This window comes from Nevskia sp. (assembly GCF_051860985.1).
Taxonomy (GTDB): domain Bacteria; phylum Pseudomonadota; class Gammaproteobacteria; order Nevskiales; family Nevskiaceae; genus Nevskia.
This window is the reverse complement of the sequence record NZ_JBIMKV010000006.1, coordinates 53,271-167,490: the sequence shown is the minus strand read 5'-3', so window position 1 is coordinate 167,490 and position 114,220 is coordinate 53,271. Positions and strand designations below refer to the sequence as shown.

Genomic DNA, 114,220 nt, shown 5'->3' with positions numbered 1-114,220 from the left:
CGCCGCCGAGATCGAACAGCTCGTGCTGGGTCTGCGCCAGCGGCCCGCGCACGTCGTCCGGCAGCGGCTGCACCAGCAGCAGGCCGATGCAGCAGTTCAGTTCGTCGACATCGCCCATCGCCTGCACGCGCAGGTGGGTCTTCGGCACCCGCTCGCCGCTCGACAGGCCGGTGGTGCCCTTGTCGCCGGTGCGGGTGACGATCTTCGAAAGCCGGTTGCCCATGGTGCAGTCAGTCCTTGTCGAGCGGGCAGGCCGGCGGGTGGCGCCGGCCTGCGATCGGGTGGTGGCTAGCGTTGTTCCCAGCGCAGCGTGCCGTAGACGGCGCGGCCGAGCTGCCGGTAGCCGGCCGCGGTCTGGTAGTCGCGATCCAGCAGGTTTTCCAGCCGCGCGGCCAGCGAGAAGCCATGCGGCAGTTTGACGCCTGCGCCGAGATTCCACAGCAGGTAGCCGGAATCCTTGGTCGGTGCGCCGGTCACGGCGCTGACATCGGCACGGTCGGAGGTGCCGAGCACATCGGTCGCCAGATAGACGTTGCCGATGTCACGGCGCAGCTGCGCCGTGACGCTGCGGCGCGCGCGGCGCAGCAGCGGGCTGTCGTCGGAGCGGTCCTTCGGGTTCTGGATGATGCCGCTCAGGGTGCCGGACCACAGGCCGTCGGCGTACCGGTAGGTGGCTTCGAGGCCGGCGTTCTTGGCGCGGTCGACATTGACGGCACGGAAGCCGAAATCGATGTTGGCGTCGTTCGCGGGGTCGAACTGCACGCTGATCAGATCCCGGTAGCGGGTGCGGAAAGCCCGCAGGTCCCAGGTCTGGAACGTGCCCCAGCGCTGGCGAACGCCGACTTCGAGATTCAGCGAGCGTTCCGGGTCGAGATCCGGATTGCCGCCGAAGCCGAAGCGGTCGGTGGCGTCCGGCGCCCGGAAGCCGCTGCCGGCGGCGGCGATCAGGCTGGTGCCCAGCTGGGCGGTGCGTGGCAGGTCGTAGCCGTACTCGGCATTCCAGGTGAAGCGGCTGCCGAAGGCGTCGTGGTTCAGCAGGCTGCCGGCCAGCTGGAGATGGTGCTCGGCGCGGTCGTACTGCGTCTGCAGGAAGACGTTGTACAGATCGACCACCTGGTGGATCGTCGAGCCGAAGCTCAGCGCATCGACGCGCTCCTGCGACACCTGGCCGCCGAACAGCGCCCGCAGCTCCGGCAGCACGGTGACCGTGTTCTGCCAGTCGAGCATCGGCCGGATCGTGCGCACGGTGTCCGGCGACGTGTACTGGTGGATGCGGTCCTCGCCGCGGCTCAGGGTCAGCAGCGAGTCCCAGTTGTCGAGCAGCTGCGCCGCCGCCGACAGCGCCAGAACCTGGTTGCGGAACGCCTGCGCCGCCGGGTTCAGGCCGAACAGCGGGCTGCAGGAGTCGTAGGTCTCGACCTTGCCCTGGGTGTTGTAGGCGCGCGCCTCGAACAGCGCGATGCCGGCGTCGGCGCTGGCCTTGACGTTGACCGAGTTGTTGCGGAAGCCGCTCTTGTCCGGGCCGCCTTCGCAGGCGGACAGGCCATCGGTGCGCTGCTGTTCGGTCTGCACCGAGAAGCCGTAGGCGCCGATGCGGTTGGCGTAGCTGGCTGAGCCGTCGACGGTGCCGTAGGACCCGCCGCGGATGCTGGCGTCGATCTGCTGCGTCGAGGCACCGCGGGTGATGATGTTGATGACGCCGGCCAGCGCATCGGAGCCGTACAGCGTCGAGCGCGGACCCTTGACGATCTCGATGCGCTCGATCATGTCCGGCGCCAGGTTCTGCAGCGCCGCGCCACCGGCCGTCGCCGGGTTGACGCGGACGCCGTCGATCAGCACCAGCGTGTGGTTCGACTCGCCGCCGCGGATGAATGCCGAGGTCAGCTGGCCCGGGCCGCCGCTGCGGCCGATCTCGATGCCGGCATGGAAGCGCAGCAGCTCGGCGATGTCACCGGCCTGCGCGGCGAGGATCTGCGCGCGGTCGATGACGATGGTCGCCGCACCGATCCGCGACTGCGGCTGCGGTGTGCGGCTGGCGGTGACCAGCACCGGATCGAGCGCCACCGGCGCATCGGTGCTGCCGGCAGCCGGCGCCGGCGCGGTCGAGGAGGAAGGATTCTGCTGGGCAAGGCAAAGCGCAGGCGCTGCAACGAGCGCCGCCAACAACGCGGATTTCATCTGGAGTCTCCCGTGGCCTGCGTCCCCGCAAGCGCACTGATCGGAATACCTGCACACGGATGCATGCAGACCCGTTCCAGGCCGGTCTCCGGACTCATGGGCGAAGGCGCAATGCCGCGCGAGCCTTCCTTCGACGCCTTCCCGGATCGGGACACGATCCAGTGGCGGTGGCCGAAGCACTCCCATCTACCGTTGCGGGGGCAGTGCCGGGTTTGTCGATCCCGTGTGGCGGGGCGACGCACCGGCTTCCCGTTTAACCCTGACACCGTGTCGAGCGGGGTTCAGGGCACCTGCGAACGGCAATATGGTATCCCACCATACGATCTGCCTGCCGGGCGGGTCGCCGGGCACGGTTATCATTCGCCCCCGCGTTGCCCTGGAGTCCGCGCTTGACCGTCAGTCCCTACCTCGCCGCCGCCCTCGAGGCCGCCGAAGCCGCCGCCGCCGAGATCCGCCGCGCCTACCGCGGCCAGTTCGAGGTCGAGACCAAGGCCGATTCGAGCCCGGTGACCGAAGTCGACATCGCCGCCGAGCGGGTCATCAAGTCGGTGCTCAAGCAGCATTTCCCGGATCACGGTTTCTTCGGCGAGGAACTGGGCAAGGAGACCGGCGACAACCGCCACCTGTGGCTGATCGACCCGATCGACGGCACCAAGAGCTTCGTGCGCGGCTACCCGATGTTCTCGACCCAGATCGCGCTGATGAAGGACGGCGAACTGATCGTCGGCGTGTCGTCGGCGCCGTGCTGGGACGGCGCGCTCGGCGAAGTGGTTTATGCCGAACGCGGCCAGGGCGCCTGGTGCGACAACCAGCGGCTGACGATCGCCGGCACCGCGACGATCGCCAAGACCACGCTGTCGACCGGCAATCTCGCAAGGCTGGCCGCTAGCCCGGCCTGGGCGCGGCTGGGCGGGCTAATCGGCAAGGTCCACCGCATCCGTGGCTACGGAGATTTCCTGCATTACCACCTGCTGGCCTCCGGCCGCATCGATGCGGTGGTGGAATCCGACGTCAACATCCTCGACATCGCCGCACTCAGCGTCATCGTCCGCGAGGCCGGCGGCGTGTTCACCGATCTCGAAGGCCGGCCGCTGTCGCTGGCCACCACCAGTGTGCTGGCCGCCACGCCGGCGCTGCACCCGCAGCTGCTGGCCGAACTGGCCTGGACCGCGCCGGCCTGACCCCCTTCCCGATTGCCTGGAGCATCCGATGTACGACTACGCAAACAAGACCGTCTTCGTGTCCGGCGGCACCAGCGGCATCAATCTCGGCATCGCCCATGCGTTCGCCCAGGCCGGCGCCCGGGTGGTGGTGATGTCGCGCAAGCAGGACAAGGTCGACGCGGCGGTGGCGGCGCTGAAGGCGCACGGCGGCGAAGCCTTCGGCCACGCGGCGGATGTCCGCGACTACGCCGCTGTCGAGGCGGCGTTCAAGGACACCGCCACCCGCTTCGGCGCGATTGACGTGCTGGTTTCCGGCGCCGCCGGCAACTTCCCTGCGCCGGCCGTCGGCATCTCGCCGAACGGTTTCAAGTCCGTGGTCGACATCGACCTGCTCGGCACTTTCCACGTAGTGCGCGCGGCCTTTCCGTACCTGGCCAAACCGGGCGCTTCGGTGATCAACATCTCGGCGCCACAGGCCTGGATTCCGATGGACTTCCAGATGCACGTCTGCGCGGCCAAGGCCGGCGTCGACATGGTGACCCGGGTCGCGGCGCTCGAATGGGGCGCGGCCGGCATCCGCGTCAACTCCATCGCGCCGGGGCCGATCGAAGGCACCGAAGGCATGCGCCGGCTGGCGCCGAACGAGCGCGCCAACCAGCTGATCACCGACAGCGTGCCGCTGGGCTGCTATGGCACCACCGATGACATCGCCCAGGCGGCGCTGTGGCTGTCGAGCCCGCTGGCCCGCTACGTGACCGGCGTGGTGCTGGCCGTCGACGGCGGCTGGTCGCTGGGCGGTGTGTCGGCAATGAGCATGGGGCTCAAGAAGGCGATGACCGGCGGCTGAGCGCCGCGCGTCCGCGTCAGGTCGACACTTCCGGGTCGTCCGGCGCCTGCAGCACGCTGTCGGTCATCCAGCAGTCCTTGAATTCGCCGTCCAGCTGCTTCGACAGCTGGAACACGTAGCGATGTCGCCGGCCTTCGCGGTCGATCAGCTCGACGCCCTGCAGCGCGATGTCGCCCTGCATGATCAGCGGCGCCAGCGTGCTGCTGCGGTGGTTCAGCAGTGCCGGGTAGCCTTCGCGGATCATCGCCGCGAAGCGCTTCAGCGGCCCGGTCAGGCTGCGGTTGCCCGGCGAGGCGAAGCCGAACACCACCGCCATCCCGGCATCGCGCTGCGGCTGGTCGACCCGTGCCAGCGCCGCCAGCTGCAGCTGCACGACGGCGGCCGGGTTCAGCGCCGGATCGGGTTTCGGCTGCAGCGGACCGCCGGCGGCCGATGCGCTGCCGGCCAGCAGCAGCCAGAGCAGGGGAATCAAGCGCGGCAGGATCGGTCTCATCGCGGCGGCAACCTCGTACACTGAAAGACAATGGCTGGTCGCGAATATAGCGCGGCCCCGGAGACCCTCCCCCGATGCGCAAACCGTCAAGAAATCTCGTGCTGTCAGGCCTCGCGATCACCGCGCTGGCCGCCTGCGCGACCTCGCCGCTGGGCCGTTCGCAGCTCAAGCTGGTATCGGACAGCGAGCTGAACCAGCTCGGCGCCACCGCGTTCCAGGAAACCGCGAAGAAAACGCCGGTGACCAGCGATGGCCGCACCACGGCCTACGTCAACTGCGTGGCCAACGCGATCACCCGGGAAGTCGGCGGCACCTGGGAAGTGAAGGTGTTCGACTCCAAGGACGTCAACGCCTTCGCGCTGCCGGGCGGCAAGATCGGCGTCTACACCGGCCTGCTGGCGATCACCGAAACGCCGGACCAGCTGGCGGCGGTGATCGGCCACGAGGTGGCCCACGTGATCGCCGGCCATTCCAACGAGCGGGTGTCGCAGCAGCAGGTCACCAGCGTCGGCCTGACGATGGCGCAGGTGCTGGTCGGTGGCGGTGTCGGTGGCGACACGCTGATGTCGGCGCTCGGCGCCGGCGCCCAGTACGGCGTGCTGCTGCCGTTTTCGCGCGCTCACGAAAGCGAGGCCGACCTGCTCGGGCTCGACTACATGGCCAAGGCCGGCTTTGATCCGCGACAAGCGGCGGCGCTGTGGCGGAACATGGCCAAGTCCGGCGGGCAGAAGCCGCCGGAGTTCGCGTCCAGCCATCCGTCCGACGAAACCCGCATCCGCCAGATCGAAGGCCGCCTGCCGCAGGACGTGCCGGTCTACGTGCAGGCGCTGGCCAACGGCCGGCGCCCGGACTGCAAGCGGGTCTGAACCGCTGCCGGAACGATCAGCCGCCGGCGGCCACGAAATGGCAGGCGGCGTACTGGTCGGCGCCGTCGACCTTGCGCAGGCCCGGCACGCTCTGCACGCAGGCGTGCTCGACCAGCGGGCAGCGCGGATGGAACACGCAGCCCATCGGCGGCTGGCCCGGATCGGCGGCGCCACCGAGCCGCTTGCGGCGCTTCGGCGCGCTGCCGTCCGGGTCGATCACCGGCGCCGCCTCGAGCAGCGCGCGTGTGTACGGGTGGCGCGGCCGCTCGTAGAGATCGTCGGCGCGGCCCTGCTCCATCACCTTGCCGAGGTACATCACCAGCACGCGGTCGGCCAGCTGCCGGACCACGGCCAGGTCGTGGGCGATGAAGATCATCGCCAGTTGCCGTTCCTGGGCGAGATCGGCCAGCAGGTTGATGATCTGCGCCTGGATCGAGACATCGAGCGCCGACACCGGCTCGTCGCAGATCAGCAGTTTCGGTTCGACGATCAGCGCCCGGGCGATGCCGACCCGCTGGCCCTGGCCGCCGGACAGTTCGCTGGCGCGGCGATCGGCAAGCTCCTCGCCCAGGCCGACGCGGGCCAGCAGCGCCCGCGCCCGTGCCTTGCGCTCATCGGCCGGCAGCTCCGGCATCAGCGCCTTGAGCGGTTCGGCGACGATGTCGAGCACCTTCATCTTCGGGCTCAGCGACCCCAGCGGGTCCTGGAACACCAGCTGCACGTCGCGGCGCAGCGGCTTCCACTGCTTGCGGTTCAGGCCGATCAGCTCCTGTCCCTGGTAGCGGATCGAGCCGGCGCTGGCCGCCTGCAGCCCGACCAGCGTGCGCGCCAGCGTGGACTTGCCGCAGCCGGATTCCCCGACGATGCCGAGGATCTCGCCCGGCTGCAGGTCGAAGTGCAGATCGTCGATCGCTTTCACGGCCAGCGACCGCGTCCACGGCAGCAGGCCCCGTTTCGGGTAATGCACCCGGAGGCGGCGGACGGACAGGAGCGGAGCAGAAGCCATGGAAATCGACGAGCAAGAAAAAGGCCGACGTGATCGCCGGCCTCTGATTTTACCGCCAGTGCCGCCCGATCATTCGAGCAGCGAGCGCAGCATCCAGGCGGTCTTCTCGTGCAGCTGCAGACGCTGGGTCAGCAGGTCGGCGGTCGGTTCGTCGCTGGCCTTGTCGGCCAGCGGGAACACCGAACGCGCCGTCTTGGCGCAGGCTTCGTGGCCCTTGACCAGCTTCTTGACCATGTCCATCGCCGCCGGCACGCCTTCGTCTTCCTCGATGCTCGACAGCTTGGCGTACTGCGCATAGGTGCCCGGCGCCGGGAAGCCGAGCGCGCGGATGCGTTCGGCGACCAGGTCGACCGCCAGCGCCGCTTCGGTGTACTGGGTCTCGAACATCAGGTGCAGCGTGTTGAACATCGGCCCGGTCACGTTCCAGTGGAAGTTGTGGGTCTTCAGGTACAACGTGTATTCGTCGGCGAGCAGCCGGGACAGGCCGGCGGCAATCGCTTCGCGGTCGGACTTGGAGATGCCGATGTCGATGCCGGCGGCGCCCGGGGCGCTGGTCTTGCCGGCCTTCGGCTTCTTGTTTTCCTTGCTCATGCAGAACTCCTGGGGCGGGTGGAATGCGGTAGCAGCATAGCGGTCTGACCGCGTCCCGCCAGCCTGCGTTCGATCGGCATTTCCGATCGATGCGATAGCCCCGTGCGCCTCAGTCGGTGACCAGCTTCTGCTTGCGGTAGTAGGTGAAGATGTCGTTCAGGTTGCGGCGCGGCCGCCAGCCGAAGGTGTCGCGGAACAGCCGGCCGTCGAGGATCACCGGGTACTTGAAGTAGTTGATCAGGTACGGCGGGAAGAAGGCGTTCCAGTTCAGCATCGAGGCCACCAGCTTCGGCAGGCTGGGCGGCACGCTGAGCACCGGCAACCGCCGGCAGCCGCACTGGCTGACCGCTTCCTGGTACGGCACGTAGTCGTCCGGCGCCACGTTGTAGATGCCCGGCTTGTTGGCTTCGAAGGCCAGCACCATCGCCTCGGTCATGTCATCGACATGCAGGAACTGCATCAGCGGCGAGAAGCCGAGCAGCACCGGCGCGACCTTGCGCGACAGCAGGATCGACATGCTGTTGCGCACCCCCGGGCCGAGCACGTTGCAGGGCCGCAAGATGGTGATGTTCAGCTCCGGGTGCTTCCACAGGTAGATGTTGGCGAGGCTTTCCAGCTCCACCGAATCGACCAGGTCCTGGGTCACTTCGCTGGCCTTCAGCGGCGCATCCTCGTCGATCAGCGCCGGGTTGTAGGCGGAGGCGCCGTAGACGAAGTAGGTGGAGTGGATCATCACCTGCCCGACCTTGTACTTGCGGCACAGCTCCAGCAGCCGCTTGCAGCCCAGCACGTTGGCGTTGTAACGCTGCTGGCGGGTTTTCTCGTGCGCGAAGATGCGGCCGATGTGAATCACCGCATCGATCTTGTGGCTGGCGAAGATATCCTCGAAGCCGCGCTTGTGCAGTTCCACGAGATAGCTCGGGATGCCGGCATCGGTCTCGACCTTGCGGCGGAAATCCACCGCGATGACGTGGTAGCGGCCGTGCAGGCGCGCGATCACGCGCTTGGCCAGCGAGCCGGCAGCGCCGGTCACCAGCACGGTCTTCTTCGCTGCGGCGGGGGTTCGGCTGGCCATCAGTAGACGCTCGTACGTTCATCGAGGCCGACCTGGATCAGCCGGCGCAGTTCCGCTTTCACGGCTTCCACCTGTTCGCTCACCTCGTGCTCGCTGGCCGCCGGGTCGAAGACCATCGGCTTGCCGAAGTTCAGGTACACGCGCGCCGGCAGCGGCAGCAGGCTCGGCACGATCGGCAGGTAGGGAATGCCGAGCAAGCGGGCGACCGGTGCCAGGTTGGCGAGCGCCGGCATGGTTTCCTCGCAGCCGACGATGCCGACCGGCACGATCGGCGCGCGGTGCGTCATCGCTAGGTGCATGAAACCGTTGCCGAAGCGCTGCAGCTGGTAGCGCTTGCGGTACAGCTTGCCGGAACCGCGCACGCCTTCCGGGAAGACGATGATCGCTTCGTCCATCTCGAGCATCCGGGCGCAGTTGACCGGATCGCCGATCACCCCGCCCAGCGCGTTCAGGAAATTGCCGAGCCAGGGCACGGTCGGGAAGAAACGCTCGATCATCGCCCGCGCCAGCCGTGGGCCGTGCGGATTGGTGGCCGCCGCGACGCCGACCAGCACGCCGTCCATCGGCAGCTGGCCGCTGTGATTGCCGACGATCAGCACGCGACCTTCGGCCGGGATGTTTTCCAGACCGTGGGCGGTGACGCGGAAGTACTTGTCGTACAGCAGCCGGGCGGCGCCGAGACCGACCTTGAAGGTGTCTTCGTTGTAACCCCAGGGGTCGTAGCCGAAGCTGCCGAGCGGCTTCGGGATGCTGGCCACCAGCGCTTCGATTTCGGGCGTGACCAGCGATGTCACCAGACGCTGCTTGAGTTCGAGCGAGCCGAAACGGGCCATGGAGTTGAGATCGTCGCGACGTGCCGGACCGGTGGACGGGAACGGGCCTTGAGCCGTCGTCTGTGCGTCAACTTAGTGCAAAACCGATCGGCCGGGAAGGTGTCGGTGCACAAATGTTTCGCTCGATGCAGCAGAGCGTCACGGACGCCTCGACGGCGACACTGGCGCTGCCCGGATCAGCCGGCCCGGTTCTGGTAGCGATCGAGGGCGGCGCGGGCCGTCGGGCTCAGGTCAACCGGCAGCGTCCGCTCGGCAAGCAGGTCGTCGAGCAGCATCCGCGACTTCAGCAGCAGCGTGTTGCTGCCGTTGAACTCGGCGAACGCGGCGCAGTCGAGGCCGGCGTAGTAGGCCACCGCCTTCATCCAGCGCCGCTCGTTGCGGTCCGGATCGAAGACCTGGAACCAGGCGCCGGGCTGGATCAGCTGCTCGAGCAGTTCGCTGGCGCGATCCCGGGGTTCCGGCGCGGCAGTACCGGCGTCGTCCGCTGCCGGCGCGGCTGCCCCGTCGGCGCCGGTCGCCGTTTCTGCTGCCGGTGCCACCGGGCCGATCGACGCCAGCCGCGCCTCGAACGCCTGCAGCGCCGCCGTGACGCGCGCCTCGGCCAGGCCCACCGACTTGAACTCCGCTTCCAGCACCGTCAGCAGGCTGCGCCGCTGCGGTTCGCTGCGCAGGTCGTCGCGCGCCGGATCGAGCATCGCCAGCAGGCGGTCCAGCGAATCGATGCCGCGCCGCCATTCGACGCTGTCCGGACCACGGTGCACCAGGTGCATGGCCATCATCGGCGCCCACAGCGAATTCAGCAGCGGCCGGACGTCGTCGGGAATGGTCATGCCCTGGGTCTTGAGCTGCAGCTCCTCGGCGATGATCTGCCGCACCTTGCGGACGATGGTGGCGCGGCGCGCGGCGGTCTGCGCCATCTGCTGCTCGATGAAGCGCTCGGCCTGCTCGATGCCGAGCAGCTCGATTTCCGGCGGCGGCTTGCGCAGCGCTTCGGCGGCGACCTCGAACTGCTTCTGGATCTGCTGCACCAGCTCGGCGATGCGGTCCAGCTGCTGCGGCCCGCCGACCTTCGCCGTCGAGGCCATCGTCGCCAGCTCGTTGATCAGGCCGCGCACCGGGTGATCGGGGTCGACGACGAAGGCGATGTCCTTCAGCGCCACCTTCATGGTCGCCATCCGCAGCGCGTCGAACTGCGGGCGCAGATCGCCGGGCAGATGCGGATCGGCGAGGAACTCGTTGAACATGTGGCCGACCAGGTTCGCGCGCTGCACGTAGGCCGTGGTCTGCCGGGGCGACCAGCCGGCGACCGGCTGGCCCAGCGAGGCGGCCGCCAGATCGGCGGCCAGGCTGGCGGTGCCGTCGTCGAGGAAATCGATGCCGCTGGCCAGCGCCGTCGCCCCCAGCCGCTGCAGGCTGGCCAGCGTCTGCGGATCGAAACCCGGCGACATCATCAGCGACGCCGCCAGTCCGGCCGGCGCTCGGAATTCCGGCTGCGGTGAGGAATGCCCGGGCGTGTTGGCGAAGGTCGGCGGCGGCGCGCTGCTGGCCGCCGCGTCGGCTGCCGGGCCGCTGTCGCCAAAGCCGCGATTCGGCAGCAGGGCCGATGGCAGCCGCACGCCGCCGAGCTTCAGCACGTTCAGCACGCGCGCGTAGAGGTCGGCGAGCTTGCTGATCACCAGCCGGTCGAACAGCTTGAACACCACCAGCTCGACGTCGTGGCCGATGTCCAGCGTCTCGGCGGCCTTGCGGAACGCGTGGCAGATGCTGATCGGCGCCAGCGCGTCGGCCGCGATCGGCGCCTGCTGCTCCTCGATCAGCACCTTCAGCCGGCCGTTGATCTCCCACAGGGTGGCCTTGTAGAGGCTCTCCGCCTTGGTCGCCATGTTCTGCACGGCGATGTCGAGATCCAGCGCCGCGTCGTTCTGCAGCGACAGCTCCTGCTCGTCACTGCCGGCACTGGCCGACGACACCGGCGCAGCGTTGCTGCCGAAGCCGGCGCTGTAGATCGCGCTGAACTGCTCGGACATGTTCTTGCGGCCCATGCGGACGGCCCGCATGGTGTCGAAGAACAGCCGGCGATCCTGATTGTTGGTGGCCCGTTCGGCGAACTCGAACAACAGGTCGTCGGCGCCTTCGAACATCACGTTGAGGCGTTCGCGCAGCGTCTCCACCGCCTGCGTGCGCAGGCTTTCGACCAGCTGCACGACGGCCTCGGACGCCCGCGGCCGGCCGCGCGGCAGGCTGACCACCTTCGGGCCGCTGCTCATGCGCCCGCCTTCGCGCGCGCCGCCGCCGCCGTGGCGGGCAGGACGCGGAACAGCAGCGGGCGTGATCGGACAATCATGTCGGCACTTTAGGCGGCGGCACTGTCAATACCGACCGGATGATGGGTTTTGTCTATCTGCAGACTGGCTGCTGCAGATGCCGGCCGTGAAGTGTCCCCGATCTGCGGCCCGGCTGTCTGCTTTCGGTTCCGGGCAGCCGATACGCCGGGCGCGTGGCCGCCGGCGCTCAGGCCGGCAGCGCACCCTGCTCGCGCAGCTGCAGGTTCCACAGGCCGGCATAGACGCCGCCGAGGGCGAGCAGCTCCGGATGGCGGCCCTGCTCGATCACCCGGCCCTGGTCGAGCACCACGATGCAATCGGCATCGGTGACCGTCGACAGCCGATGGGCGATGACCAGCGTCGTGCGCCGCTCGGTCGCTGCGTGCAGGGCGTCGAGGATCGCCGCCTCGGCACCGGAGTCCAGCGACGACGTGGCTTCGTCGAGGATCAGGATCGGCGGGTCCTTGAGCAGCGCGCGGGCGATGGCGATGCGCTGCTTCTCGCCGCCCGACACCTTCAGCCCGCGTTCGCCGACCGGCGTGTCGTAGCCCTGCGGCAGCCGGGCGATGAAGGTTTCCAGATGCGCGAGCCGCGCCGCCCGCTCCACCTCGGCGCGCGAGGCGCCGGGCCGGCCGTAGGCGATGTTGTATTCGATGGTGTCGTTGAACAGCACGGTGTCCTGCGGCACCACGCCGATCAGCTGGCGCAGCGCGTCCTGCGGCATCGCGCGCAGATCGACGCCGTTGACCAGGATGCGGCCGCCGTCCGGGTCGTAGAAGCGGAACAGCAGCCGCGCCAAGGTCGACTTGCCGGCACCGCTGGCGCCGACCACGGCCAGCTTCTGGCCCGGTGCGATCGTGAAGCTGACGCCGCGCAGGATCGGCCGCGCCGCGTGATAGCCGAACTGCACGTCATCGAAGCGCACCTCGGGGCTGCCGCCGGCCCGCTGCGGCGCCTGCGCATCGGGGACATCGCGCACCCGCGGCACCCGGTCGAGCAGGCCGAACATCTTCTGCATGTCGGTCAGTGCGCGGCGGATCTCGCGGTAGACGAAGCCGAGGAAGTTCAGCGGCACGAACAGCTGGATCATGTAGGCGTTGACCGCGACGAAGCCGCCGACGGTCATCGCGCCTACCGTCACTTCGCTGGCCGCCAGCCACATCATCGCGGTGATGGAGCCGGCCACGATCAGCGCCTGCCCGGTGTTCAGCGCCGACAGCGACTGCCGGTTCTGCGAAGTGGCCTTCTCCCAGGCCGCCATGCTGTCGTCGTAGCGCGCCGCTTCCCAGCGCTCGTTGCCGAAGTACTTGACCGTTTCGTAGTTCAGCAGCGCGTCGACGGCCCGCGTGTTGGCCTTCGAATCCATGCTGTTGGCTTCGCGGACGAACTTCGTGCGCCATTCGGTGACCACCACCGAGAAGCCGACATAGACCACCACCGACACCGCAGCGATCACCGCGAAGCGGACGTCGTACTGCCGCCATAGGATGCCGGCGACCAGCGCGATCTCGAACAGCGTCGGCACGATGTTGAAGGTCAGAAAGCGCAGCAGGAAGCTGATGCCGTCAACGCCGCGCTCGATGTCGCGGCTCAGCGCACCGGTGCGGCGCGACAGGTGGAAGTCGAGATCCAGCCGGTGCAGGTGCTCGAACACCTTCAGCGCCGCGCGCCGTTGCGCCCGCTCGGCGACTTTGCCGAACACCAGGTCGCGCAGCTCGCCGAGCAGCACGTTCAGGAAGCGGAAGCCGCCGTAGGCCAGCAGCAGCGCCGCCGGTACCACCAGCACCACGCCATCCTTCGGCGTCAGCGCATCGACCAGGTTCTTCAGCACCTGCGGCAGCCAGACCCCGGCGATCTTGGCGATGAACAGCAGCGCCAGCGCCAGGCTCAGGCGGCCGGGAAACTCGGCGAGATACGGCTTGAGCGCCACCAGCGCCTTGCCGAGCGAGGGTTCGATGACCGGTTCGCCGGCAACATCGGCGGTATCAGGGGTACGGCGACGGGCGGAAGGAGACAAGGCGGGACAATCCGGGCGGAAGGACAGCCGCTATGTTGCGCTGTCCGGTGCCGGTTCAAGCCGCCGCCTGCCTGATCAGGGCGCGGCGGCGTGGTCCGGGCTGACGCTGGCCTGCACCGCCGCCCAGTCGATCGCCAGCGGCGGGTAGTCCTGCTTCGGCAGCGCGGCGATGCCGGCCTCGATCGCCTCGATCCGGGCTTCGGTCGCCGGATGACTCGACAGCAGCGCGATCGGCATCTGCGGCGCCTGCTTTTCCAGCGTCCGGAAGAAATGCGCCATGCCGTCCGGCGCGATCCGCGCCCGCACCAGCGCATCAAGGCCCAGGCGATCGGCCTCCGCTTCCAGATCGCGGCTGTAGCTGAGCGTGCCGATCTGGTAGGCCAGCATCCCGGCCACGGCGCTGACATCGCCGAGCACCACGGTGGCCAGCGCCGCCACGCCAAGGCCGTTGATCATCGATTTCAGCGTATGGCGTTGCTCGATGTGCTGCACCTCATGGGCCAGCACGCCGGCAAGTTCCTCCGGTGTCCTGGCGGCCGCGATCAGCCCCCGGTGCACCACCACCTGGCCGCCCGGAGCGGCGAAGGCGTTGATGCTGGGCTCGTCGAGCAGCGCCCAGTGGTAGGTGTAGCGCGAACCGGCCGTGAGCCGCCCGCCGATCTCGCGCAGCGCATCGACCGCCGGCCCCTGCTCGATCAGCTTGCCGCCCTTTTTCAGTTCCGCCAGCGTCGCCGCGCCGAGCTTCGCCTCGGCCTCGGGCGGCACATGGTTCGCCGCCCAGGACACCAGGGCGCCGTAGGTCCACCACAGGCTGGCCAGCAGCAGCGCCGCCGCAGCGGCGACGCCGGTGATCAGCCGCCATTGGCGGCGGCTGCGCCGGGTGCCGCGCGCATGCCGCTGCAGCGCGGCGTCGAGCCGCGTCGGCGCGGTGCCGACCAGCGTGGCTTCTGCCGCCGCGTCGACCGGGCTGATCGACAGCCGGCCGGCCGGCGTGTCCCAGCCGAGGTAGAGGCGATCGTGGTCGAAGCCGCCGGTGTCGATGCGCAATTGGTCGACGGCAACGTCCAGCTCCGGCCCCGGCTCTGCGACGACCCGCAGGTGCTGGCCCACGAACCAGGCGCTGGCCGGGACACCGGCCGCCGGCAGGTCGCGGCCGTACAGCCGGACTGTGAAGTGGCCGTTCATTCGCCGCCGCCGCTGCCGCCGAGCAGGATGTTGGCGATCACGAAGGCCGCGACCGCGATCACCCAGAGAATGCCGAGCGCGCCGCGCGGCCGGCTGGCCGCCATCGCCGAGCCGAGCATGGTCTGGCTCAGGCGCTTCAGCGGCATCGATTGCAGCCAGATCGTGCCCGGCCCGCTGAGCTGCGCGAAGAACAGGCCCTCGCCACCGAACAGCGCCGACTTCAGCCGGCCGACATAGCGGATGTCGTAATGCACGGTGTTCTGCAGCGCCACCAGGCAGCCGGTGTCGACGCGCAGCGATTCGCCCGGCGCCAGCCGCATCTCGGTCAGTGCGCCGCTGGCGTGGATGAACGCGGTGCCGTTGCCGGTCAGCCGCTGCATGATGAAACCCTCGCCGCCGAACAGGCCGACCCGGATGCGCTTCTGCAGCGCCACGCCGATCTCCACGCCGCGGGCGCCGGCCAGGAAGCCGCCGCGCTGCACGATCAGCTCGCCGCCGACGGCCGCCAGGTCCACCGGCACGATCTGGCCGGGGCTGGCCGCGGCAAACGCCACCCGGCGCGGCGCGGCGGCGTCGTTGGCGTAGACCGAGGTGAACAGCGACTCGCCGCTGAAGCTGCGGCGGATGCCGCGCCACAGCCGGCCGAGGAAATGGGTTTCGCGGCCGCTGCCGTCGCCGATTTCCGAGCGGATGGTCACGCCGTCGTCGACGTACATCATCGCGCCCGGCTCCGACACCGCGCAGCGCCCCGGGGCCAGCCGCAGTTCGACGTACTGCAGGTCGTCGCCGTGGATGCTGTAGTCGATCGGGTCCATGTCCATCGCGCAGGTCTCCAGGTGGGTGCGGCCGGCGCCGGCCGGACTAGTGCAGTGCGTACCGCAAACCGTCAGCGCCGTGCCGTGTCTCGCGGCGCGACACGACGTTGCGAACCGTCGCCATGGAACGACGAGGGTTCCTCATCGCGCCGCGATTCGGACCGCGATCCATCGCCACATCGCTCACGCTGTGTTGTCTGCGCCGCACTCAGCGGTTCATCTCGCGCACGATGCGCCACTGGCCGTCCGGCTGGCGACGCCAGTACTGGTCCTTGCGGGAGCTGGAGGCGAAATTGTCGCTGACGTAGTTCTGCAGGAACTGCGCCACCACCAGCCCCGCCTCGCCCGGATAGGCGAACAGGCTGAGATCGCCGATGCCGATCTGGACGCGCTGCTTGCCGGCGTTGACGCGGCGCTTGTAGTCGCTGAACGTGGCCTTGTCCATGCCGTCGTCGGTGCGGAAATCGGCTGCGTAGTGCTCGAGATAGGCCTCGGTATCGAGCGCCGACCAGTCGCCGCGCCACTGCTCGATCGCCTTGACCAGCTGGGCGCGGTCGTCCTGCAGCGCCGCCGGGGCGATCCAGTCGACCTGCTCGGTCAGCACCACCGGCGTGCTGCCGATCGCCACCGTGCGCTTCAGGCTCAGCAGATCGGCGTTGGAAAAGGTCACGCAGCCTTCGCTGGAGCGCGGTGCGCGGACATAGGTTTCCGGCGGCACGCCATGCAGCCAGATGCCGGAGCCGGTACGGCCGAGTGCGCGGTCCCAGGAATTCGGATAGTTCAACGGCAGCGCACCGGCGCCGTACAGCGGCGGCAGCTGTTCGTCCGGCAGCCAGCCGTTGATTCGGTAGACGCCGATCGGCGTCCGCAGGTCGCCCTCGCTCTGCTTGCCGAAGCCGCTGCGGCCGATGCCGGCGTAGAGATTGCGGACCACCCGCAGCTTGCCGTCGTCCTGTTCCAGCAGGTAGGCGCGGCCCTTGCCGAGGTCGACCACCAGCGCGTGGCGGATATCGGCGGACAGCTTCAGCAGCGTCGCCGGCACCAGGCCGGCGGCCGGCAGCGCCCGCAGCGTGTTGCCGCGCTGGCGATACTCGGCCAGCAGATCGCGCAGCTTGGGATCTTCGTCATCGGCCAGCGGCGAGCCGATGCGGGCGCCGGAACGCATCGCCAGCACATGGCCGAACAGCAGCTGGGCGAGCCGGAAATTCGGTTCGTCGCGGACCAGCGCTTCCAGGCGTCGGCTGGCGTCGGCGTAGGCGCCGTCCTGCATCGCCGCGACCGCGACCGCCAGCCGGTCCTCCGGATGCACGGCCAGGCTGCCGGCCGCCGACGCCGCGCCGGCCACCATCAACAGGCTGCCCGCAGCCAGCGCGCGCAGACGGGCCGCAACCTGCACGGGCAATCGCGACCGGAGTGGAGAAATGCGGGAACCGCGTGTCAGCGCAGCGTTTCCCGGCTGATCTTCCAGCTGCCGTCGACCTGCACCAGCTCGACGATCTTGGTGACCTTGTCGGCGATCGTGTCGGAGCTGTAGTCCTGCGTGAAGGTGACGCTGGCGTGCTGGCCGTCGATGCGGGTGACTTCGGCGTCCTGCACCACGACGTTGATGGTCTTGGCCTTGCCGATGCGGATGCGGCGCTGGTCGCGCCACTCGGCGAGCGCCAGCCCACCCTCGGGCTTGAAGTCCGGCGCATAGGCGGCGAGGTAGGCATCGACATCGCGGCTCGACCAGGCGGCGGCCCAGACATCGAGCGCCTTCAGCACCGCTTCGTTGCCGGCCGCGCTGGCGGCTGGCGCCGCCGCTGCGGTTGCCGCCGGGGCCGGAGCCGGTGCCGCAGCAGTGGCCGGCGCTGCCGCCGGCGCCGGCGTGGCCGCAGCAGCTGCCGCGGCCGCCACCCGTGCCGAGGCGGACGCGCCGCCGGCCGTCAGGTTGTTAAGCAGCGACAGCTTGTAGCGGGTCGTCGCATTGGTGGAATCCAGCGCCAGCGCCCGGTTGTAGGCGGCGCCGGCCAGCGCCGCGTAGATGTCGCCGAGGTTCTCGTGCGCCGTCGCGTACGAAGGATTGGTGTTCAGCGCCGCTTCCAGCGCGTCGCGGGCCTTGTTGTAGTCACCGGCCTGCGCATACAGCACCGCCAGGTTGTTGTACGGCTCGGGCAGCTGCGGGTAGTCGCGGGTCAGGTCGGTGAAGGCCTTGATGGCGTCGGCCGTCTTGCTCTGCTTGACCAGGATCAGGGCGCGCGTGAAGCGGCCTTCGGCGTCCTGCGGATTGCTGGAAAGGAAGCGGTCGACGCGCTTCAGCGCGCCATCGAGATCGCCCTGCTTGAGCAGCGCCTGGGCTTCGTCGACCGGCGACGCCGCCTGCGCCGTGAAGGCGGCCGCGAATGCCGACAACATCATGCATGCTGCGCTGTGACGAAAAGTCCGGTTCACGCGGGCTCCTTGGATACGTCTGGTAGGGAAGATGGGAAAATGATGACAGCCCGGCCGGCTGTGATGACAAGCTGCATGCCACCGGCTGAGCGGACCCGCTCCGGACGTGCGAATGCGCGGGAAATATACCAGCTGGCGCCGTCCGCCCACCGCCCGCGCGGGCGTATGAATCACTCATAACGATATGCAGCTGCTCATCGTCAAGACCACCTCGCTCGGCGATCTGATCCACACGCTGCCGGCGCTGACCGATGCTGCCAGGGCGATTCCCTGCCTGAAGGCCGACTGGCTGGCGGAGCGTCCCTTTGCCGAGATCCCGGGCTGGCATCCGGCCGTCCGGCGGGTGATCGCGTCCGATTTGCGGCGCTGGCGCAAGGCGCCGCTGGCCGCCGTCCGCAGCGGCGACTGGGCGCGCTTCCGCGAGCAGCTCCGGCAAACCCGCTACGACCTCGTGCTCGATGCCCAGGGTCTGGTCAAGAGCGCCTTCCTGGCCCGCCGTGCCGACGGCCCGGTGGCCGGGCCGGACTGGCGTTCCGCCCGCGAGCCGCTGGCCGCGCTGTTCTACGACCGCCGCCACGCAGTGCCGCCGCACGGCCGCGAGCATGCGATCACCCGCACGCGCCGGCTGTTCGCCGCCGCGCTCGGCTATCCGCTGCCGGCCGATCTCGACCAGCCGCCGGACGCCGGCCTCGAACGCAGCCGCTTCGCGGCGCCGGACCTCGCCGCGCCGTACGCACTGTTCCTGCACGGCACCACTTGGCCGACCAAGCGCTGGCCGCTCGCCCACTGGCAGCAGCTGGCGCGCTGGTTCGACACGCGCGGCATCGCCGTCGTGCTGCCCTGGGGCAGCGAGGCCGAACGCGCCGATGCCGATGCGATCGCCGCCGCCAGCCCGAACGCCCGCGTGCTGCCGAAGCTCGGCCTGAGCGCCATCGCCGGCTGGATCGCGCACGCGCAGGTGATCGTCGGCGTCGACACCGGGCTGATGCACCTGGCGGCCGCACTCGGCACGCCGGGGTTGTCGCTGTACGGCCCGACCCTGCCGCAGATGACCGGCGCCTTCGGCCGCCGGCAGCACTGGCTGTGCAATGCCGACCAGCCGCCGACCATCGACCGCGCACGGCCGCTGACGGTGAGCGTCGAGCGTGTCATCGAACAGCTGCCATCACTGCTGTCCTGAACCGAACGAGATCCGCCTCATGCGCCTGCCGCTGTCCGTCACCGTGATCACGCTCAACGAGGAGCGCAACCTCGGCCGCTGCCTGCAGGCGGTGGCCGACATCGCCAGCGAGATCGTGGTCGTCGATTCCGGCTCCACCGACCGCACCGCCGAGATCGCCGCGCGCTTCGGTGCCAAATTTGTATTCAACCCCTGGAGCGGCTTCAACGCCCAGCGCCGCTTTGGTGAGCAGTACTGCACGCAGCCCTGGGTGCTGGCGCTGGATGCCGACGAGGAAGTCAGCCCCGAGCTGCGCGCCGCGCTGATCGCTGCGCTCGGCCACGGCGAATCGCCGCACGCCGGTATCGCCTTCTCGCGCCGCACCTTCTATCTCGGCGCCTGGATCTGGCACGTCTGGTACCCGGAATGGCGGCTGCGGCTGTACCGCCGCGAACGCGGCCGCTGGGTCGGCGAGGAGCCGCACGGCTACTGCGAGGTCGACGGCAGCACGCTGCGGGTCAAGGGCGACCTGCTGCACTATAGCTTCCGCAATCTGACCGAGCACCTGAGCAAGACGCTCGGCTACGCGCGCACCAGCGCCGGCATCGCCCACGCGCGCGGCAAGCGCTTCAACGGCTGGCGGATGGTCGGCGGCGCGCTGTTCCGGGTGTTCCGCGACGTGGTGCTGAAGTCCGGCTGGCGCGACGGCTGGCGCGGCGTGCTGATCGCGATGGTCGGCGGCTATTCCTCGTTCGCCAAGCAGGCCTTCCTGTACGAGGCCGAGCTGGCAGCGAAGGACGACGCCAAGCCGTAGCGAATCTCTGCGCAGGTTTATTTCGTCATTCCGGCGAAGGCCCCGCACAATTTCCGGGCCAGTGCTTTCAAGCCCCTGGACCCCGGCTTTCGCCGGGGTGACGGCCTATGCAGAGTTTCCCTAGCTGCGGCGATAGACATCCTCGGCGCCGGGCGGCCGGTGCTTGAAGCGGCGATGGGTCCAGAAGTACTGCTCCGGGCACTTCAGCACCGCGTCCTCGATCAGCGCATTGATGCGCCGCGCATCGGCCGCATCGTCGCCGCTCGGGAAATTTTCCAGCGCCGGCTGCACGGTGACGATGTAGCGGCCGTCGATCCGCTCGCCGAAGAACGGCACCACCTTGGCGCGGCCCAGCGTGGCCAGCTTGGCGGTGGCGGTCAGCGTCAGGGTCGGCACGCCGAAGAACGGCACGAAGATCGCGCCCGGCACTTCCAGGGTCTGGTCCGGCCCGTACCAGACCGCGTGGCCGCTGCGCAGCGCCCGCAGCAGGCCCTTCAGATCATCCTTCGGCAGCGCCGGCAGGCCGGAGCGTTCGGCGCGCCAGCGGTGCATCCACCAGTCGACGAAGGCGTTGTCGGCCGGCCGGTACATGGCATGGAACGGCCGCTGCGCCAGACAGATGCCGCGCGCGGCCATTTCCAGCTGGGTGAAATGGCCGGTCAGCAGCAGCACGCCGGAACCATCGGCCTGGGCGGCATCGAGGTGTTCGATGCCGCGCACCTCGATGTGCGAACGCAGCTTGGCGTCCGGCGCCAGCCAGGCCAGCAATGCTTCGAACAAGCCCATGCCGAGCGCCCGGAAATGCGCTTCGACCAGCCGCACGATGGTCGGCTCGTCGAGCGCCGGAAAGCACAGCCGCAGATTGATGCGGACGATCCGCCGCCGGCTCGGCAGCACTCGCCAGACCAGCCAGCCGATGCCCGATCCCAGCGCCAGCAGCCAGCCGACCGGCAGCCAGCACAGCGCCCGGCCGGCGCCGAGCAGCAGCCAGGCCAGCCACCAGCGCGGATGCAGCAGCGCGCGTGGCAGCGCGGAATGTTCTCGGGAGCCGGTCATCGCCGAAGTTTATCGTTGCGTGGTCCTTCAAGCCCCCGCATCCTTCGCCGCGTGCGCCTGCTCTATACCGTCCTGCTCTACCTCGCGGCACCGTTCGCGCTGCTGCGCCTGCTGTGGAAGAGCCGCCAGCTGGCCGGCTACCGCGGCCGGATCGGCGAGCGCTTCGGTTTCGTGCCGCCGGTGGCCGGCAACGGCGTGGCGGTCTGGGTGCATGCGGTGTCGGTCGGCGAGGCGCTGGCCGCGCAGCCGCTGATCGAAGCCCTGATCACCCGCTTCGGCGAACGCCGCGTCTGGGTCACCAGCACCACGCCGACCGGCTCGGCCCGCGTGGTCGCCGCCTTCGGCGACCGGGTGCTGCACAGCTATGCGCCCTACGACCTGCCCGATGTCGTCGCCCGCTTCCTCGGCCGCGTGCGGCCGGCGCGGCTGGTGGTGATGGAAACCGAGCTGTGGCCGAACCTGTTTCGCGCCTGCGCCGCGCGCGGCATTCCGCTGACCATCGCCAACGCCCGGCTGTCGCCGCGCAGCTTCCGTGGCTACGGCCGGGTGCGCGGCTTCACCCGCCGCACGCTGGCCGACGTGACGATGGTCGCCGCCCAGTCGAAGGCCGATGCCGCCCGCTTCCGCACGCTCGGCGGCCGGCGCGAGCGGATCGGCGTGATCGGCAACCTGAAGTTCGATCTGGCGCTGCCCGACGCCGCGATCGACGACGGCCGCCGGCTGCGCGCCCGCTTCGGCGCGCGGCCGGTGTGGATCGCCGCCTCGACCCACGACGGCGAGGAAGCGGCCGCGCTTGCCGCCCATGCCGCGCTGCTGGAACTGCAGCCGGATGCGCTGCTGCTGCTGGTGCCGCGCCATCCGCAGCGCTTCGACGCGGTGTGGTCGCTGATCGCCGAAGCCGGCCTGGCCGGCGAGCGCCGCTCGCGTCTGGCTGCGCTCGACAAGTCCGGCCACGCGCCGGATCTCTGGGACGCCCAGGTATTCCTCGGCGACAGCATGGGCGAGATGTTCCTGTACCTGGCGATGGCCGATGTCGCCTTCGTCGGCGGCAGCCTGGTGCCGGTCGGCGGCCACAACGTGCTGGAACCGGCCGCGCTCGGCCTGCCGGTGCTGTTCGGCCCGCAGATGCACAACTTCGTCGCCGCCCGCGAACTGCTGCTGGAGCGGCAGGCCGCCGTCGAGGTCGCCGACGCCGCGCAGCTCGCCGAGGAACTGGCCGTGCTGCTCGCCCAGCCCGAACGCCGTCTGGCGATGGGTGATGCCGGTGCCGCCGCCGTTGCCGGCAATCGCGGCGCCTTGAAGCGCCTGCTGACGATCATCGAAGCCCAGATTCCCGCTCACCCATGAAGCCCGACGATCTGGTCGTGGTACGGCCGGAAGGGCTGTACTGCCCGCACGGCGATTTCCACATCGACCCCTGGCGCGGCGTGCCGCGCGCGGTCATCACCCACGCCCACGCCGACCACGCCCGTGGCGGCAGCCAGCACTACTGGGCGGCAGCGCGCGGCCACGCGCTGCTGCGCGAACGGCTCGGCAAGCAGGCGCAGATCACGCCGCTGGCCTACGGCGAAACGGTGCGTTTCGGCGCGGTGACCGTGTCGCTGCACTCGGCCGGCCACATCCTCGGCTCGGCACAGGTGCGCATCGCCCACGACGACGGCCGGGTCTGGGGCGTGTCCGGCGACTTCAAGCGCGATCGCGATCCCAGCTGCGATGCCTTCGAACCCTTCGCCTGCGACACCTGGATCACCGAAGCCACGTTCGCGCTGCCGATCTACCGCTGGACCGACACCCGCGAAGTCGCCGCCGAGATCTTCGACTGGTGGCAGGCCGCCAAGCGCGATGGCCAGAGCGCGGTGCTGTTCTGCTACTCGCTCGGCAAGGCGCAGCGGGTGCTCGCGGAACTGACCGCGTTCACCGACGAAACCGTCTACGTGCACGGCGCGATGCCGGGCCTGATCAAGGCCTACCGCGCCGCCGGCATCCGCATGCTGCCGACCGAAGCGGTCAGCAATATCCCGAAGGGCACCTCGTTTGCCGGCAAGCTGGTGCTGGCCCCGCCCGGCGCCAGCGGCACGCCGTGGATGAAGCGCATGCACCCGTATTCCACCGGCTTCGCCAGCGGCTGGATGCGGGTGCGCGGCGGCAAGCGCCGGCTCGCCTACGACCGCGGCTTCGTGCTGTCCGACCACGCCGACTGGGACTCGCTGCTGGCCACCATCGACGACACCGGCGCCCGGCGCGTGCTGGTCACCCACGGCCACGGCGACGCGCTGATCGCCCACCTCACCGCGCGCGGCATCGAGGCCTCAATGCTGGCGACCCAGTTCGAGGGCGAAGGCGGTGCCGCTGCCGACGGCGAGGCCGAGGCGGTCGACAGCGCGGCCGCTGATTGACGCCGACCTGCGCATTTCCTGATCACCGCACGCTTGCATCGAGAACCCATGCCCACCGGCTCCTGCCTCTGCGGAACCATCCGCTACCAGTTCGACCAGCCCGTTTCGCGCATCGGCCTCTGTCATTGCCAGATGTGCCGCAAGGCTTCCGGCACCGCGTTCGCGGCCAATGCGCCGGTGCCGCGCAGCGAGTTCCGGCTGCTGGCCGGCGCTGAAGCGCTGAAAGCCTATGCCTCGAGCCCCGGCAAGCAGCGCTGGTTCTGCAGCAACTGCGGCTCGCCGGTCTACAGCGAGTCGGCGCGCTACCCGGATCTGGTGCGCATCCGCCTCGGCTCGCTCGATGCCCCGGCCGGCCGCAGGCCGGACTACCACTACCTGCTGAGTGCCAAGGCCGACTGGGACTTAAGCGGCGATGACGGCCTGCCGCGCTTCGGCGACGACTGACGCTGCGCAGGCGCGACGATGAAGCGCTTTGCCGCGCTCTACGCCCGGCTCGACGACAGCCGCGCCACCTCGGTGAAGGTCGAGGCGATGCGCGCCTATTTCGCCGAGGCGCCGGCCGCCGATGCCGCCTGGGGCCTGTATTTCCTGACCGGCCAGCGGCTCAAGCGGCTGATCGCGCCGACCTTGCTGCGCGCCTGGATCAGCGACGCCACCGGCTTGGCGCCGGCGATCGTCGAGGAGTGCTACGCCCATGTCGGCGATCTCGCCGAAACGCTGGCGCTGCTGCTTGATCGCGCCGCGCGCCCGCAGCCGATGATCGAGCGCGGGCTGGCCGAATGGGTGGCCTGGCTGCTGGCGCTGCGCGAGCAGGACGTGGATACGCAGCGCGCCGCACTGCTGGAAGCCTGGGCGCGGCTGCCGCTGGACGAGTGCTTCCTGTTCAACAAGCTGCTGACCGGCGCGCTGAGAGTCGGCGTGTCCAGCGGGCTCGCAGCAAGGGCGCTGGCGCTGCATGCCGGTCTCGATGAAACCTTGATCGCGCAAAGACTGATGGGCGAGTGGCTGCGCGTTGCAAGCCCCGCGCGCAGCCGCCGCGAGCGCATCGCCATGGACGGCCTGGCCGGCGGTGGTGAAGAAGGGCTTCCCGGAGCCATGGATGGCGACTCGCTCGCGAACCATCTCAAGGGCGCGGCCGAAGCCTTCGCCGCGCTGCTGACCCCCGGCAGCGCCGAGGCCCATCCCTCGCAGCCCTACCCGTTCTGTCTGGCCAGCCCGATCGAGGACGCTGCCGACGCGGTCTGGGACGCCGGCCTCCCGTCCGGGCTCGGGCCGGTCGGCGACTGGCTGGCCGAATGGAAGTGGGATGGCATCCGCGGCCAGCTGATCCGCCGCGCCGGGCAGACCTTCCTGTGGTCGCGCGGCGAAGAGCTGCTGAACGGCCGCTTCCCGGAGATCGAGATGGCGGCCGCACGATTGCCGGACGGCACCGTGCTCGACGGCGAGATCCTCGCCCACGACGGCCGCACGGTGCTGCCGTTCGCAAAGCTGCAGACCCGAATCGGCAGGAAGACGGTTGGCAAGAAGCTGCTCGCTGATGCACCGGTGGCCTTCGTCGCCTATGACCTGATCGAATGGCAGGGCGAGGACTGGCGTAGCCGGCCGCTGGCCGAGCGGCGCGCCCAGCTCGAAACGATCGTCGCCGACACCGCCGAGCCGAGGCTGAAGCTGTCGGAGCCGGTGATCGCCGACAGCTGGGCCGCGCTCGCCGAATGGCGCTCGCAGGCCTGCGAACTTGGCGTTGAAGGTCTGATGCTGAAAGCGCGCGACTCCCGCTATCAGGCCGGCCGCCGGCGCGGCGCCTGGTGGAAGTGGAAGCTCGAAGCGATGAGCATCGACTGCGTGCTGCTCTACGCGCAGGCCGGTCATGGCCGCCGCGCCAATCTCTACACCGACTACACGCTGGCGGTCTGGGAAGGCCCGAACCCCGGCGAAGGCCTGCTGCTGCCGGTGGCCAAGGCCTATTCCGGGCTGACCGATGCCGAACTGACGAAGATCGACAGCTGGATCAAGAAGCACACGCGCGAGAAGTTCGGCCCGGTGCGCAGTGTCGACGCCAGTGCCGAGGCCGGGCAGGTGTTCGAGATCGCCTTCGAAGGCATCCAGGCCAGCAGCCGCCACAAGGCCGGCGTGGCGCTGCGCTTTCCGCGCATCGCCCGCTGGCGCACCGACAAGCCAGCCCGCGAAGCCAACACGCTCGCCGATCTGAAACGCCTGCTGCCGAGGCGTGAGGTGTGAGGCGTTGGGCGTGAGGTGTTGACTTAGGGACACTCTGCACAGGTTGTCACCCCGGCGAAAGCCGGGGTCCAGGGCCCTGAAGGCGATGGATTCCGGCTTTCGCCGGAATGACGAACTGAACCTGCGTAGAGATTCCTTAGACACAGGAACAAGGACACCTCACGTCTCACGCCCATCAGAACGCGTAGGTGAGGCTCAGCGCCAGGTTGTCGCGGTCGTTGAGCACGTTGTAGATGCCGCCGCCGGTATAGAACTGGTACTGCAGGTTCAGCTTCAGGTTCTGGTTCAGCTCGACATCGAGCAGCGCGTACAGCGTCTTGCGGCCGGACACGAAGTTCGGCGTGTTGGCGGAAGAAATGCCGCCCAGATCGTGGAACAGCAGCAGCGCCGGCAGCAGCTGCACGCCTTCGATCAGGTTGTTGTAGGTCAGCCGGGCCAGTGTCCGGTAGCCATAGGCCCAGGGGGTCGCGAAGCCCTTGCGCTGCTGGGTCGGGTTGATGCGCAGCGAGTTCGCCACGCCATCCGGATCGCCGCTGCCATCGGCGGCCGGGCCGTAGTGGGTGCGGTCGCCGGCGCCTTCGAGCTGCAGCTTCGACAGCGCTGGCCGATCGAGGATGGTGGTGGCGCTGAACTCGACGACCCAGGTCAGTGCATTCGCGCCGAACGGGTTCTCGGTGATGCTGTACTGGCGGATGCCGGTCAGCGAGAACTGGCCGACCTGGAAACGCTCCCAGCCGCGCACCCGGTCGCCGCCGCCGATGGTGATGCCGCGATAGCCGCTGAGAAAATCCGGAATCGCGGTGCGTGCGCCGGGGATGGTCAGCGGTGCCGCGTTGCCGAGCACCTGTGTCGGCAGCGGAATGTCGGCTTCCGGAAACGCCGGCTGCAGGCCGGCGAACAGCACATCGCTGACCGCCACCTGCAGCGGCAGGTTCGGCCGGTACGAGGCTTCGCCGGCCAGCGACCACGGCCCAGCCGTGGTGTTGAAGCTCAGGCCCAGCAGCTGCACGCCTTCCGGGTAGTCGAGGAACGGCCGCAGCGTGTCAACCGGCAGCGGCTCGCGGCCCGCCGGCAGGCTGACCGCGCCGTTGAAGCCGTTGCAGGCGACCAGCGCCGCCGCGAACGAACCGGCCGCGCCGTCGCGCGTGCACGAGCTCTGGGCGGCGAACACGCTCAGATACGGCACCCGGCTGTGGTAGCGCATCAGCACCAGGCCCAGTTCGGTGCCGCCGTTGAGATCGGCCGCGTAGTACTTGAACTGCACGCCGAACTGGCCCTGATCGCCGGGATTGCCGAAATCCTCGTCAAGCAGGCGCGCGGTGCGGGTGCTGCTGGAGATCAGCCGGGTGGCGCCCGGCGGCCGGTAGAGGCCGTCCGGATCGTTCGCGAACTGGCCGAGGCCGGTCATGATGAAACGGCCGCCGCCGATGACGTTGCTGTTGGAAAAGAAGCTGCCCACCGTATCCGGCATCAGCCGCTGCCAGCGCAGCTGGTAGAAGGCTTCGGCGGTCAGGCCGTCGCTGACTTCGCCGCTGACGCTGATTGCCGGAATCGGGCGCAGGAACTCGTTGATCTGCGCGCCGGGCATCCGCACCACGTTGGCATCCAGCGGGTTGGCGGCGCTCAGCGTGTTGAACTGGGTCAGCGAGGCTTCGCCCCAGACCAGCAGCTGGTTGCCGAGCGTCACGCGGGCCCGCTCGTTGCTCAGGCTGACGCTCGCTTCGCGCCACTTGTAGCCGCGGGCGAAGCGCCGGGTCAGGCTGTCGCGGCGCGGCACCTCGGCCGGCTGGTACAGCGTGTTGGTGCGGCTCTCGTCGAAATCGACGTTGATCGGGTCGTAATAGAAGATGCCGCGCAGCTTGGCACTCAACGGCCCGTAGCTCAGGTTCACGGCCGGCGTGAACTTGGTGGTCGCGGCCACCGGATCGAACTTGTCGTAATTGAGATTGCCGTTGTCGGAATTGACGCCGGCATAGGCGCCGACCGCATTGACCAGCCGCTGGTTCGGCTCCGGGCTGCCGGACAGCGACATGCAGTCGTCTTCCGCGCACAGCAGCTGCTGGCCGGGCACGTCGGTCTTGCCGAGCAGGCGGTTGTCGCGGCCGCTGGTGCGGATCGCCACGCCGGTGCTGAGCACGCCGCCGGCCTCGGCACGGAAGTCGCCGAGATCGAATTCCAGCGCGGCGACCGGCGCGGCGATCAGCAGCGCAGCGGCCAGCAGCGCCGGGGACCGCGTGTTCGGTATCGTGACCATCCGCTCCCCCGGCGCGTCGTGATGCGCGCTCTGCTGATTCGCAAACACCTGTTGTAGGCCAGCGTGGCCCCCCACGCTCGACCTTGCGGGACATACTCTGGGCACAGCGGGACAAGAGCCGCAAAGGCCAGACGGATGCAGACGCGATGAGCGAGGACGCGACAACCATCAATACCTGGGCGATTGCGCTGGTGCGCACGCTCGACGCGCGCGGCTGCGCCGGCCGCGCGCTGCTGGCAGAGGCCGGGCTCGACCCGGCGCTGCTCGGCGATCCCAACGGCCGGGTGCCGGTGTCCGGCATGGTGCGGCTGTGGCGGCTGGCGGTCGCCGCTACCGGCGATCCCTGCCTGGGCCTGAAGGTGGCCGCCTACGTGCAGCCGGCCACCTTCCACAGCCTGGGGCTGGCGCTGCTGGCCAGCCAGACGCTCGAGGACGCGCTGCTGCGCTCGGCGCGCTACTCGCGCATCGTCAGCAATGCCGTGGAGGTGCGCATCGAACGCGGCGCGACCGAAGCCCGGCAGATCGTCGAATGGCGGATGGCGACGCCGGTGGTCGAGGAAGCGATCGATCTGGTGATGGCCTCGACGGTCAAGATGGGCCTGCTGCTGCTGGCCATCGACCCGGCGGCCCAGCGGCCGATGCACCTGCGCCTGCGCCGCGCGGCGACCCCGGCGATGCGCGCCGAATTCGCTGCCCACTTCGCCTGCCCGATCGACTTCGAGGCCGGCGAGAACTCGCTGGCGCTGCCGCTGGACTGGCTCGACCGGCCGCTGCCGATGGCCAATCCGCAGCTGGCCCGGCAGAACGATCTGGTGGTCATGGAATACCTCGCCCGCCACGACGGCTCGCGGCTGGCCGAGAAGGTGCGCGCGCTGCTGGTCAGCCGGCTGCCGGCCGGCGAGCCGGCGCGGGCCGAAGTCGCGCAGGCGCTGCTGCTGTCGGAAAAGACCCTGCAGCGCCGGCTGCGCGACGAGGACACCAGCTACCAGCAGCTGCTCGACGACCTGCGCCGCGACCTGGCCCAGAAATACCTTCGAGAACCGGCGGCTTCGGTCTGCGAAGTGACCTTCCGGCTCGGCTTTTCCGACCAGAGCAGCTTCACCCGCGCCTTCCGCCGCTGGACCGGCGTCACCCCCGGCGAATACCGCAGCCAGCCGGACCGGAGCTGAGCCGCGCCGCTGTCCCGAGCGGCCCAAGCGCTGGCCGGGAAGGGCAAGACGGTCCTGGTCGGCGGGTCTAGTGTCGAGATCGGCACCAACCGGCGGAGGGCAGCGGCGATGACAGGACTCAAGGAGCGGCTGCGGCGCCGCTGGCTGCCCCGGCTGGTGGTGGCGCTGGCGCGCCGGCAACGGGCCCGGCCGCTGTCGGGCAATGCGGCGATCGAGCTGTACTTCGCCTGCGACGACCCCGGTGCGGTGATCGCCTTGCCGGCGCTGCTGGCGCTGGCCCACGCGCACGGCGTGCCGCTGAAGCTGTATCCGCTGATCGCGCGCGGCATCCCTGACGACCCGGCCGCCGAGGCTCGCGCCCGCCATGCGGTGCGCGATGCCGACCGGCTGGCGCGCCGCGACGGCCGCCGGCTGTCGCGCAGCCAGCCGCTGGCGGCGGCCGACACCGCCTTTCTCGCCCGCTGGATCGAAAGCCTGCGCGGCCAGCCCGTCATGGGCGCGTTCGCCGCTGCGGCGCTCGAGCGGTTGTGGCTCCTCGACGGCGACACGCTGCCGGCGCCGGATGCCTACGCGGCGCTGTACCGCCGCCTCACCGGCAGCGCGCCGCCGATCGCGGAGGCCGGTGCCGATGCTGCGCTGGCGGCCAACCATCGCCGCCTGCGCCGGCTCGGCCACTGGGAATCGCCGGCCGCGCGGATCGGCGGCGAATGGTTCTTCGCTCACGAACGCCTCGCCCAGATCGCCGAATGCCTCGACCGCCGGAAAGCCCGCGCATGACCGCCACCGTCGAATACTTCTTCTCGTTCCGCAGCCCGTACTCCTACCTGTCGGCGGCACGCGCCTTCGCGCTGCCGGCGCGCTACGACATCGAGCTGGTCTGGCGCGGCGTGCGGCCGATGGCCATGCGCGGCCAGCCGCTGCCGCGCGACAAGCAGCTGTACATCCTGCGCGACGCCGCCCGCGAGGCCGATCGCCTCGGCCTGCCGTTCGGGCGCATTCACGACCCGCTCGGCGACGGCGTCTGGCGTTGCCTGTGCATCGCCGAATTCGCGAACCAGCGCGGCCGTCTCGCCGCCTTCGTGACCCGCGCCGCGCAAGCGATCTGGGGCGAGGCGGTGGAAGTCGCCGCCGATGCGCCGCTGCGCGCGGTCTGCGAGGCCAGCGGGCTGGACTGGGCCGACTGCCAGCGCGCCATCGCCAACGCCGATTACCGCGCGCAGGTCGAAGCCAATACCGCCCGGCTCGCCGCACTCGGCCAATGGGGCGTGCCGACCTTCGTCCATGACGGCGAAGCCTACTGGGGCCAGGACCGCATCGAGGATCTCGAAGCCGCGCTGGGCCGCGCCGGCCTGCGCCGCCCGGTGACGCGCGTCGAAGGGATCGCCGCCTGATGCGCCGTGGTGTCGTCATCGCCGCGGTCACGCTCGCTGCCGTCGCGGGTGCGGCGTTCGCGTTCCGCGCACCGCTGCTGCAGCGGATCGTCGATGCCCGCATCGACGCCAACCTGACCCGCGCCAACACCGGCCTGCTCGACGACGGCCAGTTGCATGTCGTGCTGTGCGGCACCGCCGCCGCGCTGCCCGATCCGGACCGTGCCGGGCCGTGCACGGCGATCCTCGCCGACGGCCAGTTCCTGCTGATCGACGCCGGGCCGGGGTCGTGGCGGGTGCTCGATCGCCTGAACCTGCCGGTCGCGCGGCTGTCGGCGCTGCTGCTGACGCATCTGCATTCCGACCACATCGGCGAGGTCGGCGAAGCGGTCGAGCAGAGCTGGATCGCCGGCCGCCGCCAGCCGTTGCCGGTCTACGGCCCGCCGGGCACCGACGACGTGGTCGCCGGCTTCGCGCAGGCCTATCGGCGCGATGTCGGCTACCGCGTCGCCCATCACGGCGCCGAGGCGATGCCGGGCGAGGCCGCACCGGCGATCGCCCAGGTGATCGCGCCGCCCGAGGGTACGGCGGCCGTGCCGGTATTCGAGGCGAACGGGTTGACGGTCGAAGTCTTCCGCGTCGAGCACGCGCCGGTCGATGTCGCCTATGGCTACCGCATCCGCTGGCGCGGCCGCACCGTGGTGATCAGCGGCGACACGAAGAAATCGCCGTCGGTGATCGACAACGCGCGCGGCGCCGACCTGCTGCTGCACGAAGCGCTGGCGGCCGCGATGACCGGCCGCGCCGTCGAACGGGCGGCGGCGCTTGGCATCTCGCGCACCGCCAAGCTGGCCGGCGATGTCGCCGATTACCACACGACGCCGGTCGAGGCCGCCGAGGTCGCCCAGGCGGCCGGCGTGCAGCGGCTGGTCTACACCCACATCTTTCCGCCGCTGCCGAACGCGCTGGCGCGCCGGCTGTTCCTGGCCGGCACCGCCGAGGCCTACGCCGGCCCGCAGCAGCTCGGCGAGGATGGCCTGCGGATCGATTTCGCGCCGCGCCCCTGAGCCTCGAGAGCCCCGCCATGACCGACCACGATCCGAAACTGTCGCGCCGCGCCTTCAACCGCGCACTGGCGCTCGGCGGTGCGGCACTCGCCGCGGGTGCCGGCTTCGTCGGCGCCCAGCCGGCGCCGGCTTCGACGCCGACGCCGACTCCGGCGATCGCCCAGCGCCGGCGGCCGAACATCCTGCTGATCGTCAGTGATCAGGAACGCGGCTGGCCGGATCTGCCGGCCGGGCTGGGCCTGTCGGCGCACGAATGGCTGCGCAGCCGCGGCACCGGTTTCGACAACTACAACGTCCACACCACGCCGTGCTCGCCGTCGCGCTCGACCCTCTACACCGGCCTGCACACGCAGCTGACCGGCATCACCTCGAACGTCGGCGCGCCGCCGTTCCCGAGCCTGGCCAGCAAGGTGCCGACGCTCGGCCACCTGCTGCGCGAGCAGGGCTACTACACGGCCTACAAGGGCAAGTGGCATCTGTCCGACGTGCCGACCGGCGTCAACGTTCGCTATGGCCCGTTCCATGGCGCGCGGGCGGCGCTGGAGCCGTTCGGCTTCGCCGACTACAGCGACAACGGCATCGCCGACGGCGCGACCTGGAGCGGCTACAAGTTCGATGGCGAAGTCGCCTCCAATGCCTGCCAGTGGCTCAGCGACCACGGCCGCAGCCTCGACCAGCCGTGGCTGCTGGCGGTCAACTTCGTCAACCCGCACGACATCGTCTTCTACGACGACGAGGACCGCGCCCAGAGCCGCAGCCGGCTCGATCGCGATTACCTGTCGCCGCTGTCGCCGCCGCCGACCTCGGACCTGTACCGCAAGTTCTGGGACCTGCCGCTGCCGAACAGCTGGGCGGCCGACGACCTGTCGACCAAGCCCTGGGCGCAGCGCTCATACGTGGAGTTCTGCGCCGGCCTCTACGGCCGCATCGATCCCAAGGACGAAAGCCGCTGGCGGCGCTACCAGAGCTACTACTACAACTGCATCCGCGATGTGGATGCCCACACCCTGACGGTGCTCGAGCACCTGCAGCGGCTCGGGCTCGATGACAACACGGTGATCGTCTACACCTCCGATCACGGCGACATGCTCGGCGCCCACGGCCTGCGCCAGAAAGGCCCGACGATGTACAAGGAAAACGTCCGCGTGCCGCTGATCGTCTGCCATCCGGACCATCGCAGCGGCGCCACGACGACCGCGCTGGCCGGGCCGATCGACGTGCTGCCGACCCTGCTCGGCGTCGCCGGCCTCACGGACGCGCAGCGCGCCGAACGCTATCCGAGCCTGAAGGGCGTGAACCTGATGCCGGCGGTCGCCGATGCCACGGCGCGCACCGAGCGCGACGCGCGCGGCGTGCTCTACGACTACAACACCACGCTGTACATCGACCCCGAGGCGGCGATGCGGGTGATCGCCAGCCACGAGGACGCCGGCTGGTGGCCGCTGTTCAAGGCCAATCTGGCGCTCGGCCACTTCGGCCCCCGGCTCGATCATCCCGGCCTGTTCCGCGGCGTGCACGACGGCCGCTGGAAGTTCGCCCGCTATTTCCGCGCCGACCAGCACCACATCCCGAAGGACTGGGCGACGCTGCTCGCCCACAACGAGCTGGAGCTGTACGACACCGCTGCCGATCCCGACGAGCTGGTCAATCTCGCCGCGAATCCCGAGGCGCATCGCGACACGATCCTGGCGCTCAACGCCAAGACCAATGCGCTGATCGAGCACGAGATCGGCTTCGACGACGGCCGCGAGCACATCGGCCCGACCTTCCTGTTCGACCTGTGAGCCGCGTTCTCGCGCTGCTGCTCGTGTTCGCACTCGGTGCGCTGGCGATGGCCGCGTGGACGCGCCATGCCGCCGAGGCCGATGCCCGCCGCATCGCGATCACGCCGGCGCTGCACGCTGCGCTCGATGCCGCCGGTGAGACCAGCCGCTGGCTCGACGAGGAAGTGCTGGTCCGCGAAGCGCTGGCGCGCGGCTACGCGCTCGACGACCAGATCGTCCGCCGCCAGCTGCAGCGGCGGATGCGCAGCGCGCTGCTCGCCGACGCGCCACCGGAGCCGGTCGACGATGCCGCGCTGGCCGGCTGGCTGGCGGCCCATGCCGAGCGCTATCAGGCGCAGCCGCGCTGGAGCTTCGAGCAGGTCTACCTGAGCCGTGCGACCCACGGCACGGCGCTGGACGCGGCGGCTGCGGCGGTCGGCGTCAGGCTGGCCGCCCGCCCGGATGACACGGCCGCGCTCGGCGATCCGTTTCCGCAGGGCCTGCGCTACACCCAGGTCAGCAGCGCGCAGGTCGAGGCCGCGTTCGGTGGCCCGCTGCTGCAGCGGCTGGCGGCCTGCACGCCGAACATCTGGTGCGGCCCGGTGATCACGTCGCTCGGCGCCCACTGGCTGCGCCTGCTGGCCGCCGAGCCAGCCCGCACGCTGACGCTGGACGAGGCGCGCAGCCATCTGCGTGCCGATCTCGAACAGGAACGCCAGCAGCAGACGCTGCGGGCCGGGCTGGATCGCCTGCGCGCCGGCTGGCGGCTGGTCGATGACCCGGCCGGTCTCGGCATCCAGCCGCTGCCGGCGGCCGCGGAACACGAACACGGGGAGGACACACCATGACCACAAGAACGAGATGGGCCGCTGCGGCGGCGCTGCTGCTGGCCGGCGCGCTCGGCATCGGCAGTGCGGTCGCCGGCGAATGCGCGGGCAGCGATCCGGCGCGCAAGCAGCCGTACTTCGGCGATCTGCACGTGCATACGCTGTATTCGATCGACGCCTATTTCTTCAACGGCCTGAACGGCCCGCGCGAGGCCTACCGCTTCGCGCGCGGCGAGCCCGGCGTGCTGCCGGCCGGCGAGACCGATCCCTACACCGCCGGCCGCCAGATCCGGCTCGACCGGCCGCTGGACTTCGCCGGCGTCAGCGATCACTCGGACTTCCTCGGCGACTGGCGGCTGCTGTGCCAGGTCAACGGCCTGCTGCCGATCGGCGTCAATCCGGTCTGCAACATCGTCGGCAGCTACCTGCGCAACAACGTCACCTCGATCGTCAACGGCAGCGCGCCGCCGCTGTTCTACGTGCTGACCACGGCGTCGGCGCCGGCGCCGCTGACCGTCCTGCCGTGGGCCGACGAACTGGCGATCGCCGACGACGAGAACCGCCCCTGCCAGTTCTCGACCTTCCCCGGCTTCGAGTGGACCTCGCAGTACCACGACCAGATGATCCACCGGAACGCCTACTTCAACGGCCGCAACCGGCCGAAGGACGTGCCGCAGGTCGCCAAGCTGCGCGACATCACCGCGCAGACCGCGACCAACCGCGACGACGACTGGCGCCTGCACGACTGGCTGGCCAAGAACTGCGACGAATCGGCCGGCTGCCAGACGATGAGCATCCCGCACAATTCCAACCAGAGCGCCGGCGGCATGTACCTGCCGCGCGATCCGGCCACCGGCCTGCCGCCGGGGCGTGCCGGCAAGCCGCTGACCCTGGCCGACGCGAAGCTGCGCGCGAAGTACGACCGGGTCATCGAGATCCACCAGCACAAAGGCAACAGCGAGTGCGGCGTGGGCCTGGGGATTTACGAGGCCGGCGTGCTCGACCGCAACTGCGCCTTCGAGCCCGCCAAGAACGTCTGCCGGGGGCTGGTCAGCGATCCGGCCGACTGCGCGGCGATCTGCACCGGCAACCCGGAGGCCGATCCCGATTTCTGCCGCCTGCAGACCGCACCGATCTACGCCACCGGCGTCTGCCAGTACCAGAGCCGCGACGGCGGTTCCGGGCCGGATGCCAAGTGCGTGGCGCCGCTGGACATGGCGCGCAACATCCTTGCCGATGGTCTCGCCATCGACGCGGTGCTCGGCGTCGATCCGCAGCGCATGGCCTTCATCGGCGCCTCGGACACCCACAACGGCGATCCCGGCAATGTCGGCGAAGCCAACTACCCTGGCCACGGCGGCGTGCTCGATTCCGGGCCGCGCACCCAGCTCGGCTACTGGAGCTGCGAAGGCAAGATTCCGCTGCGCCAGGACCCGGCCAATGTCGCCCGCTGCAACGGCCGTTCGTTCCAGGACCGTGCGCGCGGCTACAACCCCGGCGGGCTGGCCGGCGTCTGGGCGCCGGAGAACACCCGCGACGCGATCTGGGGCGCGATGCAGCGCGGCGAAACCTTCGCCACCTCCGGCCCGCGCATTCGCATCCGCAGCCTGGCACTCTGGCAGAAGCCGCCGGCCGATCTCTGCGCGCGGCTGAACGCCGGCGACAACCCGATCGATCGCGGCGAGCTGGCCGGTGCGGTGATGGGCGGCGATCTGCCGCCGCGTGCCGGCAGCGCCACGCCGTGGATCGTCGTCTGGGCGCAGCAAGACCCGGGCGGCACGCAGCCCGGCCTGCCGCTGCAGTCGCTGGATCTGGTCAAGGGCTGGACCGATGCCGGCGGTCAGCCGCGCATCAAGGTGTTCGATCGCGTGGCGCGTTCGTCGGCGGCAGTCGAACCGCCGTCGCGCACCGACTGCGCACCGCGCACCGCCGGCCATCCGGAGCGGCTCTGCGCGGTCTGGCAGGACCGCGACTTCGCGCCGAAGCAGCGCGCCTACTGGTACGCACGCGCCTTCGAAGTGCCGAGCTGCCGCTGGAGCACGCAGCAGTGCGTGGCTGCCGGCGTCGACTGCTCCCGGCTCGATCGCGGCAACGGCCTGTTCCCGGCCAGCAGTCCGATGGCCGGCTATGAAGGCTGCTGCGCGATCAGCGGCGGGCCGGGCAACTTCCGGGGCCGCAACACTTTCCACACGATCACCGAGCGCGCCTGGGCCTCGCCGATCTGGTACCGACCCGGCGCAGGAGCCACGCCTTGAAGCCACAGCCACCCCGCAATTTCCGCAACCGCCGCGTGCTGGTCACCGGCGCCAGCAGCGGCATCGGCGAAGCGCTGGCGCTGGCCTTTGCGGCCGAGGGCGCGCGGCTGTGGCTGGTGGCCCGCGATGCCGCCCGGCTTGAGGCCGTGCGCGCCCGCTGCGCCGCGCTCGGCGCGCAGGCCACCGTGCACAGCGCCGATCTCACCGACGAAGCCGCCGTGCAGCGGCTGGCCGCAGCGGTGCACGCCGAGGGCGGTGCGCTCGACGTGCTGGTCAACAACGCCGGCGTGGTCATGGGCGGCCTGTGCTGGGAAGTGGACGCCGCCGACTGGCGCCGCCTGCACGAGATCAACGTGATGGGCGTGGTCCACGGCATCCGCGCCTTCGTGCCGCAGATGATCGCCGCCGGGCGCGGCGGGGCGATCGTCAACATGGCCTCGGTGTCGGGCTTCGTCGGCGCGCGCGGCATGGCCACCTACAGCGCCAGCAAGTTCGCGGTGGCCGGTCTCACCGAATCGCTGCGCGGCGAACTGCACGGTCACGGCATCGGCGTCAGCCTGATCTGCCCGGCGTTCGTGAAGACGCCGATCCAGGAGAAGGTGAAGCTGGTCGGCAGCCTGGACAGCCCCAAGGCCCGCGCCCGCATCGACCGCGATTTCGCGAAGACCAGCCTGACGCCGGAAATCGTCGCCGCCCGCACGCTGAAGGCGATCCGCGGCAACGAGGCGGTGGTCACCGTCGGCCGCGATGCCACCGCCGCTCGGCTGTTGCAGCGCTACGCGCCGGCGCTGCTCGAACGCCTGCTGCGGGGCCGCTGATGGCTGCCGCGCCACATACGCTTTACGCACTGCCGCACTCGCTGTACAGCGGCAAGGTGCGCAGCTACCTGCGCTACAAGGGCATCGCCTTCGAGGAGCGCGTCGCGACCTTGCGCGAATTCCAGCGCTTCATCATTCCGCGCACCGGCATCAAGTTCATTCCGGTCGTGCAGACGCCGGACGATGTCGTCGTGCAGGACAGCACCGAAACGATGGACCTGCTCGATGCCCGCCACCCGGCGCGTGCGGTGATGCCCGAGACGCCGGTGCAGAAGCTGGTCGCGCTGCTGTTCGAGCTGTATGCCGACGAATGGCTGCTGCTGCCGGCGATGCACTACCGCTGGAGCTTCTGGCACGAGCAAAAGCACATCGACGACGTGCTCGAACACTTCGGCATGCTGCTGTCGCCGAAGGCGCCGCGCTGGCTGCGCCGCAAGGCCGGCGCGCAGTTCTGCAAGCCGTTCCACGGTGCGCTGCCGGTGCTGGGCGTCACGCCGCGCACGATTCCGGCGCTGGAGGCCTGGTACGAGGAATTCCTCGACCGCATGAATGCCCACTTCAGCGCCCACCGCTACCTGCTGGGCGACCGCGCCTCGGTCGGCGACTTCGGGCTGATGGGCCCGCTGTACGCGCATCTGGGCCGCGACCCGTATCCGAAGGCGCTGATGCAGCGCCGCGCGCCGAAGGTCTACGCGTGGGTGCAGCGGATGAACGAGGTCGAGCCGGCCATCGGCGACTGGCTGCCGGACGATGCGATTCCCGACACGCTGCTGCCGGTGCTGCAGCGGATGTTCGCCGAGCACTGGCCGGTGCTGGCCGACACCGTGGCGCAGGTTGCGCGCTGGCTGGACGAGCATCCGGATGCGCGACGGCTGCCGCGCTTCGTCGGCCGGCATCGCTTCGTGCTCGGCGGCGTGGAGGAAGAGCGCTCGGTGTTCCCGTATCCGCAGTGGATGCTGCAGCGGGTGCTGGATCACTACGCGTCCTTGCCCGCGAACGCGCGCGCCGCCGCCGACGCGCTGCTGGCGAAGGTCGGCGGGCTGGAGGCGATGCAGTTGCAGATCCCGCGCCGCGTCGCGCGCGCCCACCACCGCCTGGTACCGGAGGGCATGACGCCGTGAGCGGCGAGCCGTACACGCTGTACCTGTTCTGGATCAGCTACTTCAGCGGCAAGCTGCAGGCGGCGCTGCGTTACAAGGAAATCCCGCATCGCTGCGTCGAGCCGAAGTGGGGTGGTGCGCTGCTGCACGAGGTGCTCGACAACACCGGGCTGATGAAGGTGCCGGTGTTGCGCACGCCGGCCGGCGACTGGCTGGCGGATTCGACGCCGATCATCGACTGGCTGGATCGCGCGCATCCCGGCAGCGAGCTGATTCCGGCCGATCCGCTGCAGGGCTTCTTCAGCCGGCTGGTCGAGGACTACGCCGACGAATGGCTGTGGCGGCCGGCGCTGCACTATCGCTGGAGCTATCCGGCCGATGCCCATGCGCTGTCGCGGCGCTTCGCCGAAACGTTTCTGTCGGAGCAGCCGACGCCGCGCTGGCTGACCGCCGCCCTGATCCGCGACCGCCAGCGCCGCATCTACGTGCGCGGCGATGGCGTCACCGCTGCGACCCGCGAGCATGTCGAGTCGGTCTACCTGCGCAATCTCGACTGGCTGCAGGCGATCTTCGAACGCCAGCCGTTCCTGCTCGGTGGCCGCCCGAGTCTCGCTGACTACGGCTACTTCGCGTCGATGTTCCGGCACTTCAGCCTGGACCCGACGCCCAGCCTGATCATGCAGAGCCGTGCGCCGGCGGTGTTCGAATGGGTGGCGCGGCTGTGGAACGCGAAGGCCTCGACGACGCACGGCGGCTGGTGCGTGCCGGGCACCTTGCCGGACGGCTGGACGCCGATCCTGCGCGATGTCGGCACCGCCTATCTGCCCTATCTGCACGCCAATGCCGTGGCCTTCCGCGACGGCCGCCGGCACTTCGAATTCGCCGTGCAGGGCGCGCAGTACCGGCGCCTGCCGGTGGTGCCGTACCGGGTCTGGTGCCGCGAGCAGCTGCAGGCCGCGCACGCGGCGCTGCCGGCGGACGCGCGGGCCGTGGTCGACGCGACGCTGGCCGATGTCGGCGCGCTGGCGCCGCTGCTCGCTGATGGCGTCATCGCGTCGAAGCTGTACGCCGACACCACCCCGCCGCTGTGCCGGCCGCGCGTGGTCGGCCGGATCGAACGGCTGCGCCGCTGGATCACTGGCACGCATTGGCAACCGGCGACGCTGGCAGCGAGGACACCGCGATGACGCATCGTCTGATCATGGCGTTGCTGCTGGCCCTGCTTGCGGCCTGCACGAAGCCACCGGCGCCGACCGTGGCCACGCCGACCCCGGCCGCGCTGGCGGCGCACAGCGAGGAGTTCCGGCGCGGCGTCGTCGAGGCCGCGCCCGGCGTGTTCGTCGCGATCGGCTACGGCATCGCCAACAGCATCTGGATCGACGGCCCGGACGGCGCGCTGGTCATCGACACGATGGAATCGGTGGAGGCCGCGCGCACCGTGCTGGCCGCGTTCCGCGAGCACAGCCGGAAGCCGGTGCGGGCGATCATCTACACGCATTCGCACCCGGATCACGTCGGCGGCGCGGCGGTGTTCGCGGCCGAAGGGGCCGGTGCGCCGGTGCCGATCCTTGCCCACGCCGATGTCGCAAGGGCGATGGACGAGATCGCCAGCGAGCTGCAGCCGGTGATCACCCGCCGCTCGCTGCGCATGTACGGCCACGGCCTGCCGGACGACGAGCGCATCAACATCGGCATCGGCCCGCGGCTGGCGCTGGACGCCGGCTCGACGGTGTCGACCCTGCGGCCGACGCAGACTTTCGAGACGCGCCTCGACACCACGCTGGCCGGGATGCCCGTGCAGCTGGTGCACGCGCCCGGCGAAACCGAGGATCAGCTGTTCGTCTGGCTGCCGGAGAAGAAGCTCCTGCTGCCCGGCGACAATTTCTACCGCGCGTTCCCGAACCTCTACACGATCCGTGGCACGCGGCATCGCGATCCGAAGCGCTGGGCAGCGTCGCTGGATGCGATGCGCGCGCTGCCGGCCGAGCTGCTGGTGCCAAGCCACACGCGGCCAGTCGTTGGCCATGACGCGATCCAGGCCGCGCTGACCGACTACCGCGACGCGATCCGCTACGTGCACGACCAGACGCTGCGGCTGATGAACGCCGGGCTCGAACCGGAGGCGATCGCCGAGCGCATGCAGCAGCTGCCGGCGCATCTCGCCGCGTCGCCGTACCTGCAGCCGTTCTATGGCAAGCCGGCGTGGAGCGCGAAAGCGATCTTCAACGGCGCACTCGGCTGGTACGGCGGCGATCCGGCCACCCTGCAGCCGCTGCCGCCGCGCGCCCGCGCCGAGCGGCTCGCCGCGCTGGCCGGCGGCACGGCGAAGCTCGTCGAGCAGATCGAGGCGGCGGCCGCGAAGCAGGACTGGCCGTGGGTGCTGGAGCTGAGCAGCGCGGCCTTGCAGCTGATGCCGGACGAGGCCCGCGTGAAGCAGGCGCGGATCGCCGCCCTGCGGGCGCTGGGTGCCGCCGAAAGCAATCCGCCGGCGCGCGACTGGTATTTCGTCGCCGCCCGCGAGCTGGAAGGCAGCCTGAAGATTCCGAGCCGCGCGGTGGCGCCGACACCGGCGATGCTGGCGGCGATGCCGCTGTCGGTGTTCTTCGACGGCATGGCCGTGAACCTGCACGCCGAGGACTGCCTGGACCGGGTAATCCGCGTCGTTTTCGAGTTCACCGACAGCGGCGCGCAGCACAGCTACATCGTGCGTCGCGGCGCCTCCGAAGTGGTGGCTGGCCGGGTCGCCGACGCCGATCTGGTGGTCCGGGTCGGCGATCAGGCATTCAAGGAAATGCTCGCCGGCCTGCGCAATCCGGCGCTGGCGATCGCCCGCGATTTCGAGGTGACGACCGGCAGCACGCTCGCCTTCGCGCAGTTCATGGCGCTGTTCCAGCCACCGGGCTGACAGGGCGTTCGGCTGGCCGCTTGCTAGGCTTGTCGCCCCGTTCGATTCGCGCTCTCGCCCCCATGACCTCGCCTGCCGCTTCCTCCCGCGCCCTCTGGGCGCTGCTGTTCGCGTCCGGCGCGCTGTTGGCGATCACCATGGGCGCGCGCATGTCGCTGGGCCTGTTCGTGCAGCCGCTGGCCGCCGACACCGGCGAAAGCCTGGTCGCGATCAGCTTCGCGCTGGCGGTCGGCCAGCTGGTCTGGGGGCTGGTGCAGCCGCTGTTTGGTGCCATTGCCGACCAGCGCGGCGCGCACGGCGTGCTGGTGCTCGGCGGCCTGCTGATGGCGGCGGGGCTGGCGCTGGCGACGGTGTTCACCAGCGGCCTCGGCCTGGTGGTCTGCCTCGGCGTGATGACCTCGGCCGGTGCCGGCGCCGGCGCGTTCTCGATCCTGATCGGCGCCACCGCGCGCCAGCTGCCGGCGGAGCGCCGCTCGTTCGCCGCCGGCCTGATCAATGCCGGCGGCTCGGCCGGGCAGCTGCTGTTCGCGCCGCTGGTGCAGGCGGCGATCACCGCCTTCGGCTGGGTCACGGCGATGCTGGCGGTGGCCGCCTCGGTGCTGACCACGCTGCCGCTGGCGCATCGGATCGCACCGAAGACGGCGGCCACCCTGGCGCAGCCTGCTGCCGCTGCGGCCGATGGCGGCCTGCGCGCGCAGCTGAATCAGGCGCTGCGCGACCGCAGCTACCTCTTGCTCAACCTGGGCTTCTTCACCTGCGGCGTGCATGTCGCGTTTCTGGTCACCCATCTGCCCGGCGAAGTCGCGCTGTGCGGGCTGCCGGGCACGGTGGCTGGCCGGGCGCTGGCGCTGGTCGGCGCATTCAACATCGCCGGCAGCCTGGCCGCCGGCTGGCTCGGCCAGCGCTACCGGCTGAAGCACATCCTTGGGCTGATGTACCTGAGCCGCGCGCTGCTGATCGCGCTGTATCTGGCCTCGCCGCGCAATGCGCTGAGCGTCTACCTGCTGGCCGCCGGCCTCGGCTTCACCTTCCTGGCCACGGTGCCGCCCACGGCCGGGCTGGTCGGCAAGCTGTTCGGCACCCGTTATCTCGGCACGCTGTTCGGGCTGACCCTGGTCAGCCACCAGATCGGCGGCTTCTTCGGCGCCTGGCTCGGCGGCCTCACCATCAGCCGCTTCGGCGATTACGGCTGGATGTGGATCGCCGACATGGCGCTGGCGCTGCTCGCCGCGCTGTTCTGCCTGCCGGTGCGGGAAGCGCGGCTGCCGTCGAGGCCCGCTGCCCAGCCGGCCTGATCGCGGCCCGGATGTGCTCAGGGCACATCGGTCAGCAGCGCTTTCAGCTTCTGCAGATCGGCTTCGTTGCTGTTCGACAGCACGATGAAGCTGCGGCCGTGGTCGAGATCGCGCAGCCACAGCGCATTGCTGCCCTGGATCGCGCCCTGTCGCTCGGCGCAGCGGGTATCGCGGCCGGCCACCGAGCACGGATAGGTCCAGAAGCCATAGGCGACGTAGCCCAGTGCTTCGTGGGCGCGCAGCATCGTGTCCGTCGACTGCCGGTTCAGCAGGCGGTGCTCGCGCAGCGCGCTGTCGAAGCGCAGCAGGTCGTCGACGGTCGAGCGCATCGCGCCGGCCGCGCCGAAGCTTTCCGGGAAGTACGGCGGATCGGCGCGCAGCACCCCGGGCGCGGTGTCGGCATCGACGACATAGGCCGAGGCGAGGCGCGGCACCAAGTCGCCGCTGGCCAGCATGGCGGTGTCGCGCAGGCCCAGCGGCTTGACGATGCGCGCGTCGACCAAGGTCGCGAACGGCTTGCCCTCCACCGCTTCGAGCAGCTGTTCGAGCAGCCGGTAGTCGACGTTCTTGTAGGCAAAGCGGCTGGCCGGCGGCGACTGCAGCGGCCCGCCGGCTTCGCGTTCGACGAACGCGGCGGCATCGAGCGGCTGCTGGTACGGCCGCATGCCGTCATTCTGGTCGTGATCGGACAGGCCGGAGGCATAGGTCAGCAGCTCGTCGACGGTGACGGCGGCGAACGGCCGCTCGGCATAGGCCGGCAGCCATCGGGCCAGCGGCGCGTCGAGCTGCAGCCGCCCGGCTTCGACCGCCTGCATCACCAGCACCGCCGTGAAGGTCTTGGTCAGCGAAGCGATGCGGAAGCGGGTGTCGACGCGGTTCGGCTGCCGCCATTCCTCGCTGGCCAGACCGAAGGCGCGCCGGTAGACCGGCTTGCCGTGGTCGGCCACCAGCACCACGCCGCGGAAATGCTGGCTGCGGGCGAAGTCGCGGACCACGGCCTCGAAGCCGGCCGGTCCCGCCGCAGGGGCGCCAGCGGGACCAGCGGCAGTGGCCAGCAGCGGCAGGCCGGACAGAAGCGCCGCAGCGGCGGCACGGCGAAGTGGCGGAGATGTCATCGGCAGGATCGGGCAGGTGATGGCTGCCGACGATCCTGCCCGAGCGGCTATTTCGGCGCAGCCTCGATCAGCAGCGCCGGCCGCCGACGCGCGCGGATGATGCCGTCGCCGGCGTAGATCACCAGCGCCATCCAGATCAGCGCGAAGCCGATCGCCCGCGCCTGCGTGAACGGCTCGTGGTACAGGAACACGCCGAGCAGCAGCTGCAGGGTCGGGCCGATGTACTGGATCAGGCCGATCGTCGAATACGGGATCAGCCGCGCGCCGAAGGCGAACAGCGCCAGCGGCACTGCCGTCACCAGGCCGCCGGCGAACAGCATCACGTCGATCAGCAGCGTGGTGTGGCCGAAAGCGCCGTCGCCGTGCAGCTGCAGCCACAGCAGGTAGACGGCCGCGAACGGCGCGATCAGCAGCGTCTCGGCGCCCAGACCGGCAATCGCGTCGACCTTCACGGTCTTGCGGATCAGCCCGTACAGCCCGAACGAGAGCGCCAGCGCCAACGAGGTCCACGGCAGGCTGCCGGTCTGGATCGTCAGCCACGACACGCCGGCGAACGCGAACGCCACCGCCAGCCACTGCGGGCGGTTCAGCTGCTCCTTCAGGATCAGCACGCCCAGCAGCACGTTGACCAGCGGATTGATGAAGTAGCCGAGGCTGGTTTCCAGCACATGGCCGGAGTTGACGCTCCAGACGTAGATGATCCAGTTGCAGGAGATCAGCAGCGCGGTGACGAACAGCCGCAGCCGGGTCGGGCCATCGGCCAGCGCCGTGCGCACCTGCGCCAGCTGGCCGCGATAGCCGAGCCAGGCCATCACGAACAGGCAGCACCACAGCAGCCGGTGCGACATGATCTGCAGGGTCGGCACGCTGCTCATCGGCTTCAGGTACAGCGGCAGCAGGCCCCAGACCAGGAAGGCGCCGATCGCGGCCGCGTGGCCGCGGTTGAACGACGAGGAGGAAGCAGCGGCCGCAGGCGCGGCGGCGGGAGTCGACATGGTGTCCTCGGTGGCGGGTCGGCCACCGCAAGCTTGGAGGCGCGCGATGATACGCCTGCCGTCCCGGGCTTCGATGACGGCCGCCGCCATTCATCCGCTCCGCCATGCCGACGCTCCGCGACATCGACGACTGGTACGCCCGCCGCCACTGGACGGTGTTCGACTTCCAGCGCGCCTGCTGGCGGGCCTACCTGCGCGGCGAATCCGGGCTGATCCACGCGCCGACCGGCTGCGGCAAGACGCTGGCCGCCTGGCTCGGGCCGCTGCTCGAAGCCGAAGATGCGGACGAGCCGATCCGGGTGCTGTGGATCACGCCGATGCGCGCACTTGCGGCCGACACCACAGGCAGCCTGCAGGCCGCCTGCGAGGCGCTCGGCGTGCCGTGGAAGGTCGAATGCCGCACCGGCGACACCAGTGCCAACGCCCGCGCGAAGCAGCGCAAGCGGCTGCCGCAGTGTCTGGTGACGACGCCGGAATCGGCCTCGCTGCTGCTCAGCTATGCCGACCTGATTCCGCAGTGGCGCGGGCTGCGCGCGGTGATCGTCGACGAATGGCACGAGCTGCTGGCCACCAAGCGCGGCGTGCAGACCGAGCTGGTGATCGCGCGGCTGCGCGCGCTTGCAACAGGGCTGCGGGTCTGGGGCCTGTCGGCGACCCTGGGCAATCTCGACGAGGCGCAGGCCGTGCTGCTCGGGCCGGGCCGCGATCCGGCGCGCAGCCGCACCTACGGCGCCGACCTGCCGAAGACCCTGCGCCTCGACACGCTGGTCCCGGACGCGGTCGACCGCTTTCCCTGGGGCGGCCACATGGGCCTGCCGCTGCTGCCGAAGGTTGCCGAGGTGCTCGACCGCGCCCGCTCGACCCTGGTGTTCACCAACACCCGCGCGCAGGCCGAGCGCTGGTTCGAGGCGATCCAGATGATCCGCCCGGAACTGCCCAGCGCGCTGCATCACGGCTCGATCGATGCTGAAGCGCGCACGGCGGTCGAGCACGGTCTGAAGGACGGCTCGCTGCGCGTCGTCGTCGCCACCAGCTCGCTCGATCTGGGCGTCGACTTCTCGCCGGTCGAACAGGTCGTGCAGATCGGCGGGCCGAAGGGCGTGGCGCGGCTGCTGCAGCGGGCCGGCCGCTCCGGCCACCAGCCGGGGCTCGCCAGCCGTATCGTCTGCGTGCCGACCCATGCGCTGGAGCTGGCGGAATTCGCGGCCGCCCGGACGGCCATCGAGCAGCGCCGCATCGAGGCGCGCCGGCCGCTGGTCCACTGTCTCGATGTGCTGGCCCAGCATGTCGTGACCCTGGCGCTGACCGGCACGATGACGGCGGACGCGATCCGCGCCGAGATCGCCGGCAGCCATGCCTACGCCGCACTGCCGGATGCCGAATGGCAATGGGTGCTCGACTTCGTGATGCGCGGCGGCGCGCTGCACGCCTATCCGCAGTTCCGCAAGGTGGTGGTGCGCGACGACGGCACCCTGATCGTCGATGACGCGACCGTCGCCCGCCGGCACCGGATGAGCGTCGGCACCATCACCTCGGACTCGATGATGCGGGTCCAGTACCTGAGCGGCGCCGGCGTCGGCTCGGTCGAGGAAAGCTTCATTGCGCGGCTCAAGCCCGGCGAAAGCTTTCTGTTCGCCGGTCGCAAGCTGACCCTGGTCCGGGTCAAGGACATGGCCGCCTACGTGAAGCCGGGCGGCAAGAGCCAGACGATCCCGCGCTGGAACGGCGGCAAGATGCCGCTGTCCTCGACCTTGGCCGACAGCCTGGTCGAACTGCTGGCCGCGCCGGAAGCGAGCCCCGCGCCGGAAGTGCAGGCGCTGGCGCCGCTGCTGGCAATCCAGCGCCAATGGTCGCGGCTGCCGCAGCCCGGCGTGCTGCTGGCCGAGCGCGCCACCTCGCGCGAAGGCGAGCACCTGTTCGTCTATCCGTTCGCCGGCCGCCATGTGCACGAAGGGCTGGCGGCGCTGCTGGCCTGGCGGCTGTCGAAGCGGGCGAAGATCACCGCCACCTTGACGCCGAACGACTACGGCTTCGAGCTGCTGGCGGAATCCCTGCCGCCGCTCGATGGCGAAGCGCTGAAGGCGCTGCTGGCGCCCGCCGATCTCGATCTCGACCTGCCGGCCAGCCTGAACGCGGCCGAGATGGCCAAGCGCCGGTTCCGGGAGATCGCCCGTGTCGCCGGCCTCGTGTTCGAGGGCTATCCGGGCGCCGGCAAGACGGTCAGGCAGGTGCAGGTGTCGTCCGGCCTGCTGTTCGACGTGCTGGTGAAGTACGACCGCGACAACCTGCTGACCCGCCAGGCGCTGGCCGAGGTGCTGGAACAGCAGCTCGACTACCGGCGGCTGCGGCAGGCGGCCGAGCGCATCGCCGGGCAGGACGTGGTGATCGTCGATACGCCACGCTTCACGCCGCTGGCGTTTCCGCTGTGGGCCGAGCGGATCGGCTCGCGGCTCAGCACCGAAGACTGGAAGGACCGGGTGCTGAAGATGGCCGCGACCCTGGAAAAGGCGGCCGCCAAGGCCTGAGGCGCGGCGGCCCGAAACAGGGAAGCCCCGGCCTGCCGGGGGGCGCAGGCCGGGGCTTCATGCCGCTGCAGCGGCAAACCTTGGGGCTTCAGCGACCGCCGCGGTCGTCGCCCGGTTCGCGCTCGCCGCTGCGGCCACGGCCGCGACCGCGGTCATCGCCCGCCTCGGTGCCACGGCCCCGGCCGCGATCGTCGCCGGCTTCGCGGCGGCTGGCGCTGCGATCGGCCTGGCGATCGTTCTGCCGGTCGGCCTGGCGGTCGGCGCGGCGATCTTCGTGACGCGGGTGTTCGCCGGCCTCGCGGGCAGCGGCGGTCTGGGAGGCCAGCAGGCCGGCGGCGGCGAGGCAGCTGGCGGCGATCAGGGAAAGCTTGTTCATGGTGCGGGTTCCTGGTGGTTCGACAGTAGGGATGTGCAGGGATGAAGCGCCGTGCCGTGGATCGAAGCCCGAGCGCCGCACACCCTGCCCCCTGACAACGCACCAGGCGGCCGCTTATTCCGCCGATCAGCGGCGGATTTTTTTCGCATCGGCGGCGGAATAAATCGCCGCGCCGGCCGTTGTCCTGCCGAGCCCTTGCGGCTGCGCGTCCGCTGCTGTGGCGCGCTGCGCACGGCGCGGACCTGACCAAGTTTTAACTTTCATTTTCCAAGCGCCGCGCGTTGACTGCGGACGCTTCACGACCGTCCCCGGAGACTGCCCGATGTCGTTTTCCCCTTGCCGTACGGCGTTTGCCGCCACGCTCGCCACCCTGATCGCGGCGGCCGGCGGCCCCGCGCTGGCCGCCGACAGCCTGTCGTTCGGCACCGGCGCCGATTACGCCAGCGGCAAGTACGGCGGTACCACGCGCACCGAGGTGCTGGTGGTGCCGATCTCCGCGCGCCTGCGCTGGCAGGACTGGTCGGTGCGGCTGACGGTGCCGTACATCACCGTGCGCGGCCCGGCCGATGTCATCGTCATCGCCGACGACAACGGCGGTTCCAGCGGCAGCTCCGGCGGCAGTTCCAGCAGCGGCTCCGGGCGTGGCAGCGACGACAGCGGCGGCAGCAGTGGTGGTGGCGGCAGCGATGACAACGGCGGCGGCGGCGGCGGCGGCAGTGGCAGCGGCCAGGGCCGTGGCCGGGGCGGCAACGACTCGTTCAGCGACAACCGCAGCGTGTCGGGCATCGGCGATGCCACGCTGGCGGTGACCCGCTCGTTCAATGCGATCGCCGATACGCCGATCTATGTCGATGTCAGCGGCCGCGTGAAGTTCGCCAGCGGCAGCGAGAGCAAGGGCCTCGGCGTCGGCGCCACCGACTACACGGCCGGCAGCGAGGTCGGCTACGCGGGCAAGGGCGGCGGCGTCTATGTCACCGCCGGCCGCCGCTTCCTCGGCAGCACCGCCACCCTGCAGCGCAAGGACGGCTGGCAGTGGAGCGCCGGCGGCTGGGTCAACCTTGGCGAATCGGTCGAAGCCGGGCTGCTCTACAGCTGGCGCGAGACGGCCGTCGTGGCCGGCGTCGACGCGCGCAATGTCGAGGCCAGCCTCGGCGTGCTGCTGGGCGGCGGCTGGCAGGCCGGCCTGTTCGCCGGCGCCGGCCTGTCCGACGGCAGCCCGGACTACAGCGGCGGCGTCAGCCTGTCATGGCAGTTGCCGCTCTGACCGGCCCGCCCACGCCGCCATCGCCGGCCGCCACTGCACCGCCCGCCGGGCGGTGCAGCGGCGGCTTTCTGCGTTTCGCGCGCAGGGCGTCAGCCATCGCCGCGCCCGCCTGCGGGGCAGCCGGGTCGCCCGTCGGCAGCGGTGCCGGGCGCGCGTCATTGGGCGGCCCGATGCCACGACAGGAACAGGTGACACCGATGCCGCCGGCCGGCACGCCGGCTTCGGCGCAGATGGCAGCGGGGGTTTCAGCGGCGGCGATGACGCCGGGGCTGATCGGCCCGACCGGCGCTTTCCGGCCGGCATCTGTGGCCGGGCCGCGCGCAGGCGGGCCGGCTCTCGGGCCGGATCTGGGGCTGGCGTGGCAGACGGCGCGCGAGCCGGGGCGGCGACGGCCCCGGCGGCGCGCGGTTTCAGCGCGGCGGCGGTCCGGCCCAGCGGCCGGCGATCAGGGCGCGTTCCTGCTCGGCATCGACGGCGTCGCTGCCGCCGAGGCGGTTCATCAGCTGGTCGATCGCCGCATTGCTGCCGGCCGGTCGCAGTTCGCCGGGGGCGGCGCCGTCGCCGGCTTCCAGTGCCAGCAGCTGCCAGCCGCTGTCATCGCGGCAGGCCAGGCCTTCGCGGACGCCGTTGTCCTGTTCGAACACGCGGCACCAGCGACCGTCATCGGCGCGGAAGCTCAGCACCGGGCGGATCACGGAGCCGCCGTCGCGGGCTTCGCTGCCGCTGGGCGTGCCGTCCAGCGCCAGCTGCAGCGCGGCGGTCGCGGCCGGCTGCGGGTTGCCGCCGCGATTGACGACCACCAGGCCGACGATCGCCGCCGCCAGCGAGGCCGCCAGCGCGCCGCGCCAGACCGGCTGCCGGAAGCGGCGCACCAGGCGCCGTTGCGGCAACTGCGGCTGAGCGCTGGTGGTGGTGTCGCTGGCGGCGCGCGGCGGCAGCCGGAACGGCTCGCCCGGCCGGTGGGCCAGGATCGCCGCCGCCAGCGGATCGTTGTCGGCAGTCGGCGTCAGCGGGTAGGCCGCCTTCAGCTGCTGATCGGCTGCGCGCAGCCGTTCCAGCCGCAGGCGGGCGCCGGGATCGGCGGCCAGCGCGGTTTCGAATGCGGCGCGCTCGGCCTCGGCCAGCTCGCCGTCGAGATAGGCGCACAGCAGTTCGTCGTTCAGTTCCATGGCCTCGTTGTTCCTCGTGATCGTCAGGTCGCCTTGCGCAGCGACGGCTCGGCGCCGAGCAGCGAGGCCATGCGGGCGCGGGCCCGCGACAGCCGGCTCATTACCGTGCCGATCGGCACGTCCAGCGCGGTGGCGGCGTCCTGGTACGACAGGCCGTCGAGCACCACCAGGGTCAGCACCGCGCGCTGCTCCTCCGGCAGCGTCTGCAGCGCGGCGCGGGCTTCGGCCCATTGCAGCGCGTTCAGCGTCACGTCGCGTCCATCCTCGCCCATCACTTCGGTGACCTCGTCGAGCGGTTCCGCCTTGCGCCGGTGGGCGCGCAGTTCGTCGCGCCACAGGTTCTGCAAGATCCGGTACAGCCAGCTGTCCAGCGAGGTGCCCGGTTCCCACGATGCCTCGTGGCGCAGCGCCCGCTCGACTGCCATCTGCACGAGATCCTCGGCATCGTGCGGCGCATGGCACAAGGTCAGCGCGAAGCGGCGCATGCGCGGTAACCGTGCCACCAGTTCGTGCCTGAAATCCGGCATCCGCCTCACCTGTTCCTGTCCCCGACAACGATCGTCGGCGGCGATTATTCCCGGGATGCCCGATCCCGGCAGCAGGAGTGCTGCGCCATGACCCATCCCGCACCCCGTTTCCCTGGTCGCCGCGCCGGCCTGCTGCTGGCCATCGCGCTGTGTCCGCTGCTGGCCTGCCCGTCGGCGCGCGCGCGCGACGGCGGCGAAGTCCGCGAAGTGCGCGAATCGCGTGCCCAGCGCGACGCCCGCGAGGCCCGCGACCAGGCCGATCGCGAGCGCAGCCGCGAAGCCGACCGTGAAGCGCGCGACGCCGCCCGCAGCAGCGGCAAGGACAGCGGCGGCGGCGACCGCAGCGGCGGTGGTGGTGGCGGCAGTGACGGCGGCGGCGCGGCACCAGCCGCGTCCGGATCGGCCCGCAGCAGCGGCGGTGGCGAGACTGATGCCGCCAAGGCCAAGGCGGACGCCGACAAGGCCCAGGCAAAGCGCACCGAGGAGGCAGACAAGCAGGCGGCCGACGCTGCCAAGGAAGCGGCCAAGGAAGCCGAGGACGCTGCCAAGGATGCGGCCGATGCCGCCGAGGACGAGGCCAAGGACGCCGAGCACGGCGACGATCGCATCGACCTGGTGGCCGACGACCGCCTGCGCAGCGGCGAGCCGCTGGCGGTGGAGCACGGCCTGGACGGTCGCGAGCGGATTGCCGGCGAGGTGCTGATGATCGACCGCAGCGCCGCCGTGGCCCGCGTGCAGGCAGCCGGCTACCGCCTGCGTTCGGAGCGGCCGGTGCCGGGCCGCGACGAAACCATCGCCCGCGTGCAGCTGCGCGCCGGGCAAACGGTGGAGCAGGCGCTGCGCCAGCTGCAAGGCATCGCGCCGCAGGGTCTGTTCGCGCCGAACCATGTGTTCCGGCCGTCGCAGGTCGATCCCGGCCGGGACGCCGCGCGGCTGGTAGCGCCGGCGGTGAAGCTGCCGGCGTCCGCTGCGTCCGTCCCGGCAGCGGGCAACGGCCGGCCGTTCAGCGTCGGCATCATCGACACCGGCGCCGATCTGGCCGCCGCGCCGATCGCCGCCGCCGTCAGCCGCAGCCGCAGCTTCGTCGGCAGCGATTACCTGCCGCGCGGCCACGGCACCCTGGTGGCCGAAATCGCCGCTGCCGGCGGTGCCCGGCTGGCGCTGGCCGATGTCTTCGGCGCCGACGCCGACCAGCGCCTAGTGGCGCCGGCCGATGCCATTGCCGCCGCGATCGCCTGGCTGATCGACGAACGCGCCGGGGTGATCAACATTTCCATCGAAGGTCCGGACAACCCGGTGATGGGCCTGATGGTGCGGCGGGCGCTGGCGGCCGGCATCGTCGTCGTCGCAGCGGCCGGCAACGGTGGCCCGGCGGCGCCGCCGGTCTACCCGGCCGCCTATCCGGGTGTGGTCGCGGTCACCGCGATCGACGGCCGCGACCAGGTCTACCGGCGTGCCAACCGGGGCCCGTACATCAGCTTCGCAGCGCCGGGCGTGAACGTCGTCAGCAGCGCCGGCAGTTTCGGTGGCCAGCCGGTGTCCGGCACCTCGTTCGCGGCGCCGGCGGTGGCGGCGACCATCGCCCGCGACCTGCGCGGCGATGCATCAAGCGCCGCCGATGCCGTGCTGGCCCGGCTGCGCGCTGCCGCCCGCGACCTGGGCGCCGCCGGCTACGACCCGGTCTACGGCTGGGGCGCGGTGGGTGTTGGCAGCGCAGCGGTTGCGCCGGTAGTGCCACCGCCGCGCTGAGGCGGCTCGCGGGGCGGCGGGTTTCGCGGCCGCCACCGGCGGTTATCGAAGGGCGTGGTCATAGCGGCCGCAACCGCTACGATCAGCGGCCCTAGCCGGCCTGCCGACGAACCCGAGATCCGCCGATGACCGCCGAAACCCCGAAGTCCGCTTCCCCTGCTGCACCCGCCGCCGCCAAGGTGCCGCGCGACAAGCAGGACGACTACACCCGCGAGATCGCCGCCACCCGCCGCGACTTCGTGGCCGCGCAGACCGGCACCCGGCTGGAGCATGTCGGCCACTACTCGTTCAGCCCCGACGTGCTGCCCGGCAACATCGAGAACTTCATCGGCGTGGCGCAGGTGCCAATCGGCCTCGCCGGGCCGCTGCGCATCAACGGCGAACACGCCCAAGGCGATTTCTACATCCCGATGGCCACCACCGAAGGCACGCTGGTGGCCAGCTACAACCGCGGCATGCGGCTGCTGACCGAGCACGGCGGCGTGAAGTGCACCGTGGTCGACGACCACATGCAGCGCTCACCGGTGTTCATGTTCGACGACGCGCTGGCCGCGCGCGGCTTCGGCGAGTGGATCACTGCCCACCACGCCGACATCGCCGCCGCCGCCGAAGCCACCACCCGCATCGGCAAGCTGAAGCGCATCGGCCAGTACGCGGTCGGCAACCTGCGCTACCTGCGCTTCAACTACGCCACCGGCGATGCGGCCGGCCAGAACATGGTCGGCAAGGCCACGCTCGCCGCCTGCCAGTGGATCCAGGCAAACCATCCGCTGCACCCGAATTTCATGCTGTCCGGCAACATCGACACCGACAAGAAGCACTCGCAGATCAACACGCTGAACACGCGCGGCAAGCGGGTAATTGCCGAAATCACGCTGAAGGACTCCATTCTGAAACCGCTGATGGGCGTCACCGGCAAGCAGCTGTTCCACGCCCGCCAGATCAGCCAGGCCGGTGCCTTCATCGCCGGCAGCGCCAACAACGCCGCGCACGCCGCCAACGGCATCACCGCGCTGTTCATCGCCTGCGGGCAGGACGTCGCCAACGTCGCCGAATCCCATGCCGCCACCACCTACTGCCAGCTGCTCGACAACGGCGACTACTACTGGTCCATCACGCTGACCAGCCTGATCTGCGCCACCTATGGCGGCGGCACCGGGCTGGCCACGCAACGCGAATGCCTGGAAATGCTCGGCTGCTACGGCAAGGGCGGCGCACTGAAGTTCGCCGAGATCTGCGCCGGCGTGGTGCTGGCCGGGGAGACTTCACTCAGCTCCGCGATCCTCGCCGGGGATTGGGTGTCGTCGCATGACCAGCTGGGGCGGAACCGGCCGTGATCGCGTCGTACCGCCAGCCCCCGTATCCTGACCAAGGCTCGCTGAGTACGGATCGGTGTTATCCAGCGTTTTCGCACGATAATCTTGCAGCGGCAGTTTATCGTGCATTTTTGCAGCCTAACTTTTAGTTGGATTCACTCAAGAGGTTAACTTTTGCCAAATCCGTTCAACCCCCTAGACTGGCTGAAAACCGCGCAAGACTGGTTTGCAAAAACCGAACGGTCTAGCGGATTCAGACCATTTCTTATCTACCTGCTTCTCTGCTTCGGTGCGGGCATCGTGCTCTTGAGCATTGCCGGGGAGCGCCCTATGGTTGAGGCGCTTGGTCTAGTCCTCATCGCAATCCCTGCTTTGTCCTTTATCCCACTTTACGGCTGGAAGTCCCATGCGGATCCGGACTTTTGCAGATCGGAAACCCACGTTCAGCGGTTAAAAAAGATTGAGCTAGAAGCAATGGGCACCGAGTCTTTTCAGATTGATGGAGAGATCATAGAGCAGAAAGCCATCGCGGCATCCATAAGAGAGCCCAGCGCCTTGGGTGATAGTTCAAGCGCTGAGGGTGGTGCATGAACTTCTATATCGTCACCTTTGACCGCCAAGTAGGTGTTTCCTACAAGCCATTTCACGAAGCATTTACAAAGCACGTGAACTTTCGCCGTTGGTGGCACTACATTCAGAGCAGCTACCTGATTGGTACCGAGCTTAGTGAAGCGGAGGTTTCAGAACACTTTGTCAACACGGCCAAAAGCCTAAATATGAGGGCGACACATTTGGTCCTAAAAGTCGACCTAAAGCGGCGGCAGGGAATGTTGCCAAAGGACGCTTGGGAGTGGTTTAAGAAAAATGCATGAATCCAACAAGGCGCTCCAGCGGACAGCCCCGCCTTCGGCGGGTCTGCCGCCGAGCTGAGGCGTTGAGGCTGTAGAAAAACCCCTGGATTTAAGGGGCCAGGCTCAAGTTCTTCTCCTTGCTTCGGCTTATGCGCTGCACGCCGCCTGCTGATGCAGTACCTGCATGGCGGCCGCCATCAGCAGCGCGGAGAGCGCGACCCAGTCGGCGGTGACGACGCGGGCGATCGCGGCGTTGTGCGGCCCGGCGCGGGCGACGATGACGAGGAATGACGCTGCGCTGACGATGCCAGCGATCAAGGCCGGCGTACGCAGCGTCGGCAAGAACGCCGCCATCAGTAGCAGCAGGCCCAGCAGACCGAATAGCACTGCCCGGTGGCGCAGCAGGATGTCGATGTTGGGCTCGTCGACGGGAATCCCGTAGAGCCGCTCCAGCCGCGCGCCACCGAGCACTCCGGCCAGCGGCAGCAGCGAGGTAGCCCGGATAGAGCAACGCGAAATCCGGGGCAGCATTCACCCCGAAGCTCAAGCCGTCTGGATTTCGCTGCGCTGTATTCGGGCGACGCTTGATCCGGTCATTTCCAAACGGAAGCCCAACCGCGCGGTCAACCGTTGGCCACCAGCCAGTTCTCCACCGCCAGCCCTGCCACCCGCCCGAACTCGCGAACGTTATCGGTCACCAAGGTCAGACCCAGTGCGCGGGCGTGTGCTGCGATCAGCAGGTCGTTCGGGACAATCGGCGTGCCCTCCCGTTCCAGCGAGGCACGGATATCCGCGTAATGCTCATCGACCGGTGCTTCCAGCGGCAGGATCGGCAGCGGTGCGAGGATGGCCTCGACCTGTGTCGCCAGCTTCGACGAGCCGCTCTTGGCGAGGCCGAAGCGCAACTCGCAGGCCACGACGATGCTGGTGCACACGCTGCCTTCCCCGGCCCGCTTCAAGTGCTTCAGCACCGGGCCCTGGGGCAGTTTCGCGAGGCTCGAAATGATGTTGGTATCAAGCAGGTAGCGAAGCGCGTCGCTCACAGCCGAACGTCATCCACCGGCGGCAAGCCGGCATCGATGTCAGGGAAATTGTCGCGATCGGAGTCTGTCAGCGGTTGGAGCGTTGCCAGTACTGCCAGCAGACCGAGCGGTTGCTGAGCGGGTTCCAGGATCAGCCGGTGGCCTTCCTTGCGCATCACCGCTTCATTGCCCGGCAGCTCGAATTCGCGCGGGATACGCAGCGCCTGATTCCGTCCGTTGCGGAACAGGCGAACAATTCTTTCCGGTTCCACCAGCATCTCCTGCAGTTGGCATATGTCAAGCCTATGCCGATCGGGCTGCATGATGCAAGGCAATGGCTGAGCGCCCGGCTCGGGAGCAGCGAGGTCGCCCGGGTCGAGCAACGCGAAACCCGCAGCAGCGTTCACGCCGCAGATCGGGTCTCCCGGATTTCGCTGCGCTGTATCCGGGCTAGGCTTATCTGCCGGGCCGACGCTGTTCGTCTTGACGAGCAGCTTCGCTCGAACGTGTGGCGTCACGGTGCACGCCGATTGCCGGGTTCCACAGATGAACAACATCCGCGTATCCATCATTGGCTTCATGGCAGGCGTGGCGATTCACGCGCTGGGCCACGCGGCCGGCCCTGCCGAGTCGCTGGTTGCCGTCATCGAGCAGCAGGACCGCGCGGTGTTCGATGCCTTCAACCGATGCGCGGACCCGGAGCAGTTGAAGGCACACGAAGCCTTCTTTTCCGCGTCGGTCGAGTTCTATCACGACACCGGGGGCGTCACGTGGTCCCGCGACGCCATGCTGGCCAACACCCGCCAGTACGCCTGCGGCAAGTACCGGCGCGAATTGGTCGCTGGCAGCCTCCGGGTTTACCCGATCAAGGACTTCGGTGCGATCGAGCAGGGCACGCATCGCTTCTGCGGCATTCCGGATGGGCCGTGCGATGGCCTCGCGGATTTCACGATGGTCTGGCAGTCGGATTCCGGCCAATGGCGAATCACGAGGGTGCTGAGCTATGGCCATCGCGCTGCCCACGCGGCCACGGCCACCGTGGAGTGATGCCCGTTCTTGTGTGGGCAGTTCGGTGGTTCCGTGGGTCGTTCAGGTCGCGAGGCAACCTGCGGATTCAAGGGGCCAAGCTCAAGTTTTGCCCCCTGCTTCGGCTGACGAGCTGCCAGCTCAGCCGGCCGCCGGCCGATGCAGCGCATGCACGGCGGCCGCCATCAGCAGCGCGCAGAGCGCGACCCAGTCGGCGGTGACGACGCGGGCGATCGCGGCATTGTGCGGTCCAGCGCGGGCGACGATGACGAGGAATGACGCTGCGCTGACGATGCCAGCGATCAAGGCCGGCGTACGCAGCGTCGGCAAGAACGCCGCCATCAGTAGCAGCAGGCCCAGCAGACCGAATAGCACTGCTCGGTGGCGCAGCAGGATGTCGATGTTGGGCTCGTCGACGGGAATCCCGTAAAGCCGCTCCAGCCGCGCGCCACCGAGTACTCCGGCCAGCGGCAGCAGATGAATGATCGCGGCGATCAGCAGGCCGGCGGGAATCAGATGGCGCATCGGGCTTACCTCCATCGGGCATCACGTGCTTGTAGCGCACTGCGGCCCGCGCGGCGATGACCTTGCACGTCATCGTCCGATGCCGCTTTTCAACCATGACGGCGCGAAGCCGACTCGCCGGTGCCCGTCGCAGTCCGTGCCGGGCGCGGCAGCCTGCTGCTGACGCTGCAAAGCACGCAAGCGCCCTTGAAAAGAAAAAGCCCCGGCAGCGCGAGCGGCCGGGGCTTGTCTTCACATCACGTCACGTCACATCAGGCCATCGCAGGCGCGATGGCATCGGCGTGTTTCGCCCTCAGTGCCGCACATCGGCCAGCGCCAGTTCGCCGTCGTCGTCGGCATCGGCAGCGGTGGCCGGCTTCACGTGGTCCGACGCCAGCCACAGATACATCGCCGGCACCACGAACAGCGTGAACAGCGTGCCGATCGAGATGCCGGTGGCGATCACCAGACCCATGTGGTTGCGGCCGACGGCACCGGCGCCGTCGGCGATCACCAGCGGCATGACGCCGAGCACCATCGCGGCGGTGGTCATCAGGATCGGGCGCAGGCGGGTTTCGGAGGCGATCTCGATCGCTTCGAGCTTCGACTTGCCCATCACGCGCTGCTGGTTGGCGAACTCCACGATCAGGATGCCGTGCTTGGCGATCAGGCCCACGAGCGTCACCAGACCGACCTGGGTGTAGACGTTCAGCGTGGCGAAGCCGAGGAACAGGAACACCACCGCGCCGAAGATTGCCATCGGCACCGACATCATCACGATCAGCGGGTCGCGGAAGCTTTCGAACTGTGCGGCCAGCACCAGGAAGATGATGATCAGCGCGAAGGAAAGCGTGACCAGGAAGCCACCCGATTCCTTGACGTACTGGCGCGACTCGCCGGCGTAGTCGATGGTGAAGCCGGCCGGCAGCGTTTCCTTGGCCAGCTGGTTCAGCAGCGCCAGCGCCTCGCCCTGGGTGCCGCCGAACACGGCACCGATGGTGGCCGAGTTCAGCTGCTGGAAGTGCGGGATCGACTGCGGCACGGTTTCGGTCTTGAAGCTGATCACGGTGGAGGCCGGAATCAGCTCGCCGCTGGCGGCACGCAGGTAGTAGCCATCGAGCTGGCCGGCGTTCAGGCGCTCGGATTCGGTGACCTGCGGAATCACCTTGTAGGAGCGGCCGGCGATCGAGAAGTAGTTGACGTAGCCGCCGCCCAGCAGCGAGCCGAGCGTGCCGCCGACTTCGCGCATGGTCAGGCCCAGTGCGGCGACCTTGTCGCGGTCCACGGTGACGGTGGTTTGCGGCTTGTCGATCTTCAGGCCGTTGTCGAGCACGTAGAACTTGCCGGTGGCCTGGGCCTTGGCGATCAGCGCCTGCGACACCTCGTAGAGCTTGGAGAACGGCTCGGTGGTGTTGATCACGAACTGGATCGGCAGGCCCTGGCCGGCACCCGGCAGTGACGGCGGATTGACCCAGAACACGTTGGCGCCGGCCACCTTCTGGCTGCTGCGGGTCTGCAGGTCGACATTGATGTCGGCGATCTTGCGGCTGCGTTCCTCGTAGGGCTTCATGACGAAGCCGCCGATCGCCGAGTTCAGCTGCCCTTCGCTGGAGATCTGGAAGGCGTTGGCGTATTCCGGCGTGTCCTTGATGATCCCGTACATCTGGTCGGTGTAGGTCAGCATCTGCTTGGCCGAGGCATTCGGCGCCGCCGAGGAGATATAGAACAGGAAGCCCTGGTCTTCGGCCGGTGCCAGTTCGCCGGTGGCGAGCACGCCGCCGAAGAAGCCCGGGGCCGTCATCATCAGCACCAGCAGCGCGATGATCGTGAAGCCGAAGCCGACCACCAGCTTCCAGGCACCCAGCAGGCTGCCGAGCAGCTGGCGGTAGACGCTGGAGAACTTCTCGAAGTTGCGGTCGATCGCCTGCACCAGCTTGTTGGAGCCGTGGTCGTCCTTGAAGAAGGCGCCGGCCATCATCGGCGACAGCGTCAGCGCCACCACCGCCGACACGCCGACCGCGCCGGCCAGCGTGAACGCGAACTCCGAGAACAGCACGCCGGTGAGTCCGCCCTGGAAGCCGATCGGCACGTAGACCGCGATCAGCACCACCGAGATCGCGATGATCGGCCCGGCCAGCTCGCGGGCGGCGATCAGCGCCGCCTGCATCGGCTTCTTGCCGAGCTTCATGTGGCGGTCGACGTTCTCGACGACGATGATCGCGTCGTCCACCACGAGGCCGATCGCCAGCACCAGCGCCAGCAGGGTCAGCAGGTTGATCGAGTAGCCGAGCACCAGCATCACGAAGAAGCCGCCGATCAAGCTGAGCGGCATCGCCACCACCGGGATCAGCACCGAGCGGAAGCTGCCCAGGAACAGGAAGATCACCACGGTGACGATCAGCAGCGCTTCGATCAGCGTCTTCTGCACTTCGCTGATCGAGGCGCGGATGTAGGCCGTGGCGTCATAGGAAATCTCGCCGTGGATGCCTTCCGGCATCTCCGCGAGGATGTCCGGGAACACCTTGCGCACGTCCTTGATCACGGTCAGCGAGTTGGCGTCCGGCGCCACCTTGATGCCGATGAACACCGACTGCTTGCCGTCGAAGCGCGTCGAGGCGTCGTAGTTCTCTGCGCCCAGCGTCACCGTGGCGACATCCTGCAGCCGCACCAGCGCGCTGCCCTTGTTCTTGATGACGAGGTTCTTGAACTCGTCGACCGAGTGCAGATCGGTGCCGGCCGTCAGATCGACGCTGATCATCTGGCCCTTGGTGGTGCCGAGTGCCGACAGGTAGTTGTTGGCCGCCAGCGCCGTGGTGACATCGGTGGAGGTCACCCCGAACGCGGCCAGCCGCTGCGGGTCCAGCCAGGCGCGCAGCGCGAACTGGCGGCCGCCGAGGATCGACACCAGCTTCACGCCGGCCACCGACTGCAGCTTCGGCTGGACGACGCGGATCAGGTAGTCGGTGATCTGGTTCTGCGGCAGCGTGTCGCTGGAAAAGCCCATGTACAGCGAGTCGATCTGCTCGCCGACCTGCACGGCCAGCGTCGGCTGCTGCGCTTCCGGCGGAAGCGCGTTCAGCACCGACTGCACCTTGGTGTTGATTTCGCTGAGCGCGCGGTTGGAGTCGTAGTTCAACGCCAGCGTGGCGGTGACGGTGGAGATGCCGGTCGACGACGACGAGGTCATGTAGTCGATGCCCTGCGCCTGCGCCACGGCTGCCTCGATCGGCGTGGTGATGAAGCCGGCCACCACATCCGGGTTGGCGCCGTAGTAGACCGTCGACACGGTGACCGTGGCGTTCTCGGTCTGCGGATACTGGCGTACCGGCAGGCTCAGCATCGAGCGGATGCCGAGCACCAGGATCAGCAGGCTGATGACGGTCGCCAGCACCGGCTTCTTGATGAACAGATCAGTGAATTTCATGCGGACTTGTCCTCGGTGAGGCGCGCGGGCGCGCTCACTGGTCCTTCGGCTGCGGGTTGGCGTCGAAGCTCGGCTGCACGGCGTTGTTGATGTTGACGCGGGTGCCGTTGCGCAGCTTCAGCTGGCCGGTGGTGACCACCTCGTCGCCTTCCTTCAGGCCGGACAGGATCGCCACCTGATCGCCGCGCTTCGGGCCGGACACCACGAACACCTGACGGGCCACCAGCACCGGCGGCGCGTTCGGGTCGACCGGCTTGGCCGGCGCGGCGGCCGGGGCTGCGGCGGCCTTCTCGCCCTTGGCGGCAGCAGCCTTGGCGGCATCGGCGGCGCGCTGCTCGGCGTCGATCTTGTCGAGCGCCTGGTTCTTGGCCAGCGTCGCCGGCAGGTTCGGATCGGGCGCGTTCTCCTCGCCGCGCTTGACCACCACGAACACCGTTTCGCCGTACGGATTGAAGGTGATCGCGGTCTGCGGCAGGGTCAGGTAGCGCTGCGGCTTGCCGATCGACACGCGCAGGTCGGCGAACATGCCGGGCAGCAGGCGCTGCTCGGGATTGGCGATCGTCGCCTGCACGCGGACGTTGCGGGTTTCGGTATCGACGATCGGGTTGATCGCGCTGATCGTGCCTTCGAACACCGTGCCCGGGAAGCTGTCGATGGTCGCCTTCACGGTTTCCCCGACCTTCAGCTGCGCCAGCTGCTGCTGCGGCAGGTTGAAGTCGGCGTAGATCGGATCGAGCTGCTGCAGGGTTACCACGTTGGCACCGGCCGCCAGGTACTGGCCGCGGTTGACCGTGGAGATACCGAGCCGGCCGGCGAACGGCGCGCGGATCGCCATCTTGGCGACCAGCGCCCGCTGCTCCTCGACCGCTGCCTTCGCCGACTTGGCGGTGGCCACGCTGTTCTCGTAGGCGGCGCGGGAAATCGCTTCGGCCTCGAACTGCAGCTTGTCGCGGGTAGCGTTCAGCGCGGCCAGTTCGGCATTGGCTTCCAGCGAGCGCAGCTTGGCGCGGTCGGCATCGGCCACCAGCTGCAGCAGCGGCGCGCCGGCCTTGACGTCCTCGCCAGAGCGGAAGCCCACTGCTTCCACGGTGCCGGCCAGCTCGTTGGCCAGCTCCACACCGCGTACGGCGCGCAAGCTGCCGACCACCGGCAGTTCCGTCGACCAGTCCTGGAATTCGGCCTTGGCGGTCGACACGGCCGACTGCGGTTCCGGCATCGCGGCATAGCCGGCGAGGGTTTTCTTGACCTGCAATGCCTTGATGCCGCCGATGACGAGAATCAGGACGACAACAACGCCAATCAGGGTGAGCCAGCGCTTCATGGGGTACTTCTCCGAAATCGACCGGATGCGGCCGAGGGGTCTGGATGCGTGCGGATTGCGGGTGACGGGCGCGCGGTCAGCGGGCCGGTGCGGCGAGTGCGGCCTGGGTGGCCGGCGCCGGTGCCGGCAGGGCCGCGTTGACCTCGGTGTCCCAGTCGCCGCCGAGCGCGATGTGCAGCGCGGCGGTGTCGCGCAGGCGGCTGGCCACGGTCACGTAGTAGCCAGCGCGCGCGCGGGTCAGCTCGGCATGCAGCCGGGCTTTCTCGGTGGCGGTGCCGGCGCCCAGCGCGTGCTGCCGGTCGGCGTTCTGGTAGGAGATCTCGGCGGCCTTGGCGGCGTTGGCGTAGGCGCCCAGCAGGCTGGCGTTGGACTGCAGCGCCTGCAGCGAATCGGCAACGTTGCGGAACGCGTTGAGCACGGTCAGCCGGTAATCGGCCTCGGCCTTCTCGTAGTCGGCGATCGCCGCCTTCTTCAGCGCCGACAGCTCGCCGGCGCGGAACAGCGGCTGGGTCACCGCCGTGCCGATCGACCAGATGTTGTTGCTGAACAGGTCGCCGATCTTGGTCGCCTGGGTACCCAGGTTGGCGCTCAGCGAGATCTGCGGCAGCTGGTTGGCGGTGGCCACGCCGATCTTCGCGGCGGCCTCGTGCAGGCCGGCTTCGGCCGCGCGCAGGTCGGGCCGCTGGCGCACCAGCGTCGACGGCAGGCTGACCGGAATCTCGGTCGGCAGCTTCAGCGACACCAGCTTCAGGTCGACCGCTGCCGCCGAGCCCGGCGTCCGGCCCAGATACACGGCCAGCTGCGTGCGGGCGGCCTGCGCCCGCTGCTCGTAGGTCGACAGCGACACCTGCTCGTTGGCCAGCTGGCCTTCGATCACCGCGACCTCGGCGGTGGTGATCGCGCCCAGCTCGCGCTGGCGGCGGGCGATCGCCACGCGCGCCGTCTGGTCCTGCACGAGAATGCGGGCGCCATCGGCCAGCAGATCGTTCTCGGCCACGGTGATCGCGGTGGTCACGACATTGCCGATCAGCGTCTGGTAAGCCGCCGTCAGCTCGTGCTCGCGGGCCTCGGCCGATGCCTTCGCCGCCTCCACGCCGCGCCGCGTGCCGCCCCACAGGTCCAGCCCGTAGCTGACGTTCACCGACGCGTTGAACAGGTTGTAGATCAGCCCGCCGCCGCCCGGCTGGCCGAAGCTGCCGAAGTCGATCTTCTGGCGGGTGCCGTTGAAATCGAGGCTGGCATCGGGGAACAGGTCGCTGTAGCGGGCGCGGGCATTGGCCTGCGCCGAGCGCAGCGCCGCCTGCGCCGAGGCGATTGACGGGCTGGCGCGCAGCGCATCGTTGACCAGGGCGTTGAGCTCCGGCGAGCCGTAGAGCTCCCACCAGCGCGCCGACACCGGCGCGTTGTCGAGGAAGCGCTGGGCTTCGCCACCGGCCACGTCGGCGCTCACGGTTGCGGCCGGCAGCGGCGTCAGGCTCAGCTTCTCGTCGGCGCCGGGCACCGGCGGCGACTTGAAATCCGGCCCCACGGCGCAGCCGGCCAGCAGCGCCAACGGCAATACCAGGGCCGCGCTCCATGCAGTGCGGGTCATGCTTTCGGTCTCGTTTTCGTTGCGGTGGAACCCGGCACGCGCGGTTTGCGGCGCGTGTCGGTGCGGGCCTTCGGCTTCGTGGCTTGGGTGGCCGGCGTCGTTGCCGGCGTGCGCGGTGCCGCGATGACGCCGCCGAGCACCGTGCGGAACACGAGCTCGGCGTAGGTGTCGGGATCGGCGCCGACCTGCAGGCCCGGGAAGCGGTCCAGGATCTGCCGGTTCTGGAAGAACAGCATCACCGTCGCGCCGATCATCAGCGTGACGGTGGACGGGTCGATGTCGGCCGCGAATGCGCCGTTCGCCTGCCCCTGCCGGATGATGCCGACCACGGCGTTGAAGTTGCGCATGAACACCGGCTCGACCAGATCGCGACCGGCGCAGCAGCCGGTGTTCAGCACTTCGCGGACCACCAGGTGGGTGTTCAGCTCGTTGGTGAAGGCATCGTCGAAATCGAAGCGGATCAGTTCCCGCAGCTTGTCGACGCTGCCCAGGTCGGTGCGCGCCAGCAGCGCTTCGGCGAATTCCGCATGGCCCTTGCAGGCTTCCCGCAGCACGCCCTGGTGCAGCGCTTCCTTCGACTTGAAGTGATGAAAGATGTTGGCCTTGCTGACCCCGGCCTGGGCGGCGATGTCGGCGATCGACACCGAATCGAAACCGGCGCGCGCAAAGGCGATCGTCGCGGCTTCGAGGATCGCGCGGGCGCCGCTGGCAAGGTCGGGTAGAGGCGGCATCGGGCACTGCGCGGATGGACGGGCGGCAAGACTAACCGATCGGTCGGTCAGATACTAGCGGTGCCGCGCGACATTGTCATGACAGTGGAAGACCGCAGGGGCTTGCCCCCGGCTGCGCATCGCCCGAGCCGACAGCCGCCTCAGCTGCCAGCGGGCAATCGGAGCGATTGCGGCATCACCGGGTCACCGGGCGGTGGACACGGCGACACCCGCGAAGTTCACATCCGGAACACGCCGTAGCGCGGGTCGGCGATCGGGGCATTGAGCGCGGCGCTGATGGCGATGCCGAGCGCGTTGCGGGTGTCGACCGGATCGAGCATGCCGTCGTCCCAGATTTCCGAGGTCGACCAGTAGGCGCTCTGCTTGCGCTTGAACTCGGCCAGCACCGGATCGCGGATGGCGGCGATGTCGGCCTCGCCGAGCTGGCGGCCCTGTTTGGCCAGCTGGCGGATCTTGACGTCGGCCAGCGTGTTGGCGGCCTGTTCGGCGCCCATCACGCTGATCTGCGACTGCGGCCAGCTGAACAGGAAACGGCTGTCGAAGGCGCGGCCGCTCATGCCGTAGTTGCCGGCGCCGAAGCTGCCGTTGCACATCACCGTGAACTTCGGCACCTCGCTGCAGGACACCGCCATGATCATCTTGGCGCCGTCCTTGGTGATGCCGCGCCGCTCGTACTCGCGGCCGACCATGAAGCCGGTGATGTTCTGCAGGAAGATCAGCGGCGTGCGGTTCTGGTTGCACAGCTCGATGAAGTGCGCGCCTTTCAGCGAGCTGTCGTTGAACAGCACGCCGTTGTTGCCGAGGATGCCGACCTTGTAGCCCCACAGGTGGGCGTAGCCGCAGACCAGCGTCTGGCCGTAGTTCGGCTGGTATTCGTGGAAGCGCGAGCCATCGACGAGCCGGGCGATCACTTCGCGGATGTCGAACTGCTGCTTGATGTCGCGCGGCAGGATGCCGTACAGCTCCTCGGCCGGATAGAACGGCGCTTCCGGCGGCTGCCAGCCGATCACGGTCTTCTGCGGCTGCTTGAACTGGGCGACGATGTCGCGGGCGATGGCGATGGCCTCCTCCTCGCTGCCGGCCGGATAGTCGGCGGTGCCGGAAACGCGGGTATGCATGTCGCAGCCGCCGAGTTCGTCGACCGTGTTCTCCTCGCCGGTGGCGGCCTTCACCAGCGGCGGCCCGGCCAGGAAGATCGCGCCGGTGCCGCGCACGATGACGTTGTAGTCCGACAGCGCCGGCACATAGGCGCCGCCGGCCGTGCAGTGACCCAGCACAACGCTGACCTGCTGCACGCCCAGCTTCGACAGCAGGCACTGGTTGCGGAAGATCCGGCCGGCCATCTGCTTGTCGGCGAACAGATCGGCCTGCAGCGGCAGGAAGCCGCCGGCCGAATCGCAGAGGTGCACGACCGGCAGGCGGTTCTCGAGCGCGATGTCGAGCGCGCGGATGATCTTCTTGACGGTCAGCGGGTACCAGGCCCCGCCCTTGACGCTGGCATCGCCGGCGCTGATCACGCATTCCCGTCCTGAGACGATGCCGATGCCGGTGACGCAGCCAGCACCCGGCACCTCGCCGTCGTAAGCCTCGTTGGCGGCCAGCGAGGAGAACTCCAGGAACGGCGTGCCGGGGTCGAGCAGCAGGGCCAGCCGCTCGCGCACCAGCCGCTTGTCCTGGCTGCGCAGGCGGTCGATGTCGCGCTGCGGGCGGTCCTCGCGGGCGGCGCGCTGCTTCTCGCGGAACGCCTCGGCGAGCGCGCGGTGGTGGGCGGCGTTGGCCTGGAATTCGGCCGACGCCGGATTGATCCGGGATTCGATGCGCCTCATGCCTGCGGCTCCAGTTCCAGCAGCACGGCGTCGCGATCGAAGCTCTGCGCCTTGTCGAAGCGGATGGCGGCCACCACGCCATCGCGCGGGGCCAGCAGCGTGGTTTCCATCTTCATGCTCTCCATCACCAGCAGGGTCTGGCCCCGGCTGACGGTCTCGCCGACCTGCACCGCCAGGCTGACGATGCTGCCCGGCATCGGCGCGCTGATGCGGTCATCGGCGCTGCCGCCGGACTGGGCGGCGAGTCGATCCAGCGGGTGCTGGTAGCGCAGCACGTGGGCTTCGCCGTCGAGGTGCACGAACACCTCGTCGCCGTGCGTGGCGATCACCACCTCGAACGCGCGATCGCCGACAACAAGCCGGGCGCGGCCGTCCGCTGCCGGATCGAGCCGGATGTCCAGCCGTGTGTCGCCGACATGCAGGCGATAGGCCTGCGGGCTGCGCGACAGCGCGACGGGATGCTCGGCATCGCCGAGCCGGAAGCGGTGTTCCATGGCCTTTCAGTTCCTCCAGGCGCCGATTGCGGCGTGCAGGTCGGGGATGGCATCGGCCGCGTCACGCAGCGGCCGGGTGCTCAGGCTGGCGACGGCCAGCAGCGCGTGAATCGTGTCGTCGGCCAGCGCCGGCTCGGCGGCGATCTCGGGATGGGCGTCGAGAAAGCCGGTGTGGACATCGCCGGCAACGAAGGCCGGATGGGCGATCAGCCGGCGCAGGAACGCCGTATTGGTCTTGCAGCCGAGTAGCACGGTGTCGCGCAGCGCGGCATCGCCGCGGGCAATGGCCTGCTCGCGGGTGGCGCCGTGCACGATCAGCTTGGCGATCATCGGATCGAAGGCGCTGGTCACGTCACCGCCCTGCAGCACGCCGCTGTCCCAGCGCACGCCCTCGCCCTGCGGCGGCTGCAGTTTCAGGATCGGCCCGGTGGTCGGCGTGTAGCCACGCGCCGCATCCTCGGCGTAGATGCGGAACTCGATCGCGTGGCCGCTGGCGGTGATGTCCGCCTGCGTGAAGCCCAGCGTCTCGCCAGCGGCGATGCGCAGCTGCTGGCGCACCAGGTCGATGCCGGTGATCGCTTCGGTCACCGGATGCTCGACCTGCAGCCGGGTGTTCATTTCCAGGAAGTAGAAGGTGCCATCGGGCGCGAAGATGAACTCCACGGTGCCGGCATTGCGATAGCCGATCGCCCGGGCGATGCCGGCAGCGGTATCGCAGATGCGCGCACGCAGCGCCGGTGTCAGCGCCGGCGACGGCGTTTCCTCGACGATCTTCTGGAAGCGCCGCTGCACCGAGCATTCGCGCTCGAACACATGCACGACATTGCCCTGGCCATCGCCGAGCACCTGCACCTCGATATGGCGGGGCTGCTCGATGTAGCGCTCGCAGTACAGCCGGCCGTCGCCGAAGTACCGGCTCCCTTCGCTGCGGGCGCGCTCGATCTCGGCTTCCAGCTGGCCCAGGTCGCGGACGATGCGCATGCCCTTGCCGCCGCCGCCGGCCGAGGGCTTGATCAGCAGCGGCGCCCCGACCGCACGCGAGCGTTCGACGAACGTCGCCGGGTCGTCGTCCTCGATGGCACTCGGCGCCACCGGAAAGCCGGCCTGCTGCACGAAGTTGCGGGCGCGCACCTTGTCGCCCATCAGGTCGATCTGCTCCGGCGTCGGGCCGATGAAGCGCAGCCCGGCAGCTTCGACTGCCGCGCAGAAGCCGCGATTCTCGGACAGGAAGCCGTAGCCCGGATGGATCGCGCCAGCGCCGCAGGACTGCGCGGCGGCAATGATCTGCGCGCCATCGAGATAGGCGGCGACCGGCGTCGGGCCGCTGATCTCGATGGCAACGTCCGCCATCCGCACGGCCGCCGTGCCGCGATCAGCGGCATGGAACACCACCGCGCCGCGCAGGCCCAGCGCCTGCAGCGTGCGCAGCACCCGCACCGCGATCTCGCCGCGATTGGCGACCAGTACGGTGGTGAACGGCCAGCTTGGCGGCGCGGTGTCGGGGTTCATCGGCGGGGGACTCCGGAATCGGCAACGGCGGTGGTTGGGCGCCGGGCTGCGGGCGGGGCGGCAGCGGGCATGCGCAGGCCGTCGAGCACCAGGCTCACCAGCTGCGTGGCGAGGCTGTCGACGTCCAGCGTGCCGCGGCCGCAGAGGTAGTTCCACGACAGGTGTTCGATGCCGCCGTAGACCAGGTCGCGCAGCAGCGGCAGCGGCAGATCGCTGCGGAAGCTGCCGTCGGCGATGCCCTGCGCCAGCACGCCGACCAGCAACTCGGTGTAGCGGCGGTTGCGGGCGTGCAGCGCGGAGCCGTGGTAGTCGTGCTCGGAGCGGACTTCGAGGAACATCAGCCGGCACAGCAGCGGATTGGCCGCGATCGCGCCGAGATGCCGCACGATGACCCGCCGCAGCCGTTCGGTCGGCGTGGCCAGTGTCGCCAGCTCGCGGCTGCAGTCGTCGAACAGCGTGTCGTACCAGTGCACCAGCACCTCCAGCAGCAGCGCGCGCTTGCTCGGGAAGTACTTGAACACCAGCCCTTCGACGACGCCGACGCGGGCGGCGATCTCGCTGACCGCCGTCTGCGCGTAACCCTTTTCGCAGAACAGCGCGCGGGCAGCGTCGAGGATTTCCTCGACCCTTTCGGCCCGCGCCCGCCGCGTGGCCGGTGGCCGCACGGCGGCCGGGCGGCGTGCTTTGCGACCGCTCACGGTGTCGATGCCAGCGGCCCGCCTGCCGCACACCAGGCGCGCGGCACGGTGATCGGGAAGTCCATCAGGATCTGCGCCATCAGCTTGCCCTGCGGGTCGTGCCGCAGCGATGCCGTGCCGCCGCCGCCCAGCGCCTCGTGCAGCACGAAGTTGAAGCCGCCGAGGCCGGGCCAGTCGAAGCGCTCGGCGCGGCCGCGCACGAAATGGCCCAGGTAGCGGCGCACTGCGTCGGCCGTCAGCTGGGCCTGCAGCAGCGGCAGGAAGGCCGGCTGCCGCGCCAGCACGCCGATGTTGCAGAGATCGCCCTTGTCGCCGCTGCGGCCGTAGGCCAGCGCGATCAGCGGCACCGTGGTGCTGGCGTCATCGACGACAGGCGGTGGCTCCGCCGACGGCGGCGAGCGCAGCGGCTCGCCGTATCGGACGACCGGCGGAACGTACGGCTGGCCGTCGATGAACGCCGGCACTGCCGATTTCGGCACCAGACAGGAGAACAGCCGCACCATCGGCGTGGTCGACGGCCGGCCGCCGGCAAAGCCGGTGATGCCCTGCGCCATCGCGGTGGCCGGCGGAATGAACTCGCGGCTGAAGATCTCCAGCGCCGCGCGCTGGTCGTGATGGACGTTGAGCTTCAGGATCAGCTCGCGGGTATCGCGGCGGCGGCCGTTCGCGCCCCAGTTGCTTTCGGTGCCGAGCAGTTCGACATCGGCGCGCCGGTAGTCGGCCAGGCCACGCTCGGTGAACAGCCGGCGGGTGCGGCGCAGGATCGCCGCCGCCACCGCTTCGGCCTTGGCCACGGCATCGACGCCGCCGATCATCATCGTGCCGCCGCTTCGGTAGCCGTCCTGCCAGGTCGCGGACACCTTGTAGCAATCGGTCGGCGCGCTGCCCCGTGCCCCGCTGACCTCGACTTCGTTGGGGCCGGTCTGGCGCAGCTGCACGGCGCGGAAATCGCAGCTGACATCGGGCAGCAGGTAGGCCGCCGGATCGCCGATCTCGTAGACGATCTGCTCGGCGACTGTCTCCGGTGTCACCCGCCCGCCGCTGCCGTCCGGCTTGGTGACGGTGAAGCGGCCGTCCGGCTGGCAGACGACGATCGGAAAGCCCATGCGATCCCAGTCGTCGACCACGCTGCGCCAGTCGGTGGCGATGCCGCCGGTGGCCTGGGCGCCGCATTCGATGACGTGGCCGGCAAGGCTGCCGGCGGCCAGCAGATCGAAATCCTGCGCTGTCCAGCGGAACCGGTGGATCAGCGCGCCGAGTGTTTCGGCGCTGTCGACGCAGCGGCCGGTCAGCACGATGTCGGCGCCGGCATCGAGCGCGGCGGCGATCGGGAACGCGCCGAGATAGGCGTTCATGCTCCACAGCGAGGCCGGCAGCGGCGCGCCGCTGGCCATTTCCCGGCGGTCGGCGAATTCGGCGGCACGCGGCAGCAGATCGTCGCCGGTGACGATGGCGACCTTGAGGTGGATGCCGAGCGCGGCCAGGCGCTGTTCGATCGCGGCCCGGCAGGCCTGCGGGTTGACGCCGCCGGCATTGGAGATGACCCGGATGCCGTGGGTCTTGAGCTGCGGCGCGAGGCGCGCGACCAGCTCCGGGAAATCGGTGGCGTAGCCGGCCTGCGGGTCCTTGGCGCGGGCCCGCGCCAGCAGCGACATGGTGATTTCGGCCAGGTAGTCGAGCACCAGGAAATCGAGATCGCCGGTCGCCACCAGCTGCGACGGGCCCTCGCTGCTGTCGCCCCAGAAGCCGGCGCCGCAGCCGATCCGCACCGGGTCGCTCATCGTCCGGTCCACACCGGCACCCGTTTTTCCTGGAACGCCGCCCGTCCTTCGCGGGCGTCCTCGGTGCTGGACATGCCGTGGATCATCACCTGGGCGACTTCCATCGCCTCGCCGAGGCTCATGTCGCGCATCGCGTTGAACGCGTGCTTGCCGAGGCGGATAGCGGTCGGCGACTTGTCGACGATGCGCGCCAGCAGCCAGTCGAGCTTGTGGTCCAGCTCGGCGCGCGGCACGACGTAGTTCAGCACGCCCCATTCCAGCGCTTCGCGGGAGCTGAACGGCTCGCCGGTGATGCACATCTCCTGCAGCCGGCGCGGCGGCAGGATCCGCATCATGTGCGGCAGGATCATCATCGGCGACAGGCCGATCCGGCTCTCGGTGGTGCCGATGCGGATGTCGTCGGCGGCCACCGCCATGTCGCAGGCGCAGAGCAGGCCGAAGCCGCCGGCCATGGCGTGGCCGTTGACCCGGGCGACCACCGGCAGCTGGCAGTCCAGCAGGCGCTTGAACAGGTCGACCATGAAATGGCGCGGCTGCGCGAAGCGGGCGGTGAAGGCGCTGCCGTCGGCGTCGCGGGCCAGATCGGCGCCAGCGCAGAAGGCCTTGTCGCCGGCGCCGGTCAGCACGATGGCGCGGCTGAGGCCGTCGCTGCCGGCGGCATCGATGCCGGCCGCGATGCGCCGCACGACGTCCTCGTTGAGCGCGTTGCGGCGCGCCTCGCGGTTGAGGGTGATCCAGGTGACGTGGTCACGACGCTCGATCAGCACCGGTTCGGACATGAGGCGGTTCCTGGGTGGGGGCGGCAGTCCGTCGAAGCTTAAGTGAGTCCGCCTCACTTTTGTGCAGTAAGATGCCGACGCGTCGTCGGGATGGCGGCGGCGCGGCTACCGCCCTTCTTTCGGGACCATCGCCCGCGCACGTGCAGGAACGTCATGGCAGACCACGGCAGGCTGGACCGCGAGCAGCGCCCGCTCGCGCAGGTGTTCTCGGGACTCTCGAACGATGAGCAGGCGATCCTCGACGGCGCCGACCGCTTCGCCCGCGAGGCGCTGTATCCGCTGGCCCAGCGGATGGACAACGAGGAATGGTGGCCGACCGAGGCCTTTCCGCTGATCGGCCGGACCGGCTACTTCGGCATCACCGCGCCGGAGCGGTTCGGCGGCTCCGGCATGGACCTGATGGCCAGCGGCCTCGTGCTGCAGGCCTTCAGCCGCTGGAACCATGCCCTGGGCCTGAGCTGGGTCGCCCATGAAAACCTGTGCCTGCACAACATCCTGCGCAACGCCAATGCCGAGCAGCAGGCGCGCTACGTGCCCGGCCTGTGCAGCGGCGAGCGGATCGGCGCGCTGGGCCTGACCGAGCCCGGCGCCGGATCGGACGCGCTCGGCTCGATGCGCACCACGGCCGTCCGCGAGGGCGATCACTACCTGCTGAACGGCACCAAGCTCTACATCACCAACGGTCCGGTGGCCGACGTGCTGCTGGTCTACGCCAAGACCGACAAGGAGCGGGGCGCCAAGGGCATCTCGGCGTTCCTGGTCGAGAAGGACTTCCCCGGTTTCCGGGTCGCCCAGAAGCTGATCAAGATGGGCTTCCGCGGCAGCCAGACCGCCGAGCTGGTGTTCGACAACTGCCGGGTGCCGGTGGCCAACCGGGTCGGCGAGGAGAACGAAGGCGTCAAGGTGGTGATGAGCGGCCTCGACCTGGAGCGGGCGATGATCTCGCCGATCTGTCTCGGCATCGCCGAGCGGGCGCTGCAGCTGTCGATCGACTTCGCGCGCCAGCGCAAGCAGTTCGGCCGGCCGATCGCGGACTTCCAGATGATCCGCGCCAAGCTGGCCGATCTCTACACCTGGGTCGAGTCGATGCGCCTGTTCACCTACCAGACGCTGCGCGCCGCCAATACCGTGGAAGCCGATGGCGGCGGCCGTGGCGAGATCCACAAGATCACCGCTGCCGGCGTGCTCTATGTCGCCGAAACGATGAACCGAGTGCTCGACCAGGCCGTGCAGATCCACGGCGGCAACGGCTACATCTGGGAATCGGAAGTGAACCGCCTGTACCGCTCGATCAAGCTGCTGGAAATCGGCGCCGGCACCAGCGAAGTGCGCAAGATCATCATCAGCGAAGAGCTGCTGCGCGAATGAGCACGGCCGCCGCGATGACGCCGGACGCCGGACTGGACGCGCTGTGGGCGGCCGACACCGTCTACCGGCCGGACCTGTTCCGGGGCCGGACGGCGCTGGTGTCGGGCGGCGGCAGCGGCATCGGCCGCGCCACTGCGCTGCTGCTGGCCCGGCTCGGCGCCCGCGTGGTGATTGCCGGGCGCAGTCAGGACAAGCTCGACCGGGTTGTTGCCTACGCCCGCAGCCGGGGGGCGGAGATGGTCGGCGTGGCCGCCAACATCCGCGAGCACGAACAGGTGCTGGCGCTCTTTGAACAGGCCGAAGCGGCCTTCGGCATGCCGGACCTGCTGGTCAACAGCGCCGGCGGCCAGTTTCCGCAGGCGGCCATCGACTACGCGCCGAAAGGCTGGTCGGCGGTGGTCAACAACAACCTCAACGGCACCTGGTTCATGATGCAGCGCGCTGCCCAGCGCTGGCGCGAACTCGGCCGGGGCGGCGCCATCGTCAACGTCGTGGTGGTCACCGAGCGCGGCATGCCCGGCGTGGCCCACACGGTGGCGGCGCGGGCCGGCGTGATCGGCGCCAGCCGCACGGTGGCGGTGGAATGGGCGCCGCTCGGCATCCGCGTCAACTGCGTGGCGCCCGGCCTCACGGCCACCGAGGGGCTGGCGGTCTACCCGCCGGAAGCGGTGCGGGAATTCCCGCGCGCCAATGTCATGCGGCGGCCCGGCACGGCGATGGAGATGGCCGAAGCCTGCGTCTATCTGGGCGCACCGTCCGGCAGCTTCATCACCGGCGAAGTGCTGACCGTCGACGGCGGCGGCAAGCTCTGGGGCGAGCTGTGGACGGCCGGCCGGCCGGACTACTACGCGATGCCGGGCGCAACGCCGCCCGGGGACTGAATCAGGCGCTCTGCGCCAGCCGTTCGCGGCGGGCTGCGACGCCGCCGGCCAGGGTGCGCAGCAGGTCGGCAGTGTCGTCCCAGGCCAGACAGGCGTCGGTGACGCTCTGGCCGTAGGTCATCTTTTCGCGCGGGCCGATTTCCTGACGGCCTTCGACCAGATGGCTTTCGATCATCACGCCGATGATCTTGTCGCTGCCGGCAGCCAGCTGGCCGGCCACATCCTGGCCGACCTCGATCTGCAGGCGGTGCTGCTTGCGGCTGTTGGCGTGGCTGAAGTCGACCATCACCGCCGGGCGCATGCCGGCCTTGGTCATCGCCGCAGCGGCGGCGTCGACGCTGACGGAATCGAAGTTGGTGCCGGTCGAGCCGCCGCGCAGGATCACGTGGCTGTCCGGGTTTCCGGCGGTCTCGTAGATCGAGATCTGGCCGTCCTGGGTCGCCGACAGGAAGCGGTGCGGCGCGCGGGCCGCCTGCACGGCGTCGACCGCGACCTTCACCGAGCCGTCGGTGCCGTTCTTGAAGCCGACCGCGCAGGACAGGCCGCTGGCCATTTCGCGGTGCAGCTGCGATTCCGTGGTGCGGGCACCGATCGCGCCCCAGCTGACCAGATCGGCGAGGTACTGCGGCGTCAGGATGTCGAGGAACTCGACACCGGCCGGCATGCCGTCGTCGTTCAGCTGCAGCAGCAGCTGGCGGGCGATCCGCAGGCCGCGGTCGATGTCGTAGGAATCATCGAGGTCCGGGTCGTTGATCAGGCCCTTCCAGCCCACCGTGGTGCGCGGCTTCTCGAAGTAAACGCGCATCACGATCAGCAGGTGCTTGGCCAGCTGCGGGCGCAGCGCCTTGAGCTTGTCGGCGTATTCGAGTGCGGCCTTCGGGTCGTGGATCGAGCAGGGGCCGACGATCACCAGCAGGCGGTCGTCGCGGCCGGCGAGCACGTCCTGGATTTCGCGCCGCGTGCTTTCCACGGTCTGGATCGCGGCGGCGGTGATCGGCAGCTCCCGCTGCACCGCCGAAGGCGCCGACACCGGGCGGATCGACTTGATGCGCAGGTCTTCGGTAGCCGGGCGCGACGGGTGCTGGGCGGAAGCGTTCATCGGACAACTCTCGGTGGTGGCAGCAAAAATCCGGTCGCGGATGCTAGCAGACCGCTTTTGCCGGAGCGATTGCCGGGCACCGGGCCGGTGATCCGGCGCGTGGGCAGAAATTTCGCGGCCGGATGCACAGCTGTTCGCTGCAAGGCCGGAATTTGTGAGTACAATTGTTCACTGAAATTCTTTCCTTTTCGTCCGGAGTCACCGATGCCCACCTACAAGGCCCCGCTGCGCGACATGCGCTTCCTGCTCAACGAAGTCTTCGACTTCCCGGCGCACTACCGCTCGCTGTCGAACGGCGCCGACGCCACGCCGGACATGGTCGACAGCATCCTCGAGGAATGCGCGCGCTTCTGCGAAGAGGAACTGGCGCCGCTGAACCTGTCCGGCGATGCCGAAGGCTGCACACTGGCAGACGGAAAGGTGACGACGCCGAAGGGCTTCAAGGAAGCCTATGCACAGTTCGTCGCCGGCGGCTGGCAGGGCCTGTCGCATCCTGGCGAGTACGGCGGCCAGGGCCTGCCGATGTCGCTGGGCCTGCTGAAGTCGGAAATGATGGGCACCGCGAACTGGGCGTTCACGATGTATCCCGGCCTGTCACTGGGTGCGATGAACACCATCATGCAGCACGCCTCCGATGATCTGAAGAGCGTCTACATGCCGCCGCTGGTCGAGGGCCGCTGGGCCGGCACCATGTGCCTGACCGAGCCGCAGTGCGGCACCGATCTGGGCCAGGTGAAGACCCGTGCCGAGCCGAACGGCGACGGCACCTACGCCGTCACCGGCACCAAAATCTTCATCTCTTCGGGCGATCACGACCTGACCGAGAACATCGTCCACATCGTGCTGGCGCGGCTGCCCGATGCGCCGCCCGGCACGCGTGGCATCTCGCTGTTCATGATCCCGAAGATCAAGGTCAATGCCGATGGCAGCCTCGGCGCGCCGAACGGCGTGGTCTGCAGCGCGCTCGAACACAAGATGGGCATCAAGGCCTCGGCCACCTGCGTGATCAACTTCGAAGGTTCCACCGCCTACCTGATCTCGCCGGAGAACAAGGGCCTGGAAGCGATGTTCACGTTCATGAACACCGCCCGCATCGGCACCGCCGTGCAGGGCGTGGCGCATGCCGAGCTGTCGTTCCAGGGCGCGCTGGCCTATGCCAAGGAGCGCCGCTCGATGCGCGCGCTGTCCGGCAAGAAGGAACCGGACAAGAACGCCGACGCGATCATCCACCACGCCGACGTGCGCCGGATGCTGCTGACCCAGAAGGCCGTCGCCGAAGGCGGCCGCGCGATGCTGTACTTCGCGGGCATGTATGCCGACCACATGACCAACGGCATCCTCGAGAACGATAAGGCCAAGTACGACCTCTGGGACGACAAGCTCGGCTTCTTCACGCCGATCCTCAAGGGCTTCCTGACTGAGCTGGGCACCGAAGCCGCCAGCCTTGGCGTTCAGGTGTTCGGCGGCCACGGCTACATCCGCGAGCACGGCATGGAGCAGATCCTGCGCGATGCCCGCATCTCCACCCTTTACGAAGGCACCACCGGCATCCAGGCGCTCGATCTGCTCGGCCGCAAGGTGCTGCTGATGACGCGCGGCAAGGCCGTGCGCGAATTCACGGCGATCATCGGCAAGTTCGCGCTGGACCAGGTGCGCAACCGCGGCATGCGCCGCTTCGCCACCGAACTGGGCCGCTACGTCACCGAATGGAACCTGCTGACCGTGCGGATCATGCTGACCGCGCGCAACGACCGCGATGTCGTCAGCAGCGCCTCGCATCATTTCCTGATGTATTCCGGCTACGTGACCATGGCCTACTTCTGGGCACTGCAGGCGGCGGTCGCCACCGACAAGCTGGCCAAGGGCGGCAGCGAGACGCCGGAGTTCTACAAGGCCAAGATCGACGTGGCGCGCTTCTACTTCGACCACCTGCTGCCGCGCGCCAAGGGCCATGCGGCGTCGATCACCAAGCCGAGCAAGTCGCTGACCCGGCTGCCGGTCGACAGCTTCGCGTTCAACTAGTCCGCACCGCCTGACCCCGGCGCGGTGTCCGCTGCGCCGGGGTCGGCCGGGATACCGGCGACCGGCGGAGGGTCACGGCGACGCGGCGCTTGTTTATGCTCGCGTCCCGGCCCGACCAGAATTTCCCGCCATGATGCTTCGCGCACCGCTGCTCGCCCTTGCCTGTCTGGTCCCGCTGATGGCGGCCGCCGAACCCGGCTTCGCGGTGCGCAACGAAGCCACGCTGAGCCGCACCGCCACGCTGCCGACGCTCGGCGAATCGCGGGTGCTCGACAACGGCCAGTTCGCCACCCGCTTCACCGTGGACTGGAGCAACGAGTACGTCGCCCAGGCCAATGCCCGCGAATCGCTGACCGTGGACGCCGAAACCGAGCGCGTCACCTTCGGCTTCCGGCGCGGCGTGGCGGAAGGCGTGGAGCTGGCCGTCGATCTGCCGCTGCTGTTCACCGGCGGCGGCTCGCTCGACGGCCTGATCGAAGGCTGGCACGACGCCTTCGGCCTGCCGAACGGCGGCCGCGACCGCGTGCGTCAGAATCGCTACCTCGTCCAGTACACGGTCGATGGGCAGACCCGCATCTTTGACGACAACGGTGCCAACGGCATCGGCGACATCGAACTGAGCGCCGGCTTCCGGCTGCGTGAAGACATCGCCTTCCGGGCGCTGGCCAAGCTGCCGACCGGCCGCAGCAACCGCCTGCAGGGCGGCAACGCCGGCGGCGCGCTGTGGTTCGATTTCGATCCGTTCCACGGTGCCGCGAACTGGTTCGGCTATGTCTCCGCCGGCGCCTCGTACAGCGGCCAGAGCGAGGTGATCGGCGCGCAGCAGAAGCAGTTCGTGGCGCTTGGCGGCGCGGCGATCGGCTACCGGGTCTGGCGTCCGGTTTCGCTGCTGGTGCAGTTCAACGGCCACAGCGCGCTGTACCGCGATTCCGACCTGCGTGCGCTCGACCGGCCGGGCGGCCAGCTGAGTTTCGGTGGTCGCATCATCATCGCGCCGAAGCTGCAGCTCGACCTCGCCGTGCAGGAAGACGTGCTGGTCAGCTCGTCCCCGGACTTCAGCATCCACGTCGGCCTGCGCTATCGCTGAAAGCCCGCGGCAGCGCTCAGGCGGCCGGTCGCACCAGCGCCGCCAGCGCCGCCAGCGCGTCGCGGTGCTGCGGGAAGCGCGCCAGCAGCGCCGAGTCGGCGAACGCGTGATCGGCGAAATCGAAGCCCGGCACCACCGCTTCCGACACCAGCGCGTGATCGGCCGCGCCGATCAGCCTGGAGGCCTTCCAGACTCCGCCCGGCACGAACAGGAACAACTGCTGGTCCGGCGCGCTGCCGAGCACCACGCGGCGCAGTTCGCCGGAGGCGTCGTCGAGCAGCAGGTACTCGACCGGCCCGCCGCCCTGCAAGTAATGGAGGATGTCCGAACGGTTGCGGTGCAGCCGGCCGATTGGCGCGTCGGCGGTCAGCAGGTAGTGGATCGAGGTGACCCGGGCACGCGGGCCGTTGGCGGTGTCGAGCGCGTGTTCCGACGTGTGGATACGCTTGAACCAGCCGCCTTCCGGGTGCGCTTCCAGACCGAGCCGCGCGATCAGCGCCGCGCCGGGATCGCCACCACTCATGGTTCCAGCCGTTCGATGACCCAGCCGCCGGCGTTGCTGCGCCGGTAGCGCAGTCGGTCGTGGCTGCGATTGTCGCGGCCCTGCCAGAACTCGATGACCTCCGGCCGGAGCCGGTAGCCGCCCCACTGGCTGGCATCGAACGGCACCGGCTCGGTCGCATAACGGGCCAGGTTGTCGGCCAGCCGGGCATCCAGTTCGGCACGGCTGGCGATCACCTGGCTCTGCCGCGACGTGATCGCGCCGACCTGCGAGCCCTGCGGCCGGCTGCGGAAATAGGCTTCCGACTCGGCCGCTGTCAGCTTCTCCACGGTGCCCTCGATGCGCACGCTGCGCTCCAGCCGATCCCACCAGAAGGTGGCCGCCGCAAACGGATGTGCTGCAAGCGCGCGCGCCTTGCGCGACTGGTAGTTGGTGTAGAACGCGAAGCCGTCGGCATCCAGGCCCTTCAGCAGCACCACGCGCGCCGATGGCCGGCCGTCGGCATCGACGGTGGCCAGGGTCATCGCGATCGGTTCGATCATGCCGACCTTGATCGCATCATCCAGCCACTGCCGGAACTGGATGATCGGGTCCTGATCGACGGCGGACTCCAGCAGCGGGGGATTGCGCGTGTATTGCGGCATGACGGCATCGGGCAGAATACGAAGACGATCTTCATTCTGCCGGAAACCCCGATGCCCACTTCCGTACCCGCAACTTTCAAGGCGCTGCGCATCCACCAGGTCGACAAGAAGACCGAGGCGCGCATCGAAGCGATCACGCTGTCGGACCTCACGGCGGGCGAGGTGGTGATCCGGGTCGTCTATTCGTCGATCAACTACAAGGATGCGCTGGCCGTCACCGGCAAGGGCAAGATCATGCGCGGCTACCCGAAAGTGGCCGGCATCGACCTCTCGGGCATCGTCGTGTCCAGCGACGTGCCCGACTACAAGCCGGGCAACCGCGTGCTGGTCACCGGCTGCAATGTCGGCGAACAGTTCGACGGCGGCTTCGCCGAATACGCACGGGTGCCGGCCGATGCCGTGGTGCCGCTGCCGCCGGGCCTGTCGTTGCTGGAAGCGATGGCGCTCGGCACCGCCGGCTACACCGCAGCGCTGGCGCTGCGCCGGATGCTGGAAAACCATCAGACGCCGGACCTCGGCACGATCGCCGTCACCGGCCCGACCGGCGGCGTCGGCTCGATCGCCATCAGCCTGTTCAAGCGCGCCGGCTTCCAGGTTGCGGCGATCACCGGCAAGCCAGGTGCCGAAGCCTATCTGCGCGAACTCGGTGCCGACGAGATCGTCGATCGCAACACGCTGGATCTTGGCTCCAAGCCGCTGGAAGCGGCGCGCTGGGGCGGCGCGGTCGACAACCTCGGCGGCGACACGCTGGCCTATCTGGCCCGCACCGTGAAGCCCTGGGGTTCGATCGGCGCGATCGGCCTGGCGCAGTCGCCGCTGCTGTCGACCACGGTGATCCCGTTCATCCTGCGCGGCGTCAGCCTGCTCGGCATCTGGTCGGTCGAAGGGCCGCGCAGCTGGCGGCTGGCGATCTGGGACCGCCTGGCCGGCGACTGGAAGCCGCGCGGCCTGACCACGCTGATCGCGCCGAAGGTGATTCCGCTGGATCAGGTGCCGGAAGTCGCCGAACAGCTGGTGGCCGGCAAGGCGCAGGGCCGTACCATCGTCCAGCTGTCCGACGAAGGCTGAAGCGCGCCGACCGCGATGGGCCAGCACCACGACCATGCGGGCCATGACCACGATCACCACCACGATCACGGCCATGGCCATTCCGCGCAGGCGCCGAAGACGGGCAAGCACGACCACGGCCATGCCCACGGGCACGGCCATGGCGGTCACGGGCATCACCACCATCACGGCAGCAGCAACGAAACCCGGCTCGCGCTAGCGCTGGCGATCACCGCGACGTTCATGGTCGTCGAGCTGGCCGGCGGCTGGCTGTCCGGCTCGCTGGCACTGATCGCCGATGCCGTGCACATGCTGACCGACGCCGCCTCGCTGGCCCTGGCGCTGGTCGCGCTGCGGGTGGCCCGGCGGCCGGCCAGCACACTGTTCTCCTACGGACAGGCGCGCTACGAAGTGCTGGCAGCCTTCGTCAACGGGCTGGCGCTGCTGCTGCTCAGCGCCTGGATCGTCGTCGAATCGATCCAGCGGCTGCTGGCGCCGGCGCCGGTCATCGGCACCACGATGCTGGTGATCGCCGTGCTCGGCTTCCTCGCCAACCTCGCGGCGTTCTTCGTGCTGCGCGATGGCGAGGACACGCTGAACATGCGTGGCGCGCTGTTGCACGTGCTGGGCGATCTGCTCGGCTCGGCGGCGGCGATCGCGGCGGCGCTGGTGATCCTGGCCACCGGCTGGACGCCGATCGACCCGATCCTGTCGGCCTTCGTCGCGCTGCTGATCCTGAAGGGCGGCTGGCGGGTGACGCGGGAATCGGCGCACATCCTGCTCGAAGGCGCGCCGCGCGATCTCGACACCGGCGCGCTGGCCGATGACCTGGCCGCCAGCGTGCCCGGCGTGACCGGCATCCACCACCTGCACGCCTGGTCGCTGACCGACAAGCGCCCGGTGATGACCCTGCACGCGGTGCTCGACGAAGGCACCGATCGCGACGCCGCCCTCGGCGCGATCCAGCAGCGGCTCAAGGCCCAGTTCGGCGACGTGCACGCCACCGTGCAGATCGAGCAGGCGGCCTGCCCGGCCCACGGCTGCGGCCCGGCGGCGCTCGGCCACTGAGCCGGGCCGGCGCGGCTGTCAGCGCCGGCGGTTGCGCAGTTCGTCGAGCAGCCGCTCGAGCGTCGATTTCAGCTGCGCCGCATGGCCGTCCTTGCCGGTCTCGCGAACGATCAGGCCCTCGACCTTGCGGATCAGGTCATCGACCGTGGCATCGCCGATATCGACCCCGCCAATGGTGCGGCTGCGCCGCACGGCATCCGGATCATCCGACGCCCCGGTGGCGTGATAGCCACCGACCGAGCCGTAGATGTTGATCCGCTCCTCGATCTCGCGACCGGCTTCCAGCGCCCGGTAGAAGGAATCGCCCTGCCGCACGCCGGGCTTGCCGCTGACCAGGTCGTAGACCGCCGCGACGATGGTGACCGGCACCAGCGCGAAGTTCAGGACATTGCCGAGCACCAGCTTCAGCTGGAACACCAGCACGTCGCGGATGAAGGGCCAGCGGCTGTTGTCCGGGTCGGGAGCGTTCATGCCGCGAGTCTAGTGCAGCGCAGGCCTCGAAGCCTGCGTGATGGGGCGATGGATCGTGGTGCGAATCGAGGCGTGATGAGAGCCAGTGTTGTTCGATGGCGACGATTCACCACGCGGAAGGAGCACCGCGAGGTACCGCACAGCGCCGACGGCTTGTTGTCCGCGCGGCACCCGCCTGCCGCCGATGCGCCTACAGATGCGCCGCCGACGTGGCCAGCAGCGTGTCGTCGAACGACACGAGCAGCGCCGCATGGCGCTCCAGCTTCGGCAGTTCCCAGCGGTAGTAGTAGCGCGCCGCCTGCCGCTTGCCGTCGAAGTAGCCGGCGTCGGATGCCGCAGGCGATGCGGTCCGTTCGATGCACAGCAGCTGGCGCAGCCACATCCAGCCGATCACCAGACCGCCAAGCAGTTCCAGGTAGACCCAGGCATTGGCCAGCATGCGATCGGCTTCGCCGCGCGCGCCGGCGGCGGCCAGTGCCTGGGTAGTGGCGATCACCCGCTGGCGCGCAGCGTCGAGTGCGCCGCTGAATTCGGCCAGCGCCGGCTCGGCGCACGCTTCGGCGATGGTCGCTGCGATCCGCGCCATCAGGAGCTTGAACGCGGCGCCGCCCTGCATCATCACTTTGCGGCCCAGCAGGTCGCCGGCCTGGATGCCGTTGGTGCCTTCGTGGATCGGGTTCAGGCGGTTGTCGCGGTAGATGCGTTCCAGCGGGTAGTCGCGGGTGTAGCCGTAGCCGCCGAGGACCTGCAGGCCCCAGTAGTTCGCTTCCAGGCAGTAGTGCGCCGGCCAGGCCTTGATGATCGGCGTCAGGATTTCCAGTTCCAGGTTCAGCTCGGCGCGCTCGGCATCGGTGCCGGCAATCGCCAGCCGGTCGACCAGGGTCGCGCCGTACAGGCACAGGCTCAGGGCGCCCTCGGAGAACGCCTTCTGCACCAGCAACATGCGGCGCACGTCCGGGTGCTCGGCGATCATCACCTGCGGCGTGGTCGGGTCGCGCTCGGCCAGCTTGCGGCCCTGCGGCCGGCCCAGCGCGTAGTCCAGCGAATGCAGGTAGGCGGTGTGGCCGAGCACCGCTGCGTTCAGGCCGACGCCGATGCGGGCCTCGTTCATCATGTGGAACATGCAGGCCAGGCCGTGGTTGACCTCGCCGATCAGCCAGCCGCGGCATTCGCCGGTCTCGCCGAAGTTCAGCAGCGTGTTGGTGGTGCCGCGATAACCCATCTTGTGGTTCAGCCCGACCAGGCTGACGTGATTGCGCTCGCCGACCGTGCCGTCATCACCGATGCGCCGCTTCGGCACGATGAACAGCGAGATGCCGCGCGCCCCGGCCGGGCTGCCCGGAATCTTGGCCAGCACCAGATGGATGATGTTCTCGCTCAGTTCGTGCTCGCCGCCGGAAATCCACATCTTGGTGCCGGTGATCCGGTACCAGCCATGCTCGGTGGCTTCCGCCCGGGTACGGATGTCGCCGAGCGACGATCCCGCCTGCGGCTCGGACAGGCACATGGTGCCGAACCAGCGGCCCTCCATCATCGGCCCGAGATACCGCGCCTTCTGCTCGGCCGAGCCATGGGCGCGGATCAGGTTGGCGGCCGCCATGGTCAGGAACGGATAGGCGGCGGTGCCGACATTGGCCGCCGCGAACACCCAGGCAATGCCCTGCGCGACCGCGTACGGCAGCTGCGAGCCGCCGTCGTCGAGATCGAAACCGGTGCCCATGAAGCCGGCCGCGACGTAGGCGTCGATGCCCTGCTTCACCTCCGGAATCAGCCGTACCTGCTGCCCGTCGAAGTGCGGTTCTTCGGCATCAACAGCAGCAGCGTGATTGGCGAAATGCTCGTCGGCCACCTTGATGGCGACATCGAGTGTCGCGTCGAACACGCTGCGGTCGTGCATCGCGTAGCGCGGGTGGGTGCAGACGGCATCGGCCTTCAGCAGGTCGTAGAGCAGGAAATCGATCTCGCGACGGCGCAGCTTCAAGTGGATCATCTCGGCGTCCGGACAGGTCGTGGCCGCATTGTTGCCGGAAACGGCGGGCCTCACGCGGCCCGCCGGGTCAGCCCTGCAAGCCGCGCCGCTTCAGCAGCAGATAGGCGGCTGGCAGCACGAACAGCGACAGCAGCGGCGCGGAAATCATGCCGCCGACCATCGGCGCGGCGATCCGCTGCATCACCTCCGAACCGGTGCCGCTGCCGAGCAGGATCGGCGCCAGCCCGGCGACGATCACCGCCACCGTCATCGCTTTCGGCCGCACCCGCAGCACCGCGCCTTCCTCGATGGCGTCGCGCAGGCTGGCGCGCGTCAGTGCCGGCCCGCGCCGCGCGATCGCCTGATCGAGGTAGAGCAGCATGATCACGCCGAACTCGGCGGCGACCCCGGCCAGCGCGATGAAGCCGACCGCCGAGGCGATCGACAGGTTGTCGCCGCGCGCCAGCAGCAGCCACAGCCCGCCGACCAGCGCGAACGGCAGGCTGGCCATCACCAGCAGCGCCGGCAGCACGGCGCGGAAGCTCATGAACAGCAGGATCAGGATAATCAGCAAGGTCAGGGGCACCACCCACTGCAGGCGCTTGGCGGCGCGCTCCAGATGCTCGAACTGCCCGGACCAGGTCACCGAATAGCCCGGCGGCAGCGGCACGGCGGCCGCCACCGCCGCCTGCGCGGCACGGACATAGCCGCCGAGATCGCGGCCGTCGATGTCGACATAGACCCAGCCGTTCAGCCGCGCGTTCTCGCTGCGCAGCTGCGGCGGGCCGTCGCTGATCGCGATGTCCGCCACCTGGCCAAGGGTGATGGTCGCGCCGGCCCGGGTCACCACCGGCAGCGCCTGCAGCGCCGCCAGCGAATCGCGCCGCTCGCGCGGATAGCGGACGTTGATCGGGAAGCGGCTGCGGCCCTCAATGGTCTCGCCGACCGTTTCGCCGCCGATCGCCACCGCGACGATCTGCTGGACATCGGCGATCGACAGGCCCAGCCGCGCCGCCTCCAGGCGATCGGGCCGGATGTCGATGTAGCGGCCGCCGCGCACCCGTTCGGCATACGCCGAACGGGTGCCCTGCAGGCCTTTCAGCACAGTTTCGATGTCGGTGCCGAGCCGTTCGATGACCTTCAGGTCCGGGCCGGCGATCTTCACGCCGACCGGGCTCTTGATGCCGGTCGACAGCATGTCGATGCGGTTGCGGATCGGCTGCACCCACAGGTTGGCGAGGCCCGGAATGCTCAGCGCCGCATCCAGCTCGCGGATCAGCGCGTCCTGCGGCTTCGCCGGGTCCGGCCACTGGCTGCGCGGCTTGAAGCGGATGGTGGTCTCGAACATCTCCAGCCCCGCCGGATCGGTGGCGCTGTCGGCGCGGCCGGCTTTGCCGAACACCTGGGCGACTTCCGGAAACTGGCGGATCAGCCGGTCGGTCTGCTGCAGCAGCTGGCGCGCCTTGTCGGCCGACAGCCCCGGCAGCGCCGACGGCATGTACAGCAGATCGCCCTCGACCAGCGGCGGCATGAATTCGCTGCCGAGCCGGCTGACCGGAACCAGCGCCGACAGCAGCAGCAGCGCCGATGCCGCCAAGGTCCACTTCGGATGGCGCAGCGCGGCGCGCAGCAGCGGCCGGTAGGCGGCGATCAGCACGCGGTTCAGCGGATTGCCCGCTTCCTCGGGAATCCGGCCGCGGATGAACAGCAGCATCAGCACCGGCACCAGGGTCACCGACAGCCCGGCGCTTGCTGCCATCGCATAGGTCTTGGTCAGCGCCAGCGGCCCGAACAGCTTGCCCTCCTGGGCCTGCAGCGTGAACACCGGCACGAAGCTCAAGGTGATGATCGCCAAGCAGAAGAACAGCGCCGGGCCGACCTCCACCGCGGCGGCGGTGATCACCTTCAGGCGCTGCTCGAAAGACAGGTGCGGCTGTCCGCGGCCGGCCCGTTCCAGATGCTTGTGGGCGTTCTCGATCATCACCACGGCGGCATCGACCATCGCGCCGATGGCGATCGCGATGCCGCCGAGCGACATCAGGTTGGCGGCCACGCCCTGGGCCTTCATCACCGCGAACGCCGCCAGGATGCCGAGCGGCAGGCTGATGACGGCGACCAGCGCCGAGCGCAGATGGAACAGGAACAGCGCGCAGACCGCCGCGACGATCAGCATCTCCTCGATCAGCCGCGCCTTCAGCGTGCCGACCGCGCTGACGATAAGCTCCGAGCGGTCGTAGGTCGGCACGATCTCCACGCCCGCCGGCAGGCCGGGCCTGAGCTGCTCGATCTTGCGGCGTACCGCATCGAGGGTCGCCAGCGCGTTCTTGCCGGCGCGCATCACGATGATGCCGCCGACCACGTCGCCGTCACCGTCGAGTTCGGCCAGGCCGCGGCGCAGCTCCGGGCCCCGCTGCACGCGGGCGACATCGCCGAGCAGCACCGGCACGCCATTGGCGCCGAGGCCGACCGGCAGCGCGCGGAAGTCGTCGAGCGATTTCAGATAGCCGCCGGCGCGCACCGCGTATTCCACTTCGCCGAGTTCCAGCACCGAGCCGCCGGCCTCGTTGTTCCCGGCGCGCAGCGCCTCGATCACGGTGCTGATCGTGGTGCCGGTGGCGCGCAGCCGATCCGGGTCGAGCACGATCTGGTACTGGCGCACCTGGCCGCCGACGCTGGCCACTTCGGCGACGTTCTCGACCGTCTTCAGCTCGTACTTCAGGAACCAGTCCTGGATCGCACGCAGCTGCGCGGTGTCGAGCCGGCCGCTGCGATCGACCAGCGCGTACTCGTAGATCCAGCCGACCCCGGTGGCATCGGGCCCGAGCGTCGGCCGCGCCGCCGGTGGCAGTCGGCCGCTGACCTGGTTCAGGTATTCCAGCACCCGCGAGCGCGCCCAGTAGAGATCGGTCTCGTCGTCGAAGATCACGTAGACGAACGAGTCGCCGAACATCGAATAGCCGCGCACCGTGCGCGCGCCGGGCACCGACAGCATGGTCGTGGTCAGCGGGTAGGTGACCTGGTCCTCGATCACCTGCGGCGCCTGCCCGGGCCAGCTGGTGCGGATGATGACCTGGGTGTCGGACAGGTCCGGCAGCGCATCGAGCGGCGTGGTCAGCGCGGCGCGCGTGCCCCACAGCGCCAGCAGCCCGGCGACCAGCAGCACCAGCACGCGGTTGGCGAGTGCGGCGCGGATGATGGCGGCGATCATGGCGTGTGGCCCGGGTGGCCGCTGTGCGCTTCATGACCGGCATGACCTTCATGGTTGGCCGGTGCCGCTGCTTGCGCATGGCCGGCATGGCCGGCATGCGGATCGTCGGCCGCCGCCGGTGCGGTCTCGATCTCGATCGGCGCCAGCCGCTCCAGCGCGCCGCGCAGGTTTGCTTCGGAATCGATCAGGAACTGGCCGCTGGCGACCACCTGCTGGCCAGCCGCCAGGCCGTCGAGCACCTCGATCCAGTCGCCGGTCTCCAGGCCGGTGCGCACCGGCACCGGCCGGAAGCGGTTGTCGTCGTCGGCCACCAGCACCAGGCTGCGGGTGCCAGTGCGGATCACCGCTTCGCTCGGCACCGCCAGCGCCTCCGTGCGGGCCGGTGCCTCGAGCTGCACGCTGGCGTACATGCCGGGCCGTAGCTGCGCCGCGCGGTTCGGCAGCGCGATGCGCAGCTTCACGGTGCGGGTCGCGCCGCTCAGCTCCGGGTAGACGTATTCGACCCGGCCGCCGAAGTCCTGCCCCGGCAGCGCCGCTACCGTTACCCGCGCCGCTGCGCCCGGCACGATCGCCGCGCCCTGGGCTTCCGGCAGCTCGGCGGTCAGCCAGACGCTGTCGAGGCCGGCCAGCACCAGCAGGTTCATGCCCGGCTGCACCTGCGCGCCTTCGCGGACGCCGAGTTCCAGCACGTAGCCGTCGCGGTCGGCGAACAGTTCGACGTGCCGTTCGGCCTGGCCACTGGCGGCGATACGGCGCAGCTGCGCCTCGCCGACGCCGAGCAGCGCCAGCCGTGCGCGGGCGGCGGCCTGCAGGCCGGCATCGCCGCTGCGCAGCGCCAGCAGGAATTCGCCCTGCGCAGCCAGCAGCTCCGGCGACTGGATCGCCGCCAGCCGCTGGCCGCGCCGCACCGGATCACCGACCGCCTTGACGCCTAAGCGCTCGACCCAGCCGGCGGCGCGCGCCTGTACGGCCGCGATGCCGTGCTCGTCGACGGCGATCACGCCGGCCGCCAGCAGCTGCGGCTGCAGCGCCCGGCGCTCGACCGTGGCCCGGCGGACGCCGAGGTTCTGCACCACGCGCGGGTCGATGCGGAAGCCGCCGTCGTCCGGCGCGCCGCCGGCCTCGTCGGCGTACTTCGGCACCAGGTCCATGTCCATGAACGGCGACTTGCCGGGCTTTTCGAAGTGCTGGTCCGGCACCATCGGGTCGTACCAGTACAGCGCCTGGCGGACCGGCGCGGCTGCCGCTGCAGCGGGCGCGACCGGTGCCGCGCGTTGCAACAGCAGCACGGCGCCGCCGGCAGCGCTGATGACGGCGAGGGCGGCGAGGCCGATGACGGTGGAACGGTTCATGGCGTCACTCCTGCGGATTCGGTGTCGGTATCGGTGTCGGGCTCGCGGGCGGCGAGATAGCGCAGCTGCAGCGCGTGGCGGCTGCGGTCGGTTTGCAGATCTAGCCGGCGCAGCCGGGTGTCGAGTGCCGCGCGACGTGCCGCCAGCACCTCGGACAGGCTGCCGCTGCCGGCGGCCCAGGCCAGCCGGGCGGCTTCGATGCGGGCCTCGGCCTCGGGCAGGATGGTGTCGTCGAAGCGGGCCAGGCGGACGCCGAGGCGGGTCCAGTCGCCGTGGTTCAGGCGGGCGTCGGCGGCGTGTTCGCGGAAGCTGTCCTCGCGCAGGGCCTCGGCGCGCAGCAGTGCCGATTGCCGCGCCGCCAGGCTGCGGTCCTGGCGGTTGGCGGTGAACACCGGCAGGTCGATCGCCACCTGCAGGTTCAGGTAATCGCTGAACGAGGGCCGGTAGCCGTAACCCAGCTCGACGCTGACATCCGGCTGGTAGGCCTGGCGGGCCAGCCGCAGATCGGCCTCGGCCACGGCCACCTCGGCGCTGGTGATGTCCAGATGCGGATGGCTGCGCAGGCCTTCAAGCAGCGCACCGAGCGGCGGCGGCTCGGGCAACGGCGGCGGACCGTCCGGCAGCGGCCGGTAGGCGGCCTCGCCGAGCCAGCGCGACAGCTGGCTACGCGCATGGCCGTCGTCCTGTTCCAGCTTGGCGATCTCGTCGCGCAGCAGTTCCAGCGCCACCCGCGCTTCGCGTACCTCGGCCTGCGGCTTGCGGCCGCTGGCGTAGGCGAGCTGCAGGGCGTCGAGCTGCAGCTGCGCTTCGCGCGCGCTGGCGCGAGCCAACGAGTGCGCCTCGCGGACCTTCCAGACCTCCAGCCAGGCCAGGCCGACCTCGCGTTCCAGCTGCAGGCGGTCGGTCAGCAGGCGGCGCTCGGCGAGCTGCGTCTCGGCATCGGCGCGGGCGCCACGCAGCGCGCGTTTGGCCGCGCGCGGGAACGCCTGCTGGATGCCGACCGTGAACTGGGTGTCGTTCTGTCGGCTCAGCGTGCCGATCTGGTCACCGGTCGCGGTCAGGTCGCTGACGCCGCCCTTGAGCACCGGATCGGGCAGCTGGCGGGCGGCGATCGCCGTTTCGCGAGCCGCGTCGACCGCATGCGCCTCGGCTTCCAGCAGCGGCTGGCGATCGAGCGCGATGCGCCGCGCCGCCGGCAGCGACAGCGGTTCGGTTTCCGGCACGGGATCGGTCCAGGCCGGACCGGGCAGCAGCAACGGCAACAGCAGCGCGCAGGCCGCGCGCGACAACAAGGAAATTCGGGACATGGAACCGCTCCGCAACGACCAGCCACGGGCGCGTCTGGGCGAGCCCGACGCGGAACGAGCGTCAGACGGCGGCAGCGATCGGAGGTCGGAACGGGTGCGGCGGTGCGCGGTCGCGCAGCACGGCGAGGATCGCGCGTGCGGTGAAATCGGGGCTCGGCACCAGGCTCAGCGCCAGGCCGGGCACCGGCAGCGCTGCCGTACCGCAGGCTGCGGCGCAGAGGCAGTGGCCGCCGTTGCCGCAGCAGTCGTGCTGGGCCTGGTGGTCGGCAACGGCGTGATCGGCCACCGGCGCCATGTGATCCATCCCGGCCCTGTCATGGCAGGGCATCTCGGCGGCGGCTTCCACCGCCACCGGCGCCGAAGCCGGGAGCGCCATGGCCGCGCCCATCGCAGCCGATGCCGCGCCCTGCCAGAGCAGGGCGAACACGGTGAACAGCGACAGGGCGAGGCGACGGGTCATGAGCCGGACGTGGACCAGCCGTGATGACGGAAGTTCAGACCGTCTTCAGCAGCAGGTTGATGACCTTGCGCATCTTGTCGTTGTACGGCGGGAAGAACATCTTGGCCAGCATCACCTGGGTGCGGACCACGGCGCGCTCGTGCGAGAAGTCGCGGAAGCCGTACAGGCCGTGGGCACGGCCGATGCCGGAGTTGTTGACGCCGCCGAACGGCAGGTTGCCGTGCAGGAAGTGGACGACCGTGTGGTTGATGCAGGTGCCGCCGGCCGAGGTCTGCTTCAGCACCTTCTCGACCGTCGCGTCGTCCTTGCTCCAGATGTACAGCGCCAGCGGCTTCGGATCGGCGTTGATGCGGTCGATCACTTCGGAGATCTGGCTGAACGGCACGATCGGCAGCAGCGGCCCGAAGATTTCCTCGGACATGATCCGCGCATCGGCCGGGATGTTCTCGATCAAGGTCGGGGCGATGTAGCAGTCTCCGCTGTCGACCGCGCCGCCGGTCAGCACCTTGGCGCCACGGGTGGTGGCGTCATCGAGCAGGCCCTTGATGCGCGCGGTGTGGCGCTCGTTGACGATGCGGGCCAGGAACGGGCTGGCCTGCTGGGCGCGGGCATCGGCGCCGTAGGTGGCATCGAGCACCGCCTTGCACTGGCGCACGAACTCGTCCTTGACCGAGGCATGCACGTAGACGTGGTCTGGCGCGATGCAGGTCTGGCCGTTGTTGGTGAACTTGCCCCAGAGGATGTTCTGGGCGGCGAGCTTCAGATCGGCGGTGGCGTCGACGATGGTCGGGCTCTTGCCGCCCAGTTCCAGCGTGCAGCTGGTCAGGTGCTTGGCGGCGGCGGCCATCACCACCTTGCCGATCGCCGGCGAGCCGGTGAAGAAGATGTGGTCGAAGGGCAGGCTCAGCAGCGTCGTCGAGACGGCGGCGTCGCCTTCGAAGATCGCCACTTCGTCCTCGGTGAAGATGTCCTTGACGATCTTGACCATCAGCGCCGACAGGTTCGGTGTCATTTCCGACGGCTTCAGGATCGCCGTGTTGCCGGCAGCGATCGCCGACACCAGCGGGCAGAACGTCAGGTTCACCGGGTAGTTCCACGGCGAGATGATCAGCGTGCGGCCCTTCGGCTCGTACTGCACCCAGGCCTTCAGGCCGAAGGTCATCCGCGACGGCCAGACCTTGGTCGCCTTCATCCACTTCTTGATGTGGCGCATCGCGTCGTTGGCTTCGCAGACCACCGGCAGCAGCTCGGTCAGCTCGACCTCGGCCGGCGGCTTCTTGAAATCGGCGTAGCCGGCGGCGATCAGCTCGTCGCGGCGCGCCATCAGCGCATCACGCAGCTTGCGGATCTTGGCGATGCGCTCGGCAGCCGTGGAGGTGCGCAGGCGCAGGGCGGTGGCGCGCTGCGCTTCGAAGATCCGGCGGATTTCGGCATCGCTGATCTGTGTCTGGAACTGCGACTGAACCGTCGTCGGGCCTGCATTCGGAAGATAGGAAACGACCGTGCTCATGGCTTGACTCCGTGGTTGCAGCCGCGCAGCGCGCAGGCGGTAGGTTGAACGAGCGTTCGAGCGTAGGGAAAAAGGCAATGACGTACCAGCGGCCCGGCGTCACCGCTGGCGATAACTATGGTTACCGGTGACGCCGCGTCGGCGATGCGCCGGCTCAGGGATTCCACAGGTGCAGGCCGTACTTCAGGTAGCCGGCGACGTTGTTCAGCCGCGCATCCTGGTCGACCGGCATCGCCAGCACATCGCCCTGCAGCAGCGGCCGCAGGTACGGCTCCAGCGTGGCGCCGCCGCCGCCGGTCAGCACGATGCAGTCGATGTCCCAGTCGTCGGCCCACAGCCGGTTCACTTCCACCGCGATGCGCGCCGCCAGCTGCTGGAAGGTCTGCTGCACCAGCCCGGTGATGTCGTAGCGGCTGCCGCGGATCTTGATCGTGCCGCGGGTCACCGCCTCGTAGAGCCGGTACAGCTCGATCTGGGTACCGCTCTTTTCATGCAGCGCGCCGGCGATGGCATTGAACGCCACCGACATGCCGGAGTCGGTCGACAGCGAGCCGCGCTCCGAATACTTGGTCTTTTCCGATACCGCGAAGTCGGCCGTGCGGAAGCCGATGTCGATGACGCCGATCTTCTCGGTGACAAAGCGCTGCTGCACCGCCTTGCCCTGCTCGTTGAGCATGTAGTTGAACAGCGAGCCGAACGGCTGCGGGATCACCCGCACCTTCTCGATGTAGATCGATTTCTCCTCGCGCTCGCCATTGGCGTGGATGATGGTCACCGCGTGGCGGTTCTGCAGCTGCGTGGTCAGCGCATCGCGGTGCTTGCGGAAGAAGCTCACCGGCAGCCCGGTGACCAGCCGCACCGGATCGCCGTGCTCGGCGTAGGGCGCGATCGCCGCCAGCCCCAGGGTGCGCGCGTACTGCTGGATGAACTGGCCGGGATCGAGCGTGAAGCTGCGCCCGCGGCTCTGGCTTTCGGCCAGCTCGCCGACGAACACGTCTTCGCCATCGATCTCGAAATGGCGCGGCGTCGCCATCTGCGACGGCAGCACCGATTCCGCGAACTGTCCCGGATTGGCTTCGCCGACGATGCTCTTGAACAGCTGGCTGATCCGTCCATCGGTGGCCTTGGTGTAGCCGAAGCCGATGTCGGTGGCGAGAATGCGCATGCCGGGTCTCCCTGTCGATGTCGTTGATTTTATGGACGCCGGGGCTTGTAGCATGGCGCTCGAAAGGCGGTCAAAAGGCCGCTTCCGACAGCGCGATGCCGCCGTTCCGGCCGCCCGCCGCCGTCCCTGCCTGCCGCCGAACGAATGCCGCCATGCCGATCATCCGCCCGCCTGCTGCCTGTCCCGCCTCGCTGCGGCGGGTGATGTCCGCCACGCGGCCGCCGCCATGCCGCTGAGCCCGCCGACCGTCACCCGGATCATCAATGGCCCCGAACGCTGGGCCGCGCTGTGGCGGGCGCTGGGCGCCGGCAGCCCGCCGGCGGACGCGCTCGACGCGCTGCTGCAGCACTGGCGCGAGCCGCAGCGCCGCTACCACACGCTGGAACACCTGCAGGAATGCCTGAGCGCGTTCGACGAGATCGCCGTGCTGGCGCAGCGGCCGGCCGAGGTCGAACTGGCGATCTGGTACCACGACGCCATCCACGAGATCGGCGTCGACAGCAACGAGTTGAAAAGCGCCTACCTGGCCGAGCGCACGATGACCGCCGCCGGCTGCGACCGCGAGGCGATCGGCCGGGTCCGCAGCCTGATCCTCGCCACCCGCCATCACGGCCTGCCGGAAAGCACCGACGAAGCGCTGCTGCTCGACATCGACCTGGCCATTCTCGGCGCGCCGGACAAGCGCTTCGACCGCTACGACGCCGACATCCGCGAGGAGTACCACACGGTGCCGTGGTCGAAATACGTTGCCGCCCGGCGCGCCGTGCTGCGCGGCTTCCTGGAACGGCCGCGCCTGTACGTCACCGGCCATTTCCACGACCGGCTTGACGCCCCGGCCCGCGCCAACCTGCGCCGGGCGCTGAAGCGGCTGCAGCCGCTGCGTGGCTTGCCCGGCTGAGCGGCGCCCACCATCGCGGCCCAAGACGGCTGATTTGGAATAAGGATTGCGTTCAAATTGCATTGCCGGAATGACACGGCTCCCTTATTGTCCGCCCCCAACCTGCACCCTCGTCCGCCCGCGTCGCCACCGCCCTGATGTTCCGCTCCCGCTCCCACCTGCAGTCGATGGCGCTCTGGCTGGCGCTGGCCGGCGTGGCGTTGCGGTCGCTGGTGCCGGTCGGCTTCATGCCGGGCTGGACCGATGCGGCTGCCGGCGGTGACGCCCGCTGGCTGATCATCTGCCCGACCAGCCCGCTTTACTCGGCGCTGCAGGCGGCGCCAGGTCATGGGCACGAGGTGGCGCCTGTAGCGGCCGCGTCCGCCGAGCACGCGCATCACGCCGGCGGACATCACGACCACGCTGCGATGCTGGCTGCGCAGGCCGCCGCTGCCGCAGCGGACCCGCACGCCCACCATCACCACGGCGCTGCTGCCGATGCCGAGGCGACAGCCAGCCCGGGCGCGGTCGCCGTCGACCCGCATGCCGGCCACGATGCCAGCCAGCACGGTGGCCACCGGATCGCCGCCGAACACCTGAGCTGTCCGTTTGCCGGCGCTGCTGCACCGGCGCTGCCGGCCAGCGCGGCCGTGCTGGCCGCCGCCATCGCCGGCAGCGTCCGGCCGAATGCGGCCGTCCCGGCGGATGCCGTCATCCGCCATCACCGCCGGCTGCCGCCGGCACGCGCGCCGCCGCGCCGCGACGACGACACCGCTGCCGCCTGATCGCCGCGCACGCGTCTGCGTGCGGTGGCGCCGGGTTTCGTGTCGTCGACGCCGCCGACCGCGTCCTGATCCCGTTCCGAAGTTCCGCACGGCGCTTGCCGCATGCGCACGCCTGCCACGTGCGCTGCGCCGGCCGCCTGCCACGCCCGGCGCTGCTGCCTGTGCGTGAGCCGGAAACGGATCGGCCGGTCTCCTGCCTCGACTCTCCCACGTCCGCCTGAACCGGCGGACCTTGCCTGCGCGCCGGCCATGCCGCCGCGCGCAGGCTGTTTTTTGGAGTGATCTGCATGTCCGCGTCATCGCTGATCCGCCGCGCTGCGGCGCTGCTGTTTGCTGCCCCCGTTTCCATCGGCCTGTCGGCGCTCGCCGCCGACGCGCCATCCGAGGCCAAGGCCGGGACCGAAGTCGCCGCCGCGCCGGTCACCCAGCTGTCCGAAGTAAAAGTCGAAGGCAAGGCCCCGGCCACGCCGACCGCGCCGACCCTCGACGAAGCCCGCGCCCGCGCCGCGCTGGTCGCCGGCGGCACCGCCGTGATCGACGCCGACAGCTACAAGAACGGCCGCACCAGCACCTTGCAGGACGCGCTCGGTTTTGCCCCTGGCGTGTTCATCCAGCCGCGCTTCGGCGCCGAGGAATCGCGCATCTCGATCCGCGGCTCGGGCATCCAGCGCACCTTCCACGGTCGCGGCCTGACCCTGCTGCAGGACGGCGCCTCGGTGAACCTCGCCGACGGCGGCTTCGACTTCCAGGCCATCGAGCCGCTGGCCACCCAGTACATCGAGGTCTATCGCGGCGCCAACGCGCTGGAGTACGGCTCGACGACGCTCGGCGGCGCGATCAACTACGTATCGCCGACCGGCTACACCGCCCCGGCGCTGTCAGCCCGGCTGGAAGCCGGCAGCTTCGAGTACCGCCGCGCCCAGGCCGCAGTGGCCGGCAATGTCGGCAATGTCGACGGCTATGTCAGCGTCAGCGCGCTGCATGCCGATGGCTTCCGCGACCACGCCCAGCAGGACAACTACCGGCTGTTCTCCAACCTCGGCCTGCGCCTGTCGCCGTCGCTGGAAACCCGCCTGTATTTCACCTTCGTCGATACCGAATCGGAACTGCCGGGCAGCCTGACCCGCGCCGAAACCGAATCGAAGCCGGAGCGGGCCAACCCCGGCAACATCAGCGGCGACCAGAAGCGCGACTTCCGCCTGATCCGCATCGCCGACCGCACGGTCTGGACCATCGGCGACGGCCAGACCCTCGAAGGCTCGGTGTTCTACGCCGACAAGCGCCTGTTCCACCCGATCTTCCAGGTCATCAACCAGGACAACAGCGATGTCGGCCTGACCCTGCGCTACGCGCTCGACGGCACGCTGTTCGGCCACCGCAACCGGGTGGTCGTCGGTACCCGCTACGTCTACGGCGAAACCAAGGAATTCCGCGCCACCAACGTGCGCGGCCAGAACGGCGTGCAGACCGACGGCTCCGACCAGACCGCCCGCTCGATCGCGCTGTACGCGGAGAACCAGTTCTTCGTGACGCCGGATCTGGCGGTGTCGGTTGGCGCCCAGGGCGCGCGTGACCGCCGCGTGCGCTTCGACAACTTCGTGCCGGCCGGCGAAGTCGATGGCGATTTCAAGAACAGCTATGGCGGCTTCAGCCCCAAGCTCGGCGTGCTGTGGACCGCCCAGCCCGGCACCCAGCTGTTCGCCAACCTGAGCCGTTCGTACGAGCCGCCGTCGCTGTCGGAGCTGACCGGTGGCTCGGCGGCCACGCCGCTGGTCAACGGCAGCCAGCGCGGCACCACGATCGAGATCGGCAGCCGCGTCGAGCACACGATCTTTGCGCTCGATGTCGCGCTGTACCGCGCCTGGATCAAGGACGAGCTGCTGGCGCTGAACGACCCGAACGGCCAGCCGCTCGGCACCATCAATGCGCCGAAGGCGATCCACCAGGGCCTGGAACTGGCCGGCACGGTCAAGCTGCCGTACGACCTCACGTTCCGCTCGGCCTACCTGATCAACGACTTCCGCTTCGACAACAACGCCACCTACGGCGACAACCGTCTGGCCGGCCTGCCGGTGCAGAGCCTGCGCGCCGATCTGAGCTGGAAAGGCCCGTGGTTCAGCGCCGGTCCGAATGTTGAATGGGTGCCGAACGGCACCTGGATCGACCACGCCAACACCTTCTCGTCGGACGGCTACACCTTGCTCGGCTTCCGGGTCAGCGGCGTGGTGGCCGGGCAGTGGAGCTGGTTCGTCGACGGTCGCAACCTGACCGACGAGAAGTACGCCGCCACCACCGGCGTGATCGCCAATGCCAACGCCACCGACAGCCGCCAGTTCCTGCCGGGTGATGGCCGTTCGGTCTATCTCGGCCTGAGCTGGTCGAGCGGCAAGTGAGCGGCGCGCGGACACTGCACCGCGCGCTGGCCTGGATCGCCGCCGGCACGGCGGTGGTCTGGGCCACCAGCGGCGCCTTCCATCCGCTGATCACCGCGATCGGCCCGAAGCCGGTGGCCTTCCAGCCGCCGGCCTCGAGCTTCGAGGCAGCGGCGCTGCCGGCTCCGGCCGCGCTGCTGGCCAGTGCCGGCATCGGCGCGGCGAGCCAGCTGCGCTACCTGGCGGTCGACGGCCGTCCGGTGCTGCAGGTGCAGCCGGCTGGCCAGGCCGAGCGCGTCTATCTCGACGCCGCCAGCGGCCAGCCGCTGGCCGATGCCGATGCCGATCGTAGCCGCGCCATCATGCTGGCCCGCCATTACAGCGGCCGTGCCGAGGCGGCGGTGGCTGAAACGCGGCTGGTCGAACAGTTCGAGCGCGACTACCCGTGGATCAACCGGCTGCTGCCGGTCTGGGCGGTGCGCTTCGCGGGCGACGATGCGGTGACCGTGTACGTCGATACCGGCGGCGACCGGCTGGGCACGATGAGCGACGCCAGCAAGCGGCGCTGGCAGGGCCTGTTCCAGACCCTGCACACCCTGAGCTTCATCCAGGTGCCCTATCTGCGGGTGATTGCCATCAGCCTGCTGACCGGCACGCTGCTGCTGACCGCCGCCGTCGGCGCCCGGCTGCTGCTGACGCGCGGCGGCCGGCAGCCGCTGCGCCGCTGGCATCGGCGGCTAGCCTGGGTCGCGGTGCTGCCGGCGCTGCTGTTCCCGGCCACCGGCTTGTTCAAGCTGCTGGTCGGCCAGCTGCCGGTGGCTGCGCTGCCGGTGCCGCCGAACCTCGCCAGCGCTGCGCTGACCGGGCTGCCGTTCACCGCCGCCGACGGCGCCGTCCGCGAAGCAGTGGCCGTGCCGGTGATCGGCGGCGCGCCGGTCTGGCGCGTGGTCGCGCCGCGTGGCGAGGTGCTGAACCTGTGGCTGAGCGAAGCCGACGGTACGGCGATCGCCGGCGACGACGCGGCGCTGGCCGGCCGCATCGCCAGCGGTGCGCTCGGCACGCCGCCGGCCGCGCCGCTGAGCCTGGTCACCGCCTTCGATCGCGACTACGGCTTCGCCAACAAGCGGCTGCCGGTGTGGCGCGCGCTCGCGGCCGACGGCAGCGGCTGGTACGTCGAAACCCGCAGCGGCGTGGTGGCGGCCAAGGTCGGCGGCCCGGACGGCGCGCTGGATCAGGCGCAGGCGCTGGTCTTCAACCTGCTGCACAAGGGCCATGTGCTCGACCCGCTCGGCGTCACGCCGAACCAGCGCAACGTAGTGATGAGCGCGCTGGCCGCCAGCGTGGTGCTGGTCGCGCTGCTCGGCATCGCGCTGCGCCGCCGGGCTGGCCGCCACCGGGAGGACATCCGATGAACCCGATCCTTCGCAACAGCCTGCTGGCCGCGACCCTGCTCAACGCGCTGCCGCTGTCGGCGGACGACGGCGCCAGCGCCGCCGCGCCGCTCAGCATCAGCGAGGTCTGGACCCGGCCGACCGCCGCAGGCGCCGGCACCGGCGCCGGCTTCCTGCGCATCCGCAACCGCGGCGCGGAGCCGGAGCGGCTGCTCGGCGCCAGCAGCGAACGCGCCGGCAAGATCGAGCTGCACCAGCAGGTCGAGCACGACGGCGTGGTCGGCATGCGGCCGATCGGTGAGGGTGTCGAGATCCCGCCGGGCGGCGAGCTGCGACTGGCACCGAGCGGCATCCATCTGATGCTGATCGACCTGCGGGCGCCGCTGGTGCCGGGTGAACGGGTGCCGTTGCGGCTGCACTTCGCGCGGGCCGGCGAAGTGCCGGTGGCGCTGCATGTCGAAGTGCCGGCACCGGAAGCGCCGAGCCGGCCGAAGCCGGCGGCGGCGGCCGGTCACGAGCACGACCATCACTGACCGGCCGGCCCGCTCGCGACGATGAACCGACGCCGTCATCCGCGCCTGCCGCGCTTCGCCACCCGCTTGTTGCTGGTGGCGTTGCTGCTGCATGCGCTGGTGCCGGCCGGCTTCATGCCGGCGGTCGCCAGCCGCGCGCCGGCCGCTTCCGGCTGGCTGGCGATCTGCCCGGCCAGCGCGCTGGCGGTGGCGCTGAAGGCGCGTACCGATGGCGCGCCGCCGACCGGGCCGATCTGCCACGGCGGCCGCCCAGCCGATGCCGCCGCCGATGACGCGCTGAGGGCGCAGGCCGCCGCCCGCCACGATCCGCATGCTGGCGCCCCCGCCGGCGACACCGGACGCCTGTCCGGTCACGGCGACTGCCCGTTCGCGCAGGCCGGCGCGGCGCTGCTGCCGGCCGGCGGCCCGGTGCCCGCCGTGCCCTCGGCACCCGTGCTGGCGATCGGCGGCGCCACCTGCGCCGCACCCCATGTGCTGCTGCACCCCCGGCCGCCCTCGCGCGGTCCGCCGCTGTTGCTCGCCGTACTGCCGCTGCAAGGCTGATACGACGGCTGCACCACGGTCCTTGCCGGACCGGCGTGCGGCCTGCCGGCCCGGTCACGGGCCTGTTGCCGACACGGAAATCCCTCGATGTCCCTCCCTGTGCTGCGCGCCTGCGCATTGCTGCTGCTGGCGGCGTTCGCCGTCGCGGCCGTGCCCGGCGTGGATGACGGCGAACGCCGTCACGACGACGACGCCCACCACCTGCTGCTGGTCCGGATCGCCGACGCGCCGCCCTGAGCGGCCCGCGCGCGATGCCGCTGTACGTCCGCTTCCCCCTGAATTCCCGGAGTTCCGCATGACCCGATTCACTGCCTACACCCCCGCCCGCCGGGCCGCCGCGCTGTCGCTGCTGCTGGCGCTCGGCAGTGCCGCCGCCGACGGCACCGACACGCCCGCTGCCACGAAAGCCACCGATGAAGCCGTGAAGCTCGATGGCGTCGAAGTCACCGGCGTCAACAGCCTGAAGCCGCCGGCGGTCAATGTCGGCAACAAGAGCGGCCTGCCGCTGGAACGCGTGCCGCAGAGCGTGCAGGTGCTGTCGGCGGACGATCTCGACGAGCGCGGCGTGCGCTCGATCGGCGACGCGCTGCGCGCCGTGCCCTCGGCCAACGTCGGCAATCCCCGTGTCGCCCGTTACCAGAGCTTCAGCCTGAAGGTGCGCGGCTTCCTCGCCGACCAGCAGCGCAACGGCCTGCGCCAGCGCTACTTCGAGGATGTCGATGCCTCGGCGATTTCCAACATCGAGCGCATCGAAGTGCTGAAGGGGCCGGGCGGCGTGCTGTACGGCCAGTCGGCGGTCGGCGGCCTGCTGAACATCGTCACCAAGGCGCCGCAGGAGCAGCTCGGCGCATCGGGCAATGTCAGCTTCGGCCGCTTCGACCAGAAGACGCTGGCCGCCGATGTCACCGGGCCGATCAGCCGCGAGCAGCGGCTGTATGCCCGGGTCACCGGCGAGATCGAACGCAGCAACACCTATTCCGATTTCCAGAAGCTGAACCGCGAGAACGTCGCGCTCGGCCTGTCCTGGCAGCCGGTCGATGCGGTGATCGCCCACCTGAACGCTGAATGGCACCAGCGCAACACCGCCAACAATCCGGGCCTGCCGGTCACCGGCACGCTGCGCAGCAACGGCGTTGCCGAACTGCGCCGTGGCCTGTTCCTCGGCGAACCGAACTTCACCACGCTGAACGCCTACGCGCCGCTGGTGCAGGCCTGGGTCGACATCCAGCTGTCCGATGACTGGACGCTGACGCCGCGCGCCCAGTACTCCGGCTTCAACACCGATCTGCAGCAGATCCGCGTGCTGGCGCCTCAGGCGGGCAATCCGACGGTGATCAATCGCAACGGCCGCAACGGCCAGGAGAACGACGGCTATTCGGTGTTCCAGCTCGATCTGGCCGGCCGCTTCGACACCTTCGGCTTCGAGCACCGGCTGCTGGCCGGCGTCGAGCAGAACCTGGAACGCAGCCTGTTCACGCAGTTCAACCTGAACAACGTCGGCAGCATCGACGTGCTGAACCCGGTCTACACCTACGACAGCATCGCCCCGGCCGGAACCTTCGCGTTCCACTCGGTGCAGAACATCGACACGCTGGCGTTCTACCTGCAGGACACGCTGGCGCTGACCCGCCAGTGGGACGTCACCGGCGCCGTGCGCCAGACCCGCATCCTGGCCGACAACATCTTCAACGGCGCGGCCGATGCCACCGCCCAGGCCGCGACCACCTATCAGGTCGGCAGCACCTTCCGCTTCGACAATGGCTGGTCGCTCTACGCCGGCTACAACACCGGCTTCGATCTGGAAGCCAACGCCGGATCGCGGACGCCGAGCGGCAACGTCGCCGAGCCCGAGGAATCCGACCAGGTGGAAGCCGGCGTCCGCTACGCCAGCGACGCCTTCCGGGCCAGCGCGGCGGTCTTCCGCACCCGGCGCAAGAACTTCGTGGTGCCGGACGCCGTGGATCCCAACCTGTTCACCCAGGCCGGGCTGGTCCGCGTCGATGGCGTCGAACTGGAAGGTGCCTGGCAGGCGACCCGGCTGATCCAGTTCAGCGGCGGCTATGCCTACCTCGGCGCCAAGGTCGTGCGCGGCGACGCCGACGACAGCGGCCGCCGGCTTGGCGACACGCCGCTGCACAGCGGCAATCTGAGTGTCGAAGCCCGGCTGCCTGCGGCCTGGCTGGAACCGAAGTTCGGCACCGTCAGCCTGCGCGTCACCGGCGCCTATGTCGGCAGCCGCAACCTGACCAACACCAGCGCCGTGGAGCTGCCGGACTACGGCACGCTCGATGTCGGCCTGCACTGGGCGTGGCGCGAACTGAGCGTCGACCTGTACGGCCAGAACCTCAGCGACAACCGCTACTTCACCGCTACCGGCAGCTCGAACTTCGTCTACGCGGGTGAGCCGCGCACGGTGTTCGTGCGGTTCGGCTGGCACTACTGAAGGCGCCGGTCATGGCGACGCCGAATCCGGCTTCCGATGATCGCCGTCCGCGCAGCCGCGGCCTGTATGGCGCGGTCTGGCGCTGGCATTTCTACGCCGGCCTGTTCGTGGTGCCGGTGCTGCTGATGCTGGCGGTGACCGGCGCGCTGTACACCTTCGATGACGAGATCGAAGCCTGGTGGTACCGCGACCTGCAGGTGACGCCGGTCTGCGCCGCGCCGCTGCCGGCGGCGAGCCAGGAAGCGGCGGTGCGGGCCGCCTATCCGGGCGCGACGATCCGCCGCTACACGGTGGCCGCAGCAGCCGACCGCGCCGCCCAGTGGACGATCCAGCCGCCGGGCGGCGCGGCGCTGAACCTGTTCGTCGAACCCTGCACCGGCACCGTGCGCGGCGCGCTCGAGACGCGCTGGCAGCTGATGAACGTGATCTCGGCGCTGCACGGCGAACTGCTGCTCGGCACGGTCGGCGACTGGCTGGTCGAACTGGCGGCCAGCTGGGCGCTGGTGCTGCTGGTCACCGGCCTGTACCTGTGGTGGCCGGAGCGGGGCGACCGCCTGCTCGGCACCCTGATCCCGAGGCTCCACGCCAGGGGCCGCGTGTTCTGGCGCGATCTGCACGCGGTGCCGGCGGTCTGGAACGCGCTGGCGCTCGGCTTCCTGATCCTCAGCGGCCTGCCCTGGGCCGGCTTCTGGGGCGGCCAGCTGGCGCGCCTCGGCACGGTGTCGCACCTGACCGCGCCGACGCCGAACTTCGTCGCCGCGCCGACGCTGGACGCCGCCGCGCCGGCTGATCCGCACGCGGCACATCGCGCCGCAGCGGCGGCAGCCAGCCATGACACGAGCATTCCTTGGACGATCCGCCACGACCCGGCACCGGCCGGCGGACCGGCGCGGATCGGCGTCGCCGAGGTCGAAGCGGTCGCCCGCCAGCGCGGCGTGCTCGGCCCCGGCCTGCGGCTGATCTACCCGGACGGCCCCGGCGCGGTCTGGCACCTGAGCTACATCCCCGGCGGCGCCACCACCCAGCGCACGCTGTACCTCGATCCGGCCGACGGCCGCGCGCTCGACGACATCGGCTACGGCCGCTACAGCCCGCTCGGCAAGGCCGTCGAATGGGGCGTGGAAATCCACCTCGGCCGCCAGTTCGGCCTCGCCAACCAGCTGCTCTGCGTGCTGGTCTGCGGACTCACGGTGCTGACCGTCGTCACCGGCACGGTGATGTGGTGGCGTCGCCGCCCGCCCGGCGGCCTGCGCGCCGGCCTTGGCGCGCCGAGCCGGCCGCGCGGCTACCGAACCGGCGCAGGCGTGGTCGCCATCGCCGCCGGGCTCGGCCTGCTGTTCCCGCTGATGGGCGCAAGCCTGGTCGCGGTGCTGCTGTTCGATTTCACGCTGCGGCGGCTGCCGTGGCGGCGCGCCGCCTGAGCGACATCAGGCACCGATTGCATCCACCACAAGAACATCCCCGGGAGTCCTCCATGCGTCATCGTCACCGTCTTGCCATCAGCCTCGGCATCCTTGCCTTCACCAGCCCGGTCATCGCCGCCGATGCTGCCGGGAGCCCATCCGACGACAGCGCCAAGGCCGAAACGCCGGCGTCGCTGGCGCCGGTGGTGGTCAGCGGCGAACGCAGCCGCGCGCCGGAAGTGGCCGGGCGGCTGGGCTTGAGCGACCGGGAAACGCCGGCCATCGTCGAGCTGATCACCCGCGAGGACATCGAGACGCAGGGCCTGCGCACAGCCATCGAGGCGCTCAACGCCGCGCCCGGTGTCGCCTCCGGCAACCTGCCCGGCTCGGTCGGCGCGCTGTCGGTGCGCGGCTTCCACCGCGCCGTGAACTACCTGTACGACGGCGTGCGCATGGCCAACTCCGATGTCGGCGTGCGCAACTGGGATTCTTGGAATTACGAGCGGGTGGAGGTGATCAAGGGTCCCGCTTCGGTGACCTCCGGAGAAGGCGCGCTGGCCGGCGCGGTGAACTTCGTGCCGCGCAGCGCGGTGCTCGGCAAGACCTTCGGCGAGCTGTTCACCAGTTACGGCAGCCAGGACACGCTGCGGCTGGCCGGTGACGTCAACCAGCCGCTCGGCGACAAGGCCGCCGGCCGCGCCGATTTTTCCTACAGCCGCTCCAGCGGCTGGATCGACGACACCGATTCCGCGACCTTCGGCGGGCTGGTCTCGGCGCGCATCGAGCCGACCGAGCGGCTGTCGATCGCGCTGTCGGCCGACTACTACAAGGATTCCTTCCAGACCGCGTACTACGGCACGCCGCTGGTCGGCGCCGGCACCGCGCGGCGGCCGTCGGGCCTGGTGTCCGGCAGCGCCGGCTACGTGCTGGACCGCGCCATCCGCCGTTCGAACTACGACACCACCGACGGCGCGCTGGGCACCGAAACGCTGTGGCTGCGCGCCCGCGCCGATTACAAGCTGGGCGATCACTGGCGGCTGGTCAGCGACTCGACCTGGTACACGGCCGATCGTTCGTATGTCGATTCCGACGACTACAGCTTCAACTTCAACACCGGTCTGCTCGATCGCTCGACGACCATCATCACCCACGACCACCAGGTCTGGTCGCAGCGCCTGCATGCAGCGTTTGACGGCGCGCTGTTCGGCCACCGCAACCGCTTCACCATCGGCGGCGAAGTGGCCGGCACCGACTTCTTCACCCAGCGCCGCTTTGGTTCGACGACCTCGGTCGATCCTTACAACTACGCGCGCGGCACGTTCCCCGACGACAACGCCGCCAATTTCTCGACCCGCCAGGACGTGACCGCCGAAGTCGAGTCGCAGGCGCTGTTCGTCGAGAACGCCTTCAACCTGACCGACCAGCTGCTGCTGGTCGGCGGTGCCCGGCTCGACCTGTTCCAGCTGTCGCGCCGGGTGCGCAACGTCACCAGCGGCGCGCTGAGCACCTACGGCCAGGACTACGACCCGATCTCCTGGCGGTTCGGCGCGGTCTACGACCTGCTGCCGCGCACCCAGCTGTTCGCCCAGTACACCAAGGCCACCACGCCAGTCAGCGGCCTGCTGTTCCTGAGCGCCAGCAATGCCCGCTTCAAGGTCAGCACCGGCGATTCCTTCGAGCTGGGCATCAAGACCTCGCAGTTCGGCGAGCGCCTGCAGCTGACCGCCTCGGTCTACCAGATCGAGCAGGACGACATCCTGACCCGCGATCCGCAGAACCCGCAGCTGACCCTGCAGGGCGGCACGCAGCGCTCGCGCGGCGTCGAGCTGTCGGCCGATCTGCTGATCAGCCGCGAGCTGACGCTGGCGGTCGGCGGCACGCTGATCGATCCGGAGTTCCGCAAGCTGGTCGAGGCCGGCGGTGCCGATCGCGCCGGCAACCGCCCGGTCAATACCTCGAAGCAGCTGGCCGACGTGGTGCTCACCTATGCGCCGCAGGCGCTGCCGCTGAGCTTCACCGGCATCGTCCGCCACAACGGCAATTTCTTCACCAACAACGCCAACACCGTGAAGGTCGACGGCTACACGGTGGTCGACGCCGCGATCACCTGGAAGGCACCGGGCCGCAACACGGTGACCCTGCGCGGCCGCAACCTGACCGACGCGCTGTACGCCGACTGGTCCGGCTACTCGTCGTACCTGCTGTTCCTCGGCCAGCCCCGCAGCGTCGAAGTGTCGCTGGGCCATTCGTTCTGATCGCCGCCGCTGACAGGAATCCTCCGATGACCCCCATGTTCCATCGGCCGGCCGTGCGCCGCGCCACCGCACTCTCCCTGCTGCTGACGCTGGCCACCGCCGCGCAGGCAGCAGATCCCGCAGCCGAACTGGCCGCACTGGCGCCGGAAGCGTCTGCTGCGGCCGGCACCCCGGCCGATGCCGGTGCCGAAGCGGTCACGCTGCCGCCGGTCGACGTGGTCGGCGCCAAGCCGGCGGCGGCGCCGGAGTTCGGCGTCAAGTCCGGCATTCCGGTCGACAAGCTGCCGCAGAGCGTGCAGCTGCTGAACCCGGTGACCCTGACCGAAAGCAGCGTGCGCAGCATCGACGACGCACTGCTCGCGGTGCCGTCGGCCACCGTCGCCCGCAGCCGCGTGGTCAGCAGCGCCAGCGGCGCGCCGCGCCTGCGCGGTCTGGTCGCCGACCAGATGCGCAACGGTCTGCGCCAGCGCTTCTACAACGGCGTCGACAACGCCGCACTGTCGAACATCGAGCGCATCGAGGTGTTGAAGGGGCCGTCCGGCGTGCTGTTCGGGCAGGCGGCGGTCGGCGGCCTGGTGTCGGTGGTGACCAAGCAGCCGACCGATGCATTCGCCGGCTCGGTGGCGCTGACCGCCGGCAGCCACGGCCAGAAGCTGGCGACGGTCGACGTCGGCGGGCCGATCACCGACACGCTCGGCGTACGCCTGACCGGCGAGATCGAACGTTCCGGCAGCTTCGTCGACCACCTCGATCTGGATCGCGAGAACCTCGGCCTCAGCCTCGCGTGGCAGCCGAGCGTAGCGGTGTCGGCGCATCTGGTCGCCGAGTATCTGGCGCGCCGCAGCAGCAACTATCCGGGCCTGCCGACGGTCGGCACGGTGCTGCCCAACGGCGTGGCACGGGTGCGCCGCTCGACCTTCCTCGGCGAGCCGGCGTTCTCGGTGCGGAACAACCACGCGCCGCTGCTGCAGGCCTGGGTCGATGTCAGGCTCAACGACAGCTGGACGCTGACGCCGCGTCTGCAGTACTCGGAATTCAACAATCGCGGCAAGTCGACCCACCTGCTGGCGCCGGACCCGAGCCAGCCGACCCTGATCCCGCGCGACGGCCGCGACGGCGGCGAGAAGGACAACTTCACGATCGCCCAGCTCGACCTTGCCGGCCGCTTCGCGACGTTCGGCATCGGCCACCGGCTGCTGGTCGGCATCGAGCGGGCGGCCGACGAAGTGCCGTTCACCATGTACAGCGAGATCCCCTGCGGCATCGGGCCGATCGACGCGCTGAACCCGGTCTACGGCTGCGGCGCGCCGAGCAGCAACTTCGGCTTCCGCTCGCGCGCCGACCTCGAAAGCTATTCGGTCTACGTTCAGGACCAGATCGCGCTGACGCCGGCCTGGAATGTCGTCACCGGCGTTCGCCATACGGAGTCCGACAACGACAACAGCTTCAGCACCGCGTTCTTCACCAGCCGCGACTCGGCGAAGCTGCGCAACACGGCCTGGCAGCTCGGCAGCACCTACGCGCTGAGCGAGCGCTACTCGCTGTTCGGCGGCTACAGCACCGGCTACAGCCTGGAAGATGTGACCGGCTCGCGGAAGTTCGACGGCAGCGCCTTCAAGCCGCAGACCTCCAACCAGGCGGAACTGGGCCTGCGCTACGGCAGCGACACCGCGCACGTCAGCCTCGCGGCGTTCCGCAGCCATCTCGACAACGTCTCGGTGGCCGATCCGGCCAATGTCGGCTTCCAGCTGCAGGATGGCCGCTTCCGCATCCAGGGCATCGAGCTGGAAGGCGAATGGACGCCGCTGCCCGGCTGGTCGCTGCAGGGCGGCTACGCCTACCTGGATGGCATCGTGCAGCGCTCCAGCGACCCGGCGCAGCGCGGCGCCCGGCTGGCGGAAACGCCGGAGAGCAGCGTCGTCGTCGCCAGCCGCGTGCGGCTGGGCTCGGTCGACCTGCGGGCCGGCGTCAACTACGCCGGCGCCCGCAAGGTGCTGAACGGCGGCGCGGTGACCTTGCCCGATTACGCGACGCTCGACTTCGGCGCCAGCACCGGCTTCGGCGCGTTCCGGATCGACGCGGCGCTGACCAACGTCTTCGACCAGACCTACTACTACAGCGACAACGTCAGCCGTTACTCGCTCGGCACCGACAACCGCGTGCTGCCCGGCCAGCCGCGCAGCTTCAGCCTGCGCTTGGCCTACCGCTTCGGCGCAGCCAGCACCTGAGCCGAGATCACGCCATGTCGAAGCCTTCCGAAACTCCGGCACGCGGCATCGATGCCGCACAGCTGCACCGCACGATCTTCCGGCTGCATTTCTATGCCGGCATCGTCGTGGCGCCATTCCTGCTGGTGCTGGCGCTGACCGGCATCGTCTACCTGTTCGATACCGAGATCGACGACGCGCTGCATCCGGACTGGCGCTTCGTCAGCCAGCCGGGTGCGAGCCAGCCGGTCGAGCAGCTGGTGGACGCCGCGCTGGCCGCGTATCCGGGCGCGACGCCGACCCGCATCGATCTGCCGACCGCGCCGGAACGCACCGCCGTGGTGTTTCTGAAGTCGGCCGATGGCGAGGCGTTCCGGGTGCCGGTCGATCCGGTCAGCGCGGCGGTGCGCGGCCGCTACACCGAGGCCGGCAGTCTGGTCGGAGCGGCCGGCCTGCTGCACGGCTCGCTGATGCTCGGCGACGGCGGCGACCGGCTGGTGGAGCTGGTGTCGTGCTGGGCCATCGTGCTGATCCTGACCGGCCTGTACCTGTGGTGGCCGCGTGGCGACCACCGCCTGTTCGGGGTCTGGCTGCCCCGGCTCGGCCGTGGCCGGCTGTTCTGGCGCGACCTGCACGCGGTGGCCGGCGTCTGGGGCTCGATGCTGCTGCTGTTCCTGCTGCTCAGCGGTCTGCCGTGGGCCAGCCACTGGGGTGGCAGCCTGAACCGGGCGATGGCCAGCGTCGGGCTCGGTTATCCGGCCGCCTACCGGACCCATGTCGATCACGCGCAGGTGGCGTCCGATCCGGCCGCCGTCGTGCCGCTGGCGGCCACGACGCCGGGCATCCCGTGGACGCTGGAACAGGCGCCGTCGCCGCATTCGGATCACGCCGGCCATTCGCCGTCGTCGGCGACGCCGATCAGCGTCGGCCGCGCAGCCGAGATCTACGCCGGCCTCGGCCTGCGCACGGCCTACCGGCTGAGCTATCCGAAGGACGCCCACGACGTCTACACCGCCTACACCTACCCGGCCCGGCCGCAGGGTCAGCGCACCGTGCATCTGGACCAGTACAGCGGCGCGGTGATCAACGATGTCGGCTTTGCCGACTACGGACGCGGCGCGCAGCTCGTCGAGCTGGGCGTGCAGCTGCACATGGGCAACTACTTCGGCCTGCCCAACCAGCTGCTGATGCTGTTCGCGTCGCTGACCGGCGCGCTGCTGGCGGTCAGCGGTCCGGTGATGTGGCTCAAGCGCCGGCGCAGCGGTCTCGGCGCGCCGCCGCCGCACCCGGCTGCAGCCACACCCTGGGGCCTGGCGGCGCTGCTGCTGGCGCTGGGCCTGCTGTTCCCGTCGCTGGGCCTGAGCCTGGCGGCGGTGCTGGCCACCGAGCGGCTGCTGCTGCGCCGGATCGCGCCGCTGCGCGACTGGCTGGGGCTGGTGCCATGACGCGATGGCCAACCGTGTCTCCTTCGACCCGGACGATCGCGCCCCGATCCCGCGGTCGTTTCTTCTTCCCCCTCGCCGTCGGGCGGCATGCGCTGCCGCCGTCGGCCTCACTCCGCCGGAATGCCTGCCCATGACCGCCACGCCATCCGCCGCCTTGCGCCTCCGCCTGCTGCTGATCGCCGCCGCGTTGCCAGCGGCCATCGCCATCCCCGCCGCCGTGCAGGCGGCCGATGCCAGCACCGAAGCCGCTGCCGAAAGCCCCGCCGCGACCGGCGGCGGGCAGCCGGTACAGCTGGCGCCGGTGATCGCTACCGGCACTCCCGTCGCGCCGGCCGCGCAGACCGCCACCAAGATCGCCGCACCGCTGGCCGAGATTCCGCAGTCGATCACGGTGATCGGCCGCGACGCGCTCGACGAGCAGAACGCGCAAAGCCTGAACCAGGCACTGCGCTTCGTGCCCGGCGTGCAGAGCGAGCAGTACGGCCTCGACAATGTCTATGACTTCTTCGCGATCCGTGGCTTCCGCGCCGACGACACCGGCGTGTTCCGCGATGGCCTGCTGCTGTTCTCGCCTGCCAGCGGCTTCGCGGCGTTCCGGCTCGAGCCCTACGGCGTGGAGCGCATCGAGGTGCTGCGCGGTCCGGCCTCGGTGCTGTACGGCAGCGCCAACCCGGGCGGCTTGGTCAACTACGTCAGCAAGCAGCCGCCGGCCACGGCGCAGCGCGAGCTGCAGCTGGAGATCGGCAGCTTCGACTGGAAGCAGGTCAAGGCCGATGTCGGCGGCCCGCTCGGCGCGGTCGACGGCTTGCAGTACCGGCTGACCGGCCTGTACCGCGACAGCGGCACCCAGGTCGATTTCGAGCAGAACGACCGCGCCTTCATCGCCCCTTCCTTGAGCTGGCAGATCGGCCCCGGCACTCGGCTGACCGTGCTCGGCCAGTACCAGAACGACGATGCCGGCCACCTGCAGTTCCTGCCGGCAGCGGGCACCGTGCAGCCGAATCCCAACGGCCGCATCTCGACGCACCGCAATGACGGCGAGCCGGGCTACAACGGCTTCGACCGCGAGCAGTGGTCGGCTGGCTGGATCGCCGAACATCGCTTCGACGCGGTCTGGAGCGTTCGCCAGCAGTTCCGCTACGACCATCTCGACACCGCGTTCCGCGATGTCTTCGGTCTGGGCCTTGATCCGGCCGACGACAGCCAGCGGACCCTGCTTCGGGCCAGCTTCAGCTCCGCCGACCGCGCCCGGGCCGCCGTCGTCGACAGCAACCTGACCGGCCGCTTCGGCAGCGGCCGGCTGCGTCATACGGTGCTGGTCGGCGTCGACTACCAGCACATCGACTACGCCGGCAACCAGGGCTTTGGCGAGGCGCCGTCGCTGGATCTCTATGCGCCGAGCTACGGAGCTTCGATCGAGGTGCCGGCGCTGTTCGTCGATACCGCGACGAAGCGCAGCCAGGTCGGCCTGTACGTGCAGGAGCAGGCGACCCTCGACGAGCGCTGGCGGCTGCTGCTCGGCGGCCGTCAGGACTGGGTGTCGAACCGGGTGCGTGATCGCCTCGCCGACAGCCGCAGCAAGCAGGACGACAGCCAGCGCAGCGGCCGGGTCGGCGTGTCCTACCGCTTCAACCTCGGCCTGGTGCCGTACCTGAACTACGCGACCTCGTTCCTGCCGGTGATCGGCAGCGATTCCGCCGGCCGCGGCTTCCAGCCGGAAACCGGCCGGCAGTGGGAAACCGGGGCCAAGCTGGAGCTGCCGAGCGTGCGCAGCCTGCTGACCCTGGCCGGCTTCCACATCGAGCGCCAGAACGTGCTGACGCCGAGTCCGGACCCGGAAGCTCCGTTCGGCCGCGTGCAGACCGGCGCGGTACGGTCGCAGGGGGTCGAATTCGGTGCCGAGGCGCGACCGCTGCCGGGCCTGCACCTGACCGCCGCCTACACCTGGCAGGACGTCGAGGTGACGCGCAGCAACGCCGGCAACCGTGGCCTGCGGCCGGTCGCCACACCCGAGCATCTGGCCTCGCTGCACGCGCGCTACGCGCTGCTCGAAGGCCCGCTGGCCGGGCTGGGCCTGAGCGCCGCCGTGCGCTACCAGGGCGCCACCGCCGGCGACGATCTGAACACGCTGAAAGTGACCGCCTACACGCTGTTCGACGCCGGCATCGACTACGGCTGGCGCGGTCTGCGCTTCGGCGTCTACGCGCAGAACCTCGGCAACAACACCCACGTGGCGGCCTGTCAGGCCGGCTCCTGCTTCTATGGCGTCGACCGCACGGTGACCGGCACCGTCGCCTATCGCTGGTAAGGCTTGAACCCCACCCCGACAACGGAGAATCCCCATGTCGATCGATCGCAGGACGCTGCTCGGGATCAGTGCCGCCGGGCTTGCCGGCGTGGCGCTGACGGATGCGCTGGCGCGCGCTGCCGAGGCCATCGGCAAGAACAAGCCGTCGCTCGAAGACGCGCAGCGGCAGGGCGCGCAGGCGCACGAAGCGCTGATGGCGGTGCCCGGCATGCAGATGCACGGCAGCGAGCAGGTGGCCATGCTGCTCTATCCGGGCTTCACGGCGCTGGATCTGATCGGCCCGCACTTCTTTCTCGCCAGCATGATGGGCGCCACCGTGCACCTGGTCGCTGCGCAGCGTGAGCCGGTGGTCTCCGACGTCGGTGTCGCGATGCTGCCGAACGCGCGCTTCGACGAGGTGCCCGAGAAGCTCGACGTGCTGCTGGTGCCCGGCGGTGCCGAGGGCACCGTCGCGGCGGCACGCGATGCCGCCACGCTCGCCTTCGTCAAGAGCCGAGGCGCGAATGCGCGCTACGTGGCCAGCGTCTGCACCGGCGCGGTGATCCTCGGCGCCGCCGGGCTGCTGGCCGGCCGGCGGGCCACGACCCACTGGGGTGTGCGCGAGGCGCTCGCCGACTTCGGCGCCAAGCCGGTCGACCAGCGGGTGGTGCTGGACGGCAGGCTGGTGACCGGCGCCGGGGTGTCGGCCGGGCTTGATCTCGGCCTGGCGCTGATCGGCCTGCTGCGCGGCAAGCCCTTCGCCGAGGCCGTGCAGCTGATGGCCGAGTACGCGCCGGTACCGCCGTATCACGCCGGCACGCCCGGCGGCGCGCCGCGGGCGATCGAGCAGTCGGTGCGTGGCATGTTCGCGCCGCTGCTGGTCGAGACCCGTGCACTGGCTGCCGGGTCATGACCGTGCGCACTGCCTGCGCCGACGCCGAGCGCGCGGTTCAGGTCCTCCCGGCGCGAGGCCGCCGATGACCGCCTCGGCGAACACGCTGCCGCGCGGTGGAAGCCTGCGCCGGGTCGGCTGCATCGGCGTCATCGGCCTGCAGCTGCTGGCGGCAGAGCCGGCCCGGGCGGATGCGTCACAGCCGGCGGTGCAGCTCGACCCGGTGCAGGTCCGTGCCGAGCGGCCGGCCGCGTACGCGGCGGAAACCAGTGTGTCGGCCACCCGCAGCGACACGCCGCTCGACGAGATTCCGCAGTCGGTGCAGGTGATCACGCGGACGCTGATCGACGACCAGCAGCTGCACCAGCTGAACGAGGCGCTGGCCAATGTCTCCGGCGTGTTCGCGCCACGGCCGGAGGACGCGATCCTGGTCAGCCCGATCGTTCGCGGCTTCGCCGCCGAGGTCTATGTCGACGGCCTGCCGGCCTTTGGCACGACCAGCACCGTCGACCCCGGCGCGCTGGCCGGCATCCAGCAGATCGAAGTGATCAAGGGGCCGTCCGGCAGCCTGTTCGGGGGCGGCGTCGGCGCGCCGCTCGGCGGCATCATCAATCTGGTGACGCGCAGCCCGGTGGCCAGGGCCGGCGGCGAAATCGGCGTGCGCGCCGGCAGCTTCGCGACGATCAACCCGTTCTTCGACGTCAACCAGCCGCTGTTCAACGGTGTGGCGGTGCGGCTGTCCGGCGAGTACCAGCGCGCCTACGCCGACATCGACGCCGTCCAGTCGCAGCGCTACGCGCTGTTCCCGGCGATCGCGGTCGGGCTCGGCGGGCCGACCACGCTGACCCTGCGCGGCCAGTTCAGCCGGCAGGCCTATCTGGAGTACTCCGGCCTGCCGAGCGCGCTGACCCTGAGCGACCGCCCCTACGTGCGCGAGCACTTCTCCGGCGCCACCACCACCCCGCACACCGTGGTGCTGAACCAGGGTGGCGCACTGAACCTGCGCCATTCGTTCGGCGACGGGCTGGAAGCGGTGCTCGATGCGCGGCTGTACCGCAGCCGCTTCGACGAGTACGGCTCGTTCACCTTCCCGGCGTTCTTCCCGCCCGGCCTGCTGAACCCGACGGCCTACCCGGTGCTGTCCGGCTATCTGCCGAGCGCGGTGCGCGAAACCACCGTCGATGGCCGGGTGGTGTGCACCTTGAACGGCAAGCGGGTCGAGAATCGGGTGATCGTCGGCGCCCAGTACGACCGCACGCGCTACGAAGCCGGTCTTGGTCTGCGGCTGCTGCCGAATGGCCGTGTCGATTACGCCGATCCGGATTCCGATGTGCCGTTTGGTGCGGTGCCGCCGGTCAGCGACACCCAGGCCGATCGCTTCGTCACCGGCGCGCTGTACCTGCAAGACCAGCTGTCGCTGTTCGACCGCGTGCACCTGCTGGCCGGGCTGCGCTGGGAGCGGCTGGCGCTGGATCGGCCGGCCAACGGGTTCGATCGCGACCAGTACCGGCTGTCGCCGCGCGGCGGCCTCGTGGTCGAGCTGGTCGACGGCGTGTCGCTGTTCGGCGGCTATGCGCAGGGCTTCCGGGGCGTGACCCTGCTGCGCAGCGACGCGCCGGTGCAGCCGGAAACCTCGCGCTCGGCCGAGGCCGGCTTCAAGCTGGCGGCGCGCGAACTGGGCCTGTCGGGCACGCTGGCGGTCTACGAGCTGCGCCGCCGCAATGTGCCGACCCCGGCCGGCACGCTGCTCGATCCATCGGCCCAGACCCAGACCGGCGAGCAGCGCGCCCGCGGCATCGAAAGCGATCTGATCTGGGAACCGGTGCGGGCGCTGTCGCTGCTGACGGCTTACGCCTACACCGATGCCGTGGTCAGCAAAGACAACGCGCTGCCGGTCGGCAATCGCCTGCCGCGCATTGCGAAGCACAGCGGCCGGCTCGCGGTTCGCTACCGGCTGCTCGACGGTCTCGGGGTCGGCGTCGGTGTCAGCGCCGGCAGCCGTCGCCAGGTCACCCTGCCGAACGTCGATTCGGTACCGGGCGCGTATGTTGTCGATGCGCAGGCGTCGTGGACGCGGCCCGGCTATGAATTCGGCCTGTCGGTCAGCAACCTGACCGGCCGCCAGTACCTCGAACCCTATCCTTACCTCGCGCAGTCGGTGACCCGGCCGGCCACCGGCCGTGCGCTGTACGCGACCGCCATCGTCCGCTACTGAACTGCCATCCCAACGAGATCCGCCATGAAAGTCACCCGCCGAAAACTGATCGCCGGCGCTGTCGGCCTGTCCGCCGCCGGTGCCACCGCCGTCGCACTGAAGGACCAGCTGCCGAGCGTCGACGAGGCGCAGCGCATGGCCCGCGCGCACGACGCGCTGATGAAGCTGCCGGACCTGAAGATGTACGGCGAGGAAAAGATCGCGATGCTGCTGTACCCCGGCTTCACCGCGCTCGATCTGGTAGGCCCGAACTACTTCCTGGCCTCGATGATGGGCGCGAAGGTGCATCTGGTCGCGGCCACGCTGGAGCCGGTGAAGACCGATCTCGGCTACGCGCTGGTCCCCGATACCACGTTTGCCGACTGCCCTGAACAGCTCGACGTGCTGTTCGTGCCCGGTGGGGCCACCGGCACGCTGGCTGCCGCGCGCCACGCGCCGACGCTGGACTTCGTGCGCAGCCGTGCCGTTGCGGCGAAATACATCACCAGCGTCTGCACCGGCAGCCTGATC

The 114,220-nt window shown here is 69.8% G+C and carries 96 protein-coding genes and 1 riboswitch (2 of these 97 only partly in view); of the genes, 50 read left to right on the top strand and 46 right to left on the bottom strand.

The window, feature by feature from the left end; translation table 11 throughout:
* On the bottom strand, positions 1-223 hold the 5' portion of the coding sequence (locus ACTIGJ_RS08315; RefSeq protein WP_439639831.1) for a cob(I)yrinic acid a,c-diamide adenosyltransferase. The gene continues 332 nt to the left of window position 1, outside the view; only the first 223 of its 555 coding nucleotides appear in the window; it begins with the start codon at positions 221-223; its stop codon lies beyond the left edge, outside the window.
* A gap of 65 nt (positions 224-288) precedes the next feature.
* Complete coding sequence (locus ACTIGJ_RS08310) at positions 289-2,178, bottom strand: TonB-dependent receptor domain-containing protein (protein ID WP_439639830.1); 1,890 nt, start codon at positions 2,176-2,178, stop codon at positions 289-291.
* A 62-nt stretch (positions 2,179-2,240) separates the two neighbouring features.
* Positions 2,241-2,487: riboswitch (cobalamin riboswitch) on the bottom strand.
* Between the two features lie 80 nt (positions 2,488-2,567).
* On the opposite strand from ACTIGJ_RS08310, the gene ACTIGJ_RS08305 reads away from it, so the two are divergent.
* Both ACTIGJ_RS08305 and ACTIGJ_RS08300 read left to right on the top strand, forming a co-directional pair.
* Complete coding sequence (locus ACTIGJ_RS08305; protein ID WP_439639829.1) at positions 2,568-3,359, top strand: inositol monophosphatase family protein; 792 nt, start codon at positions 2,568-2,570, stop codon at positions 3,357-3,359.
* Positions 3,360-3,387: 28 nt separating this feature from the next.
* The gene (locus tag ACTIGJ_RS08300; RefSeq protein WP_439639828.1) at positions 3,388-4,188 is read left to right on the top strand and encodes an SDR family oxidoreductase; all 801 of its coding nucleotides are present in this window, start codon (positions 3,388-3,390) and stop codon (positions 4,186-4,188) included.
* Positions 4,189-4,204: 16 nt separating this feature from the next.
* Here the strand turns inward: ACTIGJ_RS08300 and ACTIGJ_RS08295 are convergent, their stop codons facing one another.
* A complete protein-coding gene (locus ACTIGJ_RS08295; protein ID WP_439639827.1) occupies positions 4,205-4,660 on the bottom strand; it encodes a DUF4864 domain-containing protein in 456 nt (151 codons plus the stop codon).
* A gap of 95 nt (positions 4,661-4,755) precedes the next feature.
* Between ACTIGJ_RS08295 and ACTIGJ_RS08290 the strand changes: the two genes are divergently transcribed.
* Positions 4,756-5,547, top strand: coding sequence for a M48 family metallopeptidase (locus ACTIGJ_RS08290; RefSeq protein WP_439639826.1), 792 nt, complete (start codon positions 4,756-4,758; stop codon positions 5,545-5,547).
* A 16-nt stretch (positions 5,548-5,563) separates the two neighbouring features.
* On the opposite strand, the gene ACTIGJ_RS08285 is transcribed toward ACTIGJ_RS08290, so the two are convergent.
* The 10 genes from ACTIGJ_RS08285 to ACTIGJ_RS08240 form a co-directional block, all read right to left on the bottom strand.
* Entirely contained in the window at positions 5,564-6,514 is a 951-nt protein-coding gene (locus ACTIGJ_RS08285; protein ID WP_439639825.1) for an ABC transporter ATP-binding protein, read from the bottom strand.
* Between the two features lie 108 nt (positions 6,515-6,622).
* On the bottom strand, positions 6,623-7,144 hold the full coding sequence (locus ACTIGJ_RS08280) for a Dps family protein (protein WP_439639824.1): 522 nt from the start codon (positions 7,142-7,144) through the stop codon (positions 6,623-6,625).
* A 109-nt stretch (positions 7,145-7,253) separates the two neighbouring features.
* On the bottom strand, positions 7,254-8,219 hold the full coding sequence (locus ACTIGJ_RS08275; RefSeq protein ID WP_439639823.1) for an SDR family oxidoreductase: 966 nt from the start codon (positions 8,217-8,219) through the stop codon (positions 7,254-7,256).
* Positions 8,219-9,052, bottom strand: a complete 834-nt coding sequence (locus ACTIGJ_RS08270) for a lysophospholipid acyltransferase family protein (RefSeq protein ID WP_439639822.1) — start codon at positions 9,050-9,052, stop codon at positions 8,219-8,221. The genes ACTIGJ_RS08275 and ACTIGJ_RS08270 overlap by 1 nt, the downstream gene beginning before the upstream one ends.
* Before the next feature lie 176 nt (positions 9,053-9,228).
* Positions 9,229-11,319: a DUF1631 family protein gene (locus ACTIGJ_RS08265; RefSeq protein ID WP_439639821.1), complete on the bottom strand. Its 2,091-nt coding sequence runs from the start codon at positions 11,317-11,319 to the stop codon at positions 9,229-9,231.
* Between the two features lie 244 nt (positions 11,320-11,563).
* Positions 11,564-13,333 carry an ABCB family ABC transporter ATP-binding protein/permease gene (locus ACTIGJ_RS08260; RefSeq protein ID WP_439639873.1) on the bottom strand — a complete coding sequence of 590 codons (1,770 nt, stop codon included), beginning with the start codon at positions 13,331-13,333 and terminating at the stop codon, positions 11,564-11,566.
* Positions 13,334-13,468: 135 nt separating this feature from the next.
* On the bottom strand, positions 13,469-14,578 hold the full coding sequence (locus ACTIGJ_RS08255) for a M48 family metallopeptidase (protein WP_439639820.1): 1,110 nt from the start codon (positions 14,576-14,578) through the stop codon (positions 13,469-13,471).
* Complete coding sequence (locus ACTIGJ_RS08250) at positions 14,575-15,399, bottom strand: TIGR00266 family protein (protein WP_439639819.1); 825 nt, start codon at positions 15,397-15,399, stop codon at positions 14,575-14,577. The genes ACTIGJ_RS08255 and ACTIGJ_RS08250 overlap by 4 nt, the downstream gene beginning before the upstream one ends.
* Positions 15,400-15,601: 202 nt before the next feature.
* The gene (locus tag ACTIGJ_RS08245) at positions 15,602-16,789 is read right to left on the bottom strand and encodes a L,D-transpeptidase Cds6 family protein (protein WP_439639818.1); all 1,188 of its coding nucleotides are present in this window, start codon (positions 16,787-16,789) and stop codon (positions 15,602-15,604) included.
* 41 nt (positions 16,790-16,830) lie between these two features.
* On the bottom strand, positions 16,831-17,790 hold the full coding sequence (locus ACTIGJ_RS08240; RefSeq protein WP_439639817.1) for a tetratricopeptide repeat protein: 960 nt from the start codon (positions 17,788-17,790) through the stop codon (positions 16,831-16,833).
* A gap of 217 nt (positions 17,791-18,007) precedes the next feature.
* Here ACTIGJ_RS08240 and waaC point away from each other — a divergent pair, with 217 nt between their 5' ends.
* Both waaC and ACTIGJ_RS08230 read left to right on the top strand, forming a co-directional pair.
* Positions 18,008-19,003 (top strand): lipopolysaccharide heptosyltransferase I, encoded by a 996-nt coding sequence (gene waaC, locus ACTIGJ_RS08235; protein WP_439639816.1) that lies wholly within the window; start codon positions 18,008-18,010, stop codon positions 19,001-19,003.
* A gap of 19 nt (positions 19,004-19,022) precedes the next feature.
* Positions 19,023-19,796 (top strand): glycosyltransferase family 2 protein, encoded by a 774-nt coding sequence (locus ACTIGJ_RS08230; protein ID WP_439639815.1) that lies wholly within the window; start codon positions 19,023-19,025, stop codon positions 19,794-19,796.
* Between the two features lie 120 nt (positions 19,797-19,916).
* Here ACTIGJ_RS08230 and lpxL read toward each other — a convergent pair whose 3' ends face one another.
* The gene (gene lpxL / locus ACTIGJ_RS08225; RefSeq protein WP_439639814.1) at positions 19,917-20,852 is read right to left on the bottom strand and encodes an LpxL/LpxP family Kdo(2)-lipid IV(A) lauroyl/palmitoleoyl acyltransferase; all 936 of its coding nucleotides are present in this window, start codon (positions 20,850-20,852) and stop codon (positions 19,917-19,919) included.
* Positions 20,853-20,903: 51 nt separating this feature from the next.
* Here lpxL and waaA point away from each other — a divergent pair, with 51 nt between their 5' ends.
* From waaA to ACTIGJ_RS08205, 4 genes are read left to right on the top strand one after another with little or no spacing between them, the layout of a single operon-like run.
* Positions 20,904-22,199, top strand: coding sequence for a lipid IV(A) 3-deoxy-D-manno-octulosonic acid transferase (gene waaA / locus ACTIGJ_RS08220; RefSeq protein WP_439639813.1), 1,296 nt, complete (start codon positions 20,904-20,906; stop codon positions 22,197-22,199).
* Complete coding sequence (locus ACTIGJ_RS08215; RefSeq protein WP_439639812.1) at positions 22,196-23,248, top strand: ligase-associated DNA damage response exonuclease; 1,053 nt, start codon at positions 22,196-22,198, stop codon at positions 23,246-23,248. Before waaA ends, ACTIGJ_RS08215 begins: the two co-directional genes overlap by 4 nt.
* Positions 23,249-23,296: 48 nt before the next feature.
* Positions 23,297-23,692, top strand: coding sequence for a GFA family protein (locus ACTIGJ_RS08210; RefSeq protein WP_439639811.1), 396 nt, complete (start codon positions 23,297-23,299; stop codon positions 23,690-23,692).
* A gap of 18 nt (positions 23,693-23,710) precedes the next feature.
* The gene (locus ACTIGJ_RS08205) at positions 23,711-25,486 is read left to right on the top strand and encodes a cisplatin damage response ATP-dependent DNA ligase (protein WP_439639810.1); all 1,776 of its coding nucleotides are present in this window, start codon (positions 23,711-23,713) and stop codon (positions 25,484-25,486) included.
* 175 nt (positions 25,487-25,661) lie between these two features.
* On the opposite strand, the gene ACTIGJ_RS08200 is transcribed toward ACTIGJ_RS08205, so the two are convergent.
* The gene (locus tag ACTIGJ_RS08200; RefSeq protein WP_439639809.1) at positions 25,662-27,788 is read right to left on the bottom strand and encodes a DUF1302 domain-containing protein; all 2,127 of its coding nucleotides are present in this window, start codon (positions 27,786-27,788) and stop codon (positions 25,662-25,664) included.
* A gap of 98 nt (positions 27,789-27,886) precedes the next feature.
* Here ACTIGJ_RS08200 and ACTIGJ_RS08195 point away from each other — a divergent pair, with 98 nt between their 5' ends.
* From ACTIGJ_RS08195 to ACTIGJ_RS08140, 12 genes are all read left to right on the top strand, one after another.
* Positions 27,887-28,909: an AraC family transcriptional regulator gene (locus tag ACTIGJ_RS08195; protein ID WP_439639808.1), complete on the top strand. Its 1,023-nt coding sequence runs from the start codon at positions 27,887-27,889 to the stop codon at positions 28,907-28,909.
* Between the two features lie 108 nt (positions 28,910-29,017).
* Positions 29,018-29,686, top strand: coding sequence for a hypothetical protein (locus tag ACTIGJ_RS08190; protein WP_439639807.1), 669 nt, complete (start codon positions 29,018-29,020; stop codon positions 29,684-29,686).
* The gene (locus tag ACTIGJ_RS08185; RefSeq protein WP_439639806.1) at positions 29,683-30,300 is read left to right on the top strand and encodes a 2-hydroxychromene-2-carboxylate isomerase; all 618 of its coding nucleotides are present in this window, start codon (positions 29,683-29,685) and stop codon (positions 30,298-30,300) included. Before ACTIGJ_RS08190 ends, ACTIGJ_RS08185 begins: the two co-directional genes overlap by 4 nt.
* Entirely contained in the window at positions 30,300-31,346 is a 1,047-nt protein-coding gene (locus ACTIGJ_RS08180; RefSeq protein ID WP_439639805.1) for an MBL fold metallo-hydrolase, read from the top strand. Before ACTIGJ_RS08185 ends, ACTIGJ_RS08180 begins: the two co-directional genes overlap by 1 nt.
* A 17-nt stretch (positions 31,347-31,363) precedes the next feature.
* Positions 31,364-33,130 (top strand): sulfatase-like hydrolase/transferase, encoded by a 1,767-nt coding sequence (locus ACTIGJ_RS08175; RefSeq protein WP_439639804.1) that lies wholly within the window; start codon positions 31,364-31,366, stop codon positions 33,128-33,130.
* Positions 33,127-33,957, top strand: coding sequence for a peptidyl-prolyl cis-trans isomerase (locus tag ACTIGJ_RS08170; protein WP_439639803.1), 831 nt, complete (start codon positions 33,127-33,129; stop codon positions 33,955-33,957). Before ACTIGJ_RS08175 ends, ACTIGJ_RS08170 begins: the two co-directional genes overlap by 4 nt.
* A complete protein-coding gene (locus ACTIGJ_RS08165) occupies positions 33,954-36,191 on the top strand; it encodes a DUF3604 domain-containing protein (protein ID WP_439639802.1) in 2,238 nt (745 codons plus the stop codon). Before ACTIGJ_RS08170 ends, ACTIGJ_RS08165 begins: the two co-directional genes overlap by 4 nt.
* Positions 36,188-37,009: an SDR family NAD(P)-dependent oxidoreductase gene (locus tag ACTIGJ_RS08160; RefSeq protein ID WP_439639801.1), complete on the top strand. Its 822-nt coding sequence runs from the start codon at positions 36,188-36,190 to the stop codon at positions 37,007-37,009. Before ACTIGJ_RS08165 ends, ACTIGJ_RS08160 begins: the two co-directional genes overlap by 4 nt.
* Positions 37,009-38,130 (top strand): glutathione S-transferase family protein, encoded by a 1,122-nt coding sequence (locus ACTIGJ_RS08155; RefSeq protein ID WP_439639800.1) that lies wholly within the window; start codon positions 37,009-37,011, stop codon positions 38,128-38,130. Before ACTIGJ_RS08160 ends, ACTIGJ_RS08155 begins: the two co-directional genes overlap by 1 nt.
* Positions 38,127-39,296, top strand: coding sequence for a glutathione S-transferase family protein (locus ACTIGJ_RS08150; protein WP_439639799.1), 1,170 nt, complete (start codon positions 38,127-38,129; stop codon positions 39,294-39,296). The genes ACTIGJ_RS08155 and ACTIGJ_RS08150 overlap by 4 nt, the downstream gene beginning before the upstream one ends.
* Positions 39,293-41,014, top strand: a complete 1,722-nt coding sequence (locus ACTIGJ_RS08145; RefSeq protein ID WP_439639798.1) for an alkyl sulfatase dimerization domain-containing protein — start codon at positions 39,293-39,295, stop codon at positions 41,012-41,014. The genes ACTIGJ_RS08150 and ACTIGJ_RS08145 overlap by 4 nt, the downstream gene beginning before the upstream one ends.
* Positions 41,015-41,076: 62 nt before the next feature.
* Positions 41,077-42,309 carry an MFS transporter gene (locus ACTIGJ_RS08140; RefSeq protein WP_439639797.1) on the top strand — a complete coding sequence of 411 codons (1,233 nt, stop codon included), beginning with the start codon at positions 41,077-41,079 and terminating at the stop codon, positions 42,307-42,309.
* A gap of 17 nt (positions 42,310-42,326) precedes the next feature.
* On the opposite strand, the gene ACTIGJ_RS08135 is transcribed toward ACTIGJ_RS08140, so the two are convergent.
* Together ACTIGJ_RS08135 and rarD are read right to left on the bottom strand one after the other, a co-directional pair.
* On the bottom strand, positions 42,327-43,424 hold the full coding sequence (locus tag ACTIGJ_RS08135) for a serine hydrolase domain-containing protein (RefSeq protein WP_439639796.1): 1,098 nt from the start codon (positions 43,422-43,424) through the stop codon (positions 42,327-42,329).
* Between the two features lie 47 nt (positions 43,425-43,471).
* Positions 43,472-44,419, bottom strand: a complete 948-nt coding sequence (gene rarD, locus ACTIGJ_RS08130; RefSeq protein ID WP_439639795.1) for an EamA family transporter RarD — start codon at positions 44,417-44,419, stop codon at positions 43,472-43,474.
* Positions 44,420-44,523: 104 nt separating this feature from the next.
* Here rarD and ACTIGJ_RS08125 point away from each other — a divergent pair, with 104 nt between their 5' ends.
* Complete coding sequence (locus ACTIGJ_RS08125) at positions 44,524-46,944, top strand: ligase-associated DNA damage response DEXH box helicase (protein ID WP_439639794.1); 2,421 nt, start codon at positions 44,524-44,526, stop codon at positions 46,942-46,944.
* A gap of 88 nt (positions 46,945-47,032) precedes the next feature.
* Here the strand turns inward: ACTIGJ_RS08125 and ACTIGJ_RS08120 are convergent, their stop codons facing one another.
* Positions 47,033-47,320 carry a hypothetical protein gene (locus ACTIGJ_RS08120; RefSeq protein ID WP_439639793.1) on the bottom strand — a complete coding sequence of 96 codons (288 nt, stop codon included), beginning with the start codon at positions 47,318-47,320 and terminating at the stop codon, positions 47,033-47,035.
* A gap of 322 nt (positions 47,321-47,642) precedes the next feature.
* On the opposite strand from ACTIGJ_RS08120, the gene ACTIGJ_RS08115 reads away from it, so the two are divergent.
* Complete coding sequence (locus ACTIGJ_RS08115; protein ID WP_439639792.1) at positions 47,643-48,584, top strand: hypothetical protein; 942 nt, start codon at positions 47,643-47,645, stop codon at positions 48,582-48,584.
* A gap of 410 nt (positions 48,585-48,994) precedes the next feature.
* On the opposite strand, the gene ACTIGJ_RS08110 is transcribed toward ACTIGJ_RS08115, so the two are convergent.
* The gene (locus ACTIGJ_RS08110) at positions 48,995-49,753 is read right to left on the bottom strand and encodes an anti-sigma factor family protein (RefSeq protein WP_439639791.1); all 759 of its coding nucleotides are present in this window, start codon (positions 49,751-49,753) and stop codon (positions 48,995-48,997) included.
* A 23-nt stretch (positions 49,754-49,776) separates the two neighbouring features.
* Positions 49,777-50,280, bottom strand: a complete 504-nt coding sequence (locus ACTIGJ_RS08105; RefSeq protein WP_439639790.1) for an RNA polymerase sigma factor — start codon at positions 50,278-50,280, stop codon at positions 49,777-49,779.
* An 87-nt stretch (positions 50,281-50,367) separates the two neighbouring features.
* Between ACTIGJ_RS08105 and ACTIGJ_RS08100 the strand changes: the two genes are divergently transcribed.
* The 4 genes from ACTIGJ_RS08100 to ACTIGJ_RS08085 all read left to right on the top strand — a co-directional run bounded on the left by ACTIGJ_RS08100 (position 50,368) and on the right by ACTIGJ_RS08085 (position 54,217).
* Positions 50,368-52,029, top strand: a complete 1,662-nt coding sequence (locus ACTIGJ_RS08100; RefSeq protein ID WP_439639789.1) for a S8 family serine peptidase — start codon at positions 50,368-50,370, stop codon at positions 52,027-52,029.
* Between the two features lie 125 nt (positions 52,030-52,154).
* Positions 52,155-53,366, top strand: coding sequence for a hydroxymethylglutaryl-CoA reductase (locus tag ACTIGJ_RS08095; RefSeq protein ID WP_439639788.1), 1,212 nt, complete (start codon positions 52,155-52,157; stop codon positions 53,364-53,366).
* 153 nt (positions 53,367-53,519) lie between these two features.
* Positions 53,520-53,936, top strand: coding sequence for a hypothetical protein (locus ACTIGJ_RS08090; protein ID WP_439639787.1), 417 nt, complete (start codon positions 53,520-53,522; stop codon positions 53,934-53,936).
* Positions 53,933-54,217 carry a hypothetical protein gene (locus ACTIGJ_RS08085; protein ID WP_439639786.1) on the top strand — a complete coding sequence of 95 codons (285 nt, stop codon included), beginning with the start codon at positions 53,933-53,935 and terminating at the stop codon, positions 54,215-54,217. Before ACTIGJ_RS08090 ends, ACTIGJ_RS08085 begins: the two co-directional genes overlap by 4 nt.
* Before the next feature lie 126 nt (positions 54,218-54,343).
* Here ACTIGJ_RS08085 and ACTIGJ_RS08080 read toward each other — a convergent pair whose 3' ends face one another.
* The 3 genes from ACTIGJ_RS08080 to ACTIGJ_RS08070 form a co-directional block, all read right to left on the bottom strand.
* A complete protein-coding gene (locus tag ACTIGJ_RS08080) occupies positions 54,344-54,727 on the bottom strand; it encodes a phosphopantetheine adenylyltransferase (RefSeq protein ID WP_439639785.1) in 384 nt (127 codons plus the stop codon).
* Between the two features lie 92 nt (positions 54,728-54,819).
* Positions 54,820-55,239 (bottom strand): type II toxin-antitoxin system VapC family toxin, encoded by a 420-nt coding sequence (locus ACTIGJ_RS08075; protein ID WP_439639784.1) that lies wholly within the window; start codon positions 55,237-55,239, stop codon positions 54,820-54,822.
* Positions 55,236-55,490 (bottom strand): antitoxin, encoded by a 255-nt coding sequence (locus tag ACTIGJ_RS08070; RefSeq protein WP_439639872.1) that lies wholly within the window; start codon positions 55,488-55,490, stop codon positions 55,236-55,238. The genes ACTIGJ_RS08075 and ACTIGJ_RS08070 overlap by 4 nt, the downstream gene beginning before the upstream one ends.
* A 274-nt stretch (positions 55,491-55,764) precedes the next feature.
* On the opposite strand from ACTIGJ_RS08070, the gene ACTIGJ_RS08065 reads away from it, so the two are divergent.
* On the top strand, positions 55,765-56,265 hold the full coding sequence (locus ACTIGJ_RS08065; protein ID WP_439639783.1) for a nuclear transport factor 2 family protein: 501 nt from the start codon (positions 55,765-55,767) through the stop codon (positions 56,263-56,265).
* A 120-nt stretch (positions 56,266-56,385) separates the two neighbouring features.
* On the opposite strand, the gene ACTIGJ_RS08060 is transcribed toward ACTIGJ_RS08065, so the two are convergent.
* From ACTIGJ_RS08060 to ACTIGJ_RS08010, 11 genes are all read right to left on the bottom strand, one after another.
* Positions 56,386-56,769 (bottom strand): phosphopantetheine adenylyltransferase, encoded by a 384-nt coding sequence (locus ACTIGJ_RS08060; protein WP_439639782.1) that lies wholly within the window; start codon positions 56,767-56,769, stop codon positions 56,386-56,388.
* Between the two features lie 292 nt (positions 56,770-57,061).
* Positions 57,062-60,172: an efflux RND transporter permease subunit gene (locus tag ACTIGJ_RS08055; RefSeq protein ID WP_439639781.1), complete on the bottom strand. Its 3,111-nt coding sequence runs from the start codon at positions 60,170-60,172 to the stop codon at positions 57,062-57,064.
* Between the two features lie 34 nt (positions 60,173-60,206).
* On the bottom strand, positions 60,207-61,493 hold the full coding sequence (locus tag ACTIGJ_RS08050) for an efflux RND transporter periplasmic adaptor subunit (RefSeq protein WP_439639780.1): 1,287 nt from the start codon (positions 61,491-61,493) through the stop codon (positions 60,207-60,209).
* Positions 61,494-61,569: 76 nt separating this feature from the next.
* Positions 61,570-63,084 carry an efflux transporter outer membrane subunit gene (locus ACTIGJ_RS08045; RefSeq protein WP_439639779.1) on the bottom strand — a complete coding sequence of 505 codons (1,515 nt, stop codon included), beginning with the start codon at positions 63,082-63,084 and terminating at the stop codon, positions 61,570-61,572.
* Positions 63,081-63,815, bottom strand: a complete 735-nt coding sequence (locus ACTIGJ_RS08040; RefSeq protein ID WP_439639778.1) for a TetR/AcrR family transcriptional regulator — start codon at positions 63,813-63,815, stop codon at positions 63,081-63,083. The genes ACTIGJ_RS08045 and ACTIGJ_RS08040 overlap by 4 nt, the downstream gene beginning before the upstream one ends.
* Before the next feature lie 218 nt (positions 63,816-64,033).
* Positions 64,034-65,641 (bottom strand): acyl-CoA carboxylase subunit beta, encoded by a 1,608-nt coding sequence (locus ACTIGJ_RS08035; protein WP_439639777.1) that lies wholly within the window; start codon positions 65,639-65,641, stop codon positions 64,034-64,036.
* On the bottom strand, positions 65,638-66,135 hold the full coding sequence (locus ACTIGJ_RS08030) for an acetyl-CoA carboxylase biotin carboxyl carrier protein subunit (RefSeq protein WP_439639776.1): 498 nt from the start codon (positions 66,133-66,135) through the stop codon (positions 65,638-65,640). The genes ACTIGJ_RS08035 and ACTIGJ_RS08030 overlap by 4 nt, the downstream gene beginning before the upstream one ends.
* Positions 66,136-66,141: 6 nt before the next feature.
* Entirely contained in the window at positions 66,142-67,644 is a 1,503-nt protein-coding gene (locus ACTIGJ_RS08025; protein ID WP_439639775.1) for an acetyl-CoA carboxylase biotin carboxylase subunit, read from the bottom strand.
* Positions 67,641-68,342 carry a TetR/AcrR family transcriptional regulator gene (locus tag ACTIGJ_RS08020; RefSeq protein WP_439639774.1) on the bottom strand — a complete coding sequence of 234 codons (702 nt, stop codon included), beginning with the start codon at positions 68,340-68,342 and terminating at the stop codon, positions 67,641-67,643. Before ACTIGJ_RS08020 ends, ACTIGJ_RS08025 begins: the two co-directional genes overlap by 4 nt.
* Complete coding sequence (locus ACTIGJ_RS08015) at positions 68,339-70,123, bottom strand: acyclic terpene utilization AtuA family protein (RefSeq protein ID WP_439639773.1); 1,785 nt, start codon at positions 70,121-70,123, stop codon at positions 68,339-68,341. The genes ACTIGJ_RS08020 and ACTIGJ_RS08015 overlap by 4 nt, the downstream gene beginning before the upstream one ends.
* Positions 70,120-70,902, bottom strand: coding sequence for an enoyl-CoA hydratase-related protein (locus tag ACTIGJ_RS08010; protein ID WP_439639772.1), 783 nt, complete (start codon positions 70,900-70,902; stop codon positions 70,120-70,122). Before ACTIGJ_RS08010 ends, ACTIGJ_RS08015 begins: the two co-directional genes overlap by 4 nt.
* A gap of 153 nt (positions 70,903-71,055) precedes the next feature.
* Between ACTIGJ_RS08010 and ACTIGJ_RS08005 the strand changes: the two genes are divergently transcribed.
* Together ACTIGJ_RS08005 and ACTIGJ_RS08000 are read left to right on the top strand one after the other, a co-directional pair.
* The gene (locus ACTIGJ_RS08005; protein WP_439639771.1) at positions 71,056-72,270 is read left to right on the top strand and encodes an acyl-CoA dehydrogenase family protein; all 1,215 of its coding nucleotides are present in this window, start codon (positions 71,056-71,058) and stop codon (positions 72,268-72,270) included.
* Positions 72,267-73,151, top strand: coding sequence for an SDR family oxidoreductase (locus ACTIGJ_RS08000; protein WP_439639770.1), 885 nt, complete (start codon positions 72,267-72,269; stop codon positions 73,149-73,151). Before ACTIGJ_RS08005 ends, ACTIGJ_RS08000 begins: the two co-directional genes overlap by 4 nt.
* A 1-nt stretch (position 73,152) precedes the next feature.
* Here ACTIGJ_RS08000 and ACTIGJ_RS07995 read toward each other — a convergent pair whose 3' ends face one another.
* On the bottom strand, positions 73,153-74,250 hold the full coding sequence (locus ACTIGJ_RS07995; protein ID WP_439639769.1) for a 3-deoxy-7-phosphoheptulonate synthase: 1,098 nt from the start codon (positions 74,248-74,250) through the stop codon (positions 73,153-73,155).
* Positions 74,251-74,454: 204 nt separating this feature from the next.
* Between ACTIGJ_RS07995 and ACTIGJ_RS07990 the strand changes: the two genes are divergently transcribed.
* A complete protein-coding gene (locus ACTIGJ_RS07990; RefSeq protein ID WP_439639768.1) occupies positions 74,455-76,272 on the top strand; it encodes an acyl-CoA dehydrogenase C-terminal domain-containing protein in 1,818 nt (605 codons plus the stop codon).
* A gap of 130 nt (positions 76,273-76,402) precedes the next feature.
* Positions 76,403-77,359 carry a DUF3187 family protein gene (locus ACTIGJ_RS07985; RefSeq protein ID WP_439639767.1) on the top strand — a complete coding sequence of 319 codons (957 nt, stop codon included), beginning with the start codon at positions 76,403-76,405 and terminating at the stop codon, positions 77,357-77,359.
* A 16-nt stretch (positions 77,360-77,375) separates the two neighbouring features.
* Here ACTIGJ_RS07985 and ACTIGJ_RS07980 read toward each other — a convergent pair whose 3' ends face one another.
* Positions 77,376-77,882 (bottom strand): cupin domain-containing protein, encoded by a 507-nt coding sequence (locus ACTIGJ_RS07980; protein ID WP_439639766.1) that lies wholly within the window; start codon positions 77,880-77,882, stop codon positions 77,376-77,378.
* Complete coding sequence (gene pdxH / locus ACTIGJ_RS07975; RefSeq protein ID WP_439639765.1) at positions 77,879-78,505, bottom strand: pyridoxamine 5'-phosphate oxidase; 627 nt, start codon at positions 78,503-78,505, stop codon at positions 77,879-77,881. Before pdxH ends, ACTIGJ_RS07980 begins: the two co-directional genes overlap by 4 nt.
* Before the next feature lie 51 nt (positions 78,506-78,556).
* Between pdxH and ACTIGJ_RS07970 the strand changes: the two genes are divergently transcribed.
* Entirely contained in the window at positions 78,557-79,573 is a 1,017-nt protein-coding gene (locus ACTIGJ_RS07970) for a YhdH/YhfP family quinone oxidoreductase (protein ID WP_439639764.1), read from the top strand.
* A 15-nt stretch (positions 79,574-79,588) separates the two neighbouring features.
* Entirely contained in the window at positions 79,589-80,620 is a 1,032-nt protein-coding gene (locus ACTIGJ_RS07965) for a cation diffusion facilitator family transporter (protein ID WP_439639763.1), read from the top strand.
* An 18-nt stretch (positions 80,621-80,638) separates the two neighbouring features.
* Here ACTIGJ_RS07965 and ACTIGJ_RS07960 read toward each other — a convergent pair whose 3' ends face one another.
* The 9 genes from ACTIGJ_RS07960 to ACTIGJ_RS07920 form a co-directional block, all read right to left on the bottom strand.
* The gene (locus ACTIGJ_RS07960; protein ID WP_439639762.1) at positions 80,639-81,091 is read right to left on the bottom strand and encodes a hypothetical protein; all 453 of its coding nucleotides are present in this window, start codon (positions 81,089-81,091) and stop codon (positions 80,639-80,641) included.
* A 190-nt stretch (positions 81,092-81,281) separates the two neighbouring features.
* Positions 81,282-83,081, bottom strand: a complete 1,800-nt coding sequence (locus tag ACTIGJ_RS07955) for an acyl-CoA dehydrogenase (RefSeq protein ID WP_439639761.1) — start codon at positions 83,079-83,081, stop codon at positions 81,282-81,284.
* A gap of 67 nt (positions 83,082-83,148) precedes the next feature.
* On the bottom strand, positions 83,149-86,268 hold the full coding sequence (locus tag ACTIGJ_RS07950; protein ID WP_439639760.1) for an efflux RND transporter permease subunit: 3,120 nt from the start codon (positions 86,266-86,268) through the stop codon (positions 83,149-83,151).
* On the bottom strand, positions 86,265-87,620 hold the full coding sequence (locus ACTIGJ_RS07945; RefSeq protein ID WP_439639759.1) for an efflux RND transporter periplasmic adaptor subunit: 1,356 nt from the start codon (positions 87,618-87,620) through the stop codon (positions 86,265-86,267). The genes ACTIGJ_RS07950 and ACTIGJ_RS07945 overlap by 4 nt, the downstream gene beginning before the upstream one ends.
* Positions 87,617-88,927 (bottom strand): TolC family protein, encoded by a 1,311-nt coding sequence (locus ACTIGJ_RS07940; protein ID WP_439639758.1) that lies wholly within the window; start codon positions 88,925-88,927, stop codon positions 87,617-87,619. The genes ACTIGJ_RS07945 and ACTIGJ_RS07940 overlap by 4 nt, the downstream gene beginning before the upstream one ends.
* A gap of 61 nt (positions 88,928-88,988) precedes the next feature.
* Positions 88,989-89,387 (bottom strand): CopL family metal-binding regulatory protein, encoded by a 399-nt coding sequence (locus ACTIGJ_RS07935; protein ID WP_439639757.1) that lies wholly within the window; start codon positions 89,385-89,387, stop codon positions 88,989-88,991.
* Between the two features lie 34 nt (positions 89,388-89,421).
* Positions 89,422-90,897, bottom strand: coding sequence for an aldehyde dehydrogenase family protein (locus tag ACTIGJ_RS07930; protein WP_439639756.1), 1,476 nt, complete (start codon positions 90,895-90,897; stop codon positions 89,422-89,424).
* 154 nt (positions 90,898-91,051) lie between these two features.
* Positions 91,052-92,062 carry a hypothetical protein gene (locus ACTIGJ_RS07925; RefSeq protein WP_439639755.1) on the bottom strand — a complete coding sequence of 337 codons (1,011 nt, stop codon included), beginning with the start codon at positions 92,060-92,062 and terminating at the stop codon, positions 91,052-91,054.
* 70 nt (positions 92,063-92,132) lie between these two features.
* The gene (locus tag ACTIGJ_RS07920; RefSeq protein WP_439639754.1) at positions 92,133-92,276 is read right to left on the bottom strand and encodes a hypothetical protein; all 144 of its coding nucleotides are present in this window, start codon (positions 92,274-92,276) and stop codon (positions 92,133-92,135) included.
* 12 nt (positions 92,277-92,288) lie between these two features.
* On the opposite strand from ACTIGJ_RS07920, the gene ACTIGJ_RS07915 reads away from it, so the two are divergent.
* From ACTIGJ_RS07915 to ACTIGJ_RS07840, 16 genes are all read left to right on the top strand, one after another.
* Positions 92,289-92,960 carry an HD domain-containing protein gene (locus ACTIGJ_RS07915; RefSeq protein WP_439639753.1) on the top strand — a complete coding sequence of 224 codons (672 nt, stop codon included), beginning with the start codon at positions 92,289-92,291 and terminating at the stop codon, positions 92,958-92,960.
* A gap of 137 nt (positions 92,961-93,097) precedes the next feature.
* Positions 93,098-93,724 (top strand): hypothetical protein, encoded by a 627-nt coding sequence (locus ACTIGJ_RS07910; protein WP_439639752.1) that lies wholly within the window; start codon positions 93,098-93,100, stop codon positions 93,722-93,724.
* Positions 93,725-94,011: 287 nt separating this feature from the next.
* Positions 94,012-96,117 carry a TonB-dependent receptor family protein gene (locus ACTIGJ_RS07905; protein ID WP_439639751.1) on the top strand — a complete coding sequence of 702 codons (2,106 nt, stop codon included), beginning with the start codon at positions 94,012-94,014 and terminating at the stop codon, positions 96,115-96,117.
* Positions 96,114-97,508, top strand: a complete 1,395-nt coding sequence (locus ACTIGJ_RS07900) for a hypothetical protein (RefSeq protein ID WP_439639750.1) — start codon at positions 96,114-96,116, stop codon at positions 97,506-97,508. Before ACTIGJ_RS07905 ends, ACTIGJ_RS07900 begins: the two co-directional genes overlap by 4 nt.
* Positions 97,505-98,020 (top strand): copper chaperone PCu(A)C, encoded by a 516-nt coding sequence (locus tag ACTIGJ_RS07895; protein WP_439639749.1) that lies wholly within the window; start codon positions 97,505-97,507, stop codon positions 98,018-98,020. The genes ACTIGJ_RS07900 and ACTIGJ_RS07895 overlap by 4 nt, the downstream gene beginning before the upstream one ends.
* A gap of 21 nt (positions 98,021-98,041) precedes the next feature.
* Positions 98,042-98,563, top strand: a complete 522-nt coding sequence (locus ACTIGJ_RS07890) for a hypothetical protein (RefSeq protein ID WP_439639748.1) — start codon at positions 98,042-98,044, stop codon at positions 98,561-98,563.
* A gap of 87 nt (positions 98,564-98,650) precedes the next feature.
* On the top strand, positions 98,651-98,800 hold the full coding sequence (locus ACTIGJ_RS07885; RefSeq protein ID WP_439639747.1) for a hypothetical protein: 150 nt from the start codon (positions 98,651-98,653) through the stop codon (positions 98,798-98,800).
* A 58-nt stretch (positions 98,801-98,858) separates the two neighbouring features.
* Positions 98,859-101,006, top strand: coding sequence for a TonB-dependent siderophore receptor (locus ACTIGJ_RS07880; protein WP_439639746.1), 2,148 nt, complete (start codon positions 98,859-98,861; stop codon positions 101,004-101,006).
* 11 nt (positions 101,007-101,017) lie between these two features.
* Positions 101,018-102,427 carry a PepSY-associated TM helix domain-containing protein gene (locus tag ACTIGJ_RS07875; RefSeq protein WP_439639745.1) on the top strand — a complete coding sequence of 470 codons (1,410 nt, stop codon included), beginning with the start codon at positions 101,018-101,020 and terminating at the stop codon, positions 102,425-102,427.
* 53 nt (positions 102,428-102,480) lie between these two features.
* Entirely contained in the window at positions 102,481-104,664 is a 2,184-nt protein-coding gene (locus ACTIGJ_RS07870; RefSeq protein ID WP_439639744.1) for a TonB-dependent receptor, read from the top strand.
* Between the two features lie 26 nt (positions 104,665-104,690).
* Positions 104,691-106,892, top strand: coding sequence for a TonB-dependent siderophore receptor (locus ACTIGJ_RS07865; protein ID WP_439639743.1), 2,202 nt, complete (start codon positions 104,691-104,693; stop codon positions 106,890-106,892).
* Positions 106,893-106,906: 14 nt separating this feature from the next.
* Entirely contained in the window at positions 106,907-108,316 is a 1,410-nt protein-coding gene (locus ACTIGJ_RS07860) for a PepSY-associated TM helix domain-containing protein (protein WP_439639742.1), read from the top strand.
* 130 nt (positions 108,317-108,446) lie between these two features.
* Positions 108,447-110,624 (top strand): TonB-dependent siderophore receptor, encoded by a 2,178-nt coding sequence (locus ACTIGJ_RS07855; RefSeq protein ID WP_439639741.1) that lies wholly within the window; start codon positions 108,447-108,449, stop codon positions 110,622-110,624.
* Positions 110,625-110,658: 34 nt separating this feature from the next.
* Entirely contained in the window at positions 110,659-111,516 is an 858-nt protein-coding gene (locus tag ACTIGJ_RS07850; RefSeq protein ID WP_439639740.1) for a DJ-1/PfpI family protein, read from the top strand.
* Positions 111,517-111,580: 64 nt separating this feature from the next.
* Positions 111,581-113,710, top strand: coding sequence for a TonB-dependent siderophore receptor (locus tag ACTIGJ_RS07845; RefSeq protein WP_439639739.1), 2,130 nt, complete (start codon positions 111,581-111,583; stop codon positions 113,708-113,710).
* Positions 113,711-113,734: 24 nt separating this feature from the next.
* Positions 113,735-114,220, top strand: the 5' portion of a protein-coding gene (locus ACTIGJ_RS07840) for a DJ-1/PfpI family protein (protein ID WP_439639738.1). The gene runs 354 nt beyond the window's last position; 486 of the gene's 840 nt are visible here — the first part of the coding sequence; the start codon lies at positions 113,735-113,737; its stop codon lies off the right edge, out of view.

Excerpts from the sequence above, each read along its gene's own strand:
- ACTIGJ_RS07910 (WP_439639752.1), top strand. The coding sequence starts at position 93,098 with ATGTTCCGCTCCCGCTCCCACCTGCAGTCGATGGCGCTCTGGCTGGCG.
- ACTIGJ_RS08265 (WP_439639821.1), bottom strand. The coding sequence starts at position 11,319 with ATGAGCAGCGGCCCGAAGGTGGTCAGCCTGCCGCGCGGCCGGCCGCGG.
- ACTIGJ_RS08080 (WP_439639785.1), bottom strand. The coding sequence starts at position 54,727 with ATGCTGCCCCGGATTTCGCGTTGCTCTATCCGGGCTACCTCGCTGCTG.
- ACTIGJ_RS07995 (WP_439639769.1), bottom strand. The coding sequence starts at position 74,250 with ATGAACGCTTCCGCCCAGCACCCGTCGCGCCCGGCTACCGAAGACCTG.
- ACTIGJ_RS08030 (WP_439639776.1), bottom strand. The coding sequence starts at position 66,135 with ATGGAACACCGCTTCCGGCTCGGCGATGCCGAGCATCCCGTCGCGCTG.
- ACTIGJ_RS07980 (WP_439639766.1), bottom strand. The coding sequence starts at position 77,882 with ATGAGTGGTGGCGATCCCGGCGCGGCGCTGATCGCGCGGCTCGGTCTG.
- ACTIGJ_RS07945 (WP_439639759.1), bottom strand. The coding sequence starts at position 87,620 with ATGAACCGTTCCACCGTCATCGGCCTCGCCGCCCTCGCCGTCATCAGC.
- ACTIGJ_RS08310 (WP_439639830.1), bottom strand. The coding sequence starts at position 2,178 with ATGAAATCCGCGTTGTTGGCGGCGCTCGTTGCAGCGCCTGCGCTTTGC.
- ACTIGJ_RS08280 (WP_439639824.1), bottom strand. The coding sequence starts at position 7,144 with ATGAGCAAGGAAAACAAGAAGCCGAAGGCCGGCAAGACCAGCGCCCCG.
- ACTIGJ_RS08025 (WP_439639775.1), bottom strand. The coding sequence starts at position 67,644 with ATGAACCCCGACACCGCGCCGCCAAGCTGGCCGTTCACCACCGTACTG.
- ACTIGJ_RS08085 (WP_439639786.1), top strand. The coding sequence starts at position 53,933 with ATGAACTTCTATATCGTCACCTTTGACCGCCAAGTAGGTGTTTCCTAC.
- ACTIGJ_RS08120 (WP_439639793.1), bottom strand. The coding sequence starts at position 47,320 with ATGAACAAGCTTTCCCTGATCGCCGCCAGCTGCCTCGCCGCCGCCGGC.
- ACTIGJ_RS08110 (WP_439639791.1), bottom strand. The coding sequence starts at position 49,753 with ATGGAACTGAACGACGAACTGCTGTGCGCCTATCTCGACGGCGAGCTG.
- ACTIGJ_RS08210 (WP_439639811.1), top strand. The coding sequence starts at position 23,297 with ATGCCCACCGGCTCCTGCCTCTGCGGAACCATCCGCTACCAGTTCGAC.
- rarD (WP_439639795.1), bottom strand. The coding sequence starts at position 44,419 with ATGTCGACTCCCGCCGCCGCGCCTGCGGCCGCTGCTTCCTCCTCGTCG.
- ACTIGJ_RS07935 (WP_439639757.1), bottom strand. The coding sequence starts at position 89,387 with ATGACCCGTCGCCTCGCCCTGTCGCTGTTCACCGTGTTCGCCCTGCTC.
- ACTIGJ_RS07875 (WP_439639745.1), top strand. The coding sequence starts at position 101,018 with ATGGCGACGCCGAATCCGGCTTCCGATGATCGCCGTCCGCGCAGCCGC.
- ACTIGJ_RS07895 (WP_439639749.1), top strand. The coding sequence starts at position 97,505 with ATGAACCCGATCCTTCGCAACAGCCTGCTGGCCGCGACCCTGCTCAAC.
- ACTIGJ_RS07930 (WP_439639756.1), bottom strand. The coding sequence starts at position 90,897 with ATGAGCACGGTCGTTTCCTATCTTCCGAATGCAGGCCCGACGACGGTT.
- ACTIGJ_RS08010 (WP_439639772.1), bottom strand. The coding sequence starts at position 70,902 with ATGTCCGAACCGGTGCTGATCGAGCGTCGTGACCACGTCACCTGGATC.
- ACTIGJ_RS08035 (WP_439639777.1), bottom strand. The coding sequence starts at position 65,641 with ATGAGGCGCATCGAATCCCGGATCAATCCGGCGTCGGCCGAATTCCAG.
- ACTIGJ_RS08270 (WP_439639822.1), bottom strand. The coding sequence starts at position 9,052 with ATGGCCCGTTTCGGCTCGCTCGAACTCAAGCAGCGTCTGGTGACATCG.
- ACTIGJ_RS08185 (WP_439639806.1), top strand. The coding sequence starts at position 29,683 with ATGACCGCCACCGTCGAATACTTCTTCTCGTTCCGCAGCCCGTACTCC.
- waaC (WP_439639816.1), top strand. The coding sequence starts at position 18,008 with ATGCAGCTGCTCATCGTCAAGACCACCTCGCTCGGCGATCTGATCCAC.
- ACTIGJ_RS08300 (WP_439639828.1), top strand. The coding sequence starts at position 3,388 with ATGTACGACTACGCAAACAAGACCGTCTTCGTGTCCGGCGGCACCAGC.
- ACTIGJ_RS07850 (WP_439639740.1), top strand. The coding sequence starts at position 110,659 with ATGTCGATCGATCGCAGGACGCTGCTCGGGATCAGTGCCGCCGGGCTT.
- ACTIGJ_RS08275 (WP_439639823.1), bottom strand. The coding sequence starts at position 8,219 with ATGGCCAGCCGAACCCCCGCCGCAGCGAAGAAGACCGTGCTGGTGACC.
- ACTIGJ_RS08140 (WP_439639797.1), top strand. The coding sequence starts at position 41,077 with ATGACCTCGCCTGCCGCTTCCTCCCGCGCCCTCTGGGCGCTGCTGTTC.
- ACTIGJ_RS07865 (WP_439639743.1), top strand. The coding sequence starts at position 104,691 with ATGACCCCCATGTTCCATCGGCCGGCCGTGCGCCGCGCCACCGCACTC.
- ACTIGJ_RS07985 (WP_439639767.1), top strand. The coding sequence starts at position 76,403 with ATGATGCTTCGCGCACCGCTGCTCGCCCTTGCCTGTCTGGTCCCGCTG.
- pdxH (WP_439639765.1), bottom strand. The coding sequence starts at position 78,505 with ATGCCGCAATACACGCGCAATCCCCCGCTGCTGGAGTCCGCCGTCGAT.
- ACTIGJ_RS08050 (WP_439639780.1), bottom strand. The coding sequence starts at position 61,493 with ATGAAGCGCTGGCTCACCCTGATTGGCGTTGTTGTCGTCCTGATTCTC.
- ACTIGJ_RS08290 (WP_439639826.1), top strand. The coding sequence starts at position 4,756 with ATGCGCAAACCGTCAAGAAATCTCGTGCTGTCAGGCCTCGCGATCACC.
- ACTIGJ_RS08125 (WP_439639794.1), top strand. The coding sequence starts at position 44,524 with ATGCCGACGCTCCGCGACATCGACGACTGGTACGCCCGCCGCCACTGG.
- ACTIGJ_RS08065 (WP_439639783.1), top strand. The coding sequence starts at position 55,765 with ATGAACAACATCCGCGTATCCATCATTGGCTTCATGGCAGGCGTGGCG.
- ACTIGJ_RS07970 (WP_439639764.1), top strand. The coding sequence starts at position 78,557 with ATGCCCACTTCCGTACCCGCAACTTTCAAGGCGCTGCGCATCCACCAG.
- ACTIGJ_RS07860 (WP_439639742.1), top strand. The coding sequence starts at position 106,907 with ATGTCGAAGCCTTCCGAAACTCCGGCACGCGGCATCGATGCCGCACAG.
- ACTIGJ_RS08040 (WP_439639778.1), bottom strand. The coding sequence starts at position 63,815 with ATGCCGCCTCTACCCGACCTTGCCAGCGGCGCCCGCGCGATCCTCGAA.
- ACTIGJ_RS07925 (WP_439639755.1), bottom strand. The coding sequence starts at position 92,062 with ATGCGCATTCTCGCCACCGACATCGGCTTCGGCTACACCAAGGCCACC.
- ACTIGJ_RS08055 (WP_439639781.1), bottom strand. The coding sequence starts at position 60,172 with ATGAAATTCACTGATCTGTTCATCAAGAAGCCGGTGCTGGCGACCGTC.
- ACTIGJ_RS08230 (WP_439639815.1), top strand. The coding sequence starts at position 19,023 with ATGCGCCTGCCGCTGTCCGTCACCGTGATCACGCTCAACGAGGAGCGC.
- ACTIGJ_RS08095 (WP_439639788.1), top strand. The coding sequence starts at position 52,155 with ATGACCGCCGAAACCCCGAAGTCCGCTTCCCCTGCTGCACCCGCCGCC.
- ACTIGJ_RS07915 (WP_439639753.1), top strand. The coding sequence starts at position 92,289 with ATGCCGCTGAGCCCGCCGACCGTCACCCGGATCATCAATGGCCCCGAA.
- ACTIGJ_RS08215 (WP_439639812.1), top strand. The coding sequence starts at position 22,196 with ATGAAGCCCGACGATCTGGTCGTGGTACGGCCGGAAGGGCTGTACTGC.
- ACTIGJ_RS07955 (WP_439639761.1), bottom strand. The coding sequence starts at position 83,081 with ATGATCCACTTGAAGCTGCGCCGTCGCGAGATCGATTTCCTGCTCTAC.
- ACTIGJ_RS07960 (WP_439639762.1), bottom strand. The coding sequence starts at position 81,091 with ATGAACGCTCCCGACCCGGACAACAGCCGCTGGCCCTTCATCCGCGAC.
- ACTIGJ_RS07965 (WP_439639763.1), top strand. The coding sequence starts at position 79,589 with ATGGGCCAGCACCACGACCATGCGGGCCATGACCACGATCACCACCAC.
- ACTIGJ_RS08115 (WP_439639792.1), top strand. The coding sequence starts at position 47,643 with ATGTCGTTTTCCCCTTGCCGTACGGCGTTTGCCGCCACGCTCGCCACC.
- ACTIGJ_RS08100 (WP_439639789.1), top strand. The coding sequence starts at position 50,368 with ATGACCCATCCCGCACCCCGTTTCCCTGGTCGCCGCGCCGGCCTGCTG.
- ACTIGJ_RS08015 (WP_439639773.1), bottom strand. The coding sequence starts at position 70,123 with ATGAGCGACCCGGTGCGGATCGGCTGCGGCGCCGGCTTCTGGGGCGAC.
- ACTIGJ_RS08145 (WP_439639798.1), top strand. The coding sequence starts at position 39,293 with ATGACGCATCGTCTGATCATGGCGTTGCTGCTGGCCCTGCTTGCGGCC.
- ACTIGJ_RS08255 (WP_439639820.1), bottom strand. The coding sequence starts at position 14,578 with ATGAACGGCCACTTCACAGTCCGGCTGTACGGCCGCGACCTGCCGGCG.
- lpxL (WP_439639814.1), bottom strand. The coding sequence starts at position 20,852 with ATGACCGGCTCCCGAGAACATTCCGCGCTGCCACGCGCGCTGCTGCAT.
- ACTIGJ_RS07950 (WP_439639760.1), bottom strand. The coding sequence starts at position 86,268 with ATGATCGCCGCCATCATCCGCGCCGCACTCGCCAACCGCGTGCTGGTG.
- ACTIGJ_RS07905 (WP_439639751.1), top strand. The coding sequence starts at position 94,012 with ATGTCCGCGTCATCGCTGATCCGCCGCGCTGCGGCGCTGCTGTTTGCT.
- ACTIGJ_RS08180 (WP_439639805.1), top strand. The coding sequence starts at position 30,300 with ATGCGCCGTGGTGTCGTCATCGCCGCGGTCACGCTCGCTGCCGTCGCG.
- ACTIGJ_RS08175 (WP_439639804.1), top strand. The coding sequence starts at position 31,364 with ATGACCGACCACGATCCGAAACTGTCGCGCCGCGCCTTCAACCGCGCA.
- ACTIGJ_RS08165 (WP_439639802.1), top strand. The coding sequence starts at position 33,954 with ATGACCACAAGAACGAGATGGGCCGCTGCGGCGGCGCTGCTGCTGGCC.
- ACTIGJ_RS07940 (WP_439639758.1), bottom strand. The coding sequence starts at position 88,927 with ATGTCCCGAATTTCCTTGTTGTCGCGCGCGGCCTGCGCGCTGCTGTTG.
- ACTIGJ_RS07855 (WP_439639741.1), top strand. The coding sequence starts at position 108,447 with ATGACCGCCACGCCATCCGCCGCCTTGCGCCTCCGCCTGCTGCTGATC.
- ACTIGJ_RS08005 (WP_439639771.1), top strand. The coding sequence starts at position 71,056 with ATGGCAGACCACGGCAGGCTGGACCGCGAGCAGCGCCCGCTCGCGCAG.
- ACTIGJ_RS08250 (WP_439639819.1), bottom strand. The coding sequence starts at position 15,399 with ATGGACATGGACCCGATCGACTACAGCATCCACGGCGACGACCTGCAG.
- ACTIGJ_RS07880 (WP_439639746.1), top strand. The coding sequence starts at position 98,859 with ATGACCCGATTCACTGCCTACACCCCCGCCCGCCGGGCCGCCGCGCTG.
- ACTIGJ_RS07845 (WP_439639739.1), top strand. The coding sequence starts at position 111,581 with ATGACCGCCTCGGCGAACACGCTGCCGCGCGGTGGAAGCCTGCGCCGG.
- ACTIGJ_RS07870 (WP_439639744.1), top strand. The coding sequence starts at position 102,481 with ATGCGTCATCGTCACCGTCTTGCCATCAGCCTCGGCATCCTTGCCTTC.
- ACTIGJ_RS08155 (WP_439639800.1), top strand. The coding sequence starts at position 37,009 with ATGGCTGCCGCGCCACATACGCTTTACGCACTGCCGCACTCGCTGTAC.
- ACTIGJ_RS08060 (WP_439639782.1), bottom strand. The coding sequence starts at position 56,769 with ATGCGCCATCTGATTCCCGCCGGCCTGCTGATCGCCGCGATCATTCAT.
- ACTIGJ_RS08190 (WP_439639807.1), top strand. The coding sequence starts at position 29,018 with ATGACAGGACTCAAGGAGCGGCTGCGGCGCCGCTGGCTGCCCCGGCTG.
- ACTIGJ_RS07885 (WP_439639747.1), top strand. The coding sequence starts at position 98,651 with ATGTCCCTCCCTGTGCTGCGCGCCTGCGCATTGCTGCTGCTGGCGGCG.
- ACTIGJ_RS08195 (WP_439639808.1), top strand. The coding sequence starts at position 27,887 with ATGAGCGAGGACGCGACAACCATCAATACCTGGGCGATTGCGCTGGTG.
- ACTIGJ_RS08205 (WP_439639810.1), top strand. The coding sequence starts at position 23,711 with ATGAAGCGCTTTGCCGCGCTCTACGCCCGGCTCGACGACAGCCGCGCC.
- ACTIGJ_RS08240 (WP_439639817.1), bottom strand. The coding sequence starts at position 17,790 with ATGATGTTGTCGGCATTCGCGGCCGCCTTCACGGCGCAGGCGGCGTCG.
- ACTIGJ_RS08045 (WP_439639779.1), bottom strand. The coding sequence starts at position 63,084 with ATGACCCGCACTGCATGGAGCGCGGCCCTGGTATTGCCGTTGGCGCTG.
- ACTIGJ_RS08135 (WP_439639796.1), bottom strand. The coding sequence starts at position 43,424 with ATGACATCTCCGCCACTTCGCCGTGCCGCCGCTGCGGCGCTTCTGTCC.
- ACTIGJ_RS07890 (WP_439639748.1), top strand. The coding sequence starts at position 98,042 with ATGAACCGACGCCGTCATCCGCGCCTGCCGCGCTTCGCCACCCGCTTG.
- ACTIGJ_RS07990 (WP_439639768.1), top strand. The coding sequence starts at position 74,455 with ATGCCCACCTACAAGGCCCCGCTGCGCGACATGCGCTTCCTGCTCAAC.
- ACTIGJ_RS08000 (WP_439639770.1), top strand. The coding sequence starts at position 72,267 with ATGAGCACGGCCGCCGCGATGACGCCGGACGCCGGACTGGACGCGCTG.
- ACTIGJ_RS08105 (WP_439639790.1), bottom strand. The coding sequence starts at position 50,280 with ATGCCGGATTTCAGGCACGAACTGGTGGCACGGTTACCGCGCATGCGC.